This is a genomic window from Streptomyces sp. NPDC093260 (assembly GCF_040683715.1).
In the GTDB taxonomy this organism is placed as follows: domain Bacteria; phylum Actinomycetota; class Actinomycetes; order Streptomycetales; family Streptomycetaceae; genus Streptomyces; species Streptomyces sennicomposti.
In genome coordinates this window covers 1-93,564 of the sequence record NZ_JBFBEK010000033.1, presented here as the reverse complement: position 1 = coordinate 93,564, position 93,564 = coordinate 1, and the positions used below count along the sequence as shown (strand labels likewise).

The following is a 93,564-nucleotide window of genomic DNA, read 5'->3' as shown; positions in this document are numbered from 1 at the left end:
ACGCCCGGTTACATTCCGAACCCGGAAGCTAAGCCTTTCAGCGCCGATGGTACTGCAGGGGGGACCCTGTGGGAGAGTAGGACACCGCCGAACAAATCTTCAAAGGGTTGGACCCCGAACTTCGGTTCCGGGTCCAACCCTTTTTTGTTCGTCGTCATGTGCAGTTCACGTTGTGCCACGAGCATCATGCGTCATGAGGGTTGCTGTACTGCTCAGGGCCGCCGGCGTCGGTGCCGGTGACGAGGTCGTCGTGCCGGCGTTCGGGAATGTGGAAGTCGCCGAAGCGGTGATACAGGCCGAGGCGCAGCCGGTCTTCGCCGACATAGACCCGGTGACCTACTGCCTCGACGCCGCCGCGGTCGAAGCTGCCGTAACCGTCCGGACGGCGGCCGTCGTCGTGGTGCACCGCTTCGGGCGGTCGGCCGACGTGCGGCGGCTGCACGAGGTGGGGCGACGGCACGGGCTGCTGGTACTGGAGCAGCGTGAGGCCGACGCGCCGCACGACGAGACGGCGCGGCGCCGGGAGCGGGCCGCCTACCTCGACACGAGACTGCGCGGAGTACGCACGCCCGACGCCGGCGCCGGCCACACCTACCAGCAGTACGTCGTGCGGGTGCAGGGCAATGGCAGGCCGGACCGGGACGCCTTCGCACGCGCCGTACGGGCCAAGGGAGTCGACTGCCGGGTGCCGGTCAAGACGCCGGTGCACCGACTGCCCGCGTTCCGCCGGTACCTGTCGCTGCCGGAGACCGAGCGGGCCGCCGAGGAGACGCTCGCGCTGCCGGTGGACGCCTCGCTGACGCGGCGGGAGATGCAGCGGATCGTGTCGGCGTGCAACGCGCTGGGCGGGCCGATCGTGGTTGGGAGCACGGCCGGATTCGGGGTATGATCTATTCCGTTGCCGCGAGGGAAACCTCGGAAAAGGCGACCGGCCCCTATAGCTCAGTCGGCAGAGCGTCTCCATGGTAAGGAGAAGGTCAACGGTTCGATTCCGTTTGGGGGCTCCGAAGAGAAAAGGCCTCGCCCTTCCGGGCGGGGCCTTTCTCGTATCCTGAGGCTCGTACTCCGAGTCGCCGCCTCAGTCCCGCGGCAGCTCCGGCACACGCATCGCCAGAATCGCCATGTCGTCGGACGGCGCGTCCGAGGCGAAACGCTCCACCGCGCGCATGATGCGGGCCGCGACCGCGCCGGCGGTCAGACCCGTGCACGTGGTGAGGACGTCGGCGAGGCCGTCGTCGCCCAGCATGCGCGTGCCCTCGCGGCGCTCGGTGACGCCGTCCGTGACGCACAGCAGGACGTCGCCCGGCTCCAGGACGACCGACTGCTCGTACAGCTCCAGATCCTCCATGACGCCGAGGAGCGGCTGCGGTTCGGCGGCCGGCTCCACCGAACCGTCCTGGCGCAGGCGCAGCGGCAGCGGATGGCCGGCGCAGACCACCTTCAGATGGGCGCTGCCGTCCTCCTGCGGCCACAGCTCGCCGTAGAGGAGGGTGAGGAAGCGGCTGCGGGCTCCCTCGTCCAGGATGGCGGAGTTGAGGCGTTCCAGGACGGCCGGGCCGCCGTAGCCCTCGCGGGCCAGGAGGCGCAGCGCGTGGCGGGCCAGGCCCGTGACGGCCGCGGCTTCCGGGCCGGTGCCGCAGACGTCGCCGATGGCGAACCCGTACGCGCCGTCGCGGATGGGGAAGAGGTCGTAGAAGTCGCCGCCGACCTCGTTGCCCTCGCCGGCCGCGCGGTAGATGACGTCGACCTCGACGCCGTCGATCTGCGGCAGGCCGGGCGGCAGCAGGCTCCGCTGGAGGGACTGGCTGATGGCGGTGCGCTCCGAGTACAGCCGGGCGTTGTCCAGAGCGAGCGCGGCGCGGCGGCTGAGGTCCTCGGCCAGTTCCAGGATCTCCTGGCGGAAGTGGTCGTCGGTGGGCTTGCCGAGGGTGAGCATGCCGATGACGCGGTTGCGGGCGACCAGGGGCAGCACCACCGTCTCCCCGCCGACCGCGGCTGCGGTGGCGAGGGTGGGGCCGATGGTGCTCCCGATGCGGTGGTGGGAGTCGCCGAGGCTGAGGCTGCGCATGGAGCTGCGCAGGGCGGCCTGGTGGGCGGCCTCGCCGGGGGCGGACCAGACGCGGGCGCCGGGGGTCGGCACCGGGTCGGGCGGGGCGATCTTCGACAGCAGGGACTTGATGCCGTCGATGAGTTCCTCGTCCTCGTGCAGGACGTAGGAGAGGTAGGGCTCGGAGGCCTGGTCGGCGATGGTGTAGACGGCGCACCAGGTGGCGAGGGTGGGGACCGTCATCTGCGCCATCAGAGCGAGGGTCTGGTCGCGGTCGAGGGTGCCGGCCAGCAGGTCGGAGGCCTCGACGAGGAAGCTGAGGGAGCCGCGGCGCAGCCGCTCCAGTTCGCCGAGGCGGGCCGATTCGACAGCCAGGGCGATGCGGTCGGCGGCGAACTGGAGGCGCAGCGCCTCTTCGTTGGAGTACCGGCCGGGGGCTTCGGCGGCGACGCCGAGGGAGCCGGTGAGGCGGCCTTCGACCTTCAGCGGGACCGTGACGACCGAGCGCATGCCGGTGCCGCCGAGCAGCGGTACGGCGGCGGGGGTGGCGCTGAGGTCGTCGTGGACCGCGGGCATGCGGGCCGAGCCGTAGCGGCCTGGGCCGGCCTCGACGGGGACGCGGGCGAAGCGCTGGCGGGCGGAGGGCAGGCCGGTGGAGGCGCGGACCTCCAGCTCGGTCTCGTCGTCGGTGGCCAGCAACAGGAAGGCGGCGTCGCCGTCGAGCATGTCGCGGGCGCGTTCCACGGTGCGCTGGAGGAGGCCGTCGAGGTCGTCGGGGGCCGGGGAGCCGATGAAGACCTCGAACGGGTCGGTGGTGGAGCCGTCGGCTCCGGTGCCCGGGTCCCCGCTCGACGGGACGCGCAGCGGGGTCTGCAGGACGGCGCGTTCGTGATCGCGCACCAGCAGGCAGACGGTCGAGGGTTCGCCGCCGGTGTCGCGGACGCGCAGATGGGAGGCGTAGACGGGGATGACGCGGCCGTGGGCGCCGCGGATGCCGTAGCTGCCCTCCCAGCGGGAGAGTTGGAGGGCCTCGGCGATGCCGGTGCCGGTGCCGGGGGTGTGCGGCCAGGCCGCGAGGTCGGTGAGCGGCTTGCCGACGACCAGTTCCGGGGCGTAACCGAAGAGTTCCTCGGCGTCCTCGTTCCAGGCGGTGATGGTGCCGCCGCGGTCGATCTGGACGACGGCGACGCGGACCCGGCCGTCGGCGAGCGGCAGGAGTTCGGCGGGCAGTGCGGGGCCGGCGGTGCGGGTGCCGACCTGGCGGGCGGGCAGGTCAAGTCGGAACCAGACCATTTTGTGGGTGGGCGTGTACTCGACGCCCCAGCGGCCGGCCAGGGCGGCGCACAGTTGCAGGCCGCGGCCGCCCTCGCGGTCGGGGCTGCCCATGTCGACGGCGGCGCCCTGGAGGGGGATCTCGCGTTCGGGGTAGCGGTCGCAGACCTCGATCCGTACCCCTTCGTCACTGCGCAGGCACAGGACGTCGGCGGCGGTGCCGGCGTGGACGACGGCGTTGGTGACCAGTTCGCTGGTGAGGACCACGGCGTCGTCGACGATGTCGCCGAAGCCCCACCCCTGGAGGGTGTCGCGGACGAAGGAGCGGGCGGTCGCGACCGATCGTCCCAGGGGCTCGAAACTGGCGGCCGCGCGCGCGGTGATCACAGAACTCCTCGTCCGGTTGTCGACAGGCGGGTCCTCGGGGCCGCGCGGCTCGCCGCGCTGCTCCGGCAGCTGCGGGTCCTGCGGCCGCGGCTCCGGGGGCTGTTCCCCGGGGATCACTCCGGTGGTCATTGTGTGCGGCCGCCCTCCGATGCCCGCTCGTTTCCGTGCCACCGCCCATGGCCGGTCGGACCGGCGCGGCTGGACAGCCGCATGCAAGGTTACTTACCTTCGCCGCCCGTGCGGATGCCGGTCATCGGTGATTTCGCCCGGAGGGTGTGCGGACGGTGTGCGAAGCTGCCGAACTGTTATGGCCTGGTTCGGTGGGGGTGAAACACTGGGCAGGCTCATGGTGTCGGTTCGGTCGGGCGGGGTGCGTTCCCCGCTTGCGGGTAGGCAGCCCTTTCGTGTGGCCTGGTCGCATCGGGCAGACGTACGCGGCGGTAACTGATACGCCGATCAGTAGGTACTACTAACCGTAGTGCCGTCAGCACAGCAGTGATGGTCGACCCCTGCGGGAGGGACACAGTGGAGTCTGGCGCAGCGACGCGGGGCACGAAGACGCGCGCGAAAGGCGGACCGTCCGGATCGTCCCTGGCCGGCCGGCGCGCACCGCGCGGCGGCACCACAGCGGTGGACACGGCCGCCCTGAACCGGCTGCTGGCCGCGCTGGTGGGGATGCGGGACGGGAACTTCCGCAAGCGGCTCACGGTGTCCGGAGACGGCGTGATGTCGGAGATCGCCGCGGTCTTCAACGAGGTGGCCGACCGCAATCTGCACCTGACAGGTGAGCTGGCCCGGGTACGGCGCATGGTGGGACGTGAGGGAAAACTCACCGAGCGGCTGGAGACGGGCGCCTGCGAGGGCTCCTGGGCGGCGGCGATCGAGAACTCCAACGCGCTCGTCGACGATCTCGTACGGCCCGTCTCCGAGGTGGGACGAGTGCTCTCGGCGGTCGCCGAGGGCGATCTCTCGCCGCGCATGGAGCTGCGCACGCAGTCCGCCGAGGGGACGGGGCATCCGCTGCGCGGGGAGTTCCTGAAGGTCGGGCGGACGGTCAACAATCTGGTCGACCAGTTGTCGACCTTCACCGACGAGGTCACCCGGGTGGCCAGTGAGGTGGGCACCGAGGGCAAGCTGGGCGGTCAGGCGCGGGTGCGCGGCCTGTCCGGCTCCTGGAAGGACCTGACCGACTCCGTCAACACGATGGCGTCGCGGCTGACCGCTCAGGTGCGCGACATCGCGCTGGTGACGACGGCGGTGGCCAAGGGTGATCTGTCGCGCAAGGTGACGGTGCACGTCGCCGGCGAGATGCTGGAGCTGAAGAACACCGTCAACACGATGGTCGACCAGCTCTCCGCGTTCTCCTCGGAGGTGACGCGGGTCGCCCGCGAGGTGGGCACGGACGGCATCCTGGGCGGCCAGGCGCACGTCCCCGGGGTGGACGGCACCTGGAAGGAACTCACCGACTCGGTGAACCTGATGGCCGGCAACCTGACGGCTCAGGTGCGCGGTATCGCACAGGTGACGACGGCGGTCGCCAACGGCGATCTGTCTCAGAAGGTGACCGTGCCGGCGCGCGGCGAGGTCGCGCGGCTGGCCGAGACGATCAACCAGATGACCGAGACGCTGCGGATCTTCGCGGACGAGGTCACGCGCGTGGCCAACGAGGTCGGCGCGGAGGGCCGGCTCGGCGGGCAGGCGAACGTGCCCGGGGTGGCCGGGACGTGGAAGGACCTCACGGACTCCGTCAACACGGTCTTCCGCAACCTCACCACCCAGGTGCGCGACATCGCCGCGGTGACGACGGCGGTGGCCAGCGGTGACCTGTCGCAGAAGGTCACCGTCGACGTGGCCGGCGAGATGCTGGAGCTGAAGAACACCGTCAACGGCATGGTGGACCAGCTCTCGGCGTTCGGCGCCGAGGTGACGCGGGTGGCGCGGGAGATCGGCGTCGAGGGCGAGCTGGGCGGCCAGGCGCAGGTGCCGGGCGCGGCGGGCACCTGGAAGGACCTCACGGACTCCGTCAACACCGCGTTCCGCAACCTCACCGGTCAGGTGAGGAACATCGCGCAGGTGACGACGGCGGTGGCCAACGGCGACCTGTCGCAGAAGGTCACCGTGGACGTCTCCGGCGAGATGCTCCAGCTGAAGAACACCGTGAACACGATGGTGGACCAGCTGTCCTCGTTCGCCGACCAGGTGACCCGGATGGCGCGGGACGTGGGCACCGAGGGCCGCCTCGGCGGCCAGGCGCGCGTGGACGGCGTGTCGGGCACCTGGAAGGAGCTGACCGACTCCGTCAACTCCATGGCGTCCAACCTCACCGGTCAGGTGAGGAACATCGCACAGGTGACGACGGCGGTGGCGCGCGGCGACCTGTCGCAGAAGATCGACGTCGACGCGCGCGGGGAGATCCTGGAGCTGAAGAACACCATCAACACGATGGTCGACCAGCTCTCCGCCTTCGCCGACCAGGTCACCAAGGTGGCCCGGGAGGTGGGCACCGAGGGGCGGCTGGGCGGCCAGGCGCAGGTGCCCGGCGTGGCCGGGGTGTGGCGCGACCTGACCGACTCGGTGAACGGCATGGCCGGCAACCTCACCTCGCAGGTGCGCAACATCGCCCAGGTCGCCACCGCCGTGGCCCGCGGCGACCTCTCCCAGAAGATCACCGTGGACGCGCGCGGGGAGATCCAGGAGCTGAAGAACACCCTCAACACGATGGTGGACCAGCTGTCCTCGTTCGCGCAGGAGGTCACGCGCGTGGCCCGCGAGGTGGGCACCGAGGGCATCCTGGGCGGCCAGGCCGAGGTGCAGGGGGTGGCCGGCACCTGGAAGGACCTCACCCAGTCCGTGAACTTCATGGCGAACAACCTGACCATCCAGGTCCGCAACATCGCCGAGGTCACGACCGCCGTCGCCAAGGGCGACCTGTCGAAGAAGATCACCGTCGACGCCAAGGGCGAGATCCTGGAACTGGTCACCACCGTCAACACGATGGTCGACCAGCTGTCCTCGTTCGCCGAGCAGGTGACGCGGGTGGCCCGTGAGGTGGGCACGGAGGGCATCCTCGGCGGACAGGCGCACGTGCCGGGCGTGGTCGGCATCTGGAAGGACCTCAGCGACAACGTCAACCTGATGGCCAACAACCTGACCATGCAGGTGCGCAACATCTCCCAGGTGGCGGCGGCCGTCGCCAACGGCGACCTGACGCGGACGGTGACGATCGAGGCGCGCGGCGAGGTCGCGCAGCTCGCCGACACCTTCAACACCATGGTCAAGACGCTGAGTTCGTTCGCCGACCAGGTCACCAAGGTGGCCCGCGAGGTGGGCACCGACGGCATCCTGGGCGGCCAGGCCTACGTCCCCGGCGTGGCCGGCACCTGGAAGGACCTCACCGAGTCGGTGAACCAGATGGCGTCCAACCTGACCGGTCAGGTGCGCAACATCGCCATGGTCACCACCGCCATCGCCAAGGGCGACCTCACCAAGAAGATCGACATCGACGCGCGCGGGGAGATCCTGGAGCTGAAGACGACCATCAACACGATGGTCGACCAGCTGTCCTCGTTCGCCGAGGAGGTCACCCGGGTCGCCCGCGAGGTGGGCACCGAGGGCCAGCTCGGCGGGCAGGCGCGGGTGCGGGACGTGGACGGCACCTGGCGGGACCTGACCGAGTCGGTGAACGAGATGGCCGGGAACCTGACCCGGCAGGTGCGCGCCATCGCGCGCGTGGCGACCGCCGTGACCCGCGGCGACCTGAACCTGAAGATCGACGTGGACGCCTCCGGCGAGATCCAGGAACTCCAGGACTACATCAACAAGATGATCGCCAATCTGCGCGACACCACGATCGCCAACAAGGAGCAGGACTGGCTCAAGGGCAACCTGGCCCGCATCTCGGCGCTGATGCAGGGCCGCCGGGACCTCCAGGACGTGGCGTCGCTGATCATGAGCGAGCTGACGCCGGTGGTGTCCGCGCAGCACGGCGCGTTCTTCGTCGCCATGCCGCCGGCCGACGGCAGCGACCTCGGCGGCGACCCGGACACCGCCTACGAGCTGCGCATGCTCGGCTCCTACGGCTACTCGATGGGCTCCATGCCGACGTCGTTCCGGCCGGGCGAGGCGCTGATCGGGACGGCCGCCGAGGAGAAGCGCACGATCCTCGTCAAGGACGCGCCCAGCGGCTATCTGAAGATCGCCTCCGGGCTCGGGGAGGCCCCGCCGGCGCAGGTGATCGTGCTGCCCGTGCTGTTCGAGGGGAAGGTCCTCGGCGTCATCGAGCTGGCCTCGTTCACGCCGTTCACGCAGATCCAGAAGGACTTCCTGAACCAGATCGCGGAGATGATCGCGACCAGTGTCAACACCATCTCCGTCAACACCAAGACCGAGCAGCTGCTCAAGCAGTCCCAGGAGCTGACCGAGCAACTGCGCCTCAGGTCGGAGGAGTTGGAGCAGCGGCAGAAGGCGCTGCAGGCGTCCAACGCCGAACTGGAGGAGAAGGCCGAGCTGCTGGCCCAGCAGAACCGCGACATCGAGGCGAAGAACTCCGAGATCGAGGAGGCGCGGCAGGTCCTGGAGGAGCGCGCCGAGCAGCTCGCGGTCTCCATGCGCTACCGCAGCGAGTTCCTGGCCAACATGTCGCACGAGCTGCGCACGCCGCTGAACTCCCTGCTGATCCTGGCCAAGTTGCTCGCCGACAACGCCGAGGGCAACCTCTCCCCGAAGCAGGTGGAGTTCGCCGAGACCATCCACGGCGCCGGCTCCGACCTGCTCCAGCTGATCAACGACATCCTGGACCTGTCGAAGGTCGAGGCGGGCAAGATGGACGTCTCCCCGACGCGCATCGCCCTCGTCCAGCTGATCGACTACGTGGAGGCCACCTTCCGGCCGCTGACCGCCGAGAAGGGCCTGGACCTGTCGGTGCGGGTCTCGCCGGAGCTGCCCGCCACGCTGCACACCGACGAGCAGCGGCTCCTCCAGGTGCTGCGCAACCTGCTGTCCAACGCGGTGAAGTTCACCGACTCCGGGTCGGTGGAGCTGGTGATCCGCCCGGCGCGGGACGAGGTCCCGCAGGCGATCCGGGAGCAGTTGCTGGAGGCCGGGTCGCTCACCGACCCGGAGGCGGACATGATCGCGTTCTCCGTCACCGACACCGGCATCGGCATCGCGGCCAGCAAGATGCGGGTGATCTTCGAGGCGTTCAAGCAGGCCGACGGCACCACCAGCCGCAAGTACGGCGGCACGGGCCTCGGTCTGTCCATCTCCCGGGAGATCGCCCAGCTGCTCGGCGGCGAGATCCACGCGCAGAGCGAACCGGGCCGCGGCTCGACGTTCACCCTGTACCTGCCGCTGCACCCGGGCGAGCTGCCGCCGCACGGCTACCAGCAGCCCGCCTCCGCGCTCGACGCCGACGAGCTGGTCGCGGCCGCCGAGCCGCACCTGTCCGAACTGCCGGGCCTCTCGGAGCTGTCCGAGCTCTCGGCGGCCGAGGTGGAGACGCCGGCCGAGGTCAAGTCGTACCAGGAGACGCAGAACGGCGCGGCCGCGCTGTTCCGCCGCCGCCGCAAGGCGCTGCCCGCCGGCCGGCAGCAGGAGCCGGGGCAGCGGCAGGGGCACGAGGGCGAGCGGGAGCCGGCGCCGGCCGGTGCGTCCGCCTCGCCCGCGGAGTCCGAGGCCGCGGCGAAGGCGCACCGGGACATCCGGTTCGGCGGCGAGAAGGTGCTCATCGTCGACGACGACATCCGCAACGTCTTCGCCCTGACCAGCGTCCTGGAGCAGCACGGCCTGTCGGTGCTGTACGCCGAGAACGGCCGCGAGGGCATCGAGGTGCTGGAGCAGCACGACGACGTGGCGGTCGTCCTGATGGACATCATGATGCCCGAGATGGACGGCTACGCGACGACGACGGCGATCCGCAGGATGCCGCAGTTCGCCGGGCTGCCGATCATCGCGCTGACCGCGAAGGCGATGAAGGGCGACCGGGAGAAGGCGATCGGCTCGGGCGCCTCCGACTACGTCACCAAGCCGGTCGACCCCGACCATCTGCTGTCCGTGATGGAGCAGTGGATGCGCGGGGAGTGACGTACGGAACGGGAGTGCCCCGGGGAACGCGGGGCAGAGGAAGGAGTGGCGGAAGTGCCGGGGCGGCGGGCTCCGGGACGCGAGCGGAGGCGTCGGCTCCGGGGGTCCGGATCCGTGTAGAAGTGCGGGGATCGGGGAACCTTCTCGTCTCCCGCTCCGTTTCCGCTACGTGCACAGTGACATCGCGGTGACAGGGTGTGGCGACGGGCGGGGTGCGGCTACGATGACCGGCACAAGGACGGACGGCTCACGGGAGTCGTCCCCTGGGGCGGCACCCGCCGGTGCCTCCCCGGTTCCTGCGGACAGGGGCGGCCCCAAGCCGGGGCGAGGAGGGCGGGCCATGGTGCAGAAGGCCAAGATCCTCCTGGTCGATGACCGGCCGGAGAATCTGCTGGCGCTGGAGGCCATCCTCTCTGCGCTCGATCAGACGCTGGTGCGGGCATCGTCCGGGGAGGAAGCGCTCAAAGCACTGCTCACGGACGACTTCGCGGTCATTCTGCTGGACGTCCAGATGCCGGGCATGGACGGATTCGAGACAGCCGCGCACATCAAGAGGCGGGAGCGGACCCGGGACATCCCGATCATCTTCCTCACCGCGATCAACCACGGCCCGCACCACACCTTCCGCGGGTACGCGGCGGGCGCGGTGGACTACATCTCGAAGCCGTTCGACCCGTGGGTGCTGCGCGCGAAGGTCTCGGTCTTCGTCGACCTGTACATGAAGAACTGCCAGCTCAAGGAGCAGGCCGCGCTGCTCCGCCTCCAGCTGGAGGGCGGCGGCAAGGAGGGCGGCACCGGCGAGGGCAAGGAGTCCGCCGGTCTGCTCGCCGAGCTGTCCGCGCGCCTGGCCGCCGTCGAGGAACAGGCCGAGGCGCTGTCCAAGCAGCTGGACGACGAGTCAGCGGACGCGGCGGCCGTCGCGACGGCGGCGCACCTCGAGCGGAAGCTGACCGGCCTGCGCCGGGCCCTGGACGCGCTGGAGCCGGGGGCCGGGAGCGGAGCTTCGGTGTCCTCTTGAGGGACCGCCCTGCGGGGCGGTCCGGGGGCGGCGCTCGGGGCTGAGGCCGGCGTGGTTGCCCGGGTGGGGCCGGGTTGGCCTCCGGGCAGCGCGGGTCGCGGTCGTGATGGGGCGCGCGATGACCTCGCTGGGGAGCGGCTTCCCGCCGGGGGTGGGGAGAAGCTTCATGAAGGGCAGGTTCGGGCCACGTTCGGCCCTGGGAGTCGTAACGGGTGGCCAGTCTCCGTGACTTGCCGGACGGAACCGTCGACGGGCGGGCGGGCCCGAGGTGAATCAGCCGCCCAGCGGCCCTGGTGAGGCCGCGTCAGCTGAACGTTCCCGCGCGGGCGACACGAACGGGTGAAGGCGGGCGCACACGTGTCCGGCGCCCTCTCCACCGGTAATCTCACACCTATGGCCTCACGTCCCTCCGCAGCCAAGAAGCAGCCCGCCAAGAAGGCGGCCGCTCCCTCCAAGGCTCCGGCGAAGAGGGCCGCTGCGAAAAGGCCACCCGCGAAGAAGGCCCCGGCCCGGAAGGCGCCCGCCAAGAAGGCCGCCGTCCGGCCCGCGCCCCGGCCCGCGCCGAGTCCGACCGGGGGCGTGTACCGAGTGGTGCGCGCCCTGTGGCTGGGGCTCGCGCACGCCGTCGGCGCCGTGTTCCGGGGGATAGGGCAGGGCGCCCGCAACCTCGACCCCGCGCACCGCAAGGACGGCGTCGCCCTGCTGCTGCTCGCCGTCGCCCTGATCGTCGCCGCCGGCACCTGGGCCGATCTGCGCGGGCCGGTCGGCGATCTGGTCGAGGTGCTGGTGACCGGGGCCTTCGGGCGGCTGGATCTCCTCGTGCCGATCCTGGTCGGCATCATCGCCGTACGCCTCATCCGGCACCCGGAGAAGCCCGAGGCCAACGGCCGTATCGTCATCGGCCTGTCCGCGCTCGTCCTCGGCGTGCTCGGGCAGGTGCACATCGCCTGCGGCTCGCCGGCCCGCAGCGACGGGATGCAGGCGATAAGGGACGCCGGCGGCCTCATCGGCTGGGGGGCGGCCACCCCGCTGACGTACATGATGGGCGAGATGCTGGCCGTGCCGCTGCTGGTGCTGCTCACCGTGTTCGGCCTGCTGGTGGTCACCGCCACCCCCGTCAACGCCATCCCGCAGCGGCTGCGGCTGCTCGGGGTCAGGCTCGGCCTTCTGCCGGACCCGGAGGACGACGAGTTCGACGCGTACACCGAGTACACCGAGGACGACGCCCGCTACGACGACCAGTGGCGCGAGGCGCTGCCCGCGCGCCCCCGCAAGCGGCAGAGCGCCGCCCAGGGTTACGACCCCGAGGGCGCCGAGCAGGAGGCGCTGTCCAAGCGGCGCGGCCGCCCCCGGCGTTCCGCCGTGCCGCAGCCCGACATGGACCAGCGGCTGGACGCCGTGGACGTCGCCGCCGCTGCCGCCGCCGCGCTCGACGGCGCCGTGCTGCACGGCATGCCGCCCTCGCCGGTCGTCGCGGACCTCACCCAGGGCGTCACCGCGGGCGGCGAGCGCGGGGAGGCTTCGGGCCCGGCACCGACCCCCACGCCGGCCCCGGCCTCCGCTTCGCCCCCGGCCGCTGCTCCCACGCCCGTTCCCGCCGCGCGTCCCGAGCAGGACGCCCCGGCGGCGAGGACCCGGGCGGAGGCGCCGGCCGCCCGGCCCGCGCGCGAGGAGCCGACCGGCGGCGTCCCGGACCTCACCAAGAGCCCGCCCGTCGAGACGACCCGCGACCTGCCGCCCCGCGCCGAACAGCTCCAGCTCTCCGGCGACATCACCTACGCCCTGCCCGCCCTGGACCTGCTGGAGCGCGGCGGCCCCGGCAAGGCGCGCAGCGCCGCCAACGACGCGATCGTCGAATCGCTCACCACCGTCTTCACCGAGTTCAAGGTCGACGCCCGGGTCACCGGCTTCACCCGCGGCCCGACGGTCACCCGCTACGAGGTCGAACTCGGGCCCGCCGTGAAGGTGGAGCGCATCACCGCGCTGACGAAGAACATCGCCTACGCCGTCGCCAGCCCCGATGTGCGGATCATCAGCCCGATCCCCGGCAAGTCCGCGGTCGGCATCGAGATCCCCAACACCGACCGGGAGATGGTCAACCTCGGCGACGTGCTGCGGCTCGCCGCGGCCGCCGAGGACGACCACCCGATGCTGGTCGCGCTCGGCAAGGACGTCGAGGGCGGCTACGTGATGGCGAACATCGCGAAGATGCCGCACATCCTGGTCGCCGGCGCCACCGGCTCCGGCAAGTCGTCCTGCATCAACTGCCTGATCACCTCCATCATGATGCGGGCGACCCCGGAGGACGTCCGGATGGTCCTGGTCGACCCCAAGCGGGTCGAGCTGACCGCCTACGAGGGCATCCCGCACCTCATCACGCCGATCATCACCAACCCCAAGCGGGCCGCCGAGGCGCTCCAGTGGGTGGTGCGCGAGATGGACCTGCGCTACGACGACCTCGCGGCGTACGGCTTCCGGCACATCGACGACTTCAACGCCGCCGTCCGCAGCGGCAAGGCGAAGGCGCCCGAGGGCAGCGAACGCGAGCTGCAGCCGTACCCGTACCTGCTGGTCATCGTGGACGAGCTGGCCGACCTGATGATGGTGGCGCCGCGCGACGTGGAGGACGCGATCGTGCGCATCACCCAGCTCGCCCGCGCCGCCGGCATCCACCTGGTGCTCGCCACGCAGCGGCCCTCGGTCGACGTCGTCACCGGTCTGATCAAGGCGAACGTGCCCTCCCGGCTCGCCTTCGCCACCTCCTCGCTCGCCGACAGCCGCGTCATCCTCGACCAGCCCGGCGCCGAGAAGCTGATCGGCAAGGGCGACGGGCTGTTCCTGCCCATGGGCGCCAGCAAGCCCACCCGTATGCAGGGCGCCTTCGTCACCGAGGACGAGGTCGCCGCCGTCGTACGGCACTGCAAGGACCAGATGGCGCCCGTCTTCCGGGACGACGTCACCGTCGGCAGCAAGCAGAAGAAGGAGATCGACGAGGACATCGGCGACGACCTCGACCTGCTGTGCCAGGCCGCCGAGCTGGTCGTCTCCACCCAGTTCGGGTCCACCTCCATGCTCCAGCGCAAGCTGCGCGTCGGCTTTGCCAAGGCCGGGCGGCTCATGGACCTGATGGAGTCCCGGAACATCGTCGGACCCAGCGAGGGCTCCAAGGCGCGTGACGTTCTTGTGAAACCCGACGACCTGGACGGTGTACTGGCCCTGATTCGGGGAGAGTCCGCGGGGTAGGCGTCAGGGAGCCGTTCCTCCGGCGGTGACGCCCGCCGCGGGTGCGCGGGCCGGGCGGTTTCGTGATCCACCCGTTAGCCGCCGGCGGGCAACCCTCTCCGTCGGCCGCACGTCCAGTTCAGCAAGAGGTCCGGTGGGGGACCCACCAAGTCCCACCACGGGTTCCGCAGCTGTCCCGTCATCGGATTGACCGGCCATTCCGATGGCGTACAAAGTCGTACCGCCGGGTCGCTCCACCCTTTGGCACACCCCTAGACTGAATGTCCAGCACAGGCGGCTACACGCTCGAAAGGCGCCCCCGTGTCCATCGGCAACTCCCCTGAAGACGAGCGTCCGTTCGAAGACGTTTCCGAGGAAGCCCGCCCCTCCATCGGCCGTGTCCTGAAGGACGCGCGGCTCGCCGCCGGCCTGACCGTCGACGAGATCAGTACCGCCACCCGCGTCCGCATCGCCATCGTGCACGCCATCGAGGCCGACGACTTCGCCCCCTGCGGCGGTGACGTCTACGCCCGCGGACACATCCGGACCCTGGCCCGCGCCGTCCGTCTCGACCCCGCCCCGCTGCTCGCCCAGTACGCCGCCGAGCACGGCGGCCGGCCCGCGCCCACCCCGGCCGCCCCCCTCTTCGAGGCGGAACGTATCCGCCCCGAGCGGCGCGGCCCGAACTGGACCGCGGCCATGGTCGCCGCGATCGTCGTCGTGATCGGCTTCGTCGGCTTCACCGCCGTCAAGGGCGGGGGCGGCGACAGCTCCGACAAGACGCAGCTCGCCGAGGGCGCCACGGCGAGCACCGGTACCTCCGCCACGCCGGCCCCGAAGAAGCCCAAGCCCGCCGCCCCGAAGCCCGCCCCGTCCGACAGCGCCATCGCGGCCGCACCCCAGGACAAGGTGACCGTCCAGGTCAGCGCGCCCGACGGCCGCAGCTGGATCTCCGCCAAGGACCACAACGGCCGCATGCTCTTCGACGGCCTGCTGAACAAGGGCGAGTCCAAGACCTTCCAGGACAACACCAAGATCAACCTGATCCTCGGTGACGCCGGCGCCATCGAGCTGTACGTCAACGGCAAGAAGATCGAGGACCAGTTCCAGCCCGGCGCAGTGGAACGCCTCACGTACACCAAGGGTGACCCGCAGGTCGGATAGCCCGTGAGCAGGGGCCCGGCAGGACACGCGGACAAGGGGTTGGCCAAGATCGGCCAACCCCTTCGACGTGGGCCGTCGCGGAGACGAAGTAGTCTTGAGCCCATGCCTGAACGCCGCACCGTCGCACTCGTCACTCTCGGCTGCGCCCGTAACGAGGTGGACTCGGAGGAGCTCGCAGGCCGTTTGGAGGCGGACGGCTGGCAGCTCGTGGAGGACGCCGCGGACGCGGACGTCGCCGTGGTCAACACCTGCGGCTTCGTGGAAGCCGCCAAGAAGGACTCCGTCGACGCCCTCCTGGAGGCCAACGACCTCAAGGACCACGGCAGAACGCAGGCGGTCGTCGCCGTCGGCTGCATGGCCGAGCGGTACGGCAAGGAGCTGGCCGAGGCCCTGCCCGAGGCCGACGGGGTGCTCGGCTTCGACGACTACGCTGACATCTCCGACCGCCTCCAGACCATCCTCAGCGGCGGCATCCACGCCGCTCACACCCCGCGCGACCGCCGCAAGCTGCTGCCGATCAGCCCGGCCGAGCGCCAGGAGGCAGGCGCCGCCGTCGCCCTGCCCGGGCACGGCCCGGCCGACCTGCCCGAGGGTGTCGCCCCGGCCTCCGGACCGCGCGCGCCGCTGCGCCGCCGCCTGGACGGCTCCCCGGTCGCCTCCGTCAAGCTCGCCTCCGGCTGCGACCGGCGCTGCTCGTTCTGCGCCATCCCGTCCTTCCGCGGCTCCTTCATCTCCCGCCGTCCCAGTGACGTGCTGAACGAGACCCGCTGGCTGGCCGAGCAGGGCGTCAAGGAGATCATGCTGGTCTCCGAGAACAACACCTCCTACGGCAAGGACCTCGGCGACATCCGCCTGCTGGAGTCCCTGCTGCCCGAGCTGGCCGAGGTCGACGGCATCGAGCGGGTGCGGGTCAGCTACCTCCAGCCGGCCGAGATGCGCCCCGGCCTGATCGACGTGCTGACCTCGACCCCGAAGGTCGCCCCCTACTTCGACCTCTCCTTCCAGCACTCCGCGCCGGGCGTGCTGCGCGCCATGCGCCGCTTCGGCGACACCGACCGCTTCCTGGAGCTGCTCGACACCATCCGGAGCAAGGCGCCGCAGGCCGGCGTGCGCTCCAACTTCATCGTCGGCTTCCCCGGCGAGTCCGAGGCCGACCTCGCCGAGCTGGAGCGCTTCCTGAACGGCGCCCGGCTGGACGCCATCGGCGTCTTCGGTTACTCCGACGAGGAGGGCACCGAGGCCGCGACGTACCAGGACAAGCTGGACCAGGACGTCGTCGACGAGCGGCTGGCGCACATCTCGCGGCTGGCCGAGGAACTCGTCTCCCAGCGTGCCGAGGAGCGCCTGGGCGAGACGGTGCGGGTACTCGTGGAGTCCGTGGACGCCGAGGAGGGCGCTCTCGGCCGGGGCGAGCACCAGGCCCCGGAGACGGACGGCCAGGTACGGCTCAGCGACGCCGAGGGGCTGACCGTCGGCCGTATGGTCGACGCGAAGGTGGTCGGCACGGAGGGTGTCGACCTGGTGGCCGAGCCGCTGACGGGCGCGTTCGCGTGCAGTGAGGAGACGGCCAGATGACCGGAGTCCCGGCATCCGCGGCGGGTGGTTCCTCCGGCGCGCAGGGAGCGGCCGCGGGCCGCGCCGACGCGCGCGGCGCCACCGGCGCCCTGGAGACCCCCGGGACCACTGGTACCTCGGGGACCTTGGGCACCGCTCGTCTCGGCTCCGGTGATTCCGGCGCCTCCGGTGCCGCCTCCCGCCCGGCGGGCGACGACGCCGCCCAGCAGGACGGGGGCCGGACCCCGCGCGGCGGGAAGATCACGGCCGCCGCCGTCAACCAGGCCAGCGTGTGGAACGTCGCCAATCTGCTGACGATGCTGCGGCTGCTCCTGGTGCCCGGCTTCGTCGCGCTGATGCTGGCCGACGGCGGCTACGACCCGGCGTGGCGTTCCTTCGCCTGGGCCGCCTTCGCCATCGCCATGATCACCGACCTGTTCGACGGTCATCTGGCGCGGACGTACAACCTCGTCACCGATTTCGGGAAGATCGCCGACCCGATCGCCGACAAGGCGATCATGGGTGCGGCGCTGATCTGTCTGTCCGGCCTCGGCGATCTGCCGTGGTGGGTGACCGGGGTGATCCTCGGCCGGGAACTGGGCATCACGCTGCTGCGTTTTCTGGTCATTCGCTACGGCGTCATCCCGGCCAGCCGTGGCGGCAAGCTGAAGACGCTCACCCAGGGCGTCGCCGTCGGGATGTACGTGCTGGCGCTGACGGGCTGGCTGGCCACCCTCCGGTTCTGGGTGATGGCCGCCGCCGTCGTGCTGACCGTGGTGACGGGGCTGGACTACGTACGGCAGGCCATCGTGCTGCGGCGGCGGGGAATCGCCGAGCGCCGCGCGGCGTTGGAGGAGTCGCGAGGGTGAGTTCGCCGGCCACCGAAGTGGTGCAACTACTCACGGTGAGGGGCGAGACGGTCGCCGTCGCCGAGTCGCTGACCGGTGGACTGGTCGCGGCCGAGATCACCTCGGTGCCTGGAGCTTCCAAGGTCTTCAGGGGCTCCGTCACCGCCTACGCCACGGAGCTGAAGCATCGGCTGCTCGGGGTGGACGCCACCCTGCTGGCGCAGCGCGGTGCGGTGGATCCGCAGGTCGCGGCCGAGATGGCGGCAGGTGTGAGGACGGCGCTCGGCGCCGACTGGGGCATCGCGACCACCGGTGTGGCGGGCCCGGACCCCCAGGACGGCAAGCCCGTCGGGACGGTTTTCGTGGCCGTGAGCGGTCCCGCGGGGGCCGGTTCCGGCGCCTCGTGCGACGGGAAAACGGCCGAGCTGTGGTTGAACGGAGACCGGGCGGAAATTCGTATGGAGAGTGTACGGAGCGTACTCGCACTGCTCCTGGAGCGGATTGCGGGCGAACAGACTGGGAATGAGCGGGCACAGGATACGGAACGGAACGGGGGGTTTTGATGTTTGCAGCCCTGAGTGAACACGACATCGCTCCCCGCACGGCCGCAGCGCGAGGCGGTACGGTGGGGCGTGAAGGATGCGGCTACGCGGTCCGAGGAGGGAGCCACCGATGATTCTGCTCCGTCGCCTGCTGGGTGACGTGCTGCGTCGGCAGCGCCAACGCCAGGGCCGTACTCTGCGCGAAGTCTCCTCGTCCGCCCGAGTCTCGCTCGGCTATCTCTCCGAGGTGGAGCGGGGGCAGAAGGAGGCTTCCTCCGAGCTGCTCTCCGCGATCTGCGACGCGCTGGACGTACGGATGTCCGAGCTGATGAGGGAAGTGAGCGACGAGCTCGCCCTCGCCGAGCTGGCCCAGTCTGCTGCGGCCACCGAGAGCGTGCCCACGCCGGTTCGCCCGATGCTGGGTTCCGTGTCGGTGACCGGTGTGCCACCGGAACGGGTGACCATCAAGGCGCCCGCCGAGGCGGTGGACGTGGTAGCGGCGTGACCTGTCGCACGCGCGTGCACTGACACCTACGTTCGTGAGGCCCCGGCCGGGGCTCTCCGGGAGATCCCGGGGGAGACCTGGCCGGGGTCTTCGTGCGTGTGCCGCGGGGCGCGGCCCCGTCCTGGGCGTCCGGAGCGTTTGCCGTGGGGGTGCCGTGCGGTGATGGTGGAGGCCGGGCCGCGGTGTGCTCGACCGGCGCTGACGCATGAGCGAGCGCCCCCGCGTACCCCGGTGCGCCCTCCTGCGTGCGTGGGCGGCGGTCTAGCGTCGGGCTGGAGGTGGGTGCGTGGGTGCGACGGCTGGGCCGGCAGTCCGCTGGTGCGCCGCCCTGGGGCTCGGCGCGGTGTGGTGGTGGGCGGTGCTGCGGCTGGTGTTCTCCAGGGACGCGGGCGTGCTCGAGGGGACCATCACGGCGGGCGGCTGGGGCGTGAGCGTACTGCCGGTGCACTGTGTGCCGAAGGAGGAGGGCAAGGCGGCGGGGAGGGCCGCGGGGCGTGCGGCGGCTGTTGTCGTCGGCGGTGGCGACGACGAGGTGGCCGCTGGGACGGCGGATGCGGAAGGCGTGACTGCGGGCGGCGTGGCTGCGCAGGGCGTGGCTGCCGAGGGGGACGCGGGAGCGGGCGGCGAGGCCGCGGCGGTGTGAGCCGCGGTGGTCCGGCGGCCGGTCGGTGTCACCTGTCCGTACGGCGGTAGCGGTCGCGCCATCTCTGGGGTGAGCCGGGCGGTGGGGCGGGTCCCTTCTGGCAGGCGGGACACCAGTAGGTGGGGCGCTCCTGGACGCCGTCGCCCTGGTCGGCCACCCGGACGGAGGTCCCGCAGCGCAGACAGGGGCGGGGCGCGCGGCCGTAGACGAACAGGTCCTGGCCGCGCAGGCCGGTGGTCCGGCGCACCACCCGGTCCCTGTTGGCCTCCAGCAGCTTCTTGGCGAGGACGGGCAGCTTGGCGGCGCGGTCGGCGGGCAGGGCGCCGACGGGCAGCCAGGGAGTCACTCCGAGCAGGAAGCACAGCTCGCTCTTGTAGACGTTGCCGATGCCGGCGAGATTGCGCTGGTCGAGCAGGGCCTCGCCGAGCTGCCGCGCGGGGTCGGCCAGGAGGTTGGCCAGGGCGAGGTCCGGGTCCCAGTCGGGGCCGAGCAGATCCGGGCCGAGATGGCTGACCGTCCGGTCCTCCTCGCTGGTGCGCAGCAGCTCCAGCACGGGGAGACGGTAGCCGACGGCGGCCCGTTCGGCGGTGGCCAGCACGATGCGGATCTGGTGGGCCGGCCCGCCCTTCCAGCGCTCGCCGTCGCCGTACACCTTCCAGGCGCCCTCCATCCGCAGATGCGTGTGCAGGGTCAGGCCACCCTCGACGCGCGTGAGCAGGTGCTTGCCGCGGGCGATCGTGTTCAGCACGGTGCGGCCGGAGAGGTCGACCGTGGCGTACTGCGGCACCCGGAAGTCGCTGCGGGTCAGCACCCGGCCGGCGAGCGCCTCGTGCAGCCGCCGGGCGGCCTGCCAGACCGTGTCACCTTCGGGCATGGCTCAAGGGTGACACGCGGCCGTGCCGCGGCGCTTCGGCCGCCTCCGCTGCCGCGGTGTCGATCAGGTGCGGGCCCGCTTCGGGGTGCGGGCTCGTTTCGGCGTACGGGTCCGCTTCGACGTAGGGGTCCACTTCGGTCATGTCCGGTCCGGTCAGGCCCGCAGGCGCAGTCCGCGCGGAGTGGCGATGAAACCCGCCCCTTCCAGCAGGGCGCCGATGGGGGAGGTCAGCGCGGCGGCGCCGTTGACGCGCTCCACGGTGACCGTGCCGAGGGAGCCCGCGCGTGCGGCCGTGGCGAGGGCCTCGGCGGCGGCTCTCAGGCGCGGGTCGGCGGTGGCCGAGCCGTCCGGGTCGGCCGGCCACGCCAGCAGCGTCTTCCCGCCGCGCTCCATGTAGAGCGTCAGCTCGCCGTCCACCAGCACCACCAGGGAGCCCGCCTTGCGGCCCGGCTTGTGCCCGGCGCCGGTCGGCGGTTCGGGCCAGGGCAGGGCCGCCCCGTAGGCGTTGGCCGGGTCGGCGGCGGCGAGGACGATCACCCGGGAGTCGGCCGCGCTGCCGCGTCCCCGCCGCTCTCCGTAGCCGGAGGTGCGGGGGCGGCCGGAGTCTCCGCCCCGCGGGCCGCCGTAGCCGGGGGCGCCGAAGTCCCGGGCCGGGGCACGGCCGCCCGGCGCGCCGCGGTCGGCGTCGAGCCAGTCGAAGTCGCCGTCGAGGTCCGCGCCGAATCCGTCGGGGAGCCCGAAACCGCTGGACGGTCCGGACCCGTCGGGCGGCGCGGACCCGCTGGACGGTCGGGAAGCGAGGGGCGGTCCGAAGCCGCTGTCCTGGTCGAAGCCGTTGCCCTGGCCGAGGGTGGGGGGCTGCTCGAAGGCGGCGGACGGCGGGGCGGCGGGCAGCGATCCGAAGGCGTCCTGCCCGCCGCCGCGTCCGAACTCCGTGCCGGACAGGCCCTCGCCCCGCTCGCGGGCGTTGGCCACCGCGCGGAGCCGGTCGACCGCGCCGTCCATCGCGAACTGGGCCGCCCCCAGCCCCTCCACCACATAGCCGCGCCGGGCCTGGCCGCTCTCCTCGAAGACGGACAGCACCCGGTACACCGCCGAGAAACCGCCCTCCACGCCCTCGGCGGACACCGCTCCCCGGGTGACCACACCGTGCCGGTCCAGGAGGGTGCGCGCCAGGGCGTGGGCGCGCACGGTGGCGTCGGTGTCGCGGCCGGGCAGCAGGGACCAGCGGCCCCCGACGGTCGGCGGCCCGGTGCGGGCGGCGGTACGGGCGGCGGCGGTCAGCGAGCCGTAGCGCCCGCGCGGCACGGCGCGCTTGGCGCGGTGCGCCGTGGACCCGGCGGTGCGGCCCGAGCCGAGCAGGGCCCGCATCGGGGCGAGCGTGTCGTTGGTGAGCCGGCCCGACCAGGCCAGGTCCCATAGGGCGTCGGCCAGCTGCGGGTCGGTCGCCTCCGGGTGGGTGGTCGCGCGGACCTGGTCGGCGATCTGACGGAAGAACAGTCCGTAGCCGCCCGACAGGGCGTCCAGCACCGACTGATGGAGCGGCGTCAGCTCCAGCGGGTGCGGTGGCGGCAGGAGCAGGGGGGCCGCGTCGGCGAGGTACAGGGAGACCCAGCCGTCCTTGCCGGGCAGCGCGCCCGCCCCCGCCCACACCACCTCGCCGGCCGCGGTGAGCTCGTCCAGCATCGCCGGGGTGTAGTTCGCCACGCGGGAGGGCAGGACCAGCTTCTCCAGCGCGGAGGCGGGTACCGAGGCTCCCTGCAACTGCTCGACCGCGCGCACCAGTCCGTCGACGCCCCGCAGGCCGTGGCCCTTGCCGATGTGCTGCCACTGCGGCAGGAACTGCGCCAGCGCGGCCGGCGGCACCGGCTCCAGCTCGTGCCGCAGCGCGGCCAGCGAACGCCGCCGCAGCCGCCGCAGGACCGCCGCGTCGCACCATTCCTGGCCGATGCCGGCCGGATGGAACTCGCCCTGGACGACCCGGCCCGCCCCGGCCAGCCGGTGCAGCGCCCCGTCGGTGACCGCGACGCCCAGGCCGAAGCGGGCGGCGGCCGTGGCCGAGATGAACGGGCCGTGGGTGCGGGCGTAGCGGGCGAGCAGATCGCCCAGCGGGTCCTTGACCGGCTCGGTGAACGCCTCGGGGACGCCGACCGGCAGCGCCGTGCCGAGCGCGTCGCGCAGCCGGCCCGCGTCCTCGATCGCCGCCCAGTGGTCGGTGCCGGCGATGCGGACCCGGATGGCGCGGCGGGCCCGGGCCAGCTCCTCGGCCCAGCCGGGTTCCGCGCCCCGCTCGGCCAGCTCCGCGTCGGTGAGCGGGCCGAGCAGCCGCAGGACGTCGGCGACGCCCTCGACGTCCTTGACTCGGCGGTCCTCGGTCAGCCACTGCAGCTCCCGCTCCAGCTCGGCCAGCACCTCGGCGTCCAGCAGCTCGCGCAGCTCCGCCTGCCCGAGCAGTTCGGCCAGCAGCCGGGAGTCCAGCGAGAGCGCCGCGGCCCGGCGCTCGGCGAGCGGGGAGTCGCCCTCGTACAGGAACTGCGCGACGTAGCCGAACAGGAGGGAGCGCGCGAAGGGGGACGGCTCCGGTGTGGTCACCTCGACCAGACGGACCTTGCGGGACTCGATGTCGCCCATCAGCTCGACCAGTCCGGGCACGTCGAAGACGTCCTGGAGGCACTCGCGGATCGCTTCCAGAACGATCGGGAACGAGCCGAACTCGCTGGCCACCTCCAGCAGCTGCGCGGCGCGCTGGCGCTGCTGCCACAGCGGGGTGCGCTTGCCCGGATTGCGGCGGGGCAGCAGCAGGGCGCGGGCGGCGCACTCACGGAAGCGGGCGGCGAACAGGGCCGAGCCGCCGACCTGGTCGGTGACGATCTGGTCGACCTCGCCCTTGTCGAAGGCGACGTCCGCCGCCCCTACCGGCGCCTGCCCGGCGTCGTACTGCGTGCCGGCCCGGACGGGCTCCTGGTCGAGGAGGTCCAGGCCCATGAGGTCGGCGTCCGGCAGCCGCAGCACGATGCCGTCGTCGGCGTGCATGACCTGCGCGTCCATGCCGTACCGCTCGGAGAGCCGGGCGCCGAGCGCCAGCGCCCACGGGGCGTGCACCTGCGCGCCGAAGGGCGAGTGGACGACGACCCGCCAGTCGCCCAGCTCGTCGCGGAAGCGCTCAACGACGATCGTCCGGTCGTCGGGCACATGGCCGCAGGCCTCGCGCTGCTCCGCCAGGTAGGACAGGACGTTGTCGGCGGCCCACGCGTCCAGGCCGGCCGTCAGCAGCCTGAGGCGGGCGTCCTCCTGGGACAGGGAGCCGACCTCGCGCAGGAACGCGCCCACCGCGCGGCCCAGTTCCAGCGGGCGGCCGAGCTGGTCGCCCTTCCAGAACGGCAGCCGCCCCGGCACGCCCGGCGCGGGCGAGACCAGGACCCGGTCGCGGGTGATGTCCTCGATGCGCCAGGAGCTGGTGCCCAGCGTGAAGACGTCGCCGACCCGGGACTCGTAGACCATCTCCTCGTCCAGCTCGCCGACCCGGCCGCCGCCCTTCTTGGGGTCGCTGCCGGCGAGGAAGACCCCGAACAGGCCCCGGTCCGGGATCGTGCCCCCGGAGGTGACGGCGAGGCGCTGCGCGCCGGGGCGCCCGGTGACCGTGCCCGCCACGCGGTCCCACACCACGCGCGGGCGCAGCTCGGCGAACGCGTCGGACGGATAGCGGCCGGCGAGCATGTCCAGCACGGCCGTGAACGCCGACTCGGGCAGCGACGCGAACGGCGCCGCCCGGCGGACCGTGGCGAGCAGGTCGTCCACCTGCCAGGTGTCCAGTGCCGTCATCGCCACGAGCTGCTGAGCGAGGACGTCCAGCGGATTGGCGGGCACCCTCAGCGACTCGATGGCTCCCGAGCGCATCCGTTCGGTGACCACCGCGGCCTGGACCAGGTCGCCGCGGTACTTGGGGAAGACGACGCCGGTGGAGACCGCGCCGACCTGGTGCCCGGCCCGGCCCACCCGCTGGAGGCCGGAGGCCACGGACGGCGGCGACTCCACCTGCACCACGAGGTCGACGGCGCCCATGTCGATGCCCAGCTCCAGGCTGGAGGTGGCCACCACCGCCGGCAGACGGCCCGCCTTCAGATCCTCCTCGACCAGGGCGCGCTGCTCCTTGGAGACCGAGCCGTGGTGCGCGCGGGCGATGACGGCGGGCGCGCCGTGCGCCGCGCCCGAACCGCCCATCAGCTCGGCCGGGGAGTGGTGCTCGTCCAGGGACTCGCCGGTGGCCCGCTCGTAGGCGATCTCGTTGAGCCGGTTGCACAGGCGCTCGGCCAGGCGGCGCGAGTTGGCGAACACGATGGTGGAGCGGTGCGCCTGGACGAGGTCGGTGATCCGCTCCTCGACGTGCGGCCAGATCGAGGGCCGTTCCGCGCCGTCACCGCCGTCGGACGCCGGGGAGCCGCCCAGCTCGCCGAGGTCCTCGACCGGGACGACGACCGACAGGTCGAACTCCTTGCCGGACTCCGGCTGGACGATCTCCACCTTGCGGCGCGGCGACAGGTAGCGGGCGATCTCGTCGACCGGGCGCACCGTCGCGGACAGGCCGATGCGGCGGGCCGGCCTTGGCAGCAGCTCGTCCAGGCGCTCCAGGGACAGCGCGAGATGCGCGCCGCGCTTGGTGCCCGCGACCGCGTGGACCTCGTCCAGGATCACCGTCTCGACGCCGGCCAGCGCGTCGCGTGTGGCGGACGTCAGCATCAGGAACAGCGACTCGGGGGTGGTGATCAGGATGTCCGGCGGACGCGTGGCGAGGGCGCGGCGCTCGGCGGCCGGGGTGTCGCCGGAGCGGATGCCGACCTTCACCTCCGGCTCGGGCAGCCCGAGCCGCACCGACTCCTGCCGGATGCCGGTGAGCGGACTGCGCAGGTTGCGCTCCACGTCGACGGCGAGGGCCTTGAGCGGGGAGACGTACAGCACCCGGCAGCGCTTCTTCGGGTCGGCCGGGGGCGGCGTGGAGGCGAGCTGGTCGAGGGCCGCGAGGAAGGCGGCCAGCGTCTTGCCGGAGCCGGTCGGGGCGACCACCAGCACGTCCGAGCCCTCGCCGATCGCCCGCCACGCCCCTGCCTGGGCCGCGGTGGGCGCGGAGAAGGCCCCCGTGAACCAGCCGCGGGTCGCGGGGGAGAAGCCGCCGAGGGCGGGGTGCGGATCGCCTGCCATGCGTTCCATCCTGCACCCGGCCACTGACAAACGCGCTGACCTGCGCCTTCGCCCGCGCCGACCGGGCGGCGGTACGGCCTGCCCCGCGAGTGCGCGGCGGTGCGGTGCGGCCGGGCGGCGAGACGACCGGGCCGGATGGCGGCGGACAATGGGGCCATGGCGGTGACCGGCGAGGAGAAGGCACGGCACTGGCGGTACGAGGAACTGCCCGGTGTGGACCTGCTGCGCGCCCGGTACGTCCGCAAGGAGTTCGTGCGCCACACCCACGAGCACTTCGTGATCGCGGCCATCGCCGAGGGCGTCGAGGTGTTCCACCACGGCGGGGGCGACGTGTCCGCCGGCCCGGGGGCGCTCGCGCTGGTCAACCCGGACACCCCGCACACGGGCCGGGCCGGCGTGCCCGAGGGCTGGCGGTACGGCGCGGTGTACCCGGCACCCGGACTGGTGGCCGAGATAGCGGCCGAGACCACCTCGCTCCGCGGGACGCCCGGCTTCGTCGCCCCGGTCCTGGACGATCCCCGGGCCGCCGCCCTGGTGCACCAGGTGCTCCGGGCCGTGGACGAGGGCAACGCGCTGGCCGCCGACACCCTGCTGCGGGTCGCCGTGACCCGGCTGCTGCACCTGAACGGCGGGCCCCTGCCGCGGCGCGAGGTGCGCACGGCCGGAACCCGGATCGCGGCACGCGCGCGTGCCGTCCTGGAGGAGCGCCTGGCCGGACCGCCGACCCTGGAACGGCTCGCCGCCGACCTCGGCGTCAGCCCGTTCGCCCTGCTGCGCGCCTTCCGCAACGCCTACGGGATGCCCCCGCACAGCTGGCTGACCGACGCCCGGGTGCGCCGGGCCCGCCGACTCCTGGACGCGGGCGCCGCCCCGGCGGCGGTCGCCGCGGCCGTCGGCTTCACCGACCAGTCCCATCTGAGCCGCCACTTCTCCCGCATCGTGGGCGTGCCTCCAGGCGCCTACCAGCGCGAGCGCAAGAACGTACAAGACGATCGGCCGGGCCTTCTCCTACCGTCCGGAACGTGGCAGAAGACACAGCTCTCGCAGACATACGATCCGACGGACCGGGAAGAGCCGACGACGGCAAACCGGACGCCGCCGTCGTCCGGGACGCCCTAGGGGTAGGCGTCGCCGTAGGACTGTCCGGGTTCGCCTTCGGGGTGACCTCGGCGGGCAGCGGGCTCACCCTGCTCCAGACCTGCGCGCTCAGCCTCCTGGTCTTCACGGGGGCGTCCCAGTTCGCGCTGGTGGGAGCGCTCGCGGCGGGCGGCAACCCGTTCACGGCCGCCGCGGGGGCCTTCTTCCTCGGGGTGCGCAACGCCTTCTACGGACTGCGTCTGTCGCAGCTGCTGGCCCTCCCGCGCGCGGTGCGGCCGTTCGCCGCCCAATGGGTCATCGACGAGACCACGGCGGTGACCCTGGCCCAGCCCACCCGGCGCGGCGCGCGGATCGGCTTCACCGTCACCGGGGCCAGCCTGTACGTGCTGTGGAACCTCACCACGTTCCTCGGCGCGCTGGGCGCCAAGGCGCTCGGGGACACCGACGCGTGGGGGCTGGACGCGGCCGGGCCCGCCGTGTTCCTGGCCCTGCTCGCCCCGATGCTGAAGACCGCCACCGAGCGCGCCGTCGCCCTGCTTGCCGTCCTCCTCGGGCTCGGGCTGCTGCCCGTGCTGCCGGCCGGGGTGCCGGTCCTGGCGGCGGCGCTCGCCGCACCGGCCGTGCTGTACCTGACCGGACGCCGCGCGGCACGCGCGCGGGACGACGGACGAGAACCACGCGCGCGGGACGGCGCACAAGAGGCACGAGAGGCTCGAGACGTACGAGAGGAAGACCGGTGAACGTCTGGATCGCGGTCGCCGTGACCGCCGTCGGCTGCTATGCCGTCAAGCTCGCCGGACTGCTCGTCCCGGCGGGCGTCCTGGAACGCCCGCTGGTGCGGCGGCTCGCCGCGCTGCTGCCCGTGGCGCTGCTCGCCGCCCTCACCGCCCAGCAGACGTTCGCCGACGGGCACACGCTCGTCCTGGACGCGCGGGCGGCAGGGCTCGGCGCCGCCGCGGTCGCGCTGGTGCTGCGGGCGCCGTTCCTGCTCGTCGTCGCGGCCGCCGTCGTGGTCACGGCGGGAGTGCGGGCGATGGGCGGCTGAGGCGCGGCGGACAAGGGCAGGAGCGAGCCGGACGACGGCAGGCCGCGGGCCGCCGCCGCTGCCCGCGTCCTCAGCCGATGCCGCGGCCGTACGCCCTGAGGGTGCGCAGCGCCTCGATCGTCACCATGGGGCGCGCCTCCAGCGCGGGCGCCGGAGCCCACTGGCGCCAGGTGACCGGCCAGCCGCCGTCCTCCTGCTGCCGGCCGGCGAGGAAGTCCAGTGCGCGGGCGATCTCCTCGTCCGTGAACCACGCGCGCGCGAGGGAGTCCGGGGTCCGCGCGAAGTCGTACGGGAAGTGGTGCTCGCCCGGGCCGTAGCCGGGAGCGAGCGGCCAGGACCCAGCGCGCGCCGGGTCCAGCACCGCGAGCCGCCGCTCGCGCACCAGCCGGCCGAGCCGCTCGGCCGCCGCCTGCGCGCGCGGGCGGTCGGGCGCCGAGTCCAGGAAGGCGACGGCGGCCTCCACCTCGTAGGGATGGGAGCTCTCCAGGGACTCGATCCGCTGCCAGCAGAAGTCCGTCGCCCGGAACAGCCAGGCGTGCCACACCGCGTTGCGGTGCAGCAGGCCCACCACCGGCCCGGTCGTGAGCAGATCGCTCGGCGGGTCGTCCACGACCGGCACGAAGGGGGCCGCCGGATAACCGCGCTGGCCGGGATCGACCGCCGGAAGCGCCCCGTCCGGGGTGGAGACGGCGGTCAGATAGCGGCACACGCGCTCCACCCGCGCCCCGCCGCAGCGCCCGATCAGGTCCAGGACGCGCAGCGCGTGCGCCGTGTGCAGCGGCTGGCTGACGGGGCCGCGCAGGTCCGGCTCCAGCGCGTGACCGTACCCGCCGTCGTCGTTGCGGTAGGCGTCCAGCGCGGTCTCCACGGGGTCCGCGCCGCCGTCCCGGAACTCGTGCGCGAAGATCCGCTGCTCCAGCACGCGCGCGGTGAGCCACACGAAGCGCTCGGCGCGCGCCAGCGGGGAGGACGCCGCCGGCGCCGGGACGGAGGGGGCAGCTGCGGTTTCGGCCATGGTCCGACCGTAGGGCGGAAAGCGGTCTCGGCAGCCCGTCCCGGTCCGGGGTCACCCGCAGGGGCGGGATACTGGACGCATGCGGTTGACGGTCTTCTGGGAGCGGATGGCGGAGCATTTCGGCGCGGGATACGCCGAGACCTTCGCCCGCGACCACGTGATGTCGGAGCTGGGCGGACGCACGGTGCACGAGGCGCTGGCGGACGGCTGGGCGGCCAAGGACGTGTGGCGCGTGGTCTGCCAGGTCATGGACGTCCCGGGGGAGAGGCGCTGACCGGGGGCCGCGCGGGCGGGGGCGTACCCGATCGTCGGCGGCGTGGGCGAGACTTGCACCGTGGCACGCACTGACGAGTCCGGGCTGACGGCCCGGCAAGCACCCTCCACCACTACGACGCCGCCCTCCGACCCGCCGGTCGCGGGCGCCGCCGGGCCCGGCGCGCGCATGCCGCGCTGGCTGCCGCGGGCCATGGTGCTCGCACTCGCGCTCATCGCCGCCTTCCAGTTCGGAATCTGGGCGTTCCACCAGGTCACCAGCCTACTGATCAACATCCTCATCGCGTTCTTCCTGGCCCTGGCGATCGAGCCGGCGGTGAGCCGCATGGCCTCCCGCGGCATGCGCCGGGGATTCGCGACCTTCCTGGTCTTCCTCGGACTGGCGATAGCGACCGCGGGCTTCGTCACCCTGCTCGGCTCGATGCTCGCCGGTCAGATCATCAAGATGATCGAGGGCTTCCCGGAGTACCTCGACTCCGTCATCAACTGGGTCAACGCCACGTTCCACAGCCATCTGCGGCGCGTCGACATCCAGGAGGGGCTGCTCCACTCCGACTGGCTGCGCAAGTACGCGCAGAACAGCGCCGCGGGCGTGCTGGACGTCTCCGCGCAGGTGCTCGGCGGCCTGTTCCGGCTGCTGACGGTCACCCTGTTCTCATTCTACTTCGCGGCCGACGGCCCCCGGCTGCGCCGGGCGCTGTGCTCCGTGCTGCCGCCCGCCCGCCAGGCCGAGGTGCTGCGCGCGTGGGAGATCGCCGTCGACAAGACCGGCGGCTACCTCTACTCGCGCGGCCTGATGGCCCTCGTCTCGGGAGTCGCCCACTACGTCCTGCTCCAGGCCCTCGGCGTGCCGTACGCGCCCGTGCTCGGCGTCTGGGTGGGGCTGGTGTCGCAGTTCATCCCGACCATCGGCACCTATCTCGCCGGCGCCCTGCCGATGCTGATCGCCTTCACGGTCAACCCCTGGTACGCGGTGTGGGTGCTGATCTTCGTCGTGGTCTACCAGCAGTTCGAGAACTACATGCTGCAGCCCAAGCTGACCTCCAAGACCGTCGACATCCACCCCGCGGTCGCCTTCGGCTCGGTCATCGCCGGCACGGCACTGCTCGGCGCGGTGGGTGCGCTGATCGCCATCCCGGCCGTCGCCACGCTCCAGGCCTTCCTGGGCGCGTACGTGAAGCGGTACGACGTCACCGACGACCCCCGTGTCCACGGTCACCCCAGCCGGCCCCCGACGCCGGGCCTGTTCACGCGCGTGCGCCGGCTGTGGGCCCAGCCGGCGGCGGCCGGGACCGGAGCCGCGGCGGACGCGGGCGCCGGGACGACGGCGGACGCGAGCGCTCCGGGCGCGGACGCGTGAACCGCCGCGGCCGGGTGGCCCCGCCGAGTCAGCGGCCGAGGAGCGGCCAGAGGCCGGCGGCGGCGACGGCGGCCGCGTAGGCGCCGACGGCGGCGGCCACGGCCCGTCGGCGGGCCCGCTCGCTCCACGCCGTGCGCGACAGCAGCCGGGCCAGCGCGGGCAGCACCAGGACCGCGTGCAGGCTCATCCCGTGCAGCGGCTTGAGCGGGGCCGTCGAGTGGTACGCCGCCTGCTGGTGACCGGTCCGGGTCAGCAGCACCCCGCGCGCGATCATCGCGGTGCCCGACGCCAGGGCGACGAGCAGGATCGCGAACCCGGAGCGCACCGCGAGCGCCATCCCCGCGGGGCCTGCGGGCGCGCGCCGGAAGGACGCGACCGCGAAGACGGTCAGGAGCACCACGAGGACCCCGCCGCCCACCGCGAGCGTCATCGACACCGCCGTGTCGAAGGGCGTCTCCATGTTCAGATGCGAGGGCACCCGGCGCCATGCCTGGAGCGTGATGCCGCCCACCTCGACGACGCAGTCGGCGGCGAACACCCCGAGCAGCACCGTCCGCGTCCGCTCCGCGATCCGCAGGTGCGACGTGACCCAGGTGAGCGCGATCAGCGTCGCCCCGAAGGACAGCCCGAACGTGACGGGCTTGCGCCAGGAGGCGGGCCCGTCCCACGGCCCGCCGTCGACCGCGAACACCGCCAGGTGCACCAGGCCGGACAGGACGAGGAGGAGGCCGGTGGCGTGGCACAGCCGCTCGGCGGGGCGCAGAGCGCGTACGGAAGCCGCGAGGGGCGAGGAGCACGGTCGGGACACGGAGACTGCCATGCCCTGAGCGTCGTGGCGAAGGAGCCGCCTGTCGTCGTCCGGGAGGAGGCCCCCGGGCTGCTCCGGGCGGAGCGGGACAGTGGGGCGGTGCCCGGGTGGCTCGCTTGACACGAAAATCGAACATCTATTCTTATTGAGGTTCCGGCGAGACTGACCGAAGGGTGATTCGCCCGGTTTCAGGGCGATCCGCACCTTAGTTATCCACAGGCCGGACATGCGTCGAGGCGCATTGTCAGTGGCAGGCGTTAGCGTCTTTGACGTGAAGCGATCGACTCAAGCAAACCGGGTGGAACCCATGGCAGGAACCGACCGCGAGAAGGCGCTCGACGCCGCGCTCGCACAGATTGAACGACAATTCGGCAAGGGCGCCGTCATGCGCATGGGCGAGCGGTCGAAGGAGCCCATCGAGGTCATCCCGACCGGGTCGACCGCGCTCGACGTGGCCCTCGGCGTCGGCGGCCTGCCGCGCGGGCGCGTCGTGGAGATCTACGGACCGGAGTCCTCCGGCAAGACGACCCTGACCCTGCACGCCGTGGCGAACGCGCAGAAGGCCGGCGGCCAGGTCGCCTTCGTGGACGCGGAGCACGCCCTCGACCCCGAGTACGCGCGCAAGCTCGGCGTCGACATCGACAACCTGATCCTGTCGCAGCCGGACAACGGCGAGCAGGCGCTCGAGATCGTGGACATGCTGGTCCGCTCCGGCGCGCTCGACCTCATCGTCATCGACTCGGTCGCGGCGCTCGTCCCCCGCGCGGAGATCGAGGGCGAGATGGGCGACTCGCACGTGGGTCTGCAGGCCCGTCTGATGAGCCAGGCGCTGCGCAAGATCACCAGCGCGCTCAACCAGTCCAAGACCACGGCGATCTTCATCAACCAGCTGCGCGAGAAGATCGGTGTGATGTTCGGCTCGCCGGAGACCACGACCGGTGGCCGCGCGCTGAAGTTCTACGCCTCCGTGCGCATCGACATCCGCCGGATCGAGACCCTGAAGGACGGCACCGAGGCGGTCGGCAACCGCACCCGCTGCAAGGTCGTCAAGAACAAGGTCGCGCCGCCCTTCAAGCAGGCGGAGTTCGACATCCTCTACGGCCAGGGCATCAGCCGCGAGGGCGGTCTGATCGACATGGGTGTGGAGCACGGCTTCGTGCGCAAGGCCGGCGCCTGGTACACGTACGAGGGCGACCAGCTCGGCCAGGGCAAGGAGAACGCGCGCAACTTCCTGAAGGACAACCCCGACCTGGCCAACGAGATCGAGCGGAAGATCAAGGAGAAGCTGGGCGTCGGCGTGCGACCGGAGGAGCCGGCCGCCGAGCCGGTCGCGGACGCCGCGGTCTCCGCCGCGGGCGACGCGGCCAAGACGGTGTCCGCCCCGGCGGCCGCCAAGGCCACCAAGCCCAAGGCCGCCGCAGCCAAGAGCTGACCCGTGACACGGCGAACCGACTGGACCGAGTACCAGGCCGGACATGAGTACGACCACGGCCACGCCGATCCCGGTGCCCCGCGGGGGAGGGGCACCGGGAACCGACCCGGCGCCGGGGCGGACAGCGCGGACGCGTACCGGGGCGCCGACCCGTACCGGCCGGACGGTGACGGGGTGCACGGGCCGGAGACCGGCGTCGCGGACGGCGGCCCGGCCGACGGATCCGGGCACCACGGCAGGTACGGCGGACACGGGGACGACGCGCCGGCCGACGGCCGCGACCAGGGCGACGGTGGGACGCGCGGCACGGGCGGCCCACGGGCGAGAGGAGCACGCCGGGGCGGCTCGCGTGACGGCGGGCCGTACGGCGGGCGCGGGCGCCGACGGGACTTCGGCGAGGCGTCCGCGGTGGATGGAGACGCTTCCTCCTTGTCGAGGGCCGAGCGGGGGGAGTCTCCGGGGGACCCGGTGGAGCGGGCGCGCGCGATCTGCCTGCGCCTGCTCACCGGGACCCCGCGCACCCGCAAACAGCTCGCGGACGCACTGCGCAAGCGGGAGATCCCCGACGAGGCGGCGCAGGAGGTGCTGTCCAGGTTCGAGGAGGTCGGGCTGATCGACGACAGCGCGTTCGCGGACGCCTGGGTGGAGTCCCGGCACCACGGGCGCGGACTGGCCCGGCGCGCGCTGGCCCGGGAACTGCGGACCAAGGGCGTGGACGCCACGCTGATCGACGAGGCGGTGGGCCGGCTCGACGCCGACCAGGAGGAGGCCACCGCGCGCGAACTGGTCGCCCGCAAGCTGCGCTCCACCCGGGGCCTGGACCGCGACAAGCGGCTGCGCCGCCTCGCCGGCATGCTCGCCCGCAAGGGCTACTCACAGGGGCTCGCCCTGAAGGTGGTCCGCCAGGCGCTGGAGGAGGAGGGCGAGGACACGGACTTCCTGGAGGACGGGGAGTTCTGAGGCCGGGCAGGCGTGGCCTCAGCACCCGTCGGCCGCGAACACCCGCTCCCGTCAGGCGCGACCTGCTTCGGTCAGGCGCGACACCCGCTCCCGTCAGGCGCGGCACTTGCTCCGGCCCGATGGTGACCCCGTCCGTCCGCCCGGCCGGACGGGGGCGGCGAGGTCATGCCCTCGCCGCCCGAGCAGCCGCACCTCGCGCGCCACGGGCACTACGGCGTCGTCACCGGAAGCCCGGCCGCTCGCCAGGCCTGGAAGCCGCCGACCAGATCGGTGGCCCGGTGCAGGCCCAGTTGGTGCAGGGAGGCGGCGGCCAGGCTCGACGCGTAGCCCTCGTTGCAGATCACGACGACGCGCAGGTCGTGGCCGGTGGCCTCCGGGAGACGGTGACTGCCCCAGGGGTCCAGACGCCACTCCAGCTCGTTGCGCTCGACGACGAGGGCGCCGGGGACCAGCCCGTCGCGCTCGCGCAGCGCGGCGTACCGGATGTCCACAAGCAGGGCCTCGCCGGCCCGGGAGGCCGCGTACGCCTCGCCGGGCTCGATGCGTGCGTAGCCCCGGCGGACCCGTTCCAGCAGGTCGTCGATCCCGACCGGCGGTCGCGCCTCGCTCACTGCCAGTCCTGCGGGCGCTCGACCTGCTCCAGGCGCAGCGTCTGACCGGTACGGCTGTAGCGACGGATCTGCGGCAGCGGAGGGTAGTAGGCGTGCACGGAGATCGCGTGCCGGTCGGCGGACTCGTTGAGCACCTCGTGGACGTGGTGGCGGCCGAAGGCGCGGCCCCGGCCGGCCGGCAGGCTGCGCGTACGGTCCACTCCGTCGGTGAGTTCGAGGGTCTTCCAGCCGTCGGTGGGCAGCCGGGCGGCGAGCGAGTACTCCGTCAGCTCGCCGTCGGCGGTGAGGAAGGCGCCGATCGAGTCGGCGTGGTCGTGCCAGCCGGTGCCGGTGCCGGCTGGCCAGCCGATCAGCCAGGCCTCGCTGCCCTTGGGCCCCTCCAGGCGCACCCAGGTGCGGCCCTCCGGGTCGAGCGGCAGGGAGGCGATCAGCTCGGGGTCGGCGGCGGCGCGCCGGACGAAGTCGAGGAGTTCCGCCTCGGTGGGCGCCGAAGCGGCGGCGCCCGCGGAGGTGTCGTCCGGTCCCGGAGCGGCGGGGGCGGACAGGGAGGCGGCGGAAGCGGACACAGCGGAGGAGGCAGACACGTACACCGTCCTGAGGAACGTTCGCGGAAGCGCGCGGCGCCACGGGAACGGTGCGCGCGCGAAGGGGGGAGCAAGACGCGAGTTCAGCAGGAGGGGCGACACACGCAGCCCGCATAGCGGACGAGGTCCATATGGACCCTCCGCCACAGGCGCACGTCGGTGTCGGTCACGATCGGGAGTACACCATGCCCCCGGGACACGGTCAACCGACCGTCACCATGCGGACCGGACGATGACGGACCCTACGGCAGGGGGCGCACATCGCCGCCGCCGGGCGCCGCCCCCACCACGGCAGTCCTCCGCGCCCGCGCACCCCCGAGGCTCCCGCTCCCTTTGGGCCGTTCCGGCAGCAGGCCGGGCCCCGGCCCCGTCGCGTGTCCACCCCATCAGCCCCACGGCCGGTCCGCTCCCACGCGCCCCCCTGCGCCGACTTCACCGCGCGCCGTCTCGCAACCCCTGGCCCGGCGAGCGCCGGCGCGCCCCTACCTCATCGCTCTCGCCCCAGCGCCACCGACGGCCGATCACCGCACCAGAAGTTCCGCCCTCATGCCCCTCACCGGGCCCCGGGATCCGCCCCACGCCCGTGGGCCATTTCCCTCACCGCGCCCCCGCTTCCGCGTGTTCCTCCGCTCGGGTCGTTGCCGTGCCGCCGCCCAGGACGGCCTCGGCCGCCGTGTAGAGGGCGGCCGGGTGGACGCCGCCGAGGGCGGTGACCAGATGGCCGTCGGGGCGGACCAGGAGCACGGTGTGCGGGGCCGCGCCCGGGTAGCTCTCGGCGACCAGCAGTTCGGCGGGGTGCGGCAGGGCGGCGACCGCCGCCGCGAGCCGGGGCATGATCCCGGCGCTCACCCAGTGCCGCCGCTCCCACACCACCGTGCCCGGCGCCACCAGCACCACCAGCAGCGCACCCCGGCCCAGTCGCTCCCGCAGCGGCACGAACGTGCCGTCCTCCGCGGTCACCACCACGTCGGCGACAGCTTCGCCCACCGGCGTGTCCACGGGCGTCTCCCCGTCCACGGGGTCGGGCGCGAGCGGTGAGCCGGCGTACGAGCCGGGCGCGCCGAGCGCCCCGTGCCCCAGATGGCCGTCCATGAGCAGCGCGTCGTACTGGCGTCCCGCCCCGGGGACGTAGGACCGCAGTCCGCCGCCCCCGCGCAGCACCGGCAGCACCTGGTCCGCGGCGCGCAGCCGGGCGGCGACGACGGCGCGCCGCTCGGTCTGGTAGCTGTCCAGCAGCGCCTCGTGCGGGCCGTGGTGATGGACCGTCGCCAGTTTCCAGGCGAGGTTGTCGGCGTCCCGCAGCCCCTCGTCCAGTCCGTGGGTGCCGAGCGCGCCCAGCAGATGGGCCGCGTCCCCGGCGAGGAAGACGCGTCCTGCGCGCCAGCGGCGGGCCAGCCGGTGGTGGACGGTGTGCACGCCGGTGTCCAGGAGCTCGTACGCCGGTGCGCCCTCGCCGGTCCATCCGGTGAGGGTCTCCCGGATGCGGGCGAGCAGCAGTTCGGGCGTGACCAGGTCCTTTCCGGGCGGCAGCAGCCAGTCCAGCCGCCATACGCCGTCCGGCAGCGGGCGGGCGGTGATCTCCCCGGCGAACGGGCCGGAGGTCCGCCACGGCGGGCTGCGGTGGAGGAACGCTTCCTCGGGCCGGGGCAGTTCGGTGCGCAGCGCCGCCACCGCGTGCCGTTCGACGGCGGTGCGGCCGGGGAAGCGGATGTCCTGGAGCTTGCGCACGGTCGAGCGGGGACCGTCGCAGCCGACCAGGTGACTTCCGCGCCACCACGTTCCGTTCGGGCCGCGGGTGTGGGCGGTGACGCCCCCCGGTTCCTGCTCTATGGTGTCGAGCCGACTGTCGAGCGCCAGTTCGATCAGGGGCTCGCGGGCGACGGCCGCGCGCAGCGCGCCGGTCAGCACGTGCTGGGCGATGTGCAGCGGGGCGGGTTCGGCGTCGCCGAAGGCGACCTCGTTCGTCACCTGTTTGCGCCGCAGCGACCGCCATCCGGACCAGCGCAGTCCGGCGCTGCCGAGCGGCACGCCGGCCAGGCGCTCCACGAGGGCGGCCGTGTCCTCGCGCAGTACGACGGTGCGGGCGGCGCGCGGCGCGTCCCGGCCCGGCGTCTCGTCGAGGACGACGGACGGCACCTCCTGGCGGGCCAGCGCCAGGGCGAGCGCGAGCCCCACGGGCCCCGCCCCGACGACGATCACCGGGTCCACGGCGCGACGCTCCCTGCCCGCGGCGGCGTCCTGACGGACAGACGTGAACAAATCGTTGGAGCAGGGTGCACGATCACAGAACGTATGCAACCTATTGCCGGTGCCCACGTCAAGCGACAGGGGCAGTGGTGATCACTCCACTGCCCCTGTGTCGCATCCGTGCGGCCGACCGCCCGTCAGGCGGCTGTGCCCGCCGACTCGGTGCCCGCCACCGCCGCCGGGGCGAGCACCGCCCCCGTCGACTTCTTGCCGCGCCGCAGCCGTCGCTCCAGCCAGCTCGCGAAGCTGGTGAGGGCGAAGTTGAGGACGACGTAGATCACGGCCACGACGGTGAAGCAGGCGATGGTGTTCGCGCCGTAGTACGAACTCATGGGGCCGACGGACGCCAGCAGCTCCGGGAAGGTGAGGAGCGCGCCGCCGAGCGCGGTGTCCTTCACGATCACCACCAGCTGGCTGACGATCGCCGGCAGCATCGCGGTGACCGCCTGCGGCAGCAGGATCGACGTCATGACCTGGGTCTTGCGCAGGCCGATCGCCTGGGCGGCCTCGGTCTGCCCCTTGGGCAGTGCCAGGATGCCGGCGCGCACGATCTCCGCGAGGACGGAGGCGTTGTAGAGGACGAGGCCGGTGATGACGGCGTACAGCGGCCGGTCGTCCGAACTGACGTCCGTGTACTGCGCGAACAGCGCGTTGCCGAAGATCATCAGGATCAGCACCGGGATGGCGCGGAAGAACTCCACGACCACGGCGGCCGGCACCCGGACCCAGGCGTGGTCGGAGAGCCGCGCGATGCCGAAGAAGGCTCCCAGCGGGAGTGCGATGACCATCGACAGGGCCGCCGCGATCAGGGTGTTCTTCAGACCCGGCAGGATGTAGGTGGTCCAGGACTCGGAACCGGCCAGGAGCGGCTTCCACTTCGCCCAGTCCAGCTGCCCCTTGTCGTTCAGGCCCTGGTAGACCCACCAGACGAGGGCCGCGAGGGCCAGGACGAAGACGACCGAGTAGACGACGTTGCGCCGCTTGGCCCGGGGGCCCTGCGCGTCGTACAGCACCGAGGCGCTCATCGCTTCACCGCCACCTTCTTGCCCACCCAGCCGAGGATCAGGCCGGTCGGCAGCGTCAGGCACACGAACCCGAACGCGAACACGGCGGAGATCAGCAGCAGCTGGGCCTCGTTCTCGATCATCTCCTTCATCAGCAGGGCCGCCTCCGCGACGCCGATCGCGGCGGCCACCGTGGTGTTCTTGGTGAGCGCGATCAGGACGTTGGTCAGCGGGCCGACGACCGAGCGGAACGCCTGCGGCAGCACCACCAGGGTGAGCACCTGTGTGAAGCTCAGCCCGAGCGCGCGGGCGGCCTCCGCCTGGCCGACCGGCACCGTGTTGATGCCGGAACGGATCGCCTCGCACACGAACGCCGAGGTGTAGGCGATCAGACCGAGGACGGCGAGCCGGAAGTTGATGGTGTCGAAGTCCTGGCTGCCCAGGTTGACGCCGAGGGTCTGGTTCAGGCCCAGCGAGGTGAACAGGACGATCACCGTCAGCGGGATGTTCCGCACGATGTTGACGTAGGCGGTACCGAAGCCGCGCATGAGGGGAACCGGGCCGACGCGCATACCGGCCAGCAGGGTGCCCCAGACCAGGGAGCCGGCGGCCGAGAGCAGCGTCAGCTGCACGGTCGCCCAGAAGGCTCCCAGCAGGTCATAGCCTGAAAGAAAGTCGAACACGATCTCCCGCGCTTCCGCGTGTTGATGGGCGCCGGTGCGCCGCTCCCCCGTGGGCGGCGCACCGGCGGGCGCTGACTCAGCTCTTGATGTCGCCGATCTTCGGCGCCGGCTCGTTCTTGTAGTTGGCGGGACCGAAGTTGGCGTCCACGGCCTTCTGCCAGGAACCGTCGGAGACCATCTCCTCCAGGGCCTTGTTGATCTTGGCCTTGAGGTCGCTGCCCTTCTTGACGCCGATGCCGTAGTTCTCGTTGGTCATCTTCAGACCGCCGAGCTTGAACTTGCCCTTGAACTGGTCCTGCGCGGCGTAACCGGCCAGGATCGAGTCGTCGGTCGTCAGCGCGTCGATGGCCTTGGTCTGCAGGCCGTTCAGACAGGCGGAGTACGTCGGGTACTTCAGCAGGTTCGCCTTGGGCGCCAGCGTGTCCTTGATGTTCTGCGCCGAGGTGGAGCCGGTGACCGAGCACAGCTTCTTGCTGTTCAGGTCGGCGGGCGACTTGATCGAGGTGTCGTCGGCGCGGACCAGGACGTCCTGGTGGGCGAGCAGGTAGGGGCCGGCGAAGTCGACCTTCTTCTCGCGCGCCGGGGTGATCGAGTAGGTGGCGGCGATGAACTCGACGTCACCGCGCTGCAGCATCGTCTCGCGGTCGGCGCTCTTCGACTCCTTCCACTCGATCTGGTCCTCGCTGTAACCGAGCTTCTTGGCGACGTACTTGGCCACGTCCACGTCGAAGCCGGAGTAACCCTGCGGCGTCTTCTGGCCGAGGCCCGGCTGGTCGTACTTGATGCCGATGGCGATCTTCTTGCCGCCGCCCGAGGAACCCTCGTCCTTCTTGTCGTCCGAACCGCACGCCGTCGCCGAGACGGCGAGGGCGAGCACGACGGCCGAGACGGCGGTGACCTTGCGGAGCTTCATGGTGAACATCCTTCGGTATGAGGAGGTGCGGGCCGGCTTCGAGGGCGCCGGACCGGACGGCCGGGCGGCGCCGGGAGGCGGCGGCGGTACCGGGCGGCCGGTCCGGCGGCGGGGCCGGCCGCCCGGCGGTCCGGCCGCAGGCGGTGCGGTCCGGTCCTGCGGTGGTACGGCGCCCGTCGCCGGCCGGGCGGTTCGGAGGGGCGATTCGGTGCGTGGCCGGGTCCGGCCGGGGTCAGTGGTGCAGGATCTTGGACAGGAAGTCCTTGGCCCGGTCGCTGCGCGGGTTGCTGAAGAACTGGTCCGGCGTGGCCTGCTCGATGATCCGGCCGTCGGCCATGAAGACCACCCGGTTCGCGGCGGACCGGGCGAAGCCCATCTCATGGGTGACGACGATCATCGTCATGCCGTCGCGGGCGAGCTGCTGCATGACCTCCAGCACCTCGTTGATCATCTCCGGGTCCAGTGCGGAGGTCGGCTCGTCGAAGAGCATGACCTTCGGCTCCATGGCCAGCGCCCGCGCGATCGCCACGCGCTGCTGCTGGCCGCCGGAGAGCTGCGCGGGGTACTTGTCGGCCTGCGCGCCCACCCCGACCCGGTCGAGCAGCGTACGGGCCCGCTCCTCGGCCTGCTTCTTGTCCTTGCGGCGGACCTTGACCTGGCCGAGCGTGACGTTCTCCAGCACGGTCTTGTGCGCGAAGAGGTTGAAGGACTGGAAGACCATGCCGACGTCGGCGCGCAGCCGGGCCAGCTCCTTGCCCTCGTGGGGCAGCGGCCTGCCGTCGATCGAGATCTCGCCCGAGTCGATGGTCTCCAGGCGGTTGATCGTGCGGCACAGGGTGGACTTGCCGGACCCGGAGGGTCCGATGACCACGACGACCTCGCCGCGGGCGATCGTCAGATCGATGTCCTGGAGCACGTGCAACGCGCCGAAATGCTTGTTGACGCTCTTCAGGACGACCAGATCGCCGGTCGAGGCCACCTCTTCCTTGGCCATCGATACTTCGGTCATCGCTTTCGGGCTCCGTCCTCCTCGGTTTGGGGGACCATAGCCAGGCGTTGTGTCCGGCGTCACCACATCTGAGGGAGATCTGAGCATCACGATCCGGTAGCGGCCGGACACGTCTCGTAGCGGACCGTGCCCGGGCGAGTACCGGCTGGGTAACGACGCGGGCGGGCAACCGGAAGCCTCTTGACGTCATCCTTGTCCATCGGCGTGACTGCCATGGTGGGGTGACGCCCGCGCGCGCTCACTCGCGCTGCGTGCACGCCTGCGCACACCACTGCTCGAAACGCCCGTATGCAGAGACGACCGAACGACGGATGAACCGGAGGGGGCCGGATGACGATGAACCGGAGGGGGCCGGATGCGACTGCTTCTCGTTGAGGACGACAACCATGTGGCGGCCGCCCTGTCCGCGGTCCTGGCCCGGCACGGTTTCGACGTCACCCACGCCCGCAGCGGCGAGGAGGCCCTCCAGGCGCTGGTCCCCGAGGGCGCCGGCTTCGGCGTGGTCCTGCTCGACCTCGGCCTGCCCGACCAGGACGGCTACGAGGTCTGCGGCAAGATCCGCAAGCGCACGACGATCCCGGTGATCATGGTCACCGCCCGTTCCGACGTCCGCTCCCGCATCCACGGCCTCAACCTCGGCGCCGACGACTACGTGGTCAAGCCCTACGACACCGGCGAACTGCTCGCCCGCATCCACGCCGTCAGCCGCCGCACCGTCCACGAGGACACGCCCGGCGACGACGGCGACGGCGCCCTGACCCTCGGGAGCGTGCGCATCGAACTGCCCACCCGGCAGGTCAGCGTGGCGGGCGCCGTCGTCCAGCTCACCCGCAAGGAGTTCGACCTGCTCGCCCTGCTCGCCCAGCGCCCTGGTGTGGTGTTCCGCCGCGAGCAGATCATCAGCGAGGTCTGGCGCACCAGTTGGGAGGGGACCGGCCGCACCCTGGAGGTGCACGTCGCCTCCCTGCGCGCCAAGCTGCGCATGCCGGCCCTGATCGAGACCGTACGCGGCGTCGGCTACCGCCTCGTCGCCCCGGCCGCCTAGCGGGGCCGGGTGCGCACACGTCTCCTCCCGCTGCTCATCGTCCTGATGGCGGCGGTCCTGCTCGCCCTCGGCTTCCCGCTCGCCGTCAGCATGGCCGCGGGCGAGCAGCAGAAGGTGGTCGTCGACCGGATCGACGACACGGCGCGGTTCGCGGCCCTCGCCCAGTTCGTCACCGACCGGCCCTCCGGCTCCCGGCAGACCGTCCCCGACGAGCGCCTGGAGACCCTCAGCCGCGAACTCGCCAGCTACTACAACGTCTACGGCATCCGCGCCGGCGTCTTCTACCGCTCCGGCACGCCCATGGCCAACGCGCCCTCCGCCTGGTCCCCGCCCTTCGAGGGCGAGGTGCGCGAGGCCTTCGACGAGGCCCTGCTGAGCCGCCGCAGCCACGACCCGGCACAGGTGTGGCCCTGGCAGCGGGACCGGCTCGTCGTCGCCTCGCCCGTCATCCGGGACGGTGACGTCGTCGCCGTCGTCGTGACCGACTCGCCGACCGGGCAGATGCGCTCGCGGACCCTGCACGGCTGGCTGCTCGTCGGCGCGGGCGAGATCGTCGCCATGCTGGTCGCCGTCGGCGCGGCGCTGCGGCTGACCGGCTGGGTGCTCCGGCCCGTACGGGTGCTCGACGCCACCACCCACGACATCGCCACCGGACGGCTCAAGTCCCGGGTGGCCGCGGCCGGCGGGCCACCGGAACTCCGCCGGCTGGCCCGGTCGTTCAACGAGATGGCCGACAACGTCGAGAACGTGCTGGAGCAGCAGCGCGCCTTCGTCGCCGACGCCTCCCACCAACTGCGCAACCCGCTCTCCGCCTTGCTGCTGCGCATCGAACTGCTCGCCCTCGAACTGCCCGAGGGCAACGAGGAGATCGCCTCCGTGCGCACCGAGGGCAAACGCCTCGCACAGGTCCTGGACGACCTGCTCGACCTCGCGCTCGCCGAGCACGCCGAGGCGGACCTCCAGCTCATCGACATGGGCGAGCTGACCGCGGAGCGCGTGGCGGCCTGGGCGCCGGCCGCCGACGCCCAGGGCGTCCGGCTGACCGGCGACTGCCCGGCGACCACCGCCTGGGCCGACCCCGTGGCCCTGTCCTCCGCGCTGGACGCGGTGATCGACAACGCCGTGAAGTTCACGCCCGGGGGCAAGAGCGTGACGGTGACGGTCTCCGGCGGCGGCGACACCTCGAAGGTCGTCGTCGCCGACGACGGACCCGGCCTCACCGACGACGAACTCGCCCGCGTCGGCGACCGGTTCTGGCGCAGCGGCCGCCACCAGAACATCAAGGGCTCCGGCCTCGGCCTGTCCATCACCCGCGCCCTGCTGGCCGCCGGCGGCGGTTCGCTGACCTACGACCACCACCACGACCGCGAGCCGCGCGGACTGAAGGTGACGGTCAGCGTCCCGCGGACGGACCCGCGGCGGCCGGACCCGCGGCCGGCGTAGCGGTGGGGGAACCGGTCGGGACTACGGCTTGACCGACCGGTAGTAGCGGCGCGCGCCCTCGTGCAGCACCAGCGGATCGGTGTAGATCGCGGTGCGCAGGTCCACCAGCTGCGCGGAGTGGACGTGGGCGCCGATGCCGTCCCGGCTCTTGATCACGGTCCGGGTCACCCACTCGGTGAGCCTCGGGTCCACGTCCTCGCGGGTCATCAGCACATTGGAGACGGCGATGGTCGGCACGGTCGAGCCGTTCTGGACGGTCGAATACGCCGACTCCGGCATGTTGGTGGCGCGGTAGTAGCGCATGGCGCCGCCCTCGGCGTGCAGCTTGCTCACCAGCTCCGGCTCTATCGGCACGAACCGGTACGCGAACGTCGAGGCGAGCCGCTTGAGCCCGTCCGTCGGCAGCCCGCCCGACCAGAAGAACGCGTCGATCGAGCCCTGCCGCAGCCGCCCCGGACCGGTGCCGATGCCGTCGGCCATCGGCTCGATGTCCTGGTGCGGATCGATCCCGGCCGCCTTGAGGACCCGCTCGGCGATCAGCCGGACGCCCGACTCCGGCGGTCCGACCGCCACCCGCTTGCCCCGCAGATCCGCCACCGAGTTGATCCGCGAGTCCCGCGCGACGATCAGCTGCACATAGTCGTCGTACAGGCGGGCGACCCCGCGCAGCCGTGCCGCGCCCGGCCGCTGCTCCAGCTCGTACGTGTCCACCGCGTCGGCTGCCGCGATCGTGAAGTCGGCCTTGCCGGTCGCCACCCGCGTGACGTTCTCCTGGGAACCGTCGCTGGTCAGCAGCTTCACCGTCAGATGCGGCATGTCCTTGCCGAACGCGGTGCGCAGCCGCTCGCCGTACTCCTGGTAGACGCCGCGCGTGGTCCCCGTGCTGAAGGTGATCGTCCCGCTCGGCGGCCGCTCGCCCAGCGGCAGCAGCCACCACAACAGCAGCCCGAGGACGACGGCGCCGACGGCCGCGCCCTGCAGGCCGCGCCGCCTGCCGAGGGAGGAGGAGAGCTTGGACATGCGCGCGATCCTGCCAGCCGGAGGCCGGTGCTGACCAGGCCGCCGGGGACTGTCGGCGACGGCGGATAGAGTCGCCGTATGAGCAGTTCGCCCGCCGATCTCGTCCGTGAGTTCCACCGTGCCTTCGGCCTCGACGCCCGCAGCACGCCGACGCGGGTGCCGCCGGCGCTCGCCGCGCACCGCGGGGAACTGCTCGCCGAGGAGGCGGCCGAAGTCGCCGAGGTCGCGGTCGAGGGCCCGCTCGACCGGCTGGCGCACGAACTCGCGGACGTGGTCTACGTCGCCTACGGCACCGCCCTGGTGCACGGCGTCGACCTCGACGAGGTGATCGCCGAGATCCACCGCGCCAACATGAGCAAGCTCGGCCCCGACGGCGAGGTCGCCCGCCGCGCCGACGGCAAGGTCCTCAAGGGCGACCACTACCGCGCGCCCGACGTGGCGGCCGTACTGCGCCGCCAGGGATGGGACCCGGAGGCGGCCTGAGCGGCGGCCGAAGGCCCTTTCGCCGGGGGCTCAGGGCGCCGGGGCCGGTACGTCCGCTGCCGGGCCGTTCCCCGCGGGCGCGGCCGTCTGCCGGGCCGGTGGGCGTGCGCACCGCACCGCCAGCACCAGCGCGAGTCCCGTCAGCGTCACCACGTCCTTGAACGCCCTGCGCGTCGAGGGCTCCAGACCCGGGAAGACGAAGCCGGCCGTCTGCGGCACGAGCGCCGCCCAGAACCACGGCGAGTGCGTCACCGAGTCGGCGGCCGTCGCCCCGGCGAGCAGCAGCGGCACCACGACGACCGGATAGTGCTCGTAGGACGGCCGGGAGACCAGGAGCGATGCCAGCATGAGCATCGCGGCCGTCTCAACGAGCCGGGAGGGACCCGCGTCGCCGCGCCGCCAGCGCAGCCCGGCGCACACCACCCCGGCCACCGCCGCGATCAGGGCCAGCGCCTCGGCGGCGACCGGCGGCACTCCGAGGCGCGGCAGCACCGCGGGCCAGGAGCAGTCGAACGGCCGCATCAGGGCGTCCCCGCCCCTGAGGAGGAAGGGCAGCGTACGGGTGAGGAACCCGCCCGGGTCCGGCATGATCAACGCCGTGCCCGCGGACAGCGCCGCCGGCACCAGCACCATCCAGGCCAGGGCCCGCCACCGCCGGGCCAGGACCAGCAGCAGCACCACGGGCACCAGCAGCGGCTTCACCGCCACGGACAGTCCGAGCACCACCCCGGCCGCGTCCCAGCGGCCCCGGTCGGCCAGCAGCAGCGCCGCCGGCAGCGCGAGGACGCTCACCGCGGTCCAGTTCCCCAGGTCGATCAGATGACCGACCGGGACCCAGCACAGCACCAGGCCCAGCAGCCCCAGCACCGCGAACCGGGAGCACGCCGGCACCCGGAACAGGCGCACGGCGCACCACCAGCCGGCCGTGACGAGCCCCACGCACACCAGGGGCGCCGCCACCCGCAGCAACGGCGCCGGCAGCAGCGCCTGCCCCGCCGCGAACAGCACGGCGCTCGGCAGATACAGGAACCGCCGGTCGCCGTACGGGGCGCCGCCGTCCAGCCAGACCCGCCCGGCGTGGACGACGAAGGCGTTGTCCATGCCGCCCTGCGGATGCACGAAGGCCACGTGCGCCGCGCGGGCCAGCAGGACGAGGGCGAGGACGGCGACCGGGACCGGACCGGCCGGCCGCAGGAGCCAGGCGCGCAGCGCCGGGGCCGCGGGCGCCCGCGGTGCGGAGGCCCGCACGGCGTCACGAAGCTGCATCGGGTACCTGTCACTGTGCGGGGCCGCTCGGGCCGGGCGGGCGTGAGCGGTGCGGACGTGCCGACACCGAGCGGTGCGGAGTGTCCCTATTTTGGAGCTGCGGTCCCGGTATGGGAGGCAGCTTCCGCCTCGTGTCGCGATCCGGGCGGGCGCTCGTGCCGCCATCCGGCCGGAGCCGTCCGCCCGTGGCCCGGGCCGTCCGGGGGCACTTCGCCGAGCGCCTACCCTTATGGCATGAGCAGCATCGACCGGAGCCGAGAAGTGGGCGTCACTCGCAGCTATGAGATCCGCACCTACGGATGCCAGATGAACGTCCACGACTCCGAGCGGCTCGCCGGGCTGCTCGAGGACGCGGGCTACGTGCGGGCGCCGGAGGGCTCCGACGGCGACGCGGACGTCGTCGTCTTCAACACCTGCGCCGTGCGCGAGAACGCCGACAACCGGCTCTACGGCAACCTCGGCCACCTCGCCCCGAAGAAGGCGCGGCGGCCCGGGATGCAGATCGCGGTCGGCGGCTGCCTGGCGCAGAAGGACCGGGACACCATCGTCAAGAAGGCGCCCTGGGTGGACGTGGTCTTCGGCACGCACAACATCGGCAAGCTGCCCGTCCTGCTGGAGCGCGCCCGCGTCCAGGAGGAGGCCCAGGTCGAGATCGCCGAGTCGCTGGAGGCGTTCCCCTCCACGCTGCCGACCCGGCGCGAGAGCGCGTACGCCGCGTGGGTCTCGATCTCCGTGGGCTGCAACAACACCTGCACCTTCTGCATCGTCCCGGCGCTGCGCGGCAAGGAGAAGGACCGCCGTCCCGGCGACATCCTCGCCGAGGTCGAGGCGCTGGTCGGCGAGGGCGTGTCCGAGATCACGCTGCTCGGCCAGAACGTCAACGCCTACGGTTCCGACATCGGCGACCGCGAGGCGTTCAGCAAGCTGCTGCGCGCCTGCGGGAACGTCGAGGGCCTGGAGCGCGTCCGCTTCACCTCGCCGCACCCGCGCGACTTCACCGACGACGTGATCGCGGCGATGGCCGAGACGCCGAACGTCATGCCGCAGCTGCACATGCCGCTGCAGTCCGGCTCGGACACCGTCCTCAAGGCGATGCGCCGCTCCTACCGCCAGGAGCGCTACCTCGGGATCATCGAGAAGGTCCGCGCCGCGATCCCGCACGCCGCGATCACCACCGACATCATCGTGGGCTTCCCCGGAGAGACCGAGGAGGACTTCGAGCAGACGCTGCACGTGGTGCGTGAGGCGCGGTTCGCGCAGGCGTTCACCTTCCAGTACTCCAAGCGGCCCGGCACCCCCGCCGCCGAGATGGACAACCAGGTCCCCAAGGAGGTCGTCCAGGCGCGCTACGAGCGCTTGGTCGCCCTCCAGGAGGAGATCTCCTGGGAGGAGAACAAGAAGCAGGTCGGCCGGACGCTGGAGCTGATGGTCGCCGAGGGCGAGGGCCGCAAGGACGGCGCCACGCACCGCCTGTCCGGCCGCGCGCCCGACAACCGCCTCGTGCACTTCACCAAGCCGGACGAGGAGGTCCGCCCCGGCGACGTGGTCACCGTGGAGATCACCTACGCCGCCCCGCACCACCTCCTGGCCGAGGGCTCGACGCTGGCCGTACGCCGCACCCGCGCGGGCGACGCCTGGCAGAAGCGCACCGCAGCGGAGGCCGCCAAGCCGGCCGGTGTCATGCTCGGCCTCCCGAAGATCGGCGCCCCGGCCCCGCTGCCGGTCCCGGCGGGCAACGGCTGCGGCTGCGACTGACGCGCCTGCGGGGGCGCGAGGGGCGCGGGGAACGGCGCGCCCCGCCTCCGGGCACCCGCCGCCGGAGCGACGCCGCCGGGGGCGCGGCGACCGGCCCGCCCACGGGGTTACGCTGCCGATCATGCTTGTCGCCGCCGCAGTCTGCCCCTGCCCGCCGCTTCTCGTACCCGTGGTCGCCGCCGGAGCGGCGCCCGAACTGGACGCCGCGCGCGCCGCGTGCACGGACGCGCTCGGCGTCCTCGCCGCAGCCCGGCCGGACCGCCTCATGGTCGTGGGCCCCACCGAGGAAGCCGGGCACGGCCCGTACCCGCAGGGCGCCCGGGGCTCCTTCCGCGGGTTCGGTGTCGACGCGGACGTACGCCTCGGTCAGGGCGGCGGCACCGCGCCGGACCGCGAGCTGCCGCCCTCGCTCGCCGTCGGCGCCTACCTGCTGGAGCGCACGGACTGGTCCGACGCCCCGGTCGAGGGACTGGGCGTGCACGCCTCGCTGGCGCCCGAGCGCTGCCTGGCCACCGGCCGCGACCTCGCCGGACGGGCCGACCGGGTGGCGCTGCTGGTGATGGGCGACGCCAGCGCCTGCCGGTCGCTCAAGGCGCCTGGATACCTGGACGAACGGGCCGAGCCCTTCGACGCCGAGGTCGCCCGGGCGCTGGGCGCGGCGGACCTGTCGGCGCTCGCGGCGCTCGACGCCGCCCTGGCCGCCGAGCTGAAGGCGTCGGGCCGTGCTCCGTGGCAGGTCCTGGCGGGGGCGGCCGAGCCCGCGAACCTCTCCGGTGCCCTGCTCTACGACGAGGCCCCCTACGGCGTCGGCTACCTGGTGGCCACCTGGACCTGACGGTCCCCGGCCGGTCGGCGTCGGCCGCAGCGCCGCGGCCGGCGCCGACCGGCGGCCGAGAGGAGACGCCCCGGCGGGTGGCCGACGAGCAGCGACTCCCCGGCCACCCGCCGATGTGCTCCCGGCCGGACGGCACCGCACCCCCGCGTTCCTTCACCCGCGGCGGCGCGTCCCGGGCCGCGCCCGAGCGCCCGCTCAGGACACCGGCGGCGGAGGCGTCCGCGGGGCCGTCGGCTCGTCGCCGCCCCGGCCCTCGGGGCCGGCACCAGGACCGGCGCCGGGGCCAGGTCCGGCACCGGCGTCGCCGCCCTGGTGGGCGAGCCGGTCCACGGCCTCCTTCGCCTTGTCCGTGCCCGCGTGGATCTTGTCGCGGTACTTGCCCTTGGTCTTCTCGTCGACCACCTTGGCGGCCCGGTCGAGACCCTGGCCGATCTGGCCCCCGTGCCGCTGCGCGAGGTCCGAGACCTTTTCCTTGGCCGGGCCGAGCCTGGCCTTCATGTTGTCCAGCAGACCCATGGTTCAGCCTCCCTTGCGGGACATCACGTGCGGGCGCCCTTGCCGGTCTCCTGTTCGGCCGCCTCCTCGGCGGACTGCTGCTTGGGGATCTCCACGCCGTCGCCCCCGGCGTCCGCCGCGGCCTCGTGGACGGCTCCGCCGTCCTCGGCCTCCGCCGCCTCCGGGTCGCTCCCGGCGTCGTCGTCCGCCGCCGTACCGGCGTTCACCGGGCCGACCGACGCCGGTCCGGCCGGCTCCTCGGCGACCGACGTGCCCTCCACAGCCTCGGACCTCCGGAAAAGTCGCGCAAAAACGCCCATGTCAACTCCATACGTTACTTGTGCGGGCGAAATCCCGCGTGGTCCGCTGTGTCCGTTCGCGGCGCCCGTGCCATCGCCCTGACGCGATCCGGGCGCGGGTACCTCTCACCGGGCAACGAGGCCGTGACCGCGCCGTCACGTAACTCGTTCGGGACACCCCCGCGGGGTTTGCGAAACTGGTGCGGTGAGCAGCGCACCCCCCGCACCCCGCGTCATCGCCGTCGTCGGCCCGACCGCCGCCGGAAAGTCCGATCTCGGCGTCTTCCTGGCCCAGCGCCTCGGCGGCGAGATCGTCAACGCCGACTCCATGCAGCTCTACCGAGGGATGGACATCGGCACCGCGAAACTGACGCCCGAAGAGCGCGGCGGCATACCGCACCACCTCCTGGACGTGTGGGACGTCACGGTCACCGCCTCCGTCGCCGAGTACCAGCGCCTCGCCCGGAAGCGGATCGACGCCCTGCTCGCCGAGGGGCGCTGGCCGATCCTGGTGGGCGGCTCGGGCCTCTACGTCCGCGGCGCCGTCGACAACCTGGAGTTCCCCGGCACCGACCCGGAGGTCAGGGCCCGGCTGGAGGAGGAGCTGACCCTGCGCGGCTCCGGCGCCCTGCACGCGCGCCTGGCCGCCGCCGACCCCGAGGCCGCGCGCGCGATCCTGCCCAGCAACGGCCGCCGCATCGTCCGCGCGCTGGAAGTGATCGAGATCACCGGCCGCCCCTTCACGGCCAACCTCCCCGGCCACGACTCCGTCTACGACACCGTCCAGATCGGCGTCGACGTGGCCCGTCCCGAGCTGGACGAGCGCATCGCGCGCCGGGTGGACCGGATGTGGGAGGCGGGGCTCGTCGCCGAGGTGCGCGAGCTGGAGACGCGGGGCCTCAGGCAGGGGCGTACGGCCTCCCGGGCGCTCGGCTACCAGCAGGTCCTCGCGGCGCTCGCGGGGGAGTGCACGCTGGAGGAGGCGCGCGCGGAGACCGTCCGCGCCACCAAGCGCTTCGCGCGCCGCCAGGACTCCTGGTTCCGCCGCGACCCGCGCGTGCACTGGCTGAGCGGGGCCGCCGCGGATGTCACGGAACTTCCGCACCTGGCGCTGGCGTTGGTGGAACGACCGGTTACAGCCTGATCACGTGATGGCATCGGGACGCCCAGGCCGTCATCCAGGCCTCCGGCGGCGTGCCATCATCGTGCTTCGATCCACCGAATGAGGTCCTAGTTGGGAGGGCGCGTGGCGATGGAGGCCGGCCCTCGCGACACCGCACAAGGCGGCACCGAGCACATCACAGCCGAGCACGCCGATGCGGAGACGGACGAGCCGACGCTCAGCCCCGACGGCCCCGACGGGACGCAGGGCGGGGTGACCGAGGACGGTCCCGGGCCCGAGGAGATGTTCGCCGGGCCCGAGGTGGAGGTCGAGTTGCGCCCGCAGCGGCGGCTGCGCATCTGGCAGCTGGCGCCCATCGTGGGCCTGGCCGCCGTCGGCTCGCTGATGTTCGCCTTCCCGCTCGCCTTCGACGGCGACAGCGGCGCGGTGATCGCCATGCTGGGGCTCCTGATCTGCTCCTGCGCGGCCGGCTGGGGCATGATGGCCGCGCTCCGCGTGGGCTACACCTGGCCCGGTCTGCCGCCGCGGGGCGCCGGTCGCCGTGCCGACTGGCGGCTGATCGGCGCCTACGCCCTGATCGTCGCCGTGGCCGTCGTCCTCGCCGTCTGGCGCGTCGCCCGCCTGCGCTAGGGCCGCCCGACCCGGCCCCGTCCTGCCCACGCCGTACGATCGAGGCATGAGCTCGCGCATCGCCTTCCTCAAGGGGCACGGCACGGAGAACGACTTCGTGATCCTCCCCGACCCGGACAACGCCCTCGACCTGTCCCCGGCCGCCGTCGCCGCTCTGTGCGACCGGCGCGCGGGCATCGGCGGCGACGGCGTGCTGCACGTCGTCCGGTCGGCCGCGCACCCCGAGGCCCGCGCCATGGCGGCCGAGGCGGAGTGGTTCATGGACTACCGCAACGGCGACGGCTCCGTCGCGGAGATGTGCGGCAACGGCACGCGCGTGTTCGCGCGGTACCTCCAGCACGCCGGCCTCGCCGCCGAGGGCGACCTCGCGATCGCCACCCGGGGCGGCGTGAAGAAGATCCACATCGCCAAGGACGGCGACGTCACCGTCGGCATGGGCAAGGCCCGCCTGCCCGAGGGCGACGTCACCGTGAGCGTCGGCGGGCGCAGCTGGCCCGCGCGCAACGTGAACATGGGCAACCCCCACGCGGTGGCCTTCGTGGCCGACCTCGCGGACGCCGGTGACCTGTTCTCCCCGCCCCCGTTCAGCCCGGCCGACGCCTACCCGGACGGGGTGAACGTCGAGTTCGTCGTCGACCGCGGCCCCCGCCACGTCGCGATGCGCGTGCACGAGCGCGGCTCGGGCGAGACCCGCTCGTGCGGCACGGGCGCGTGCGCCGTCGCCGTGGCCACCGCCCGCCGCGACCGCGCCGACCCCGCCGTCACCGGCGCCCCGGCGACGTACACGGTCGACGTGCCCGGCGGCACCCTCGTCATCACCGAGCGGCCGGACGGCGAGATCGAGATGACCGGCGCCGCGGTGATCGTCGCCGAGGGCGAGATCGCCGCGGACTGGCTGGAAAGCGTCGCCGCCTGACCGTGCCCCCGCCGGCCGATCGCAAGGCCGGTGCGCGGCAAGATCGACAGGACCCAGGGCAGAGATCCGGACGAGCGCGGGAATCCACGGTCACCCGCATGCCAGGTGACCGAAAACCGTAAACCTCCGGATCGTCGCTCGAATGGGTGATCCGTTTCACGCTCCCCGAGAGGTGGTCGGCCGAGTGTGCTGGGCTCGGTAGCATCAAGCACCGGCCCGGACGGGGGATCCGACGCCAACCCCTGAGCCGTGTACGCCCTGGGGCACCCCGTCCACCGGTCCACGCAGCCGGAGGTGCCCATGAGTGCGGATGCCACGAATCCCGCGGCCCCGGGAGCGGTGGTGCCGGCCGCGCCCCGCAGGAGGGCCCGCCCGCGGCTCGATCTGCGCCGCCTGGGACGGGCCGCACTGCTCGGCCCCGCCGCCCGTGACCGCCTGCCCGACGCCATCGGCCATGTCGCCGAGGCGCACCGGGCCCACTTCCCGGACGCCGACCTCGAACCGCTGCGCCGCGCCTACGTCCTGGCCGAGTCCTCGCACCGCGGCCAGATGCGCAAGAGCGGCGAGCCGTACATCACGCACCCGCTCGCCGTGACCCTGATCCTCGCCGAACTCGGGGCGGAGACCACGACGTTGACCGCTTCCCTGCTCCACGACACCGTCGAGGACACGGATGTGACGCTCGACCAGGTCGGTGAGGAGTTCGGCGCCGAGGTCCGCTATCTCGTGGACGGCGTCACCAAACTGGAGAAGGTCGACTACGGTGCCGCCGCCGAGCCCGAGACGTTCCGCAAGATGCTCGTCGCCACCGGCAACGACGTGCGGGTGATGTCGATCAAGCTCGCCGACCGGCTGCACAACATGCGCACCCTCGGCGTCATGCGCCCGGAGAAGCAGGCCCGGATCGCCAAGGTGACCCGGGACGTGCTCATCCCGCTCGCCGAACGGCTCGGCGTGCAGGCCCTCAAGACCGAACTGGAGGACCTGGTCTTCGCGATCCTCCGTCCCGAGGAGTACCAGCACACCCGCGAGCTGATCGCGGAGAACGCGAGCCGCCCCGCTGACCCGCTCACCGAGGTCGCCGAACAGGTGCGCGGTGTGCTGCACGAGGCCGACATCACCGCCGAAGTCCTCGTCAGGCCCCGGCACTTCGTCTCCGTGCACCGGGTCTCCCGCAAACGGGGCCGACTGCGCGGCGCCGACTTCGGCCGGCTGCTGGTCCTGGTCAACGAGGACGCCGACTGCTACGGCGTCCTCGGCGAACTGCACACCTGTATGACGCCGGTGGTCTCGGAGTTCAAGGACTTCATCGCGGTCCCCAAGTTCAACCTGTACCAGTCGCTGCACACCGCCGTCGCCCGCGAGGACGGCCAGGTCGTCGAAGTCCTCATCCGCACCCACCAGATGCACAAGGTCGCCGAGGCAGGCGTCGTCGCCCTCGGCAACCCCTACGCCACCCCCGCCGAGGAGCAGAGCGCGGGCGACGGCGAGCGCGTCGACCCCACCCGCCCCGGCTGGCTCTCCCGCCTCCTCGACTGGCAGGAGGCCGCGCCCGACCCCGACACCTTCTGGTCCACCCTGCGGGAGGACCTCGCCCAGGACCGCGAGATCACCGTCTTCCGGCCGGACGGCGGCACCCTCGGTCTGCCCGACGGCGCCACCTGCGTGGACGCCGCCTACGCCCAGTACGGCGAGGACGCGCACGCGTGCATCGGCGCCCGCGTCAACGGCCGCCTGGCCAGGCTGAGCACCGTCCTCAAGGACGGCGACACCGTCCAGCTCCTCATGGGCCAGGACCCGGCCTCCGAACCCTCCCGGGAGTGGCTGGAGCACGCCCACACCCCGGCCGCCCGCATCGCCATCCAGCGTTGGCTGGCGACCCACCCGGCCCCGGCCGGCGACGAGCCGGAGGAGGAACGGGACCTGCGCGACACGGCGGCCCCGGACCCCGCCGCCATGCTCGACGCCCTGGTCGAGCCGGCGTCCGACGCCCCCGACGCCCCCGACGGCGCGGCGGCCGGTGCGCTCGGCAGGCCGGCTGCCGATGCCTGCGGCGGTCCGGCTCCCGGCGCTCCCGACGGGTCCGTGACCGGCACGCGCGGGGGGCGGTCGGGTGCGGCGTGCGCCGTCGTCGTGGACGGCCCCCACACCGCCGTACGGCTCGCCGGCTGCTGTACGCCCGTACCGCCCGACCGGGTCGCCGCGTTCGCCGTGCGCGGGGGAGTGGTGACCGTGCACCGCGTCGAGTGCGCCGGGGCCGCCCGGATGAAGGGCACGGGGCGCCCGGAGGTCGGCGTGCGCTGGGGAGACACCACCGCCTGCCGGGTGACGCTGCTCGCCGAATCGTTCGGCCGCCCCCATCTGCTCGCCGATCTGACCGAGGCCATCGCGCTGGAAGGCGTCGAGATCGTCTCGGCCACCGTGGCCCCGCCGGCCCAGCAACGCGTCCACCACACCTACACCCTGCACCTGCCCGACGCCGCCCGGCTGCCCGCCCTCATGCGGGCGATGCGCAGCGTCCCCGGCGTCTACGACGTCAGCCGCGCCCAGCCGCAGCCGCCGGGGGCGTGAGCGGGCACTCGCCGGGGCGTACGGGAGTGCGCCGGGCGGAAGACTGAGCGCTGGCTCCGGAAGAACCCGTTCGGGTGGCCCGGGCGCGCGCCGCCGCCGTACTCGCGCCGGGCGCTGATAGCGGTGTGTGCATGCCGCGCACCCTCCGTCACCGCGTCCCGCGTCGCCTGAAGGCGCCCCTCCTCGCGTCCGCCGCCTCCGCCGCCTGCGTCTGCCTGCTGGCCGCGAGCGCCCCGCCCGTACCGCTCGGCGTCGGCGACCGGCTCTTCCCGTACCTCGGCAACCCGGGGTACGACGTGTCGGCGTACGACCTCTCCTTCGCCTACACCGGCGACAACGGCAGGCCGCTCCAGGCCGTCACCACGATCGACGCCCGCACGACCAGGACCCTGGACAGCGTCAACCTGGACTTCACCCACGGCACCGTCGACTCCGTCGAGGTCGACGGCGAGCCTGCCGCCTTCGCCTTCGCCGGCGAGGACCTTGTGATCACCCCGAAGCACGCGCTGCCCGAGCACCGCCGGACGCGCATCACCGTGCGCCACACCAGCAACCCCGTCCCCGAGAAGGGCCGGGACGGTGGCTGGGTGCAGACCGCGGACGGACTGGCCATGGCCAACCAGGCCGACGTCGCCCACCTGGTGTTCCCGTGCAACGACCACCCCTCCGACAAGGCGATGTTCACCATCCACGTCACCGCGCCCGAGGGCTACACCGCCGTCGCCAACGGCCTGCCCGTCCAGGCCGCCCGCAGCCGCGCGGGCACCACCTGGACGTACCGCACCCGGCACCCGATGGCCACCGAGCTGGCCCAGGTGTCCATCGGCCGCTCCGCCGTGCTGCACCGCCCCGGCCCGCACGGCCTGCCCGTGCGCGACGTCGTCCCCGCCGAGGACCGCGCCGCCCTCGAACCCTGGCTCGCCAAGACCCCGGACCAGATCGCCTGGCTGGAGGACAAGATCGGCGAGTACCCGTTCGAGACGTACGGCGTGCTGGTGGCGTCGGCGAAGACCGGCTTCGAACTGGAGACGCAGACCCTCTCCCTCTTCGAGAAGGACCTGTTCACGGACGCCGCCTACCCGAAGTGGTACGTCGAGTCGGTCATGGTGCACGAGCTGTCCCACCAGTGGTTCGGCGACAGCGTCAGCCCTCGCTCCTGGTCCGACGTGTGGCTCAACGAGGGCCACGCGACCTGGTACGAGGCCCTGTACGCCGAGGAGAAGGCGAACCGGCCCATGGAAGCCCGGATGAAGGCCGCCTACGGCGCCTCCGACGGCTGGCGCGCGGCCGGCGGACCGCCCGCGCGGCCCAAGGCCCCGAAGGCCGGCGAGAAGATCAGCATCTTCCGCCCCAACATCTACGACGGCGCGGCCCTCGCCCTGTACGCGCTGCGTCAGGAGATCGGCAGGCCGGCCTTCGAACGCCTGGAGCGCTCCTGGGTGCGCGACCACGAGGACGGCACCGCCACCACCGCCGACTTCGAGCGCCTCGCCTCCCAGATCGCCGGCCGCGACCTGAGCGCCTTTTTCCAGGCGTGGCTCTACGGAGAGAAGACCCCGCCCATGCCCGGCCACCCGGACTGGAAGCAGCAGCCGCCCCTGAAGTCGGTGAAGACGAAGAAGTGACGTGGCGGGGCGGATCGAGGCCCGGGAAGAGGTGACAGGACGGGCGAGCGGGGAAATAACACCGTGACGAGACGGGCCGTGCCGTGCGACCATCTTCCGGTCGGCGCGGCCCGGCGCCGGGAATCTCCCGGACCGCCCGGACGTTGTCGACAGTGACGGAGTGGCCGTCGCGGCGCACGGGACGTGCGGCCGCGCCGCGCGCCGCACCACGGATTCCCCAACGACGTAAGGACCCAATGACCTCCTCTTCTTCCTCTTCCCAGGCCACCAAGCGCCTCGCGCACACCTATCCCGAAGGTCTTCGGGCCGATGCCCTGATGGAGGAGGACGTCGCCTGGAGCCACGAGGTCGACACGGAGCGGGACGGCGACCAGTTCGACCGCTCCGAGCGCGCGGCCCTGCGCCGCGTCGCGGGCCTCTCCACCGAACTCGAGGACGTCACCGAGGTCGAGTACCGCCAGCTCCGGCTGGAGCGGGTCGTGCTCGTCGGCGTCTGGACCTCGGGGACCGTGCAGGACGCGGACAACTCCCTCGCCGAGCTGGCCGCCCTCGCGGAGACCGCCGGCGCGATGGTGCTCGACGGCGTCATCCAGCGCCGCGACAAGCCCGACGCGGCCACCTACATCGGTTCCGGCAAGGCCGACGAGCTGCGGGACATCGTCCTGGAGACGGGCGCGGACACCGTCATCTGCGACGGTGAGCTGAGCCCCGGCCAGCTGATCCACCTCGAGGACATCGTCAAGGTCAAGGTCATCGACCGTACGGCCCTGATCCTGGACATCTTCGCCCAGCACGCCAAGTCCCGCGAGGGCAAGGCGCAGGTCGCGCTCGCGCAGATGCAGTACATGCTGCCGCGGCTGCGCGGCTGGGGTCAGTCGCTGTCCCGGCAGATGGGCGGCGGCAGCGGCGGCCTCGCCACCCGAGGCCCCGGTGAGACCAAGATCGAGACGGACCGGCGGCGGATCCGCGAGAAGATGGCGAAGATGCGCCGGGAGATCGCGGAGATGAAGACCGGCCGGGAGCTCAAGCGCCAGGAGCGGCGCCGCAACAAGGTGCCCTCCGTCGCCATCGCCGGCTACACCAACGCCGGCAAGTCCTCCCTGCTCAACCGCCTCACCGGCGCGGGCGTCCTGGTCGAGAACGCGCTGTTCGCGACGCTGGACCCGACCGTGCGCCGGGCCGAGACCCCGAGCGGCCGCCTCTACACGCTGGCCGACACCGTCGGTTTCGTGCGGCACCTGCCGCACCACCTGGTCGAGGCGTTCCGCTCCACCATGGAGGAGGTCGGCGACTCCGACCTGATCCTGCACGTGGTGGACGGCTCGCACCCGAACCCGGAGGAGCAGCTGGCCGCCGTGCGCGAGGTGATCAGGGACGTCGGCGCCACCGACGTGCCCGAGATCGTCGTCGTGAACAAGGCGGACGCGGCCGACCCGCTGGTCCTCCAGCGGCTGCTGCGGGTGGAGAAGCACTCCATCGCGGTGTCGGCCCGCACCGGCCGGGGCATCCCCGAGCTGCTCGCCCTGATCGACGCCGAGCTGCCCCGCCCGTCCGTCGAGATCGAGGCGCTCGTGCCGTACACGCACGGCAAGCTCGTCGCCCGCGCCCACACCGAGGGCGAGGTGATCTCCGAGGAGCACACCGCGGAGGGCACCCTGCTCAAGGCCCGGGTGCACGAGGAGCTGGCGGCCGACCTGGCGCCGTACGTGCCGGCCTCCGCGCTGTAGGCGGCGACCGGGCGACCCTGCTCGCCGGACGCACGACAGGAGGGCCCGCCCCCGATTCTTTCGGGAGCGGGCCCTCGTCGTCCCCAGGGGCGGCCCTGTGCCGTGCCTCGTGGTCGTGCCTGGTGCCGGGGCGCGTGTCACCCGCCGCCGTGGGTGCGGCTCATGTTCTCGTACAGCGCCTGAGCGCCCCGGCCCAGCTGCGGGCCCGCCAGCCAGGTGCTGTCGGCCGGGCCGATCGAGGTGTTGGAGACCAGCACGGTCCTCCCGTTCACCACCCGGAACCAGCCGCCGCCGGAGGAGCCTCCGGTCATCGTGCAGCCGATCCGGTACATCGTCGGCAGGGCCGTGCTGAGCGACAGCCGGCCCGGCCGGTCCAGGCAGCGGAACATCGTCGCGCCGCTGTAGGGCGGAGCGGCCGGGTAGCCCCAGGCGCCCATCGTGGCCACCCCGGCCGCCGGCGGCGCCGAGAAGTCCACGTCCAGCGCCGAGCCGACCGTCTCCTCCAGCGACTTCGAGCCGGACTCCGGCCGCACGTGCAGCACCGCGTAGTCGTACGCCGCCCCCGCCCCGCCGGTCTCCGCACCGCCCTGGATCCACTGGCCGGAGGTGGAAGCCCAGTCCGCCCACCAGGCGCCGTAGGGGGCGACCTCGGAGGACGGGGCGCCGTTCAGCTCGGCCGCGGGCCGGCCGAGGTCGTTGTACGCCGGGACGAACGCGATGTTGCGGTACCAGCCGCCGCCCTGACCCGCGTGCACGCAGTGGCCCGCGGTCCACACCAGGTTGGACCGGCCCGGATGGTTCACGTCCTTGACGACCGTGCCGGAACAGACCATCGAGCCCTCGGGCGAGTCGAAGAACACCTTGCCGACCGGCGCGGCGTGCTCGTGGTACGGGGTCTTCTCGGGCTGCGCCCGGACCGGCACCGGCACCGGATCACTGACCCCCTGGCCGGCGGCGGCGTCCAAAGTGACCGTCTTGTCGGCCTCCTTGGCGGTCCGCATCCGTTCGGGCTTCCACAGCCCCTCGATCACCGGGTTGGCGAAGTCCTCGGCCGCGCTGAGCCACTTGTCCTTGTCCCAGTCCTTCCAGCCGCCCTTCGCCCACTGGTCGACGTCGATGCCGTGCTTCTTGAGCTTGTCGGCGATCCCGGCGGGGACGTGCACCTTGCCGCTGCCGCTGCCGCTGCCGCTGCCGCTGCCGCTGCCGCTGCCGCCCGCGGCCGGTGAGGCGGCGGCCGGACCGCCGCTCGCGTGGTCCTCGTCCGGGCCGCCGCAGGCCGTCGCGGTGAGCGTCAGCGCCGCGACGAGCCCGGTGGCGGCGACGAGGGTGCACCGGCGTCCGCGCCGGGGCGGGCGGGAGGAGAGAGGCGACATGTGGGTGGAAGGCATGGGCGAGGAACCCCCGTCGGTCCGTCTGCTGCTGCTCGGCTTCGTACGTGCTTCTTGATCGCGGCGCGCCGTACCGGCCGGCGGCGGGGTGCGGGTGTCCGGCGCCCCGCCGCCTGTGCGTTCACCGTGCGCCTGTCGCGGCGTGGTCATCGCGCGCTCATCGAAGGGCGTTCACTGCCCGGCGAACTTCCTGCTGACCGAGTCGTACACCTTCTCGGCCACCGGCCCCAGCCGCGGCCCGGCCAGCCAGCCCGCCGACACCGGGCCGATCGAGGTGTTGGACACCAGCGCCGGCTTGCCGTCCGCGCCCGTCTCGACCCAGCCGCCGCCGGACGAACCACCGGTCATGGTGCAGCCGATGCGGTACATCGTCGGGTCGGAGACGGTCACCGACAGCCGCCCGGGCTTGTCCTGGCACCGGTACAGCCGCTGCCCGTCGTACGGCGGGGCCGCCGGGTAGCCGGTCGCGGTGATGCTGCTCACCTTCGGCACGGCGGGAGCGTCGAAGTCCACGGGCAGCGCCGCCCCGACCGTCTCCTGAAGGGACTTGCCGTTCCCGCCCTTCTCCGGCGTCACATGGATCACCGCGTAGTCGTACGGCGCGCCCTGACCGCCGGTCGCACCGCCGCTCGCGATCCACTGGTCGGAGGTCCGCGCCCAGTCGCCCCACCACACGCCGTACGGGGCGACCTCGTCACGGCTCGCGCCCTGCAACTGGGCGGCGCTGCGGCCCGCGTCGTTGTACGACGGCACGAACGCGATGTTGCGGTACCAGCCGCCCTTCTTGCCCGCGTGCACGCAGTGGCCCGCGGTCCACACCAGGTTGGACTTGCCCGGGTGGGCGGGGTCCTCGACGACCGTCGCCGAGCAGACCATCGTTCCCTCGGGGGAGTCGAAGAACACCTTGCCCGCGGTGGCCGCGTTGGCGTGGTAACTCGGCGCGACCGCCTGCGCCTTGACCGGGGCCGGCGTCGGATCCGTGACGCCCTGGTCACCGGAGATGTCGTTGTCGTCCACGCCCTTGTCCGGGTCGTTGGCCCGGCGCATCCGGTCCGGGTTCCACAGCCCCTGGATGATGGGGTTGACGAAGTCGTTGGCCTCGCGCAGCCAGTCGTCCTTGTCCCAGTTCTTCCAGGCGCCGTTCTTCCACTTGTCGATGTCGATCCCGTGGTCCTTGAGCTTCCGGCGCAGCTCGTCCGGGATCTTGATCTTGCCGTCGCCGGTGGCGCCCGACCCGTCGGCGACCGCGGAGGGCGAGGACTTCGCGTCCGCGTGGTCGTCGCCCGAGTCGCAGCCGGTGGCGGTGAGGGCCATGACCGAGACCAGCGCGGCGGCGGCCAGTACGGGGGAGGTTCCGCGCCGGGCGCTCCCTCCCCGACGAGCGGTGACGGACGGGCGTATGGGTCGCATGCTCTGACTCCCCCTGGGATGAACGAAACTCGCTGCTGCCGCCGCGACCACGCGCCCAACTCCGTACGGACAGGGGCGTGTCACGGCGGGCCGGAACGCCACCACACACTATGCGGTCGCTGCGGGGTGGTGCCGACGGAACGGCAACGGTTCGGCTACAGCCGCTGACCTGGACGATCGGCCGGAGTTCCGCCGGTTCGACGCGGTTTCGCGGAGGCGGCCGGCGCCGGGCGACGCCTGCTGCGGGGGGTGCGGCGGGAAGGCGCGCCGGGGCGGGGCTGCTGCGTCGGCGTGGATCTCGCCGCAACCCGTAACCCGGCGGACGGCCGGCGGTTGTAGCGGCGGGGGCCCGCTGTCCGCGTCCGGGTCCCCGCCGCTGACGTGCGCTGTCGTGCGGGGAGTGGGAGCCGGGCCCCTCGGGACAGGTGGCGGCCGAGACCTTGGGACGGCGGGAGGACGGGAAACCGTGACCGTGACGGAGTCTGCGCCCGGAGGACACGCCTCCGCGGACGAGCACGCCCTGCATGAGGGGATCCTGCGGCGCCAGTCGGCGCGCGAGTCCGCTGCGCGCACCTACGCCCGCACCCTGCCCATCGTCCCGGTGCGGGCGCGCGGGCTCACCATCGAGGGCGCGGACGGCCGCCGTTACCTGGACTGCCTCTCCGGCGCCGGCACCCTCGCCCTCGGGCACAACCACCCCGTGGTCCTCGCCGCCGTGCGCAAGGTGCTGGAGTCGGGCGCCCCGTTGCACGCGCTCGACCTGGCCACTCCCGTCAAGGACGTGTTCGTCACCGAACTCTTCGCCACGCTGCCGCCCGGACTCGCGGCCCGCGCGCGCGTGCAGTTCTGCGGCCCGGCCGGCACGGACGCGGTGGAGGCGGCCCTCAAACTGGTCCGCACCGCCACCGGCCGCACCACGGTCATGGCCTTCACCGGCGCCTACCACGGGATGACCGCCGGAGCCTCCGCCGCCTCCGGGCACGCCGGCGACGTACGGGTCGCCCGGCTGCCGTACCCGCAGGACTACCGCTGCCCGTTCGGTGTCGGCGGCGCGCGCGGGGCCGAACTCGCCGCCCGCTATACCGAGTCCGTGCTGGACGACCCCAAATCCGGGGTGCCGCAGCCGGCCGGGATGATCCTGGAACCCGTGCAGGGCGAGGGCGGCGTCCATCCCGCGCCGGACGCGTGGCTGCGGCGCATGCGGCGGATCACCGCCGAGCGCTCCATCCCGCTGGTCGCCGACGAGATCCAGACCGGAGTCGGCCGCACCGGTGCGTTCTGGGCGGTGGACCACAGCGGGGTGACACCGGACGTGATGGTGCTGTCCAAGGCCATCGGCGGCAGCCTGCCGCTGGCCGTCGTCGTCTACCGGGACGACCTGGACGTCTGGGAGCCGGGCGCGCACGCGGGCACGTTCCGCGGCAATCAGCTCGCCATGGCGGCGGGCGCCGCCACCCTCGCCCACGTCCGCGAGAACCGCCTCGCCGAACGCGCCGCGGCCCTGGGCGCCCGCATGCTCGCGCGACTCGGCCGGCTGGCCGAGGAACACGCGTGCGTGGGGGAGGTCCGGGGGCGCGGGCTGATGCTCGGCGTGGAACTGGTCGATCCGGAGACCGAGCCGGGCCGCGACGACTCCGGCATCGCGGCCGACGGTACCGGCACGGCGGCCGAGGACCAGGGCGTCGCCCCGATGTGGGGCAGCTTCCCGAAGCCCCGGCCCGCCGCGCCCGCACTCGCCGCCGCGGTCCAGCGGGAGTGCCTGCGGCGTGGCCTGATCGTCGAACTCGGCGGCCGGCACGCGAGCGTCGTACGCCTGCTTCCGCCGCTGACGATCACCGACGAGCAGGCCGCGGCCGTGCTCGACCGGCTGGCCGACGCGGTCGACGCGGTGGCCCGGGACCACGCGGGCGGGATCGCCCGCCCGTGACCCGCCGCTTCCTGCCGCGGCGGCGCGCCGGTCGCCACCGAGGTCGTGGCGGTCCCGCACGACGTTCCACCACCGCGCCCGCGGACCGCGCGGACCGAACCCCGCGTCCGGTCTCCGCCGCCCCCGACGGGCGATCAGTACGACTCGATCAGCACGAGACCCCTGAGGAACCGTCTTGACCACCGCTCCGCCCCCGCACGGCCACCCGACTTCTGCGCAGGACCCGCACGACCCGGCCGACACGGTTCCCCGCCAAGCCCCCGGGTCGCCCCACCGCCGAGGGCGGGACGACCACGGCGTCACCGACCTTCTGGACCACCCGGACCCGCACACCGCCGCCCAGGCCGCGGGGGTGGAGAACCTGCTGCGCTGCTGGGTGCGCGAGACCGGTGTCGCCGCCCCCGACGGCGACGTCCTGCGCATCCCCCTCCCCGCCAGCGGCACCGCGTTGCTCGTGCCCGTCCGCCACTGGTCCCCGACCGGCTGGCACCGCTTCGGCCTGCCGCGCCTCGCCGGCGCCCCGGCCTCCGCCGCCCCGGCCGACGCGGTCACGGTCGCCGCGCTGCTCACCCGGGAGGCGACGGGGCAGGCACCGGAGGCGGCCCTGGAAGCGGGCCGGGACGGTCATCCGGACGAGAACCCGGGGCAGAGGCGACAGGAGGCTCCGGGGGAGACCGCCACCGCCCCGGCCGACGCCGTGGACCTCGTGGCGCGGGTCGCCGACTCCGTCCGCCGTACCGCGCTCTTCCTCGCCGACCGCCGCGAGCACCCCGCCGACGGCCCCGACCTCTTCCTCGCCGCCGAACAGGCGCTCGTCCTCGGACACCCGCTGCACCCGGCCCCCAAGAGCCGGGAGGGCCTGACCGAAGCGGAGGCAGGGTCCTGCTCGCCGGAACTGCGCGGCTCCTTCCCGCTGCACTGGATGGCGGTCCCGCGCCGCCTCCTCGCCGCCGACTCGGCGTGGACCGAGGGCGGCCGCCCGGTGCCCGCGGACCGGCTCACGGAACGCCTCGCCGGGACGGCACTGCCGCTCCCCGACGGCCACGCCGCCCTGCCGCTGCACCCCTGGCAGGCACGCGAGGTCCGGCACCGCCCCGGCACGGCGGCGCTGCTGGCGGCGGGTCTCCTGCGCGACCTGGGTCCGCACGGCCCGGCCTGGCACCCCACCTCCTCCGTGCGGACCGTCCACCGCACCGGTGCCGCCGCCATGCTCAAGCTCTCCCTCGGGCTGCGCATCACCAACTCCCGCCGCGAGAACCTCCGCAAGGAACTGCACCGCGGCGTAGAGGTCCACCGCCTGCTGCGCGGCGGTCTGCGGCAGGAGTGGCAGGCGGCGCACGACGGCTTCGACATCGTCCGCGACCCGGCCTGGCTGGCCGTCAACGACGAGAACGGGGCGCCGGTGCCCGGCCTGGACGTGATGATCCGGCACAACCCGTTCGCCCCGACCGACGACGTCGCCTGCGTCGCCGGACTCGTCGCGCCCCGGCCGTACCCGCGTCCCGCCGGCTCCGCACAGCCCGCTGCCGTTCCCGGTGCGCGGTCGCGCCTGGCCGATCTGGTCACGCGGCTCGCCGCCCGCACCGGCCGCCCGCGCGGAGCCGTCGCCGCCGAGTGGTTCCTGCGCTATCTCGAACAGGTGATCCGGCCCGTGCTCTGGCTGGACGGCGAGGTGGGCATCGCCCTCGAAGCCCACCAGCAGAACACGCTGGTGCTGCTCGACTCCGAGGGCTGGCCTGCCGGGGGCCGATACCGCGACAACCAGGGCTACTACTTCCGGGCCTCCCGGCAGGCGGAACTGGCGGCGCGGCTGCCGGGCATCGGCGAGCGCAGCGACACGTTCGTGGCCGACGAGGTCGCCGACGAACGCTTCGCCTACTACCTCGCCGTCAACAACGCCTTCGGCCTCATCGGCGCCTTCGGCTCCCAGCGGCTCGCCGACGAGGCACTGCTGCTGGCCGCCTTCCGCCGGTTCCTCGGCGACGCCGCCGCCGGTCCGGCCCGGATGCGCTCCACCCTGCCGGCCCGGCTGCTCGACTCCCCGCTGCTGCGCTGCAAGGCCAATCTGCTGACCCGGCTGCACGGCCTGGACGAACTCGTCGGCCCGGTCGACACCCAGTCCGTCTACGTCACCGTCGCCAACCCCTTGCACACCTGACCGAATCCGGTCCCGCGCCCGCCGCCGTAGGGCGATCCGGCGTACGCCCCGGCACGGTCCGTACGCCGGCACCGTCGCCGCAGGGCCGTACCCAGCCGTTGCCCACCCAGGACTTCGTCTCGACCCAGGACTTCGTCTCGCACCACCCACCAACCCGCCTCCCCGACCTCCGAGAGGAGCGCGCCATGCCTCCCACCGACGCCGGCACCGCCGTCGAACACGTCTCCGCCGCCTCGACCGCCCCCGACGCCGTCCAGCTCTCCGATCCGCCCACGCCGACGGTCGCCGACACCCGGGGCGGCGGTGAGCCCGACACCGAGGACACGCTCGACCTGCACCTGCCCGACGACTTCGTCGCGCGTTTCACCGAGGAAGCCGGCCGGCCGCTCGCGGACGACCTGCTGAACGGGGCCGGCGAATGGGGCCCGATCGGAACCCGGGCCGGGGTCTTCGAGCTGACGCCCGTCCGCCTCGAACGCGACCTGCCCGTCGTCGCCCGCTGGATGAACGACCCGGCCGTCGCCGCGTTCTGGCAGCTGGCCGGCGAACAGCGGCTCACCGAGGTCCACCTGCGCGGGCAGCTCGCCGGCGACGGACGCAGCCTCCCCTGTCTCGGGCTGCTCGACGGCACCCCGATGAGCTACTGGGAGATCTACCGGGCCGATCTCGACCCGCTGGCCCGCCACTACCCGGCCCGCCCGCACGACACCGGCGTCCACCTCCTCATCGGCAGCGGCGCCGACCGCGGGCGGGGACTCGGCAGCGGCCTGCTGCGGGCCGTCGCCGACCTGATCCTCGACATGCGGCCCGCCTGCGCGCGCGTCGTCGCGGAGCCGGACCTGCGCAACGCGCCCTCCGTGACCGCGTTCCTCGCAGCGGGCTTCCGCTACGCGGCCGAGCTCGACCTGCCGGACAAGCGGGCCGCCCTCATGATCCGGGACCGATCGCTGCGGCACCTGATGTGACGGCGGCCGTGCCCTAGGTCCTGTCCCCCGGTGCAGGGGGGCATGGCGAGCATTGCTCAGGTGGGCCTTACGGCTGTGTCCGGATCTGATCGGTCCTGAGCGGAGTGAGACCGGGGTGAGCCGCCCGTCCCCGGCTCGGGGACACGTTTGTCAGTCCCGGGCCGTAGGGTGGTCGCGCTATGACGAAGCCCTCCCTCCCCGAACTCCTCCACGCCGCGGTCGCCGCCGTCGGCGGCACGGAGCGCCCCGGCCAGGTGACCATGGCCCAGGCCGTCGCGGACGCGATCGACGACGGATCGCATCTGCTGGTCCAGGCCGGCACCGGCACCGGAAAGTCCCTCGGCTACCTCGTGCCCGCGCTCGCCCACGGGGAGCGGGTCGTCGTGGCGACGGCCACCCTCGCCCTCCAGCGCCAGCTGGTCGAGCGGGACCTGCCGCGCACGGTCGACGCCCTGCACCCGCTGCTGCGCCGCCGCCCGGAGTTCGCCATGCTCAAGGGCCGCTCCAACTACCTGTGCCTGCACCGGCTGCACGAGGGCGTCCCGCAGGACGAGGAAGAGGGCCTGTTCGACCAGTTCGAGGCGGCGGCGCCCACCAGCAAGCTCGGGCAGGACCTGCTGCGGCTGCGCGACTGGTCGGACGAGACCGAGTCCGGCGACCGCGACGACCTCACGCCCGGCGTCTCCGACCGGGCCTGGGCGCAGGTGTCGGTCTCCTCCCGGGAGTGCCTGGGCGCCTCGAAGTGCGCCTACGGCGCCGAGTGCTTCGCCGAGACGGCCCGCGAGCGCGCCAAACTCGCCGAGGTCGTCGTCACCAACCACGCGCTGCTCGCGATCGACGCGATCGAGGGCGCCCCGGTGCTGCCGCAGCACGAGGTGCTCATCGTCGACGAGGCCCACGAGCTGGTGTCGCGGGTCACCGGCGTCGCCACCGGCGAGCTGACCCCCGGGCAGGTCAACCGCGCGGTGCGGCGCGCGGCGAAGCTGGTCAACGAGAAGGTCGCCGACCAGTTGCAGACCGCCGCCGAGGGTTTCGAGCGGCTGATGGAGCTGGCCCTGCCCGGCCGCCTGGAGGAGATCCCGGAGGACCTCGGCTACGCGCTGCTGGCGCTGCGGGACGCCGCGCGCAACGTGATCTCGGGGATCGGCGCGACCCGGGACAAGTCGGTGCAGGACGAGGACGCGGTCCGCAAGCAGGCCCTGGCCTCCGTGGAGACCGTGCACGACGTGGCCGAGCGCATCACCGACGGCTCCGAGTGGGACGTCGTCTGGTACGAGCGACACGACCGGTTCGGCGCGTCCCTGCGGGTGGCGCCCATGTCCGTGTCGGGGCTGCTGCGCGAGAAGCTGTTCACCGACCGCTCAGTGGTCCTGACCTCGGCGACCCTGAAGCTCGGCGGCGACTTCAACGGCGTGGGGGCATCCCTCGGCCTCGCCCCGGAGGGTACGGAGGGCGACGACGTGCCGCAGTGGAAGGGCGTGGACGTCGGCTCGCCGTTCGACTACCGCAAGCAGGGCATCCTCTACGTCGCCAAGCACCTGGCCCGCCCGGCGCGGGACGGCGACCGCGGCGACATGCTGGACGAGCTGACGGAGCTGATCCAGGCGGCCGGCGGCCGGACGCTCGGCCTGTTCTCCTCGATGCGGGCCGCTCAGCTCGCCGCGGAGGAGCTGCGCGGCCGGCTCCCGGAGTTCCCGGTCCTGCTCCAGGGCGAGGAGACGCTGGGCGAGCTGATCAAGAACTTCGCCGCCGACCCGAAGACCTGTCTGTTCGGCACGCTCTCGCTCTGGCAGGGCGTGGACGTCCCCGGCCCCAGCTGCCAGCTGGTGGTCATGGACAAGATCCCGTTCCCGCGTCCGGACGACCCGCTGATGAGCGCCCGCCAGAAGGCGGTCGAGGACGCCGGGGGCAACGGCTTCATGGCGGTCGCGGCCACCCACGCGGCGCTGCTGATGGCTCAGGGCGCCGGGCGTCTGGTCCGCGCCACGGGGGACCGGGGCGTCGTCGCCGTCCTGGACCCGCGGCTGGCCACGGCGCGCTACGGCAGTTACCTGAAGGCCTCGCTCCCGGACTTCTGGTACACCACGGACCGCAACCAGGTGCGCAAGTCCCTGGCCGCGATCGACGCGGCGGCCCGGCAGACGGAGGGGGAGTGACGGCCGCAGCGCGTCCCCGGGCGGCCTGACGGACGGCGGGCCGCCCGACGGGAAGCAGGCGGTCCGGCGCGGTCCGGCGCGGACAGCACGGAGCCCCGGAACCGGCGCAGAGGTTCCGGGGCCCGATCAGGGGGGGCGCGGCGAGCGCGTCCTCGGCAGTCGCTCAGACGCGCCGCAGGACGGCCACCACCTTGCCGAGGATGGTCGCGTCGTCACCCGGGATCGGCTCGTATGCCGCGTTGTGCGGCAGGAGCCAGACATGGCCGTCCTCGCGCTTGAAGCGCTTGACGGTGGCCTCACCGTCGATCATGGCGGCCACGATGTCGCCGTTCTCGGCGACCTGCTGACGGCGGACCGTCACCCAGTCGCCGTCACAGATCGCGGCCTCGATCATCGAGTCGCCGACGACCTTCAGCACGAACAGCTCACCGTCGCCGACCAGCTGCCGGGGCAGAGGGAACACGTCCTCGACCGACTCCTCGGCGAGGATCGGGCCGCCGGCGGCGATCCGGCCGACCAGCGGGACGTACGACGCGGCGGGCTTGCCGACGGTGTCCGTAGGCTGCAGCGTGGCCGCCTGGTCCGAGCCGCGGACCTCGTAGGCGCGCGGGCGGTGCGGGTCGCGGCGGAGGAAGCCCTTGCGCTCCAGCGCCATCAGCTGGTGCGCGACCGAGGAGGTGCTGGAGAGGCCGACGGCCTGGCCGATCTCGCGCATCGACGGCGGGTAGCCGCGCCGCTGGACGGAGTCCCTGATGACCTCGATCACCCGGCGCTGCCGGTCGGTGAGGCCCGAGCTGTCCGCCCGGATCCCTGGAGGTCGGCCCGGCAGGGACCGCTTGGGCCCCTCAGGGTTCACGGCTTCGTTCATGGCATGCACCGGCTCGAGTCGGCCCTGGGGGCGGTCCTGGGCAGTGATGGTGGCACTGTCTGCGGTGGTGGTCACGTCGGCCCCTCTCGATGGTCTCCCTCCGGCACAACGGTAGTGGCTTTCGAAAGGTTGCGCCAAACACACGTTCGAGTGAAAAAACGGGGAGAGCCGGACTTGATCACCTCTCGGGGTGTATAGGCTCGCGCCGCACCTCGCGGACAAAAGGTCCCATTGCGGTACTCTTCACCGCCGGGGCGGAACCCCGTCGTCCGCGCCACAGTCTGCCACCCGACGCTCTCTCCGCCGAGCACCGGCACCCTTCCGCGCCGTGGCCGCACATCATCTCCTTGGGCTGCGCACGGCTCCTCCCACGAGGCGCGCCCGGCATCCCCTCGCGCGTCCGCGCGGGCCGGGCGCCCACCGGGGGTGTTCGCCGCCGCGGCCGGGGCATACGGCTTCAGGCCGCTTTGCCGCGAGACGCCGCAGTCGTTGCGCGCGACACGCCGCCGATGGTGACTGCGCGCGAGTCGATCCCCACATCTAGTGGCTGTCCGGTCAAGGCATCCCAGAAGTTGTGGTGACCCGGGTCTGCGGCGCCTCGTTCATCGCCTATGCTGGGGGCTGCTTCGCGGGGCCCAAGAGGTCCGACGAGGCTTCTGAGTCTGCTGTGAGGAGGGTTGGAGTCCATGCACTGCCCCTTCTGCAGGCACCCCGACAGCCGTGTGGTCGACAGCCGTACGACGGACGACGGCACGTCGATCCGCAGGCGCCGCCAGTGCCCTGACTGCTCCCGTCGGTTCACGACCGTGGAGACGTGCTCGCTCATGGTGGTCAAGCGGTCCGGCGTCACGGAGCCCTTCAGTCGCACCAAGGTCATCAACGGTGTGCGCAAGGCATGCCAGGGACGGCCGGTCACCGAGGACGCGCTCGCCCAGCTCGGGCAGCGGGTCGAGGAGGCGATCAGGGCCAGCGGAAGCGCCGAGGTCGCCGCCCACGAGGTGGGGCTCGCCATACTCGGCCCCTTGCAGGAACTCGACCTCGTCGCCTACCTGCGGTTCGCGTCCGTCTACCGGGCGTTCGACTCGCTGGAGGACTTCGAGGCCGCCATCACGGAACTCAGGGATGGCGCGCGGCGCCCCGCCGCCGAGCAGCGGGACGGCGAGGAAGCCGTCGCGGGGGGCCCGGGAGAAGACGAACGCGGGCATGGCGGGACGGCCGACGTCCCCGCGCCCGCGCGCGCCGCCGACTGACAGGCGGGCCGGTCCGGACGCACATCCGGGGCCGGCTCAGCGGCGGCGGGAAAGACGGTTGCGGGCGGCAGCGGAACAGGTGCCCGCAGCACCAGACAGAACACCGTGTCTCGGAACATCGGGGCACTTCAGGGCGTTTTCGCCCGTACAGGGAGGCGGCATGACAGAGACGGCGAGCGGTCCGGCACGAGGTTCCCGAGCCAAGGGCGCGAAGGCGGGGAACAAGGGGCTGCACATCGAGCGCATCCACACCACCCCCGGCGTACACCCGTACGACGAGGTGGCCTGGGAGCGCCGTGACGTCGTCATGACCAACTGGCGCGACGGCTCGGTCAACTTCGAGCAGCGTGGCGTCGAGTTCCCCGACTTCTGGTCGGTGAACGCGGTCAACATCGTCACCAGCAAGTACTTCCGCGGTGCCGTCGGCACCCCGCAGCGCGAGACCAGCCTCAGGCAGCTGATCGACCGCATCGTGAAGACGTACCGGAAGGCCGGTGAGGACTACAAGTACTTCGCCTCGCCCGCCGACGCCGAGATCTTCGAGCACGAGCTGGCCTACGCCCTCCTGCACCAGATCTTCAGCTTCAACAGCCCGGTCTGGTTCAACGTCGGCACGCCCCAGCCCCAGCAGGTCTCCGCCTGCTTCATCCTGTCCGTCGACGACTCCATGGAGTCGATCCTCGACTGGTACAAGGAAGAGGGCATGATCTTCAAGGGCGGTTCGGGCGCGGGCCTGAACCTCTCCCGTATCCGCTCCTCGAAGGAGCTGCTCTCCTCCGGCGGCAACGCCTCCGGTCCCGTCTCCTTCATGCGCGGCGCCGACGCCTCCGCCGGCACGATCAAGTCCGGTGGCGCCACCCGCCGCGCCGCCAAGATGGTCATCCTCGACGTCGACCACCCCGACGTGGAGGACTTCATCGAGACCAAGGTGAAGGAGGAGGAGAAGATCCGCGCCCTGCGCGACGCGGGCTTCGACATGGACCTGGGCGGTGACGACATCACGTCCGTCCAGTACCAGAACGCCAACAACTCCGTCCGTGTGAACGACGAGTTCATGAAGGCGGTCGAGCAGGGCGGCAAGTTCGGCCTGCGCGCCCGGATGACCGGCGAGGTCATCGAAGAGGTCGAGGCCAAGTCCCTCTTCCGCAAGATGGCCGAGGCCGCCTGGGCCTGCGCCGACCCGGGCATCCAGTACGACGACACGATCAACCACTGGCACACCTGCCCGGAGTCCGGCCGGATCAACGGTTCGAACCCGTGCAGCGAGTACATGCACCTGGACAACACGTCCTGCAACCTCGCCTCGCTGAACCTGATGAAGTTCCTCAAGGACGACGGCAAGGGCCACCAGTCCTTCGAGGTCGAGCGCTTCGCCAAGGTCGTCGAGCTGGTCATCACCGCGATGGACATCTCGATCTGCTTCGCCGACTTCCCCACCCAGAAGATCGGTGAGAACACCCGCGCCTTCCGTCAGCTCGGCATCGGCTACGCCAACCTCGGCGCCCTGCTGATGGCGACCGGCCACGCCTACGACTCGGACGGCGGCCGCGCCCTCGCCGGTGCCATCACCTCCCTGATGACCGGCACCGCCTACAAGCGCTCCGCCGAGCTGGCCGCCGTCGTCGGCCCCTACGACGGCTACGCCCGCAACGCCCAGCCGCACCAGCGCGTCATGAAGCAGCACGCCGACGCCAACGCCGCCGCCGTGCGCATGGACGACCTGGACACCCCGGTGTGGGCCGCCGCCACGGAGGCCTGGCAGGACGTGCTGCGCCTCGGCGAGAAGAACGGTTTCCGTAACTCCCAGGCGTCCGTCCTCGCGCCGACCGGCACCATCGGCCTGGCCATGTCCTGCGACACCACCGGTGTCGAGCCCGACCTCGCCCTGGTCAAGTTCAAGAAGCTGGTCGGCGGCGGCTCGATGCAGATCGTCAACGGCACCGTCCCGCAGGCCCTGCGCCGCCTGGGCTACCAGGAGGAGCAGATCGAGGCGATCGTCGCCCACATCGCCGAGCACGGCAACGTGATCGACGCGCCTGGTCTCAAGCAGGAGCACTACGAGGTGTTCGACTGCGCCATGGGCGAGCGTGCCATCTCCCCGATGGGCCACGTCCGCATGATGGCCGCGATCCAGCCGTGGATCTCGGGCGCCATCTCCAAGACGGTCAACATGCCGGAGACGGCGACCGTCGAGGAGGTCGAGGAGATCTACTACGAGGCGTGGAAGCTCGGCGTCAAGGCGCTGGCGATCTACCGCGACAACTGCAAGGTCGGCCAGCCGCTGTCCGCCAAGACGAAGGACTCGGAGAAGAAGACCGAGGCCGTCGAGGAGCCGCAGGCCAAGGTCGAGAAGGTGGTCGAGTACCGCCCCGTCCGCAAGCGCCTTCCGAAGGGTCGTCCCGGCATCACCACGTCCTTCACCGTCGGTGGCGCCGAGGGCTACATGACCGCCAACTCCTACCCGGACGACGGTCTCGGCGAGGTCTTCCTCAAGATGTCCAAGCAGGGCTCGACCCTCGCGGGCATGATGGACGCCTTCTCCATCGCCGTCTCGGTGGGCCTGCAGTACGGCGTGCCGCTGGAGACGTACGTCTCGAAGTTCACCAACATGCGCTTCGAGCCGGCCGGCATGACCGACGACCCGGACGTGCGGATGGCGCAGTCGATCGTCGACTACATCTTCCGTCGCCTGGCGCTGGACTTCCTGCCCTTCGAGACGCGTTCCGCGCTCGGCATCCACTCCGCCGAGGAGCGTCAGCGCCACCTGGAGACCGGCTCCTACGAGCCGGTCGACGAGGACGTCGACGTGGAAGGCCTGGCCCAGTCCGCGCCGCGGCAGACCGACCTGAAGGCCGTCGCCACGCCGAAGGCCGAGGCCGAGGCGGCCGCGCCCGCTCCGAAGGAGGCGCACACCAGCGCCGAACTGGTGGAGATGCAGCTCGGTATCCAGGCCGATGCCCCGCTGTGCTTCTCCTGCGGCACCAAGATGCAGCGAGCCGGCTCCTGCTACATCTGCGAGGGCTGCGGCTCGACCAGCGGCTGCAGCTGATCTGACGGGCATGTGATGAAGTAAGGGGCGTCGGCCATGGCCGACGCCCCTTACCCGTATGACCCGTACGCTCCGGTCAGGGCCGGTGCACGGCGCCCATGGTCCGGGTGAACTCCGCCGGGTCGCCCTCGAAGCCGAGGACGCCCGGACGGAACTGCCAGCTCCCGGAGCCGTCGCGGGCGAACTCGGCCACGGCGGCCGCCGTCGCCGACGGGACGCCGCCGAAGTCGTCCTCGGCGAGCACGGTGTAGCCCTCCCGGATGCGCAGCCCCGCGTCGAGCACCCCGGAGAACGTGCGCGGGGCGGAACGCTGCTGGATGACCACACCGACGACCACGCGCGCGTACCGCTCGGACAGCCGCTCGAGCTCCAGCGTCATGACCTCGTCCCAGCCGAAGCCCCTGCCGTCGGTGCTGTCCCGGTTGAGGTAGATCGTGCCGTCGGGGGAGCGGCTGTCGAAGTGCACCAGATAGTCGGCCGCGCCGTACGGATCGCTCGCCAGATAGGTGCCCGCGACGATGTCGAGGTCGGTGGGCGGCTGGCCCGCCGGACTGGGATCCCACTTGACCGCGACCTCGACCTTGCGGATCCCCTTGCTGAGCCCGCTCACCGGACTCCCCCTTCCCGGTTCCCGTGCGCCCTCTCTGCTTCAACTGCCTCACGGCGGGCGCTGGTTGTCCCATCGTGCCACGTCCGCAGGGGTGCCCGCGCGGGCACTGTCCCCACAGAAGTGACCAACGCCACCCTCCGGGGCCGTACGATGGCGCGGTGCTGGTCAAGTGGACTCGCTGCACCGTGGTGGACCGCCGGGGGTTCGAGCGGGGGCAGCGGAAGTGGGCGGGGCTTCTGGGGGAGCCGGGGTTCCGGGGACAAGGGGGTGGCTGGAGCCGGGGGCGGCAGGACGTGGCGCACGTCTTCGCCTTCTGGGAGAGCCGCGCCTTCTACGACTCCTTCATGGCTCGCTCCCACGACCGGCTGGCGACGGCCCAGAACGGCACCTTCAAGGACGCCCAGGTCCGGTTGTTCGACCACCGGTTCGATGTGAAGACGGGGTTCGAGCCTCGTTTCACCGACGCCGATCTGCTGCGCGTCGCCCTGTGCCGCGTCCACGAGGAGCGCGCCGAGCACTTCACGCTGATGCAGGAGAAGGTCTGGAACCCGGCGATGGCCGGCTCTCCCGGCATGATCCGCGGGCTGTTCGGCGAGGCCCCGGGCAGCGAGTTCCTGGTGCTGTCCATGTGGCGGTCCTCCGCCGAGCACGGGAAGTACCGCACCGAACGGGTGGAACGGCTCGCCCTGCGCGCCCAGACGGAGGCGGACGTCGCCGCGCTCACCGGCGACATCGTGGCCCTGGAACCCGCCTGGACGGTGTAGCGGCGCTCGCCCGGACCGCCGGGCGGCCTCGCAGGCAGTCCCCCCGATCCGTGTGACGTGCACCGTACGGGGGCCGCTCGAGTCTTCGATCGGCCCTCGCCCGATCTAGTGTTTCGGCATGGCACGACCACGGCGCATCGTCCTCGTCCGGCACGGCGAGTCGGAGGGCAACATCGACGACTCGGTGTACGAGCGCGAGCCCGACCACGCCCTGGCGCTCACCGAGCGCGGCCGCCGGCAGGCCGAGGAGACGGGCAAGGAACTGCGCGACCTGTTCGGCAGGGAGCGCGTCAGCGTCTACGTCTCCCCCTACCGCCGCACCCACGAGACCCTGCGCGCCTTCCACCTCGACCCCGACCTGATACGGGTGCGCGAGGAGCCGCGGCTACGCGAACAGGACTGGGGCAACTGGCAGGACCGCGACGACGTACGCCTCCAGAAGGCCTACCGCGACGCCTACGGGCACTTCTTCTACCGCTTCGCGCAGGGCGAGTCCGGCGCCGACGTCTACGACCGGGTCGGCGGCTTCCTGGAGAGTCTCTTCCGCAGCTTCGAGGCCCCCGACCACCCGCCCAACGTCCTCCTGGTCACCCACGGCCTGGCGATGCGGCTGTTCTGCATGCGCTGGTTCCACTGGACCGTCGCTGAGTTCGAGTCGCTGTCCAATCCGGGGAACGGCGAGATGCGGATGCTCGTTCTCGGTGACGACGGCAGATACGTCCTGAACCGGCCGTTCGATCGCTGGCGGGAACCGGAACCCTACGGGATCACCGGACAGCACGGGACGACTGGATGGAGTGGCTGAGCGATGACCCCTGACCCCTCTTTCGGCGGGCGCCTGGAACGCGCCCTGGCCAGCGCACGCGGACTCGCGGTGGGGGACGCCCTGGGCTCCCAGTTCTTCGTCCCGGCGAACTACCCCCTCCTCAAGCGGCGCGAGCTGCCCCCAGGCACCTGGCAGTGGACGGACGACACGGAGATGGCCTGCTCCGTCGTCGCCGTGCTCGCCGCCCACCGGCGCATCGACCAGGACGCCCTGGCCCAGTCCTTCGCCCGGCACCACGACTTCGACCGGGGCTACGGCCCCGCGGTCAACCGCCTGCTGCGCCTCGTGCGCGAGGGCGGCGACTGGCGGGAGCTGGCCGCCGCCCTCTTCAACGGCCAGGGCTCCTGGGGCAACGGCGCCGCCATGCGCATCGCGCCCCTCGGCGCCTGGTACGCGGACGACCCCGAGCAGGCCACCCACCAGGCAGAGATCTCCGCCTACCCCACCCATCAGCACCGGGAGGCGGTCGTCGGCGCCATGGCCGTGGCGGCCGCCGCCGCCCTGGCCGCCGCTCCCGGCGGCACGCCGAGCCCGCAGGCGCTGCTCGACGGCGTCATCGCGCTCGTACCGGCGCGCAGCGCCGTCGGCGCGGGGCTGCGCCGGGCTCGCGACATGCTCGACTTCGGCGACGCGGGCACGGTCGCGGCCGTCCTCGGCTGCGGACGGCGTACGACGGCCCACGACACGGTGCCGTTCGCGCTGTGGTCGGCCGCCCGCCGGCTCGGGGACTACGAGGAGGCCTTCTGGACGACCGCCCAGGCCGGCGGCGACGTGGACACCACGTGCGCCATCGTGGGCGGCGTACTGGCCTCGGGCACGGCGGGGAGGCCGTCGGCCGAGTGGGTACGGCGCACGGAGGCACTGCCGGAGTGGGTGCTGTCGGCGGTGTGAGCGGGCGGGTGCCGACGGCCGCCCGCCCGGACCGTTCACTTCGCTCCACGATTCCCGAATGCGATCCCGGAGGACGGGGAGCCGGTCCACCGAGACCGTCACCGGTCGCGTAACTCGTCCCGGCCTTCCATGGGGAGTGATGAAACCCGCGATCAGGCGGGCAGGGATGCGACAAGCCGTGCGTGACGGCTGAGCCCTCCCCTCGGTCCGGGGCGGGACGGCTCACCGCTATGACGTGTGCGGGAGTGAACGATCCGATGGTTCGGCCGGTGACGGAAACCGGGGTGTCGCACCGGGATCGGGGCGGCGTAGGCTAAGGGCGCCATGCCGTACGAACCACCCACTCACACCGTCGAGCGCTCCCTCCGAGCCACGACCGGAGCGAAGGTCATTGCCGGTGTCGACGAAGTGGGGCGCGGCGCGTGGGCCGGCCCCGTCACCGTCTGCGCGGCGGTGACCGGACTGCGCCGGCCCCCCGTTGGCCTCACCGACTCCAAGCTGCTCACCGTCAAGCGACGCAACGAACTCGACGCGGAACTGCGGAAGTGGGTGACGGCGTACGCCCTCGGCCACGCCTCGCCCGAGGAGATCGACGACCTCGGGATGACCGCGGCGCTGCGGCTCGCGGCCTCGCGGGCCCTGGAGGGCCTTCCGGTCCGTCCCGACGCGGTCATCCTCGACGGGAAGCACGACTACCTCGGCGCCCCGTGGAAGGTCCGTACGGTCATCAAGGGCGACCGGTCCTGCGTGGCCGTCGCGGCGGCCTCGGTGATCGCCAAGGTCCATCGCGACAAAATGATGGCCGAACTCGGCAACGAGCATGCAGACTTCGGTTTCGCGGCCAACGCCGGCTATCCGTCGCCCGTGCACAAGGCCGCGCTGGAGGAGCGGGGACCCACCCCGTACCACCGGCTGTCGTGGGCGTATCTTGATGCGCTGCCGCGGTGGCAGCACCTCAAAAAGGCCCGCGTCCCGGCGGACGGAGGCGTTCCGGAGATCGAGGGCCAGCTCGGCTTCGACTTCTGACGGTTCCGCCTGTCCGGATCTGCCACCCGCCCGCGCGAGCCGCACCAACGTTTGATAAATATCAGCCCATGCCTCTCATTCCCGAGGAGCCTCAGATTCACGAGAGCGCCCAGGGTCCCCGCGTCACCCCGGCCACCGGCCGCACCGCGCCGACCCCCCGTCCCGTACCCGGCCCCCGTCCCGCGGCTCCGTCGCGCCCCGGTCGTCCTGGCCCCGCGCGGCCGGCGCCGCCGGTGCAGCGCACGGCGCGGGACGTGGCCGCCGCCAAGCCCGGACCCTCGGGTCCGGCTACCCCCGCCGCCCCGCAGATCCAGTTGCTCCCGGCTCCCGTCGAGGGTGCGCTGGACGCCGCGGAGGAGGCCGTAGACCTGCTCCTGGAGTCGGGGCGCGCCCCCGGTGACATCCTGGTGATCACCACGGGCGACCCGCACCCCTGGGCCGCGCACGAGCTGTCCTTCGGTGAGGCGTCCTACTGGGCGCAGCACGACGCGGGCGACGACGTCTTCTACGCGGACGCCACCGTCGCCTCCCGTGCCGCCTCGCGTCCCGTGGTCGTGGTCGCCGTCAACGGCGGCGCCGACGGCGTCGCCGCCACCGTCCTGCCGCTGGCCCACTCCCGGGCCGGCGCCCTGCTGATCGTCTGCGGTGACCCGCAGCAGATCAACTCGGTGCTGGGCGCGGGCGTCTGAGTCCTCCGGACGCGTCCGGAAGGCTCAGCCGTCCCGGGGCCGGGCCGGACCGCAGCCGTCGTCGCGGGACCACCGCGCGACGGCCGCTTCGGCGTGCCCGGACCGTGGACCCCGGCCGGGTCACGGACGTGGTGCGGCGGCCGGAGACGGGCGCCGAGGCGGTCCACAGATGGCCCGGAGGGTCAGCGTGCGACCGCTCGCCGCAGCACCTCGGAGGCAGCTCCGCCGGTGCGGGAGGGCGGTGGCTGCGTCCCGGCCGAGCCGAAGGGCTCGGGCGCGGAGCCGGCGCTCGGCCGCCGGCCGCCACGGCCTTCGCCGAGGACCTGCCAGCCGTCCCGGGTCAGCGTGATGTACGCCCCGCAGCGCAGCCCGTGCAGCGTGCAGGCGTCCCGCAGGCCCCACATCCACGCCCCGTCCTCCTCCGTCCAACGCGCGTCGCCCTCACGGCAGTAGAGCAGCACGGCGGTGCGCACGGGGGTGCGGCGGCGCAGATCGTGCGGGATGACCCTGCGCAGCTGGGCCAGCAGCGCGTTCCGGAACAGCCAGCCGTCGGCGGCCGCCGAACGGCGGGCGAACGACGCGCTCGCCCGCAGCCGTTCGTCCGGGTCGAGGACCGCGACCACGGCGGTGGCGGGACCGGGACGGTGCCGGGTGTGCAGTCCGCTGACGACTTCCCGCGGGTTGCGCAGCAGGGGTATGCCCGCGGCGGCCCACTCCGCGGGTTCGAGCACACGATGGGCGGAGGCGGCGGACGCAGACAACGATGCCGCCGAGGACGGAGCGAATCCGAAGGTCACGTTCCTCCCTTCGGCTACGCGCCCACACTGCGGGCGGGGTGGGAATTCGGGGGGCGCACACCGCGGTAGAGCCCTGCCGGACCACGGCCGGGCCGTGCGGGGAGCGGACTTCGATTCTTCCTGTCGAACTTGGATGCGGCAACGAGCAATCGGGTCCACCGACCGTTATCGGACGACCCGCGTCATATATCCCTACCCAGGGTGTTGCCCTACGACGCCTGAGGCGCCGACAGGCCGGCGCCCTCTCCCCGCCGTGGCACGCAGACTCGGCGGTCAGCGGCCGTGTACGGCCTTCCGGACGGCCACTCGGGAGCCGGCAGGTCCGATCACTGTCCGTGAGGCGCGACGCGCACGGGCGGGGCCGCGACGGCCCACCGTCCGGTGCGGCGCCGACTCGACCCCGGTCGGAGTCGACGGGGCTTCGAGTCACCCTTGGCCGGCGCCGATGCGACTCCGGCTCAGCCCTGGACGGCGAGCACCAGCGGCAGCACCCCCTGCGCACCGGCCCTGCGCAGCAGTCGGGCGGCGACCGCCAGTGTCCAGCCGGTCTCGGTGTAGTCGTCCACGAGCAGCACCGGGCCCGGGTTGTCCGCGAGCGCGGAGGCCAGCGCGGGCGGCACCGTCAGCGCCCCGTCCAGATCCTTGAGCCGCTGCGCGCTGTTGCTCCGGGGCACCCGGGGCGCGTCCTCGGCGTACTCGAGGGACCCCAGCAGCGGCAGCCGGCCGACCTGCGAGATGTGCGCGCCCAGGGACCGGATCAGCCGGGGCCGGGTACGGGAGGCCACCGTGACGACGCCGACCGGGCGCGGCTGGGCGTCCGCCGCCCCGCCGGCCCAGCCGCCGGGTCCCTTCGCCCAGTCGGCCAGCACGCCCACGACGGCCCGCGCCACGTCCTCGGGCACGGGGCCGTCCGGTGCGTGCGGGGTGAGCATCGGGCGCAGCCGGTTGCCCCAGCCGATGTCCGACAGCCGCCCCAACGCCCGCCCCATGGCGGCCTGTTCACCGGCCGGGATGCGGCCCTTGAGATCCACCCCGATGGCCGGCAGGCCCGTCGGCCACATACGGCGCGGCTCCACCTCCACCCCGGCGCGCCCGAGATCGACGCGGGCGGCGTCGAGCGCGGCCGTGGAGGTGTCGGCGGTGAAGCGGGCGCCCGCGCAGTTGTCGCAGCGGCCGCACGGCTTGGCGCTCTCGTCGTCCAGCAGACGCTGGAGGAACTCCATCCGGCAGCCGGAGGTGGCCGCGTACTCGCGCATCGACTGCTGCTCGACCGCCCGCTGCCGCGCGACCCAGTCGTAGCGCTCCGCGTCGTACGTCCAGGGCCGACCGGTCGAGACCCAGCCGCCCTTGACCCGCCGGACGGCCCCGTCCACGTCGAGCACCTTGAGCATGGCCTCCAGCCGGGAGCGGCGCAGCTCCACCAGGGGCTCGAGGGCGGGCAGCGACAGCGGCCTCTCGGCCCGGGCCAGCACGTCCAGGGTCCGGCGCACCAGTTCTTCGGAGGGGAAGGCGAGCGAGGCGAAGTACTCCCAGATCGCCTCGTCCTCCTTGCCCGGCAGGAGCAGCACCTCGGCGTGCTCGACACCTCGGCCGGCGCGGCCCACCTGCTGGTAGTAGGCGATGGGGGAGGAGGGCGAACCCAGGTGCACCACGAAACCGAGATCGGGCTTGTCGAAGCCCATGCCGAGGGCCGAGGTGGCGATGAGGGCCTTGACCTTGTTGGCGAGCAGGTCGTCCTCGGCCTGCTGCCGGTCGGCGTTCTCCGTCTTGCCCGTGTAGGAGGCGACGGTGTGCCCGCGGTGCCGCAGGAAGGCGGTCACCTCCTCGGCGGCGGCCACCGTGAGCGTGTAGACGATCCCGGACCCGGGCAGCTCGTCGAGGTGGTCGGCGAGCCAGGCCATCCGGTGCGCGGCGTCCGGCAGCCGAAGGACGTTCAGACTCAGGCTCTCCCGGTCCAGCGGACCGCGCAGCACCAGGGCGTCCGAGGAGTCGCCGGTGCCCAGCTGCTCGGCCACGTCGGCCGTCACGCGCGCGTTTGCGGTGGCGGTGGTGGCGAGGACCGGGACTCCCGGCGGCAGCTCGCCGAGCATGGTCCGCAGCCGCCGGTAGTCGGGCCGGAAGTCGTGGCCCCAGTCGGAGATGCAGTGCGCCTCGTCCACCACCAGCAGCCCCGTCGCGGCGGACAGCTTGGGCAGCACCTGGTCGCGGAAGTCGGGGTTGTTCAGCCGCTCGGGACTCACCAGCAGGACGTCGACCGCGCCGGCGGCGATCTCGGCCTGGACGGTGTCCCACTCCTCGGTGTTGGCCGAGTTGATCGTGCGGGCGTGGATGCCGGCGCGGGCCGCCGCGTCCACCTGGTTGCGCATCAGCGCGAGCAGCGGGGAGACGATCACGGTGGGGCCGCTGCCGCGCGCCCGGAGCAGGGAGGTGGCCACGAAATAGACCGCGGACTTGCCCCAGCCGGTGCGCTGGACGACCAGGGCCCGGCGCCGCTCGGCGACCAGCGCCTCGATCGCCCGCCACTGGTCCTCGCGCAGCCGGGCCGTGCCCGTGGCGTCGCCGACGAGGCGGGCGAGGACCGCGTCGGCCGCCGCCCGGAGTTCCGCGTTGCTCGTGTGCTCCATGCGTTCCATACAACAGGACGGCACTGACAACGGCACTGACAGCCGGGGTGGACCGGACCGTCCGGCCGGACCGGAGGGGCGGCCGCGGTACTGGTTGACGTGTCCCTGGTCGGACTTATCCACAGGCCCAGCGGAAATCAGCGATCCGCGAGATCGTCGGCGCATGACGAATCACAGCGAAACGACCGGACCGTCCGAAAACGGCGACATCACCTACGGCGGCCCCGGCCCCGAACACCAGGTCACCCTGCGCACCCCGGCCGAGCTGGCCGACGCTCTGCCGTATCTGCTCGGATATCCGCCCGAGGACAGCGTCGTCCTGGCCGCCCTGCACGACCAGGGCGGGCGTGGCAGGTTCGGCGGCCGGGCCCGTCTCGGCATCCCGCCGAACCCGGCCGACTGGCCGTCCGCGGCCCGTCAGCTGGCCCAGGGCCTCATCACCGGCAGCGAGCGCCGGGGCGCCAAGCCGGAACAGATGGTCGCCTTCGTCTGCCAGGAACCGTCGCCGGGCGAGACGGGACGCGAGGTCATGCTCAGGTTGCGGCCACTGGCGCAGAAACTGCGCACGGAATGCGGTCGCCTCGACGTGCCCGTGATCGAGGCGCTGTGCATCTCCGCCGGGCGATTCTGGTCCTACTGCTGCCCCAGCACCGGATGCTGCCCCGACGAGGGCCTGCCCATGGGGCTGCCGGGCACCTCCGTGCTGGCCGCCGCGGCGACCTACGCCGGTATCCGGGTGCGGGGCAGCCTCAGGGAGCTGCGGGCCAGGCTGCTCCCCCGGGAGACCGGCGCGGACCGCGGCCAGGAGAGCGCGCTCGACGCCGCCAACAGTGCGCTGGTGCCCAGGATCCTCGACGAGGACAGGCGGGCGGAGGTGGCCGCGCAGACCCTGGACCTGGCCGAACGCGTCATGCGCCGGTTCGCGGAGGTGCCCTTCCTCGCCGAAGCGCCCGCCGCCGACCTGCGCGACGACGCACTGCTCCGCGACGAGGAGGCGGCCTCGCTGATCCTCGGTCTCCAGGACCGCACGACCCGCGACCGCGCCGCCGAGTGGATGGAGGGGGACGAAGCGGGTCCGGCGCTCCGGCTGTGGCGGGCCCTGGCCCGCCGCTGCGTCGGTCCGTACGGCGAGCACGCGGCGGCGCCGCTGACCCTCGCGGGCTGGGTCGCCTGGTCGACCGGTGACGGCATCGAGGCCCGTGAGGCGCTGGCCATGGCCCTGGGCGCGGACCCCGACTACCTCTTCGCCCGCCTCCTGCACCAGGCCTGCAACGAGGGCCTGGACCCGGAATCGGTACGGCGCTGCCTGCGCACGGAGCGCGAGGCCCGCCCTCGGCCGGCCGGTGACGGGGCCGACGGCCCGGCGGAGGGACCCGCACCGGAAGGCGACAGCGGTGCGGGAGGAGCGCAGAGCGGAGGCGGAGCGGTCGGGGTGCGCGGCGGGGGAGGAACCGATGTCGGAGTCCGTCAGGATGCTCCTCCCGCAGGGGACGACGCGGACGCCGGGGCACGGAGCGCGACGGCACACAGCGACCGGGCTGCCACCCGAGCGGTACCGGAAGCGGCGCCGACGCGTCGGCGCCGCCGGCTTCCCGACGGGTCCGGTGCGGCAGTCCACCCGGCTTCCCGGAGCACCCGCCCGGCGCCTCCCCGAGGCGGCCGCACCCGTCCCGGCCCCTCCTCGGCACCGAGCCGCACCCGCTCCCGTGCCGCGGAGAAGGGGGCGGCGGCCCGGCGTCAGGACGCACGTCAGCCCGGAGCCGGCCTTCGACGGCACACCCCCGAGGGGCGGGCATGACCAGGCTCCGACGACTCGGCTCGGCACCAGGCTGCGTGGGATGGCGCGCGCCTCCGACCGCGCGGGCGAGCGCGGGGCCGCCGCCCTCATGACCGGCGAAGGGAGTGTTTATCGTCAGGCAGACGACTATGATCGCCGCATGCCCTACGACCCGTCAGCCTTTCCGCCCTTCGCCGTCACCGTGGACCTGGTCGTGCTGACCGTGCGCCGCCATGCCCTGTGCGCGCTGGCGGTGCGCAGGGCGGAGCCCCCGTTCCAGGGGCGCTGGGCGCTCCCCGGCGGCTTCGTGCGGGCCGATGAGGACCTGGCGCAGGCGGCGGCGCGGGAACTGGCCGAGGAAGCCGGCCTGCACGCGCACGACCCGTCGTCGCCCGGCTCGGACAACGGCGCCCACCTGGAGCAGCTCGCCACCTACGGTGATCCCGAGCGCGATCCCCGGATGCGCGTGGTCAGCGTCGCCCACCTCGCCCTGGCCCCCGACCTGCCCGCACCCCGGGCGGGCGGTGACGCGGGCGACGCCCGCTGGGCGCCCGTGGCGGAGTTGCTCCGACAGGAGGGTTACGGCCGCGACGGCGAACCGGTGGCGCCGCTCGCCTTCGATCACGCGCGGATCCTCGCGGACGGCGTGGAGCGGGCCCGGTCGAAGATCGAGTACTCGTCCCTGGCCACGGCGTTCTGCCCGCCCGAGTTCACGGTCGGGGAACTCCGCCGGGTCTACGAAGCGGTATGGGGCGTCGCCCTCGATCCGCGCAATTTCCACCGCAAGGTGACGGGCACTCAGGGATTCCTCGTACCCACCGGAGGCACGACCACCCGCCAGGGCGGGCGCCCGGCACAGCTCTTCAGAGCCGGTGGGGCCACGCTGCTCAACCCGCCCATGCTCCGCCCCGAAGTCTGATTTCCTCCGGGGCCGTGCGGGGCGCCGCGCATGAACTGTTCTCACGAAAGGCGAACACAGGGGCGAGCGACGGCTTCGGTGGCCACCGAACGCGCGTCGTGATCACAATAAAAGGGACATAACGCGCTATCTTGCTGCGGGTGATCCAGGCCTTCGGACTGACCAGCGACTCCCGCAAGGACCTTCCCTCCGCCGTCGACGACGTTTCCTTCGAAGTGCCCCCGGGGCGCGTCACCGCGCTCCTGGGGGCTGCGGGCGCGGGCAAGACGACGACGCTCAGACTCATGCTCGAACTCCAACCGGGCCGGGGCATCACCTACTTCAGGGGGCGGCCGCTGCATCGCATCCCCCGTCCGGCACGTGAAGTCGGCGCGCTGCTCGGCGACGTCCCCGGTCATCCCTCCCGCACCGTGCGGGGTCATCTGCGCATGCTGTGCGCGGCGGCCGGTCTGCCCGCCCGGCGCGCCGACGAAGTCCTGGAGGCCGTCGGGCTCGTCAGCTTCCGCGAGGAGCGGCTGGGCACCCTCTCCCGCGGCATGGACCGGCGTCTGGGGCTGGCCTGCGCCCTGTTGCCCGAGCCCCACGCGCTGGTACTCGACAACCCGGTCGACGGACTCTCGGCGCGGGAAGGCCGATGGCTGCACGGCATGCTGCGGGCCCACGCGGACCGCGGCGGCACCGTCCTGTTGACCACGGCCGACCCCAAGGAGGCGGCCCGCACGGCCGACCGCGTCCTCACCCTCGAACGCGGCGTGCTCGTCGCCGACCAGGAGGCGACCGACTTCGCCCGCCACCGGCTGCGCCCCCGCGTCGCCGTGCGCACCCCGCATGCCGCCCGCCTCGCGGACCTGCTGGCCAAGGAGGCGCGCACGGGCCGCCGCTCCGTGGAAGTCGTCCGGGAGGACGGCAACCGGCTGTCCGTCTACGGCAGCACCTGCGCGGACGTCGGCGAGGTGGCGTTCCGGCACGGCATCCTCGTCCACCAACTCGCCGACGAGGTAGGCGACATGGGTCCGGGCGCGGGAGCCGCACCGAAGGCGTCCGCCTCCCTGTCCGGGCAGCAGGGAGGCGCCCTGGCGGCCATGAGCGCCGTCGACAAGCGGCAACCGTCCGTCAACGCGCCGTCCACCGCGCGTCGCGAGCCCGCCGTCGCCCGGAGGCACCAGGACGCCCGCTCGTCCGACCGCACGGCGTCTTCCGGCGGGGTGTTCTTCGACCAGGAGCGGGCCACCGCCGGTGACGGGCCTCCCGACGCGGCGCCGCCTGCCGCTCCTTCCGGCGGCGCACCGGGCGCGGTGAACTCCGGCCAGGCGTCCCACACCGCGGAGGCGGCCCCCGCCCGGGCGTCCTCCACCGCCGAGACGGCCCCTGCCCGGACGATCTCCGCCGAGGCGGTCGCCGTCGCGCAGCGCCCCGACGGCGCCTGTGCCGCGGCCCGCACCGACGGCGGAACCGCGCCGGCCGGACGGGACGACGATCGCCTCCCCGAGGGCATGGACGGCGGCTCCGGCGCTGCCCGGGCCCGCACCGAGCACCGCGCCCTCGTCATCGCGTCCGAGAACCCGCCCCCGGCGGCCCTCACTGACCCCGACGCCCACTCGTCGCCCCCGCGCCAGGACCGGCCGTCCGCCGCAAAGAGCCCCGGCGGCGCTCTCACGTCCGACCGCCCGGACGCCGCGCGCCGCCTGGAGGTTTCCGAGGCGGCGGCCGGACGGACCCCGGACGGCCACCGCCCAGCCCTAGGGCAGCCCGCGTCCGCGCAGCACGCCGAGCCAGGCCGCGCCGACGCCGGTCATGGCGACTTCCGCCGCGCCGACTTCCGCCACGGCGCGCCGCGGTCCGCCGCCAAGCGCCCCGCCACCGGGCAGCCGACGGCACCGCTTCCCGTCGGCGCCCACGCCTCGATCCCCACTCCGCGCCCCGCCGAAGCCGTCGAGTTCGACCCGTCGTCCCCGCTGCCGCCCCCCATCTCCGTCCGCCTCGGCCCCGGCCCGCTACGCCCCCTCCGCTACGAACTGCGCCGCGCCTGCGGCATCGGCACCGGCTTCGTCACCGGCGCCGCCGCCCTGGCCGTGTCCGCCCTCACCGCCCTGGTCATGGGGGCCATGGGTCACAGCCCGCAGCCCCGGCTGCTGGCCGCGTGGCCGCAGCAACTTCCGCTGCCGCCCGCGGCCCTCGGCGCCGGGCTGCTCGGTGCGCTGGCCTTCGGCGACGAGTTCCGCCATCCCGCGCTGGCGGTGGACCGCGGCACGGTGCCGCGCCGTGTCGGACTGCTCGCCGCCAAACTCCTCGTCGCCGCCGCGACCGCGCTGGCGCTGGCTTTCCTCACGATCGGCTGCGACGCCGAAGTGCTCTACCTCGTCTACGGACGGGAGCTCACGCAGGTTCCCGGCGACTGGCTCTCGCTGGGCGCCGACTGGTTCGGGCTCGTCGTGGGGTGCGCGTGGGCAGGGCTGCTGGCGGCGGGCCTGTTCCGGTCGACGACGGCGGGCCTGGCCGCGGTGCTCGCCGTACCGGTCGTCCTCGCGCCGCTCGCGCAGGCGGCGATGGGTGGGGCGGCCTGGGACCCGGACGGCCTGCCGGCGCGGCTGCGCGAGGCGTTCCTGCTGGAGTGGCCCTTCGGGGGAGATCGCTGTCTCGCCGCCGCGGCCCGCATGATCGCTCAACCCCTCGCGGGATCACTGGTGTTGTCGCTGGTGGCGCTGGGGTGCGGATACGTGCTGACGGCCCTGCGGAGCCGATGCCGATGAAAAAGCCCGAGCATTTTCGGTCACTCACTGCGCACAACTTCTCACGGAAAGTCCATTTCTTTCCAATAAGGCGTCAATTGCGGCAGAGTGAGCGATCACCCTTTCGTGTGCTTTTCACCAAAGACCTCAAGGGAGTTGGAAACGACGCCGACAAAGGATGCGTGAGTACCCTTGCGCACACCATGATGACCGCCGCCCGCCCCACAGACTCCGGTCTTGTCGGCCCGGGCGAACTCGACCGCTACCCGTACGCCGAGGCGCCCGTTCCCGACCGTGTCGGAAGCCCCGCCTGGGAGGGCGCGGAGCCCGAGCTGGGCCGCGTCGGCCGGCGGGCCGCGGGCCGCGGCCGCGGGCTGCACGGCCAACTCGTCCAGCAGCTCGGACAGATGATCGTCTCCGGAGACCTGGGCGCCGACCGCCCGCTGGTGCCCGAGGAGATCGGGCAGCGCTTCGAGGTCTCCCGCACCGTCGTCCGCGAGTCGCTCCGCGTCCTGGAGGCGAAGGGCCTGGTCAGCGCCCGGCCCAACGTCGGCACGCGCGTGCGTCCGGTCAGTGACTGGAACCTCCTGGACCCGGACATCATCGAATGGCGCGCCTTCGGGCCGCAGCGCGACGACCAGCGGCGCGAGCTGAGCGAGCTGCGCTGGACGATCGAGCCGCTCGCCGCCCGGCTCGCCGCCGGGCACGGGCGCGAGGACGTCCAGCAGCGCCTCGTCGACATGGTCGAGATCATGGGCCACGCCCTCGGGCAGGGCGACGCGCTCACCTTCTCCCGCGCCGACAACGAGTTCCACTCGCTGCTGATCCAGGTCGCGGGCAACCGGATGCTGGAGCACCTCTCCGGGATCGTCTCGGCAGCCCTGCAGGTCTCCGGCGGCCCCGTCACGGGCTGTGACCGGCCCAACGAGACCTCGGTCGCGCAGCACGCCCGGATCGTTGACGCGCTCGCGGCCGGCGACGGAGCGGCCGCGGAGAGTGCCATGCGCCAGCTCCTCACCGTGCACCCGGAGATCGAGCGGGTGGTTCCCGCGCCGCGGGAGCACTGACCCGTGCGCGCTGCTTCGGGCCCGGACGGCACGGCGACCGCGCCCTGCCGTCCTCCGGCGGCCCCGTCGGGCCGGTGAGCGGCCTCCCGCAGGACCCCGCCGGTTCCTCCGCGTACGGCGGGGTCCGCGTCTGTGGCGGATGAGGCTCGGCGAGTGCCGCTGTATCGCGATCACCCATGACTTCGGATGATCCCTTTTGTTCACATATGGCCACTTCTAAGCACTTACGGGGTGTGACTCGGGCCACGCGGATTGGGCGTAACGCTCCTGGAAACAGCGCGATGACCTAAGAGGTGACAGCCGCGGAGGGAATACGGACGCCGTTCATGGCGCTGTGCATCCTCCCGGCCCCCGCCCGCGCCGTCGGCCCATTCCCAGGCCGGTGGCCGGCTCCTGTCCACTGTGGACGGGGCCGGAAGCCGTTTTCCAACGTTCCGAGAGGTTGTTCGTGTCGGCCAGCACATCCCGTACGCTCCCGCCGGAGATCGCCGAGTCCGTCTCTGTCATGGCGCTCATTGAGCGGGGAAAGGCTGAGGGGCAGATCGCCGGCGACGATGTGCGTCGGGCCTTCGAAGCTGACCAGATTCCGGCCACTCAGTGGAAGAACGTACTGCGCAGCCTCAACCAGATCCTCGAGGAAGAGGGTGTGACGCTGATGGTCAGTGCCGCGGAGCCCAACAAGCGCACCCGAAAGAGCGTCGCAGCGAAGAGCCCGGCCAAGCGCACCGCCACCAAGACGGTCGCGGCGAAGACGGTGACCACGAGGAAGGCCACCGCCACCGCCACGCCTGCGGCGCCCGCCGTCGACTCGCCCGTCGAGGACGACGCCGCCAGGAAGGCGGCGGCGAAGAAGGCGGCCCCTGCCAAGAAGACGGCGGCCAAGAAGACCACCGCCGCCAAGAAGACGGCGGCCAAGAAGACCACCGCCGGTAAGAAGGACGACGTCGAGCTCCTCGAGGACGAGGTGCTCGAGGAGCCGAAGGGCGCCGAGGAGCCCGAGGGCACCGAGAGCGCCGGTTTCGTGCTCTCCGACGAGGACGAGGACGACGCGCCCGCGCAGCAGGTCGCCGCGGCCGGCGCCACCGCCGACCCGGTCAAGGACTACCTCAAGCAGATCGGCAAGGTCCCCCTGCTCAACGCCGAGCAGGAGGTCGAGCTGGCCAAGCGCATCGAGGCGGGTCTCTTCGCCGAGGACAAGCTGGCCAACTCCGACAAGCTCGCCCCCAAGCTCAAGCGCGAGCTGGAGATCATCGCCGAGGACGGCCGCCGCGCCAAGAACCACCTGCTGGAGGCCAACCTCCGTCTCGTGGTCTCCCTGGCCAAGCGCTACACCGGCCGCGGCATGCTCTTCCTGGACCTCATCCAGGAGGGCAACCTCGGTCTGATCCGCGCGGTGGAGAAGTTCGACTACACCAAGGGCTACAAGTTCTCCACGTACGCCACCTGGTGGATCCGGCAGGCGATCACCCGCGCCATGGCCGACCAGGCCCGCACCATCCGCATCCCGGTGCACATGGTCGAGGTCATCAACAAGCTCGCGCGCGTGCAGCGCCAGATGCTCCAGGACCTGGGCCGCGAGCCCACCCCGGAGGAGCTGGCCAAGGAACTCGACATGACCCCGGAGAAGGTCATCGAGGTCCAGAAGTACGGCCGCGAGCCCATCTCGCTGCACACCCCGCTCGGCGAGGACGGCGACAGCGAGTTCGGCGACCTCATCGAGGACTCCGAGGCGGTCGTCCCGGCCGACGCGGTCAGCTTCACCCTGCTGCAGGAACAGCTGCACTCGGTTCTCGACACCCTGTCCGAGCGCGAGGCGGGCGTCGTCTCGATGCGCTTCGGCCTCACCGACGGCCAGCCGAAGACCCTCGACGAGATCGGCAAGGTCTACGGCGTCACGCGTGAGCGGATCCGCCAGATCGAGTCCAAGACGATGTCGAAGCTGCGCCACCCGTCGCGTTCGCAGGTCCTGCGCGACTACCTCGACTAGGCCGCGGCCGTCCGACACGGAGAGCCCGGTTCCCCCACGGGGGAACCGGGCTCTCGTGCTGCGGTGCACGTCGCCCTGTCTGACTCTGGGTGTCCAACGATCATCCAGAGTGAGGAGCGCGCATGCGAGGCCGTATTGCCCGGGCACTGGCCCGGCCGCTGGTCATGGCGGCCGTCGGGGCCGCGATACCGCTGCTGAACGCGGCGCCCGCGACCGCCGACAGCGTCGTCGTCGGCGGCTTCCCCGTCGACGTGACACAGAGCCCGTGGACCGTGGCGCTCGCCAGCCGTGACCTGTTCGGAGGCACGCGCGCGGGGCAGTTCTGCGGCGGCGTGGCCGTCGCCCCGAACGCCGTGCTCACCGCGGCCCACTGTATGGGCGAGGACGTCGTCGGCGCGCCGCCGACACCCGATCTGAAGGTCATCACCGGCCGCACGGACCTTCTCTCCGACGAGGGCAAGGAGATCGCCGTGCGCTCCGTCTGGGTCAATCCGGGCTACGACCGCGCGACCAACAGCGGTGACTTCGCCGTGGTCACCCTGGCCGAGCCGCTGCCCCGCAGCGCGGTCATCCCGATGGCGGGCGCCGGTGACTCCGCCTACGCGCCGGGTACCGTCGCCACGGTCTACGGCTGGGGCGACACGGACGGCAACGGATCGTACGCGCACCGTCTGTACGGCGCGCGGGTGCACGTCCTGCCCGACGCCCGGTGCCAGCGGGCCTACCCGGGCGGCGGCGACGGCGCGTACACGGCCGAGACGATGCTGTGCGCGGGCGAGACCACCGGGGGCCGGGACGCCTGCCAGGGGGACAGCGGCGGGCCGCTGGTGGCCCAGGGGCGGCTGATCGGACTGGTCTCCTGGGGCAACGGCTGCGGGCGCGCGGACAGCCCGGGCGTCTACACCCGGGTGTCCGAGGTCGTGAGGGCCCTGAGCGGAGCCGGTGGCGCCAAGGCGCTGCACCCGGGCGCGGACGCGTCCTGACGGTGCGGGAGGAGGAACAGCGGGCGCCGGCCTGACGCGCCCGGGGAGACGAAAACGGGCGGCCGCCCCTGTCGTGACAGGGGCGGCCGCCCGTTCGCCGGCCTGTGCCGGTGCTGGCTCGTCGTGCGAGGTGTCAGCGCTCGTCTTCGGACGTGCTTGCCGGGATGGAGGTCAGGCGCTCCGTCTCGTCCTGTATCTCAGCGGCGATCTTCTTGAGTTCCGGCTCGAACTTGCGCCCGTGGTGGGCGCAGAAGAGCAGTTCTCCGCCGCTGAGCAGCACGACGCGCAGGTATGCCTGGGCGCCGCAGCGGTCGCAGCGATCAGCGGCCGTCAGCGGGCTCGCGGGGGTCAGAACAGTAGTCACGTCGCCTCTTCTCTAGCTCGACGAGCTGTCGTACCAGGGTCAACATCCAACCAGCCCCAAACGTTCCCGCTCGCGGCTTTTCCCGGAAAAATCTTTCCGGGCGGCTGTCCGTTGCCGGTTTGGCGGCGAATGTGCCGTATTGCGTGTCTGTGTGTCTTACGGGTTCGCGCTGTCGGTCATGGTCGGTCCTCCCGGCCGGGTTGCCGGTTGTTCATGAGGACGTGCCCGGAGCCTAAATGGTTCATGCCCCGAAGGGAACGTGATATGTGCTTCACTCCATCGAGGGATCGAACGCGTATGCGACTCTGGACTAGTCTGGGTCGCTGCCGAGGGTTGCGTTACAAGGGCTCTACCAGGCCTCGGTACCCTCTGAGCGGCAACCGAAGCCGCGCCCTTACCCATCAGGGCCTCATCTGAAATTCAGCGAGGAGCGAACCGCGTGACCGCCGATACGTCCGTGCCGTCCACAGCGCTGCTGGCAGGAGCAGACCGGGACGGTTCCAACTACACCGCGCGGCACCTGCTCGTCCTCGAGGGCCTCGAAGCCGTGCGCAAACGTCCCGGCATGTACATCGGATCGACCGACAGCCGCGGTCTGATGCACTGCCTCTGGGAGATCATCGACAACTCCGTGGACGAGGCCCTGGCCGGCGTCTGCGACCACATCGAGGTCGTCCTGCACGACGACGGCTCCGTGGAGGTCCGCGACAACGGCCGCGGCATCCCCGTCGACGTCGAACCGCGCACCGGCCTGTCCGGCGTCGAGGTCGTCATGACCAAGCTGCACGCGGGCGGCAAGTTCGGCGGCGGCTCCTACGCGGCCTCCGGCGGTCTGCACGGCGTCGGCGCCTCCGTGGTCAACGCCCTGTCCGCGCGGCTGGACGTCGAGGTCGACCGCGGCGGCCACACGCACGCCATCAGCTTCCGCCGCGGCGTGCCCGGAGCCTTCACCGGAAGCGGCCCCGAGGCGAAGTTCGAGCCGACGAGCGGCCTGCGCAAGGTCAGGAAGATCCCCAAGTCCCGCACCGGCACGCGTGTGCGGTACTGGGCCGACCGCCAGATCTTCCTCAAGGACGCCAAGCTCTCCCTGGAGACGCTGCACCAGCGCGCCCGCCAGACGGCGTTCCTGGTGCCCGGCCTGACCATCGTCGTCCGCGACGAGTTCGGCCTCGGCGAGGGCGGCAGCAAGGGCGAGGAGTCCTTCCGCTTCGACGGCGGCATCAGCGAGTTCTGCGAGTACCTGGCGAACGACAGGCCGGTCTGCGACGTCCTCCGCCTCAGCGGGCAGGGCACCTTCAAGGAGACCGTCCCGGTCCTCGACGAGCACGGCCAGATGACGCCCACCGAGGTCACCCGTGAACTCGGCGTGGACGTCGCCCTGCGGTGGGGCACCGGCTACGACACCACCCTGCGCTCCTTCGTCAACATCATCGCCACCCCCAAGGGCGGCACCCACGTGGCCGGCTTCGAGCAGGCCGTCACCAAGACGATGAACGAGGTGCTGCGCGCCAAGAAGCTCCTGCGCGTCGCCGAGGACGACATCGTCAAGGACGACGCATTGGAGGGCCTCACCGCGGTCGTCACCGTGCGTCTGGCCGAGCCCCAGTTCGAGGGCCAGACCAAGGAGGTCCTCGGCACCTCGGCGGCCCGCCGCATCGTGAACAGCGTGGTCTCCAAGGAACTCAAGGCGTTCCTGACCTCCACCAGGCGCGACGCCGCCCAGCAGGCCCGGGTGGTCATGGAGAAGGCGGTCGCCGCCGCCCGCACCCGCATCGCCGCCCGCCAGCACAAGGACGCGCAGCGCCGCAAGACGGCCCTGGAGTCGTCCTCGCTGCCCGCCAAGCTCGCCGACTGCCGCAGCGACGACGTCGACCGCAGCGAACTGTTCATCGTCGAGGGCGACTCCGCGCTCGGCACGGCCAAGCTCGCCCGCAACTCCGAGTTCCAGGCGCTGCTGCCGATCCGCGGCAAGATCCTCAACGTCCAGAAGTCGTCCGTCACGGACATGCTGAAGAACGCCGAGTGCGGGGCGATCATCCAGGTCATAGGAGCGGGTTCCGGCCGCACCTTCGACCTGGACGCGGCGCGCTACGGCAAGATCATCATGATGACCGACGCCGATGTGGACGGCTCCCACATCCGGACGCTGCTCCTGACGCTGTTCCACCGCTACATGCGGCCCATGGTCGAATCCGGCCGCGTGTTCGCCGCGGTGCCGCCGCTGCACCGCATCGAGCTGGTCCAGCCCAAGAAGGGCCAGGACAAGTACGTCTACACGTACTCCGACCGGGAGCTGCGCGACAAGCTGCTCGAGTTCCAGAGCAAGAACATCCGCTACAAGGACTCGATCCAGCGGTACAAGGGCCTCGGTGAGATGGACGCCGACCAGCTGGCCGAGACCACCATGGACCCGCGCCACCGCACCCTGCGCCGGATCAACCTCTCCGACCTGGAGGCCGCGGAGCAGGTCTTCGACCTCCTGATGGGCAACGACGTGGCACCCCGCAAGGAGTTCATCGCCAGTTCGGCGGCCACGCTGGACCGCTCGCGCATCGACGCCTAGGGCCTCTCGTCCGGATCACGCCGGGCTCGCCGGCCCCGGTGCCTGATCCGGCCTGATCCAACGAAAGACCTGGCCACAGCCCGCCCGACGCCCGGCCGCATGGTCGCGCGAACGCCGCTGGTCTCCACCCACGGGTGGAGACCAGCGGC

Annotated in this window: 69 protein-coding genes, 1 tRNA gene, 1 rRNA gene and 1 pseudogene; 48 read left to right on the top strand and 24 right to left on the bottom strand. The window is 72.7% G+C overall.

Annotation, left to right across the window (positions count from 1 at the left end):
• The 3 genes and pseudogenes from rrf to AB0N63_RS31170 form a co-directional block, all read left to right on the top strand.
• Positions 1-93: ribosomal RNA gene (gene rrf / locus AB0N63_RS31180) — 5S ribosomal RNA — on the top strand; the annotation flags it as partial.
• A 76-nt stretch (positions 94-169) separates the two neighbouring features.
• Positions 170-889: pseudogene (locus AB0N63_RS31175) on the top strand (DegT/DnrJ/EryC1/StrS family aminotransferase); the annotation flags it as partial.
• A 42-nt stretch (positions 890-931) separates the two neighbouring features.
• Positions 932-1,004, top strand: a tRNA-Thr gene (locus tag AB0N63_RS31170).
• Between the two features lie 74 nt (positions 1,005-1,078).
• On the opposite strand, the gene AB0N63_RS31165 is transcribed toward AB0N63_RS31170, so the two are convergent.
• Positions 1,079-3,835: a SpoIIE family protein phosphatase gene (locus tag AB0N63_RS31165; RefSeq protein WP_365534250.1), complete on the bottom strand. Its 2,757-nt coding sequence runs from the start codon at positions 3,833-3,835 to the stop codon at positions 1,079-1,081.
• Positions 3,836-4,231: 396 nt separating this feature from the next.
• On the opposite strand from AB0N63_RS31165, the gene AB0N63_RS31160 reads away from it, so the two are divergent.
• The 9 genes from AB0N63_RS31160 (at position 4,232) to AB0N63_RS31120 (ending at position 19,283) form a co-directional block, all read left to right on the top strand.
• The gene (locus tag AB0N63_RS31160) at positions 4,232-9,787 is read left to right on the top strand and encodes a HAMP domain-containing protein (RefSeq protein ID WP_365534248.1); all 5,556 of its coding nucleotides are present in this window, start codon (positions 4,232-4,234) and stop codon (positions 9,785-9,787) included.
• 340 nt (positions 9,788-10,127) lie between these two features.
• The gene (locus tag AB0N63_RS31155) at positions 10,128-10,805 is read left to right on the top strand and encodes a response regulator (RefSeq protein ID WP_365534245.1); all 678 of its coding nucleotides are present in this window, start codon (positions 10,128-10,130) and stop codon (positions 10,803-10,805) included.
• Between the two features lie 393 nt (positions 10,806-11,198).
• Positions 11,199-14,048, top strand: coding sequence for a DNA translocase FtsK (locus AB0N63_RS31150; protein WP_365534243.1), 2,850 nt, complete (start codon positions 11,199-11,201; stop codon positions 14,046-14,048).
• A gap of 300 nt (positions 14,049-14,348) precedes the next feature.
• Positions 14,349-15,191, top strand: coding sequence for a helix-turn-helix domain-containing protein (locus AB0N63_RS31145; protein WP_365534241.1), 843 nt, complete (start codon positions 14,349-14,351; stop codon positions 15,189-15,191).
• A 102-nt stretch (positions 15,192-15,293) separates the two neighbouring features.
• Positions 15,294-16,766 (top strand): 30S ribosomal protein S12 methylthiotransferase RimO, encoded by a 1,473-nt coding sequence (gene rimO / locus AB0N63_RS31140; protein WP_365534239.1) that lies wholly within the window; start codon positions 15,294-15,296, stop codon positions 16,764-16,766.
• Positions 16,763-17,614: a CDP-diacylglycerol--glycerol-3-phosphate 3-phosphatidyltransferase gene (gene pgsA, locus AB0N63_RS31135; protein ID WP_365534237.1), complete on the top strand. Its 852-nt coding sequence runs from the start codon at positions 16,763-16,765 to the stop codon at positions 17,612-17,614. Before rimO ends, pgsA begins: the two co-directional genes overlap by 4 nt.
• A complete protein-coding gene (locus AB0N63_RS31130) occupies positions 17,611-18,156 on the top strand; it encodes a CinA family protein (RefSeq protein WP_365534235.1) in 546 nt (181 codons plus the stop codon). The genes pgsA and AB0N63_RS31130 overlap by 4 nt, the downstream gene beginning before the upstream one ends.
• A gap of 109 nt (positions 18,157-18,265) precedes the next feature.
• The gene (locus tag AB0N63_RS31125; protein ID WP_019981938.1) at positions 18,266-18,640 is read left to right on the top strand and encodes a helix-turn-helix transcriptional regulator; all 375 of its coding nucleotides are present in this window, start codon (positions 18,266-18,268) and stop codon (positions 18,638-18,640) included.
• A 286-nt stretch (positions 18,641-18,926) separates the two neighbouring features.
• Positions 18,927-19,283 (top strand): hypothetical protein, encoded by a 357-nt coding sequence (locus AB0N63_RS31120; RefSeq protein ID WP_365534232.1) that lies wholly within the window; start codon positions 18,927-18,929, stop codon positions 19,281-19,283.
• Positions 19,284-19,311: 28 nt separating this feature from the next.
• Here AB0N63_RS31120 and AB0N63_RS31115 read toward each other — a convergent pair whose 3' ends face one another.
• Together AB0N63_RS31115 and AB0N63_RS31110 are read right to left on the bottom strand one after the other, a co-directional pair.
• Positions 19,312-20,157 carry a DNA-formamidopyrimidine glycosylase family protein gene (locus AB0N63_RS31115; RefSeq protein ID WP_365534229.1) on the bottom strand — a complete coding sequence of 282 codons (846 nt, stop codon included), beginning with the start codon at positions 20,155-20,157 and terminating at the stop codon, positions 19,312-19,314.
• 153 nt (positions 20,158-20,310) lie between these two features.
• Entirely contained in the window at positions 20,311-25,353 is a 5,043-nt protein-coding gene (locus tag AB0N63_RS31110; protein ID WP_365534226.1) for an ATP-dependent helicase, read from the bottom strand.
• A gap of 156 nt (positions 25,354-25,509) precedes the next feature.
• On the opposite strand from AB0N63_RS31110, the gene AB0N63_RS31105 reads away from it, so the two are divergent.
• From AB0N63_RS31105 to AB0N63_RS31095, 3 genes are read left to right on the top strand one after another with little or no spacing between them, the layout of a single operon-like run.
• Positions 25,510-26,472, top strand: coding sequence for an AraC family transcriptional regulator (locus AB0N63_RS31105; RefSeq protein ID WP_365534223.1), 963 nt, complete (start codon positions 25,510-25,512; stop codon positions 26,470-26,472).
• On the top strand, positions 26,376-27,191 hold the full coding sequence (locus AB0N63_RS31100; RefSeq protein WP_365534221.1) for an AzlC family ABC transporter permease: 816 nt from the start codon (positions 26,376-26,378) through the stop codon (positions 27,189-27,191). Before AB0N63_RS31105 ends, AB0N63_RS31100 begins: the two co-directional genes overlap by 97 nt.
• Positions 27,188-27,496 carry an AzlD domain-containing protein gene (locus AB0N63_RS31095; RefSeq protein ID WP_009191022.1) on the top strand — a complete coding sequence of 103 codons (309 nt, stop codon included), beginning with the start codon at positions 27,188-27,190 and terminating at the stop codon, positions 27,494-27,496. Before AB0N63_RS31100 ends, AB0N63_RS31095 begins: the two co-directional genes overlap by 4 nt.
• A gap of 70 nt (positions 27,497-27,566) precedes the next feature.
• Here the strand turns inward: AB0N63_RS31095 and AB0N63_RS31090 are convergent, their stop codons facing one another.
• Positions 27,567-28,511: a hypothetical protein gene (locus AB0N63_RS31090; protein WP_365534218.1), complete on the bottom strand. Its 945-nt coding sequence runs from the start codon at positions 28,509-28,511 to the stop codon at positions 27,567-27,569.
• A 79-nt stretch (positions 28,512-28,590) separates the two neighbouring features.
• Between AB0N63_RS31090 and AB0N63_RS31085 the strand changes: the two genes are divergently transcribed.
• Positions 28,591-28,785: a DUF3046 domain-containing protein gene (locus tag AB0N63_RS31085; RefSeq protein WP_365534215.1), complete on the top strand. Its 195-nt coding sequence runs from the start codon at positions 28,591-28,593 to the stop codon at positions 28,783-28,785.
• 60 nt (positions 28,786-28,845) lie between these two features.
• Positions 28,846-30,144 (top strand): AI-2E family transporter, encoded by a 1,299-nt coding sequence (locus AB0N63_RS31080; protein WP_365534212.1) that lies wholly within the window; start codon positions 28,846-28,848, stop codon positions 30,142-30,144.
• Positions 30,145-30,172: 28 nt separating this feature from the next.
• Here AB0N63_RS31080 and AB0N63_RS31075 read toward each other — a convergent pair whose 3' ends face one another.
• The gene (locus AB0N63_RS31075) at positions 30,173-30,964 is read right to left on the bottom strand and encodes a hypothetical protein (RefSeq protein WP_365534211.1); all 792 of its coding nucleotides are present in this window, start codon (positions 30,962-30,964) and stop codon (positions 30,173-30,175) included.
• A 295-nt stretch (positions 30,965-31,259) separates the two neighbouring features.
• Between AB0N63_RS31075 and recA the strand changes: the two genes are divergently transcribed.
• Together recA and recX are read left to right on the top strand one after the other, a co-directional pair.
• Positions 31,260-32,384: a recombinase RecA gene (recA, locus tag AB0N63_RS31070; protein ID WP_365534208.1), complete on the top strand. Its 1,125-nt coding sequence runs from the start codon at positions 31,260-31,262 to the stop codon at positions 32,382-32,384.
• Positions 32,385-32,387: 3 nt separating this feature from the next.
• Positions 32,388-33,344: a recombination regulator RecX gene (gene recX / locus AB0N63_RS31065; protein ID WP_365534205.1), complete on the top strand. Its 957-nt coding sequence runs from the start codon at positions 32,388-32,390 to the stop codon at positions 33,342-33,344.
• 209 nt (positions 33,345-33,553) lie between these two features.
• Here recX and AB0N63_RS31060 read toward each other — a convergent pair whose 3' ends face one another.
• The 8 genes from AB0N63_RS31060 to AB0N63_RS31025 all read right to left on the bottom strand — a co-directional run bounded on the left by AB0N63_RS31060 (position 33,554) and on the right by AB0N63_RS31025 (position 40,395).
• Entirely contained in the window at positions 33,554-33,955 is a 402-nt protein-coding gene (locus tag AB0N63_RS31060; protein ID WP_365534202.1) for a rhodanese-like domain-containing protein, read from the bottom strand.
• Positions 33,952-34,500 (bottom strand): cysteine dioxygenase, encoded by a 549-nt coding sequence (locus AB0N63_RS31055; RefSeq protein ID WP_365534256.1) that lies wholly within the window; start codon positions 34,498-34,500, stop codon positions 33,952-33,954. Before AB0N63_RS31055 ends, AB0N63_RS31060 begins: the two co-directional genes overlap by 4 nt.
• Before the next feature lie 122 nt (positions 34,501-34,622).
• On the bottom strand, positions 34,623-34,694 hold the full coding sequence (locus tag AB0N63_RS31050) for a putative leader peptide (protein WP_309544753.1): 72 nt from the start codon (positions 34,692-34,694) through the stop codon (positions 34,623-34,625).
• A gap of 442 nt (positions 34,695-35,136) precedes the next feature.
• Positions 35,137-36,747 (bottom strand): FAD-dependent monooxygenase, encoded by a 1,611-nt coding sequence (locus AB0N63_RS31045; protein ID WP_365534199.1) that lies wholly within the window; start codon positions 36,745-36,747, stop codon positions 35,137-35,139.
• A gap of 176 nt (positions 36,748-36,923) precedes the next feature.
• Positions 36,924-37,811, bottom strand: a complete 888-nt coding sequence (locus AB0N63_RS31040) for an amino acid ABC transporter permease (protein WP_365534196.1) — start codon at positions 37,809-37,811, stop codon at positions 36,924-36,926.
• Entirely contained in the window at positions 37,808-38,473 is a 666-nt protein-coding gene (locus tag AB0N63_RS31035; protein ID WP_365534194.1) for an amino acid ABC transporter permease, read from the bottom strand. The genes AB0N63_RS31040 and AB0N63_RS31035 overlap by 4 nt, the downstream gene beginning before the upstream one ends.
• A 76-nt stretch (positions 38,474-38,549) precedes the next feature.
• The gene (locus AB0N63_RS31030; RefSeq protein ID WP_365534191.1) at positions 38,550-39,386 is read right to left on the bottom strand and encodes a glutamate ABC transporter substrate-binding protein; all 837 of its coding nucleotides are present in this window, start codon (positions 39,384-39,386) and stop codon (positions 38,550-38,552) included.
• Positions 39,387-39,618: 232 nt separating this feature from the next.
• Positions 39,619-40,395, bottom strand: coding sequence for an amino acid ABC transporter ATP-binding protein (locus AB0N63_RS31025; protein ID WP_365534188.1), 777 nt, complete (start codon positions 40,393-40,395; stop codon positions 39,619-39,621).
• Positions 40,396-40,750: 355 nt separating this feature from the next.
• Here AB0N63_RS31025 and AB0N63_RS31020 point away from each other — a divergent pair, with 355 nt between their 5' ends.
• Together AB0N63_RS31020 and AB0N63_RS31015 are read left to right on the top strand one after the other, a co-directional pair.
• Entirely contained in the window at positions 40,751-41,440 is a 690-nt protein-coding gene (locus AB0N63_RS31020) for a response regulator transcription factor (protein WP_365534185.1), read from the top strand.
• A gap of 9 nt (positions 41,441-41,449) precedes the next feature.
• Positions 41,450-42,883 (top strand): HAMP domain-containing sensor histidine kinase, encoded by a 1,434-nt coding sequence (locus AB0N63_RS31015; RefSeq protein ID WP_365534182.1) that lies wholly within the window; start codon positions 41,450-41,452, stop codon positions 42,881-42,883.
• Positions 42,884-42,904: 21 nt separating this feature from the next.
• Here AB0N63_RS31015 and AB0N63_RS31010 read toward each other — a convergent pair whose 3' ends face one another.
• Positions 42,905-43,903 (bottom strand): TAXI family TRAP transporter solute-binding subunit, encoded by a 999-nt coding sequence (locus AB0N63_RS31010; protein ID WP_365534179.1) that lies wholly within the window; start codon positions 43,901-43,903, stop codon positions 42,905-42,907.
• Positions 43,904-43,981: 78 nt separating this feature from the next.
• On the opposite strand from AB0N63_RS31010, the gene AB0N63_RS31005 reads away from it, so the two are divergent.
• Entirely contained in the window at positions 43,982-44,386 is a 405-nt protein-coding gene (locus AB0N63_RS31005; RefSeq protein ID WP_365534176.1) for a MazG nucleotide pyrophosphohydrolase domain-containing protein, read from the top strand.
• A 30-nt stretch (positions 44,387-44,416) separates the two neighbouring features.
• Here AB0N63_RS31005 and AB0N63_RS31000 read toward each other — a convergent pair whose 3' ends face one another.
• Entirely contained in the window at positions 44,417-45,652 is a 1,236-nt protein-coding gene (locus AB0N63_RS31000; RefSeq protein WP_365534174.1) for a glycosyltransferase family 87 protein, read from the bottom strand.
• A gap of 234 nt (positions 45,653-45,886) precedes the next feature.
• On the opposite strand from AB0N63_RS31000, the gene miaB reads away from it, so the two are divergent.
• Positions 45,887-47,407 (top strand): tRNA (N6-isopentenyl adenosine(37)-C2)-methylthiotransferase MiaB, encoded by a 1,521-nt coding sequence (gene miaB, locus AB0N63_RS30995; protein WP_365534171.1) that lies wholly within the window; start codon positions 45,887-45,889, stop codon positions 47,405-47,407.
• 121 nt (positions 47,408-47,528) lie between these two features.
• A complete protein-coding gene (locus AB0N63_RS30990; RefSeq protein ID WP_365534168.1) occupies positions 47,529-48,242 on the top strand; it encodes a class III extradiol dioxygenase subunit B-like domain-containing protein in 714 nt (237 codons plus the stop codon).
• Between the two features lie 195 nt (positions 48,243-48,437).
• On the opposite strand, the gene AB0N63_RS30985 is transcribed toward AB0N63_RS30990, so the two are convergent.
• Together AB0N63_RS30985 and AB0N63_RS30980 are read right to left on the bottom strand one after the other, a co-directional pair.
• The gene (locus AB0N63_RS30985) at positions 48,438-48,758 is read right to left on the bottom strand and encodes an antitoxin (protein ID WP_365534165.1); all 321 of its coding nucleotides are present in this window, start codon (positions 48,756-48,758) and stop codon (positions 48,438-48,440) included.
• A 23-nt stretch (positions 48,759-48,781) separates the two neighbouring features.
• The gene (locus AB0N63_RS30980; protein ID WP_365534162.1) at positions 48,782-49,018 is read right to left on the bottom strand and encodes a hypothetical protein; all 237 of its coding nucleotides are present in this window, start codon (positions 49,016-49,018) and stop codon (positions 48,782-48,784) included.
• 223 nt (positions 49,019-49,241) lie between these two features.
• Between AB0N63_RS30980 and miaA the strand changes: the two genes are divergently transcribed.
• The 6 genes from miaA (at position 49,242) to hflX (ending at position 57,628) form a co-directional block, all read left to right on the top strand.
• Positions 49,242-50,180, top strand: a complete 939-nt coding sequence (miaA, locus tag AB0N63_RS30975) for a tRNA (adenosine(37)-N6)-dimethylallyltransferase MiaA (protein WP_365534159.1) — start codon at positions 49,242-49,244, stop codon at positions 50,178-50,180.
• A 108-nt stretch (positions 50,181-50,288) separates the two neighbouring features.
• A complete protein-coding gene (locus AB0N63_RS30970) occupies positions 50,289-50,789 on the top strand; it encodes a hypothetical protein (RefSeq protein WP_365534253.1) in 501 nt (166 codons plus the stop codon).
• Between the two features lie 46 nt (positions 50,790-50,835).
• Positions 50,836-51,705, top strand: coding sequence for a diaminopimelate epimerase (gene dapF, locus AB0N63_RS30965; RefSeq protein WP_365534156.1), 870 nt, complete (start codon positions 50,836-50,838; stop codon positions 51,703-51,705).
• Positions 51,706-52,005: 300 nt separating this feature from the next.
• Entirely contained in the window at positions 52,006-54,276 is a 2,271-nt protein-coding gene (locus AB0N63_RS30960) for an HD domain-containing protein (RefSeq protein WP_365534153.1), read from the top strand.
• Between the two features lie 131 nt (positions 54,277-54,407).
• Positions 54,408-55,901 (top strand): M1 family metallopeptidase, encoded by a 1,494-nt coding sequence (locus AB0N63_RS30955; protein ID WP_365534150.1) that lies wholly within the window; start codon positions 54,408-54,410, stop codon positions 55,899-55,901.
• A 236-nt stretch (positions 55,902-56,137) separates the two neighbouring features.
• On the top strand, positions 56,138-57,628 hold the full coding sequence (hflX, locus tag AB0N63_RS30950) for a GTPase HflX (RefSeq protein ID WP_009191048.1): 1,491 nt from the start codon (positions 56,138-56,140) through the stop codon (positions 57,626-57,628).
• Between the two features lie 137 nt (positions 57,629-57,765).
• On the opposite strand, the gene AB0N63_RS30945 is transcribed toward hflX, so the two are convergent.
• Together AB0N63_RS30945 and AB0N63_RS30940 are read right to left on the bottom strand one after the other, a co-directional pair.
• Positions 57,766-59,016, bottom strand: coding sequence for a hypothetical protein (locus tag AB0N63_RS30945; protein WP_365534147.1), 1,251 nt, complete (start codon positions 59,014-59,016; stop codon positions 57,766-57,768).
• 171 nt (positions 59,017-59,187) lie between these two features.
• Complete coding sequence (locus AB0N63_RS30940; protein WP_365534144.1) at positions 59,188-60,426, bottom strand: hypothetical protein; 1,239 nt, start codon at positions 60,424-60,426, stop codon at positions 59,188-59,190.
• A gap of 466 nt (positions 60,427-60,892) precedes the next feature.
• Between AB0N63_RS30940 and AB0N63_RS30935 the strand changes: the two genes are divergently transcribed.
• From AB0N63_RS30935 to AB0N63_RS30920, 4 genes are all read left to right on the top strand, one after another.
• On the top strand, positions 60,893-62,353 hold the full coding sequence (locus AB0N63_RS30935; RefSeq protein ID WP_365534142.1) for a diaminobutyrate--2-oxoglutarate transaminase family protein: 1,461 nt from the start codon (positions 60,893-60,895) through the stop codon (positions 62,351-62,353).
• Positions 62,354-62,528: 175 nt separating this feature from the next.
• Positions 62,529-64,511 carry an IucA/IucC family protein gene (locus AB0N63_RS30930; protein WP_365534139.1) on the top strand — a complete coding sequence of 661 codons (1,983 nt, stop codon included), beginning with the start codon at positions 62,529-62,531 and terminating at the stop codon, positions 64,509-64,511.
• Between the two features lie 185 nt (positions 64,512-64,696).
• Complete coding sequence (locus AB0N63_RS30925; RefSeq protein ID WP_365534137.1) at positions 64,697-65,476, top strand: GNAT family N-acetyltransferase; 780 nt, start codon at positions 64,697-64,699, stop codon at positions 65,474-65,476.
• A 179-nt stretch (positions 65,477-65,655) separates the two neighbouring features.
• Complete coding sequence (locus AB0N63_RS30920) at positions 65,656-67,632, top strand: ATP-dependent DNA helicase (RefSeq protein ID WP_365534135.1); 1,977 nt, start codon at positions 65,656-65,658, stop codon at positions 67,630-67,632.
• Between the two features lie 163 nt (positions 67,633-67,795).
• On the opposite strand, the gene lexA is transcribed toward AB0N63_RS30920, so the two are convergent.
• Positions 67,796-68,575, bottom strand: a complete 780-nt coding sequence (lexA, locus tag AB0N63_RS30915) for a transcriptional repressor LexA (protein ID WP_009191055.1) — start codon at positions 68,573-68,575, stop codon at positions 67,796-67,798.
• A 611-nt stretch (positions 68,576-69,186) separates the two neighbouring features.
• Between lexA and nrdR the strand changes: the two genes are divergently transcribed.
• Together nrdR and AB0N63_RS30905 are read left to right on the top strand one after the other, a co-directional pair.
• Entirely contained in the window at positions 69,187-69,750 is a 564-nt protein-coding gene (gene nrdR / locus AB0N63_RS30910; RefSeq protein WP_365534133.1) for a transcriptional regulator NrdR, read from the top strand.
• 160 nt (positions 69,751-69,910) lie between these two features.
• On the top strand, positions 69,911-72,799 hold the full coding sequence (locus AB0N63_RS30905) for a vitamin B12-dependent ribonucleotide reductase (protein ID WP_365534131.1): 2,889 nt from the start codon (positions 69,911-69,913) through the stop codon (positions 72,797-72,799).
• Between the two features lie 76 nt (positions 72,800-72,875).
• Here AB0N63_RS30905 and AB0N63_RS30900 read toward each other — a convergent pair whose 3' ends face one another.
• Positions 72,876-73,409 carry a TerD family protein gene (locus AB0N63_RS30900; RefSeq protein ID WP_365534128.1) on the bottom strand — a complete coding sequence of 178 codons (534 nt, stop codon included), beginning with the start codon at positions 73,407-73,409 and terminating at the stop codon, positions 72,876-72,878.
• A gap of 158 nt (positions 73,410-73,567) precedes the next feature.
• On the opposite strand from AB0N63_RS30900, the gene AB0N63_RS30895 reads away from it, so the two are divergent.
• The 5 genes from AB0N63_RS30895 to AB0N63_RS30875 all read left to right on the top strand — a co-directional run bounded on the left by AB0N63_RS30895 (position 73,568) and on the right by AB0N63_RS30875 (position 77,605).
• A complete protein-coding gene (locus AB0N63_RS30895; RefSeq protein WP_365534126.1) occupies positions 73,568-74,173 on the top strand; it encodes a YdbC family protein in 606 nt (201 codons plus the stop codon).
• 118 nt (positions 74,174-74,291) lie between these two features.
• Entirely contained in the window at positions 74,292-74,978 is a 687-nt protein-coding gene (locus tag AB0N63_RS30890; protein WP_365534124.1) for a histidine phosphatase family protein, read from the top strand.
• 3 nt (positions 74,979-74,981) lie between these two features.
• Positions 74,982-75,890 carry an ADP-ribosylglycohydrolase family protein gene (locus AB0N63_RS30885; RefSeq protein ID WP_365534123.1) on the top strand — a complete coding sequence of 303 codons (909 nt, stop codon included), beginning with the start codon at positions 74,982-74,984 and terminating at the stop codon, positions 75,888-75,890.
• A 324-nt stretch (positions 75,891-76,214) separates the two neighbouring features.
• Entirely contained in the window at positions 76,215-76,916 is a 702-nt protein-coding gene (locus AB0N63_RS30880; protein WP_365534121.1) for a ribonuclease HII, read from the top strand.
• A gap of 68 nt (positions 76,917-76,984) precedes the next feature.
• Complete coding sequence (locus tag AB0N63_RS30875; RefSeq protein ID WP_365534119.1) at positions 76,985-77,605, top strand: hypothetical protein; 621 nt, start codon at positions 76,985-76,987, stop codon at positions 77,603-77,605.
• Between the two features lie 182 nt (positions 77,606-77,787).
• Here AB0N63_RS30875 and AB0N63_RS30870 read toward each other — a convergent pair whose 3' ends face one another.
• On the bottom strand, positions 77,788-78,402 hold the full coding sequence (locus AB0N63_RS30870; RefSeq protein ID WP_365534117.1) for a hypothetical protein: 615 nt from the start codon (positions 78,400-78,402) through the stop codon (positions 77,788-77,790).
• A gap of 458 nt (positions 78,403-78,860) precedes the next feature.
• Positions 78,861-81,026 carry a RecQ family ATP-dependent DNA helicase gene (locus tag AB0N63_RS30865; protein WP_365534114.1) on the bottom strand — a complete coding sequence of 722 codons (2,166 nt, stop codon included), beginning with the start codon at positions 81,024-81,026 and terminating at the stop codon, positions 78,861-78,863.
• A gap of 163 nt (positions 81,027-81,189) precedes the next feature.
• Between AB0N63_RS30865 and AB0N63_RS30860 the strand changes: the two genes are divergently transcribed.
• The 6 genes from AB0N63_RS30860 to AB0N63_RS30835 all read left to right on the top strand — a co-directional run bounded on the left by AB0N63_RS30860 (position 81,190) and on the right by AB0N63_RS30835 (position 90,488).
• Positions 81,190-82,824, top strand: coding sequence for a DUF4192 family protein (locus tag AB0N63_RS30860; protein ID WP_365534112.1), 1,635 nt, complete (start codon positions 81,190-81,192; stop codon positions 82,822-82,824).
• A 139-nt stretch (positions 82,825-82,963) separates the two neighbouring features.
• Positions 82,964-83,722, top strand: coding sequence for an NUDIX domain-containing protein (locus AB0N63_RS30855; protein WP_365534110.1), 759 nt, complete (start codon positions 82,964-82,966; stop codon positions 83,720-83,722).
• Between the two features lie 140 nt (positions 83,723-83,862).
• Positions 83,863-86,472: an ATP-binding cassette domain-containing protein gene (locus AB0N63_RS30850; RefSeq protein WP_365534107.1), complete on the top strand. Its 2,610-nt coding sequence runs from the start codon at positions 83,863-83,865 to the stop codon at positions 86,470-86,472.
• A gap of 161 nt (positions 86,473-86,633) precedes the next feature.
• A complete protein-coding gene (locus tag AB0N63_RS30845; RefSeq protein WP_365534105.1) occupies positions 86,634-87,518 on the top strand; it encodes an FCD domain-containing protein in 885 nt (294 codons plus the stop codon).
• A gap of 448 nt (positions 87,519-87,966) precedes the next feature.
• Positions 87,967-89,505, top strand: a complete 1,539-nt coding sequence (locus tag AB0N63_RS30840; RefSeq protein WP_365534102.1) for an RNA polymerase sigma factor — start codon at positions 87,967-87,969, stop codon at positions 89,503-89,505.
• 122 nt (positions 89,506-89,627) lie between these two features.
• A complete protein-coding gene (locus tag AB0N63_RS30835) occupies positions 89,628-90,488 on the top strand; it encodes a serine protease (RefSeq protein ID WP_365534100.1) in 861 nt (286 codons plus the stop codon).
• A gap of 133 nt (positions 90,489-90,621) precedes the next feature.
• Here AB0N63_RS30835 and AB0N63_RS30830 read toward each other — a convergent pair whose 3' ends face one another.
• Positions 90,622-90,852 (bottom strand): hypothetical protein, encoded by a 231-nt coding sequence (locus tag AB0N63_RS30830; RefSeq protein ID WP_009191073.1) that lies wholly within the window; start codon positions 90,850-90,852, stop codon positions 90,622-90,624.
• A 439-nt stretch (positions 90,853-91,291) separates the two neighbouring features.
• Between AB0N63_RS30830 and AB0N63_RS30825 the strand changes: the two genes are divergently transcribed.
• On the top strand, positions 91,292-93,415 hold the full coding sequence (locus tag AB0N63_RS30825) for a DNA topoisomerase IV subunit B (protein ID WP_365534098.1): 2,124 nt from the start codon (positions 91,292-91,294) through the stop codon (positions 93,413-93,415).
• Positions 93,416-93,564: the final 149 nt, after the last annotated feature.

Coding starts and splice junctions, on each gene's coding strand:
- AB0N63_RS31165 (WP_365534250.1), bottom strand. CDS start 3,835: ATGACCACCGGAGTGATCCCCGGGGAACAGCCCCCGGAGCCGCGGCCG.
- AB0N63_RS31155 (WP_365534245.1), top strand. CDS start 10,128: ATGGTGCAGAAGGCCAAGATCCTCCTGGTCGATGACCGGCCGGAGAAT.
- AB0N63_RS31150 (WP_365534243.1), top strand. CDS start 11,199: ATGGCCTCACGTCCCTCCGCAGCCAAGAAGCAGCCCGCCAAGAAGGCG.
- rimO (WP_365534239.1), top strand. CDS start 15,294: ATGCCTGAACGCCGCACCGTCGCACTCGTCACTCTCGGCTGCGCCCGT.
- pgsA (WP_365534237.1), top strand. CDS start 16,763: ATGACCGGAGTCCCGGCATCCGCGGCGGGTGGTTCCTCCGGCGCGCAG.
- AB0N63_RS31125 (WP_019981938.1), top strand. CDS start 18,266: ATGATTCTGCTCCGTCGCCTGCTGGGTGACGTGCTGCGTCGGCAGCGC.
- AB0N63_RS31115 (WP_365534229.1), bottom strand. CDS start 20,157: ATGCCCGAAGGTGACACGGTCTGGCAGGCCGCCCGGCGGCTGCACGAG.
- AB0N63_RS31110 (WP_365534226.1), bottom strand. CDS start 25,353: ATGGCAGGCGATCCGCACCCCGCCCTCGGCGGCTTCTCCCCCGCGACC.
- AB0N63_RS31105 (WP_365534223.1), top strand. CDS start 25,510: ATGGCGGTGACCGGCGAGGAGAAGGCACGGCACTGGCGGTACGAGGAA.
- AB0N63_RS31090 (WP_365534218.1), bottom strand. CDS start 28,511: ATGGCCGAAACCGCAGCTGCCCCCTCCGTCCCGGCGCCGGCGGCGTCC.
- AB0N63_RS31085 (WP_365534215.1), top strand. CDS start 28,591: ATGCGGTTGACGGTCTTCTGGGAGCGGATGGCGGAGCATTTCGGCGCG.
- AB0N63_RS31075 (WP_365534211.1), bottom strand. CDS start 30,964: ATGGCAGTCTCCGTGTCCCGACCGTGCTCCTCGCCCCTCGCGGCTTCC.
- recA (WP_365534208.1), top strand. CDS start 31,260: ATGGCAGGAACCGACCGCGAGAAGGCGCTCGACGCCGCGCTCGCACAG.
- AB0N63_RS31040 (WP_365534196.1), bottom strand. CDS start 37,811: ATGAGCGCCTCGGTGCTGTACGACGCGCAGGGCCCCCGGGCCAAGCGG.
- AB0N63_RS31030 (WP_365534191.1), bottom strand. CDS start 39,386: ATGAAGCTCCGCAAGGTCACCGCCGTCTCGGCCGTCGTGCTCGCCCTC.
- AB0N63_RS31025 (WP_365534188.1), bottom strand. CDS start 40,395: ATGACCGAAGTATCGATGGCCAAGGAAGAGGTGGCCTCGACCGGCGAT.
- AB0N63_RS31020 (WP_365534185.1), top strand. CDS start 40,751: ATGCGACTGCTTCTCGTTGAGGACGACAACCATGTGGCGGCCGCCCTG.
- AB0N63_RS31010 (WP_365534179.1), bottom strand. CDS start 43,903: ATGTCCAAGCTCTCCTCCTCCCTCGGCAGGCGGCGCGGCCTGCAGGGC.
- AB0N63_RS31005 (WP_365534176.1), top strand. CDS start 43,982: ATGAGCAGTTCGCCCGCCGATCTCGTCCGTGAGTTCCACCGTGCCTTC.
- AB0N63_RS31000 (WP_365534174.1), bottom strand. CDS start 45,652: ATGCAGCTTCGTGACGCCGTGCGGGCCTCCGCACCGCGGGCGCCCGCG.
- miaB (WP_365534171.1), top strand. CDS start 45,887: ATGAGCAGCATCGACCGGAGCCGAGAAGTGGGCGTCACTCGCAGCTAT.
- AB0N63_RS30990 (WP_365534168.1), top strand. CDS start 47,529: ATGCTTGTCGCCGCCGCAGTCTGCCCCTGCCCGCCGCTTCTCGTACCC.
- AB0N63_RS30985 (WP_365534165.1), bottom strand. CDS start 48,758: ATGGGTCTGCTGGACAACATGAAGGCCAGGCTCGGCCCGGCCAAGGAA.
- AB0N63_RS30970 (WP_365534253.1), top strand. CDS start 50,289: ATGGAGGCCGGCCCTCGCGACACCGCACAAGGCGGCACCGAGCACATC.
- dapF (WP_365534156.1), top strand. CDS start 50,836: ATGAGCTCGCGCATCGCCTTCCTCAAGGGGCACGGCACGGAGAACGAC.
- AB0N63_RS30960 (WP_365534153.1), top strand. CDS start 52,006: ATGAGTGCGGATGCCACGAATCCCGCGGCCCCGGGAGCGGTGGTGCCG.
- AB0N63_RS30955 (WP_365534150.1), top strand. CDS start 54,408: ATGCCGCGCACCCTCCGTCACCGCGTCCCGCGTCGCCTGAAGGCGCCC.
- hflX (WP_009191048.1), top strand. CDS start 56,138: ATGACCTCCTCTTCTTCCTCTTCCCAGGCCACCAAGCGCCTCGCGCAC.
- AB0N63_RS30945 (WP_365534147.1), bottom strand. CDS start 59,016: ATGCCTTCCACCCACATGTCGCCTCTCTCCTCCCGCCCGCCCCGGCGC.
- AB0N63_RS30940 (WP_365534144.1), bottom strand. CDS start 60,426: ATGCGACCCATACGCCCGTCCGTCACCGCTCGTCGGGGAGGGAGCGCC.
- AB0N63_RS30925 (WP_365534137.1), top strand. CDS start 64,697: ATGCCTCCCACCGACGCCGGCACCGCCGTCGAACACGTCTCCGCCGCC.
- AB0N63_RS30920 (WP_365534135.1), top strand. CDS start 65,656: ATGACGAAGCCCTCCCTCCCCGAACTCCTCCACGCCGCGGTCGCCGCC.
- nrdR (WP_365534133.1), top strand. CDS start 69,187: ATGCACTGCCCCTTCTGCAGGCACCCCGACAGCCGTGTGGTCGACAGC.
- AB0N63_RS30905 (WP_365534131.1), top strand. CDS start 69,911: ATGACAGAGACGGCGAGCGGTCCGGCACGAGGTTCCCGAGCCAAGGGC.
- AB0N63_RS30890 (WP_365534124.1), top strand. CDS start 74,292: ATGGCACGACCACGGCGCATCGTCCTCGTCCGGCACGGCGAGTCGGAG.
- AB0N63_RS30885 (WP_365534123.1), top strand. CDS start 74,982: ATGACCCCTGACCCCTCTTTCGGCGGGCGCCTGGAACGCGCCCTGGCC.
- AB0N63_RS30880 (WP_365534121.1), top strand. CDS start 76,215: ATGCCGTACGAACCACCCACTCACACCGTCGAGCGCTCCCTCCGAGCC.
- AB0N63_RS30875 (WP_365534119.1), top strand. CDS start 76,985: ATGCCTCTCATTCCCGAGGAGCCTCAGATTCACGAGAGCGCCCAGGGT.
- AB0N63_RS30865 (WP_365534114.1), bottom strand. CDS start 81,026: ATGGAGCACACGAGCAACGCGGAACTCCGGGCGGCGGCCGACGCGGTC.
- AB0N63_RS30860 (WP_365534112.1), top strand. CDS start 81,190: ATGACGAATCACAGCGAAACGACCGGACCGTCCGAAAACGGCGACATC.
- AB0N63_RS30855 (WP_365534110.1), top strand. CDS start 82,964: ATGCCCTACGACCCGTCAGCCTTTCCGCCCTTCGCCGTCACCGTGGAC.
- AB0N63_RS30835 (WP_365534100.1), top strand. CDS start 89,628: ATGCGAGGCCGTATTGCCCGGGCACTGGCCCGGCCGCTGGTCATGGCG.